General features: G+C 65.2%; 94 protein-coding genes, 4 tRNA genes, 13 pseudogenes and 2 riboswitches. Of the genes and pseudogenes, 81 read left to right on the forward strand and 30 right to left on the reverse strand.

Annotated features, from left to right (window positions below; genetic code table 11):
• Positions 1–6: 6 nt before the first annotated feature.
• Complete coding sequence (locus tag KY499_RS00830; RefSeq protein ID WP_123255668.1) at positions 7–492, reverse strand: OsmC family protein; 486 nt, start codon at positions 490–492, stop codon at positions 7–9.
• A 9-nt stretch (positions 493–501) separates the two neighbouring features.
• Positions 502–3,058, reverse strand: a pseudogene (gene pepN, locus KY499_RS00835) (aminopeptidase N).
• Between the two features lie 205 nt (positions 3,059–3,263).
• Here pepN and KY499_RS00840 point away from each other — a divergent pair.
• The 3 genes from KY499_RS00840 (at position 3,264) to KY499_RS00850 (ending at position 5,936) form a co-directional block, all read left to right on the forward strand.
• Complete coding sequence (locus KY499_RS00840; RefSeq protein WP_123255670.1) at positions 3,264–4,292, forward strand: hypothetical protein; 1,029 nt, start codon at positions 3,264–3,266, stop codon at positions 4,290–4,292.
• Positions 4,293–4,521: 229 nt separating this feature from the next.
• Positions 4,522–4,962 (forward strand): ribose-5-phosphate isomerase, encoded by a 441-nt coding sequence (locus KY499_RS00845; RefSeq protein ID WP_375141129.1) that lies wholly within the window; start codon positions 4,522–4,524, stop codon positions 4,960–4,962.
• On the forward strand, positions 4,962–5,936 hold the full coding sequence (locus KY499_RS00850) for an Fpg/Nei family DNA glycosylase (RefSeq protein WP_123255672.1): 975 nt from the start codon (positions 4,962–4,964) through the stop codon (positions 5,934–5,936). Before KY499_RS00845 ends, KY499_RS00850 begins: the two co-directional genes overlap by 1 nt.
• A 71-nt stretch (positions 5,937–6,007) precedes the next feature.
• Here the strand turns inward: KY499_RS00850 and KY499_RS00855 are convergent.
• Positions 6,008–6,081 (reverse strand) — tRNA-Gly (locus KY499_RS00855).
• Between the two features lie 522 nt (positions 6,082–6,603).
• Between KY499_RS00855 and KY499_RS00860 the strand changes: the two genes are divergently transcribed.
• From KY499_RS00860 to KY499_RS00890, 7 genes are all read left to right on the forward strand, one after another.
• A tRNA-Pro gene (locus tag KY499_RS00860) sits at positions 6,604–6,678 on the forward strand.
• A gap of 68 nt (positions 6,679–6,746) precedes the next feature.
• Positions 6,747–8,150: a trigger factor gene (gene tig, locus KY499_RS00865; RefSeq protein ID WP_123255673.1), complete on the forward strand. Its 1,404-nt coding sequence runs from the start codon at positions 6,747–6,749 to the stop codon at positions 8,148–8,150.
• Between the two features lie 266 nt (positions 8,151–8,416).
• Entirely contained in the window at positions 8,417–9,031 is a 615-nt protein-coding gene (locus KY499_RS00870; protein WP_123255674.1) for an ATP-dependent Clp protease proteolytic subunit, read from the forward strand.
• 38 nt (positions 9,032–9,069) lie between these two features.
• Positions 9,070–9,729 (forward strand): ATP-dependent Clp protease proteolytic subunit, encoded by a 660-nt coding sequence (locus KY499_RS00875; protein WP_123255721.1) that lies wholly within the window; start codon positions 9,070–9,072, stop codon positions 9,727–9,729.
• Positions 9,730–9,927: 198 nt separating this feature from the next.
• Positions 9,928–11,211, forward strand: coding sequence for an ATP-dependent Clp protease ATP-binding subunit ClpX (gene clpX / locus KY499_RS00880; RefSeq protein ID WP_219886036.1), 1,284 nt, complete (start codon positions 9,928–9,930; stop codon positions 11,209–11,211).
• 88 nt (positions 11,212–11,299) lie between these two features.
• On the forward strand, positions 11,300–11,917 hold the full coding sequence (locus KY499_RS00885) for a DsbA family protein (protein WP_123255676.1): 618 nt from the start codon (positions 11,300–11,302) through the stop codon (positions 11,915–11,917).
• A 499-nt stretch (positions 11,918–12,416) separates the two neighbouring features.
• Positions 12,417–13,355: an ABC transporter substrate-binding protein gene (locus tag KY499_RS00890; protein WP_123255677.1), complete on the forward strand. Its 939-nt coding sequence runs from the start codon at positions 12,417–12,419 to the stop codon at positions 13,353–13,355.
• Positions 13,356–13,486: 131 nt separating this feature from the next.
• Here the strand turns inward: KY499_RS00890 and KY499_RS00895 are convergent, their stop codons facing one another.
• Positions 13,487–13,771, reverse strand: a complete 285-nt coding sequence (locus KY499_RS00895) for a DUF427 domain-containing protein (RefSeq protein ID WP_123255678.1) — start codon at positions 13,769–13,771, stop codon at positions 13,487–13,489.
• A 172-nt stretch (positions 13,772–13,943) separates the two neighbouring features.
• Here KY499_RS00895 and KY499_RS00900 point away from each other — a divergent pair, with 172 nt between their 5' ends.
• Entirely contained in the window at positions 13,944–14,237 is a 294-nt protein-coding gene (locus KY499_RS00900; protein ID WP_123255679.1) for a putative quinol monooxygenase, read from the forward strand.
• Between the two features lies 1 nt (position 14,238).
• Positions 14,239–14,616 carry a hypothetical protein gene (locus KY499_RS00905; RefSeq protein WP_123255680.1) on the forward strand — a complete coding sequence of 126 codons (378 nt, stop codon included), beginning with the start codon at positions 14,239–14,241 and terminating at the stop codon, positions 14,614–14,616.
• 137 nt (positions 14,617–14,753) lie between these two features.
• Here KY499_RS00905 and valS read toward each other — a convergent pair whose 3' ends face one another.
• On the reverse strand, positions 14,754–17,372 hold the full coding sequence (valS, locus tag KY499_RS00910; RefSeq protein WP_219886037.1) for a valine--tRNA ligase: 2,619 nt from the start codon (positions 17,370–17,372) through the stop codon (positions 14,754–14,756).
• A 190-nt stretch (positions 17,373–17,562) separates the two neighbouring features.
• Between valS and KY499_RS00915 the strand changes: the two genes are divergently transcribed.
• The 8 genes from KY499_RS00915 to ndk all read left to right on the forward strand — a co-directional run bounded on the left by KY499_RS00915 (position 17,563) and on the right by ndk (position 27,461).
• Positions 17,563–19,131 carry a sodium:alanine symporter family protein gene (locus tag KY499_RS00915; RefSeq protein WP_258190877.1) on the forward strand — a complete coding sequence of 523 codons (1,569 nt, stop codon included), beginning with the start codon at positions 17,563–17,565 and terminating at the stop codon, positions 19,129–19,131.
• A gap of 56 nt (positions 19,132–19,187) precedes the next feature.
• Positions 19,188–19,949 carry an SDR family oxidoreductase gene (locus tag KY499_RS00920; RefSeq protein WP_123255683.1) on the forward strand — a complete coding sequence of 254 codons (762 nt, stop codon included), beginning with the start codon at positions 19,188–19,190 and terminating at the stop codon, positions 19,947–19,949.
• A 50-nt stretch (positions 19,950–19,999) separates the two neighbouring features.
• Entirely contained in the window at positions 20,000–20,524 is a 525-nt protein-coding gene (locus KY499_RS00925) for a peroxiredoxin-like family protein (protein ID WP_123255684.1), read from the forward strand.
• 132 nt (positions 20,525–20,656) lie between these two features.
• The gene (locus KY499_RS00930) at positions 20,657–21,481 is read left to right on the forward strand and encodes an alpha/beta fold hydrolase (RefSeq protein ID WP_123255685.1); all 825 of its coding nucleotides are present in this window, start codon (positions 20,657–20,659) and stop codon (positions 21,479–21,481) included.
• Between the two features lie 318 nt (positions 21,482–21,799).
• Positions 21,800–25,177, forward strand: a complete 3,378-nt coding sequence (gene ileS / locus KY499_RS00935) for an isoleucine--tRNA ligase (RefSeq protein ID WP_219886038.1) — start codon at positions 21,800–21,802, stop codon at positions 25,175–25,177.
• A 3-nt stretch (positions 25,178–25,180) separates the two neighbouring features.
• A complete protein-coding gene (locus KY499_RS00940; protein WP_123255686.1) occupies positions 25,181–26,539 on the forward strand; it encodes a folylpolyglutamate synthase/dihydrofolate synthase family protein in 1,359 nt (452 codons plus the stop codon).
• 3 nt (positions 26,540–26,542) lie between these two features.
• Positions 26,543–27,007, forward strand: coding sequence for a DUF4233 domain-containing protein (locus tag KY499_RS00945; protein ID WP_219886039.1), 465 nt, complete (start codon positions 26,543–26,545; stop codon positions 27,005–27,007).
• A gap of 40 nt (positions 27,008–27,047) precedes the next feature.
• Positions 27,048–27,461, forward strand: coding sequence for a nucleoside-diphosphate kinase (gene ndk, locus KY499_RS00950; protein ID WP_123255688.1), 414 nt, complete (start codon positions 27,048–27,050; stop codon positions 27,459–27,461).
• A gap of 92 nt (positions 27,462–27,553) precedes the next feature.
• Here the strand turns inward: ndk and KY499_RS00955 are convergent.
• Positions 27,554–28,147: pseudogene (locus KY499_RS00955) on the reverse strand (vitamin K epoxide reductase family protein); the annotation flags it as partial.
• Positions 28,148–28,700: 553 nt separating this feature from the next.
• Between KY499_RS00955 and KY499_RS00960 the strand changes: the two are divergent.
• From KY499_RS00960 to KY499_RS01060, 21 genes and pseudogenes are all read left to right on the forward strand, one after another.
• Positions 28,701–32,031 (forward strand): annotated as a pseudogene (locus KY499_RS00960) (Rne/Rng family ribonuclease).
• A gap of 110 nt (positions 32,032–32,141) precedes the next feature.
• A riboswitch (TPP riboswitch) is annotated at positions 32,142–32,239 on the forward strand.
• Entirely contained in the window at positions 32,222–33,757 is a 1,536-nt protein-coding gene (locus KY499_RS00965) for a bifunctional hydroxymethylpyrimidine kinase/phosphomethylpyrimidine kinase (RefSeq protein WP_219886041.1), read from the forward strand. Its footprint overlaps the riboswitch before it by 18 nt.
• 355 nt (positions 33,758–34,112) lie before the next feature.
• The gene (gene rplU, locus KY499_RS00970) at positions 34,113–34,421 is read left to right on the forward strand and encodes a 50S ribosomal protein L21 (RefSeq protein WP_018773353.1); all 309 of its coding nucleotides are present in this window, start codon (positions 34,113–34,115) and stop codon (positions 34,419–34,421) included.
• Positions 34,422–34,481: 60 nt separating this feature from the next.
• Positions 34,482–34,745 carry a 50S ribosomal protein L27 gene (gene rpmA / locus KY499_RS00975; RefSeq protein WP_009372867.1) on the forward strand — a complete coding sequence of 88 codons (264 nt, stop codon included), beginning with the start codon at positions 34,482–34,484 and terminating at the stop codon, positions 34,743–34,745.
• Positions 34,746–34,862: 117 nt separating this feature from the next.
• The gene (gene obgE / locus KY499_RS00980) at positions 34,863–36,452 is read left to right on the forward strand and encodes a GTPase ObgE (protein WP_123255724.1); all 1,590 of its coding nucleotides are present in this window, start codon (positions 34,863–34,865) and stop codon (positions 36,450–36,452) included.
• 64 nt (positions 36,453–36,516) lie between these two features.
• Positions 36,517–37,614: a glutamate 5-kinase gene (gene proB / locus KY499_RS00985; RefSeq protein ID WP_123255725.1), complete on the forward strand. Its 1,098-nt coding sequence runs from the start codon at positions 36,517–36,519 to the stop codon at positions 37,612–37,614.
• A 26-nt stretch (positions 37,615–37,640) separates the two neighbouring features.
• A pseudogene (locus tag KY499_RS00990) lies at positions 37,641–38,991 on the forward strand (glutamate-5-semialdehyde dehydrogenase).
• Positions 38,992–39,136: 145 nt separating this feature from the next.
• Positions 39,137–39,376 (forward strand): hypothetical protein, encoded by a 240-nt coding sequence (locus KY499_RS00995; protein WP_123255692.1) that lies wholly within the window; start codon positions 39,137–39,139, stop codon positions 39,374–39,376.
• 55 nt (positions 39,377–39,431) lie between these two features.
• Positions 39,432–40,118, forward strand: coding sequence for a nicotinate-nucleotide adenylyltransferase (nadD, locus tag KY499_RS01000; RefSeq protein ID WP_258191043.1), 687 nt, complete (start codon positions 39,432–39,434; stop codon positions 40,116–40,118).
• Between the two features lie 7 nt (positions 40,119–40,125).
• Positions 40,126–41,385, forward strand: coding sequence for a hypothetical protein (locus KY499_RS01005; RefSeq protein ID WP_219886042.1), 1,260 nt, complete (start codon positions 40,126–40,128; stop codon positions 41,383–41,385).
• Between the two features lie 67 nt (positions 41,386–41,452).
• Entirely contained in the window at positions 41,453–41,854 is a 402-nt protein-coding gene (rsfS, locus tag KY499_RS01010; RefSeq protein WP_123255694.1) for a ribosome silencing factor, read from the forward strand.
• Between the two features lie 176 nt (positions 41,855–42,030).
• Positions 42,031–42,103, forward strand: a tRNA-Ala gene (locus tag KY499_RS01015).
• A 208-nt stretch (positions 42,104–42,311) separates the two neighbouring features.
• Positions 42,312–42,387: transfer RNA gene (locus KY499_RS01020), tRNA-Ala, on the forward strand.
• A gap of 146 nt (positions 42,388–42,533) precedes the next feature.
• Complete coding sequence (locus tag KY499_RS01025) at positions 42,534–42,887, forward strand: zinc ribbon domain-containing protein YjdM (RefSeq protein ID WP_123255695.1); 354 nt, start codon at positions 42,534–42,536, stop codon at positions 42,885–42,887.
• Positions 42,888–44,078, forward strand: coding sequence for a class I SAM-dependent methyltransferase (locus tag KY499_RS01030; protein WP_258190878.1), 1,191 nt, complete (start codon positions 42,888–42,890; stop codon positions 44,076–44,078). It begins immediately after the preceding gene.
• Positions 44,079–44,177: 99 nt separating this feature from the next.
• Positions 44,178–45,383, forward strand: coding sequence for an ROK family transcriptional regulator (locus KY499_RS01035; protein ID WP_123255697.1), 1,206 nt, complete (start codon positions 44,178–44,180; stop codon positions 45,381–45,383).
• Between the two features lie 110 nt (positions 45,384–45,493).
• Positions 45,494–46,849, forward strand: coding sequence for an extracellular solute-binding protein (locus tag KY499_RS01040; RefSeq protein WP_219886044.1), 1,356 nt, complete (start codon positions 45,494–45,496; stop codon positions 46,847–46,849).
• Positions 46,850–46,852: 3 nt separating this feature from the next.
• Positions 46,853–47,743, forward strand: coding sequence for a carbohydrate ABC transporter permease (locus KY499_RS01045; protein ID WP_123255699.1), 891 nt, complete (start codon positions 46,853–46,855; stop codon positions 47,741–47,743).
• A pseudogene (locus tag KY499_RS01050) lies at positions 47,740–48,601 on the forward strand (carbohydrate ABC transporter permease). Before KY499_RS01045 ends, KY499_RS01050 begins: the two are co-directional and overlap by 4 nt.
• Before the next feature lie 120 nt (positions 48,602–48,721).
• Positions 48,722–50,143, forward strand: coding sequence for a carboxylesterase family protein (locus tag KY499_RS01055; protein WP_123255701.1), 1,422 nt, complete (start codon positions 48,722–48,724; stop codon positions 50,141–50,143).
• A gap of 149 nt (positions 50,144–50,292) precedes the next feature.
• On the forward strand, positions 50,293–50,679 hold the full coding sequence (locus tag KY499_RS01060) for a VOC family protein (protein ID WP_123255702.1): 387 nt from the start codon (positions 50,293–50,295) through the stop codon (positions 50,677–50,679).
• Between the two features lie 34 nt (positions 50,680–50,713).
• On the opposite strand, the gene KY499_RS01065 is transcribed toward KY499_RS01060, so the two are convergent.
• Complete coding sequence (locus tag KY499_RS01065; protein WP_123255703.1) at positions 50,714–50,911, reverse strand: hypothetical protein; 198 nt, start codon at positions 50,909–50,911, stop codon at positions 50,714–50,716.
• Positions 50,912–50,971: 60 nt separating this feature from the next.
• On the opposite strand from KY499_RS01065, the gene KY499_RS01070 reads away from it, so the two are divergent.
• The 3 genes from KY499_RS01070 to metE all read left to right on the forward strand — a co-directional run bounded on the left by KY499_RS01070 (position 50,972) and on the right by metE (position 55,411).
• A complete protein-coding gene (locus tag KY499_RS01070; protein ID WP_148045211.1) occupies positions 50,972–51,658 on the forward strand; it encodes a hypothetical protein in 687 nt (228 codons plus the stop codon).
• 380 nt (positions 51,659–52,038) lie between these two features.
• The gene (locus KY499_RS01075) at positions 52,039–53,016 is read left to right on the forward strand and encodes a methylenetetrahydrofolate reductase (RefSeq protein ID WP_219886045.1); all 978 of its coding nucleotides are present in this window, start codon (positions 52,039–52,041) and stop codon (positions 53,014–53,016) included.
• A 49-nt stretch (positions 53,017–53,065) separates the two neighbouring features.
• A complete protein-coding gene (gene metE, locus KY499_RS01080; RefSeq protein WP_219886046.1) occupies positions 53,066–55,411 on the forward strand; it encodes a 5-methyltetrahydropteroyltriglutamate--homocysteine S-methyltransferase in 2,346 nt (781 codons plus the stop codon).
• A 91-nt stretch (positions 55,412–55,502) separates the two neighbouring features.
• On the opposite strand, the gene KY499_RS01085 is transcribed toward metE, so the two are convergent.
• The 4 genes and pseudogenes from KY499_RS01085 to KY499_RS01100 all read right to left on the reverse strand — a co-directional run bounded on the left by KY499_RS01085 (position 55,503) and on the right by KY499_RS01100 (position 59,446).
• On the reverse strand, positions 55,503–56,009 hold the full coding sequence (locus tag KY499_RS01085; protein ID WP_123255727.1) for a DUF2004 domain-containing protein: 507 nt from the start codon (positions 56,007–56,009) through the stop codon (positions 55,503–55,505).
• 321 nt (positions 56,010–56,330) lie between these two features.
• Positions 56,331–57,969, reverse strand: a pseudogene (locus tag KY499_RS01090) (BCCT family transporter); the annotation flags it as partial.
• 298 nt (positions 57,970–58,267) lie between these two features.
• On the reverse strand, positions 58,268–58,492 hold the full coding sequence (locus KY499_RS01095; protein ID WP_123255708.1) for a hypothetical protein: 225 nt from the start codon (positions 58,490–58,492) through the stop codon (positions 58,268–58,270).
• Positions 58,493–58,537: 45 nt separating this feature from the next.
• Positions 58,538–59,446, reverse strand: a complete 909-nt coding sequence (locus tag KY499_RS01100) for a LysR family transcriptional regulator (RefSeq protein WP_219886047.1) — start codon at positions 59,444–59,446, stop codon at positions 58,538–58,540.
• Positions 59,447–59,637: 191 nt separating this feature from the next.
• Here KY499_RS01100 and KY499_RS01105 point away from each other — a divergent pair.
• From KY499_RS01105 to KY499_RS01155, 11 genes and pseudogenes are all read left to right on the forward strand, one after another.
• Positions 59,638–61,018 (forward strand): annotated as a pseudogene (locus KY499_RS01105) (NAD(P)/FAD-dependent oxidoreductase).
• Entirely contained in the window at positions 61,015–61,746 is a 732-nt protein-coding gene (locus tag KY499_RS01110; RefSeq protein ID WP_219886048.1) for a DUF1365 domain-containing protein, read from the forward strand. The pseudogene KY499_RS01105 and the gene KY499_RS01110 overlap by 4 nt, the downstream one beginning before the upstream one ends.
• On the forward strand, positions 61,743–63,179 hold the full coding sequence (locus KY499_RS01115) for a cyclopropane-fatty-acyl-phospholipid synthase family protein (protein WP_219886049.1): 1,437 nt from the start codon (positions 61,743–61,745) through the stop codon (positions 63,177–63,179). The genes KY499_RS01110 and KY499_RS01115 overlap by 4 nt, the downstream gene beginning before the upstream one ends.
• A gap of 547 nt (positions 63,180–63,726) precedes the next feature.
• A pseudogene (nrdH, locus tag KY499_RS01120) lies at positions 63,727–63,945 on the forward strand (glutaredoxin-like protein NrdH); the annotation flags it as partial.
• Between the two features lie 98 nt (positions 63,946–64,043).
• Entirely contained in the window at positions 64,044–64,547 is a 504-nt protein-coding gene (nrdI, locus tag KY499_RS01125; protein ID WP_375141106.1) for a class Ib ribonucleoside-diphosphate reductase assembly flavoprotein NrdI, read from the forward strand.
• A gap of 62 nt (positions 64,548–64,609) precedes the next feature.
• Complete coding sequence (gene nrdE, locus KY499_RS01130; protein ID WP_123255713.1) at positions 64,610–66,730, forward strand: class 1b ribonucleoside-diphosphate reductase subunit alpha; 2,121 nt, start codon at positions 64,610–64,612, stop codon at positions 66,728–66,730.
• Positions 66,731–67,391: 661 nt separating this feature from the next.
• Positions 67,392–68,366, forward strand: a complete 975-nt coding sequence (gene nrdF, locus KY499_RS01135) for a class 1b ribonucleoside-diphosphate reductase subunit beta (RefSeq protein ID WP_123255714.1) — start codon at positions 67,392–67,394, stop codon at positions 68,364–68,366.
• 589 nt (positions 68,367–68,955) lie between these two features.
• A complete protein-coding gene (locus KY499_RS01140; RefSeq protein WP_219886050.1) occupies positions 68,956–69,228 on the forward strand; it encodes a hypothetical protein in 273 nt (90 codons plus the stop codon).
• 358 nt (positions 69,229–69,586) lie between these two features.
• The gene (locus KY499_RS01145; RefSeq protein WP_219886051.1) at positions 69,587–69,835 is read left to right on the forward strand and encodes a type II toxin-antitoxin system Phd/YefM family antitoxin; all 249 of its coding nucleotides are present in this window, start codon (positions 69,587–69,589) and stop codon (positions 69,833–69,835) included.
• Entirely contained in the window at positions 69,832–70,092 is a 261-nt protein-coding gene (locus KY499_RS01150; RefSeq protein WP_219886052.1) for a type II toxin-antitoxin system RelE/ParE family toxin, read from the forward strand. The genes KY499_RS01145 and KY499_RS01150 overlap by 4 nt, the downstream gene beginning before the upstream one ends.
• Before the next feature lie 149 nt (positions 70,093–70,241).
• Positions 70,242–70,664 carry a hypothetical protein gene (locus KY499_RS01155; protein WP_219886053.1) on the forward strand — a complete coding sequence of 141 codons (423 nt, stop codon included), beginning with the start codon at positions 70,242–70,244 and terminating at the stop codon, positions 70,662–70,664.
• Positions 70,665–70,745: 81 nt separating this feature from the next.
• Here KY499_RS01155 and KY499_RS01160 read toward each other — a convergent pair whose 3' ends face one another.
• The 6 genes and pseudogenes from KY499_RS01160 to KY499_RS01185 form a co-directional block, all read right to left on the reverse strand.
• Positions 70,746–71,759, reverse strand: a complete 1,014-nt coding sequence (locus KY499_RS01160; protein ID WP_219886054.1) for a DUF808 domain-containing protein — start codon at positions 71,757–71,759, stop codon at positions 70,746–70,748.
• A gap of 183 nt (positions 71,760–71,942) precedes the next feature.
• Positions 71,943–72,110, reverse strand: a complete 168-nt coding sequence (locus tag KY499_RS01165) for a helix-turn-helix transcriptional regulator (RefSeq protein WP_219886880.1) — start codon at positions 72,108–72,110, stop codon at positions 71,943–71,945.
• A 418-nt stretch (positions 72,111–72,528) separates the two neighbouring features.
• A pseudogene (locus KY499_RS01170) lies at positions 72,529–73,001 on the reverse strand (DUF427 domain-containing protein).
• A 99-nt stretch (positions 73,002–73,100) separates the two neighbouring features.
• Positions 73,101–73,841, reverse strand: coding sequence for an SDR family NAD(P)-dependent oxidoreductase (locus KY499_RS01175; RefSeq protein ID WP_219886055.1), 741 nt, complete (start codon positions 73,839–73,841; stop codon positions 73,101–73,103).
• Between the two features lie 238 nt (positions 73,842–74,079).
• Positions 74,080–74,676: a bifunctional 2-polyprenyl-6-hydroxyphenol methylase/3-demethylubiquinol 3-O-methyltransferase UbiG gene (locus KY499_RS01180; protein ID WP_219886056.1), complete on the reverse strand. Its 597-nt coding sequence runs from the start codon at positions 74,674–74,676 to the stop codon at positions 74,080–74,082.
• Between the two features lie 20 nt (positions 74,677–74,696).
• The gene (locus KY499_RS01185) at positions 74,697–75,761 is read right to left on the reverse strand and encodes a spore photoproduct lyase family protein (protein ID WP_219886057.1); all 1,065 of its coding nucleotides are present in this window, start codon (positions 75,759–75,761) and stop codon (positions 74,697–74,699) included.
• A 1-nt stretch (position 75,762) separates the two neighbouring features.
• On the opposite strand from KY499_RS01185, the gene KY499_RS01190 reads away from it, so the two are divergent.
• The 7 genes from KY499_RS01190 to KY499_RS01220 all read left to right on the forward strand — a co-directional run bounded on the left by KY499_RS01190 (position 75,763) and on the right by KY499_RS01220 (position 83,868).
• Entirely contained in the window at positions 75,763–76,701 is a 939-nt protein-coding gene (locus KY499_RS01190; RefSeq protein WP_219886058.1) for a FadR/GntR family transcriptional regulator, read from the forward strand.
• Positions 76,698–77,423, forward strand: a complete 726-nt coding sequence (locus KY499_RS01195) for a cache domain-containing protein (protein WP_219886059.1) — start codon at positions 76,698–76,700, stop codon at positions 77,421–77,423. Before KY499_RS01190 ends, KY499_RS01195 begins: the two co-directional genes overlap by 4 nt.
• 289 nt (positions 77,424–77,712) lie before the next feature.
• Complete coding sequence (locus tag KY499_RS01200; protein ID WP_219886060.1) at positions 77,713–79,212, forward strand: aldehyde dehydrogenase family protein; 1,500 nt, start codon at positions 77,713–77,715, stop codon at positions 79,210–79,212.
• 66 nt (positions 79,213–79,278) lie between these two features.
• The gene (locus KY499_RS01205) at positions 79,279–80,592 is read left to right on the forward strand and encodes a D-arabinono-1,4-lactone oxidase (RefSeq protein ID WP_219886061.1); all 1,314 of its coding nucleotides are present in this window, start codon (positions 79,279–79,281) and stop codon (positions 80,590–80,592) included.
• Positions 80,593–80,673: 81 nt separating this feature from the next.
• Positions 80,674–82,038: an ethanolamine utilization protein EutH gene (locus KY499_RS01210; RefSeq protein ID WP_219886062.1), complete on the forward strand. Its 1,365-nt coding sequence runs from the start codon at positions 80,674–80,676 to the stop codon at positions 82,036–82,038.
• A gap of 352 nt (positions 82,039–82,390) precedes the next feature.
• The gene (locus KY499_RS01215; protein ID WP_258190879.1) at positions 82,391–83,212 is read left to right on the forward strand and encodes a hypothetical protein; all 822 of its coding nucleotides are present in this window, start codon (positions 82,391–82,393) and stop codon (positions 83,210–83,212) included.
• Positions 83,213–83,358: 146 nt separating this feature from the next.
• Entirely contained in the window at positions 83,359–83,868 is a 510-nt protein-coding gene (locus KY499_RS01220) for a DUF664 domain-containing protein (RefSeq protein ID WP_219886063.1), read from the forward strand.
• A gap of 6 nt (positions 83,869–83,874) precedes the next feature.
• Here the strand turns inward: KY499_RS01220 and KY499_RS01225 are convergent.
• Positions 83,875–84,904, reverse strand: a pseudogene (locus KY499_RS01225) (Gfo/Idh/MocA family protein).
• A 569-nt stretch (positions 84,905–85,473) separates the two neighbouring features.
• Here KY499_RS01225 and KY499_RS17965 point away from each other — a divergent pair.
• A pseudogene (locus tag KY499_RS17965) lies at positions 85,474–85,812 on the forward strand (DNA alkylation repair protein); the annotation flags it as partial.
• Between the two features lie 121 nt (positions 85,813–85,933).
• Positions 85,934–86,152: a hypothetical protein gene (locus tag KY499_RS17970; protein ID WP_258190880.1), complete on the forward strand. Its 219-nt coding sequence runs from the start codon at positions 85,934–85,936 to the stop codon at positions 86,150–86,152.
• On the opposite strand, the gene KY499_RS01235 is transcribed toward KY499_RS17970, so the two are convergent.
• From KY499_RS01235 to KY499_RS01250, 4 genes are all read right to left on the reverse strand, one after another.
• Positions 86,149–87,681 (reverse strand): AAA family ATPase, encoded by a 1,533-nt coding sequence (locus tag KY499_RS01235; protein WP_219886064.1) that lies wholly within the window; start codon positions 87,679–87,681, stop codon positions 86,149–86,151. The two genes, KY499_RS17970 and KY499_RS01235, sit on opposite strands and share 4 nt — an antisense overlap.
• Positions 87,682–87,775: 94 nt before the next feature.
• Positions 87,776–88,144: a cupin domain-containing protein gene (locus tag KY499_RS01240; protein ID WP_123256060.1), complete on the reverse strand. Its 369-nt coding sequence runs from the start codon at positions 88,142–88,144 to the stop codon at positions 87,776–87,778.
• Positions 88,145–88,337: 193 nt separating this feature from the next.
• Entirely contained in the window at positions 88,338–89,291 is a 954-nt protein-coding gene (locus tag KY499_RS01245; RefSeq protein ID WP_219886065.1) for a hypothetical protein, read from the reverse strand.
• Positions 89,292–89,403: 112 nt separating this feature from the next.
• Positions 89,404–90,720 (reverse strand): hypothetical protein, encoded by a 1,317-nt coding sequence (locus KY499_RS01250; RefSeq protein ID WP_258190881.1) that lies wholly within the window; start codon positions 90,718–90,720, stop codon positions 89,404–89,406.
• A gap of 245 nt (positions 90,721–90,965) precedes the next feature.
• On the opposite strand from KY499_RS01250, the gene KY499_RS01255 reads away from it, so the two are divergent.
• The 3 genes and pseudogenes from KY499_RS01255 to KY499_RS01265 all read left to right on the forward strand — a co-directional run bounded on the left by KY499_RS01255 (position 90,966) and on the right by KY499_RS01265 (position 94,600).
• Positions 90,966–91,943, forward strand: coding sequence for a dienelactone hydrolase family protein (locus KY499_RS01255; RefSeq protein ID WP_219886066.1), 978 nt, complete (start codon positions 90,966–90,968; stop codon positions 91,941–91,943).
• Between the two features lie 92 nt (positions 91,944–92,035).
• Positions 92,036–92,807, forward strand: a pseudogene (locus KY499_RS01260) (type II CAAX prenyl endopeptidase Rce1 family protein).
• A gap of 644 nt (positions 92,808–93,451) precedes the next feature.
• A complete protein-coding gene (locus KY499_RS01265; protein WP_219886067.1) occupies positions 93,452–94,600 on the forward strand; it encodes a hypothetical protein in 1,149 nt (382 codons plus the stop codon).
• Positions 94,601–95,041: 441 nt separating this feature from the next.
• On the opposite strand, the gene KY499_RS01270 is transcribed toward KY499_RS01265, so the two are convergent.
• Positions 95,042–95,344 (reverse strand): putative quinol monooxygenase, encoded by a 303-nt coding sequence (locus KY499_RS01270; RefSeq protein WP_183164566.1) that lies wholly within the window; start codon positions 95,342–95,344, stop codon positions 95,042–95,044.
• A gap of 308 nt (positions 95,345–95,652) precedes the next feature.
• On the opposite strand from KY499_RS01270, the gene KY499_RS01275 reads away from it, so the two are divergent.
• Genes KY499_RS01275 through KY499_RS01285 form a run of 3 tightly spaced genes read left to right on the forward strand, consistent with a single transcriptional unit; the run spans position 95,653 to position 97,815 of the window.
• Positions 95,653–96,807 carry an FAD-dependent monooxygenase gene (locus KY499_RS01275; protein ID WP_219886068.1) on the forward strand — a complete coding sequence of 385 codons (1,155 nt, stop codon included), beginning with the start codon at positions 95,653–95,655 and terminating at the stop codon, positions 96,805–96,807.
• A gap of 55 nt (positions 96,808–96,862) precedes the next feature.
• Positions 96,863–97,321: a universal stress protein gene (locus KY499_RS01280; RefSeq protein ID WP_219886069.1), complete on the forward strand. Its 459-nt coding sequence runs from the start codon at positions 96,863–96,865 to the stop codon at positions 97,319–97,321.
• Positions 97,318–97,815, forward strand: a complete 498-nt coding sequence (locus tag KY499_RS01285; protein WP_219887068.1) for a hypothetical protein — start codon at positions 97,318–97,320, stop codon at positions 97,813–97,815. The genes KY499_RS01280 and KY499_RS01285 overlap by 4 nt, the downstream gene beginning before the upstream one ends.
• A gap of 140 nt (positions 97,816–97,955) precedes the next feature.
• Here KY499_RS01285 and KY499_RS01290 read toward each other — a convergent pair whose 3' ends face one another.
• Complete coding sequence (locus KY499_RS01290; RefSeq protein ID WP_258190882.1) at positions 97,956–98,444, reverse strand: glycoside hydrolase family 16 protein; 489 nt, start codon at positions 98,442–98,444, stop codon at positions 97,956–97,958.
• A gap of 62 nt (positions 98,445–98,506) precedes the next feature.
• Between KY499_RS01290 and KY499_RS17975 the strand changes: the two genes are divergently transcribed.
• The gene (locus tag KY499_RS17975; protein ID WP_258190883.1) at positions 98,507–98,920 is read left to right on the forward strand and encodes a hypothetical protein; all 414 of its coding nucleotides are present in this window, start codon (positions 98,507–98,509) and stop codon (positions 98,918–98,920) included.
• A 582-nt stretch (positions 98,921–99,502) separates the two neighbouring features.
• Here KY499_RS17975 and KY499_RS01295 read toward each other — a convergent pair.
• Positions 99,503–100,366: an alpha/beta fold hydrolase gene (locus KY499_RS01295; protein ID WP_219886070.1), complete on the reverse strand. Its 864-nt coding sequence runs from the start codon at positions 100,364–100,366 to the stop codon at positions 99,503–99,505.
• Between the two features lie 386 nt (positions 100,367–100,752).
• On the opposite strand from KY499_RS01295, the gene KY499_RS01300 reads away from it, so the two are divergent.
• Positions 100,753–101,964, forward strand: coding sequence for a low temperature requirement protein A (locus KY499_RS01300; RefSeq protein WP_219886071.1), 1,212 nt, complete (start codon positions 100,753–100,755; stop codon positions 101,962–101,964).
• A 53-nt stretch (positions 101,965–102,017) separates the two neighbouring features.
• On the opposite strand, the gene KY499_RS01305 is transcribed toward KY499_RS01300, so the two are convergent.
• Positions 102,018–103,238 carry a trans-acting enoyl reductase family protein gene (locus KY499_RS01305; RefSeq protein WP_219886072.1) on the reverse strand — a complete coding sequence of 407 codons (1,221 nt, stop codon included), beginning with the start codon at positions 103,236–103,238 and terminating at the stop codon, positions 102,018–102,020.
• A 63-nt stretch (positions 103,239–103,301) separates the two neighbouring features.
• Complete coding sequence (locus KY499_RS01310) at positions 103,302–103,586, reverse strand: hypothetical protein (protein ID WP_219886073.1); 285 nt, start codon at positions 103,584–103,586, stop codon at positions 103,302–103,304.
• Positions 103,587–103,809: 223 nt separating this feature from the next.
• Positions 103,810–103,976: riboswitch (cyclic di-AMP (ydaO/yuaA leader) on the forward strand.
• Between the two features lie 4 nt (positions 103,977–103,980).
• On the opposite strand from KY499_RS01310, the gene KY499_RS01315 reads away from it, so the two are divergent.
• The 3 genes from KY499_RS01315 to KY499_RS01325 all read left to right on the forward strand — a co-directional run bounded on the left by KY499_RS01315 (position 103,981) and on the right by KY499_RS01325 (position 106,473).
• Positions 103,981–104,646 (forward strand): NlpC/P60 family protein, encoded by a 666-nt coding sequence (locus tag KY499_RS01315; RefSeq protein ID WP_219886074.1) that lies wholly within the window; start codon positions 103,981–103,983, stop codon positions 104,644–104,646.
• A 346-nt stretch (positions 104,647–104,992) separates the two neighbouring features.
• Complete coding sequence (locus tag KY499_RS01320) at positions 104,993–106,192, forward strand: serine hydrolase (RefSeq protein WP_258190884.1); 1,200 nt, start codon at positions 104,993–104,995, stop codon at positions 106,190–106,192.
• Positions 106,193–106,278: 86 nt separating this feature from the next.
• Positions 106,279–106,473 (forward strand): DUF1918 domain-containing protein, encoded by a 195-nt coding sequence (locus tag KY499_RS01325; protein WP_123256087.1) that lies wholly within the window; start codon positions 106,279–106,281, stop codon positions 106,471–106,473.
• Positions 106,474–106,496: 23 nt separating this feature from the next.
• On the opposite strand, the gene KY499_RS01330 is transcribed toward KY499_RS01325, so the two are convergent.
• On the reverse strand, positions 106,497–107,951 hold the full coding sequence (locus KY499_RS01330) for a DUF5129 domain-containing protein (protein WP_219886075.1): 1,455 nt from the start codon (positions 107,949–107,951) through the stop codon (positions 106,497–106,499).
• A 103-nt stretch (positions 107,952–108,054) separates the two neighbouring features.
• Here KY499_RS01330 and KY499_RS01335 point away from each other — a divergent pair, with 103 nt between their 5' ends.
• Positions 108,055–108,543, forward strand: a complete 489-nt coding sequence (locus tag KY499_RS01335; protein ID WP_219886076.1) for a hypothetical protein — start codon at positions 108,055–108,057, stop codon at positions 108,541–108,543.
• Positions 108,480–110,228 carry a DUF5671 domain-containing protein gene (locus tag KY499_RS01340; protein WP_258190885.1) on the forward strand — a complete coding sequence of 583 codons (1,749 nt, stop codon included), beginning with the start codon at positions 108,480–108,482 and terminating at the stop codon, positions 110,226–110,228. The genes KY499_RS01335 and KY499_RS01340 overlap by 64 nt, the downstream gene beginning before the upstream one ends.
• A gap of 4 nt (positions 110,229–110,232) precedes the next feature.
• Here the strand turns inward: KY499_RS01340 and KY499_RS01345 are convergent, their stop codons facing one another.
• Positions 110,233–111,927 carry a SulP family inorganic anion transporter gene (locus tag KY499_RS01345; protein ID WP_258190886.1) on the reverse strand — a complete coding sequence of 565 codons (1,695 nt, stop codon included), beginning with the start codon at positions 111,925–111,927 and terminating at the stop codon, positions 110,233–110,235.
• 70 nt (positions 111,928–111,997) lie between these two features.
• On the opposite strand from KY499_RS01345, the gene KY499_RS01350 reads away from it, so the two are divergent.
• The 4 genes from KY499_RS01350 (at position 111,998) to KY499_RS01365 (ending at position 114,212) form a co-directional block, all read left to right on the forward strand.
• Positions 111,998–112,318, forward strand: coding sequence for a helix-turn-helix transcriptional regulator (locus tag KY499_RS01350; RefSeq protein WP_123256045.1), 321 nt, complete (start codon positions 111,998–112,000; stop codon positions 112,316–112,318).
• Positions 112,318–113,295 (forward strand): TIGR03086 family metal-binding protein, encoded by a 978-nt coding sequence (locus KY499_RS01355; RefSeq protein WP_219886078.1) that lies wholly within the window; start codon positions 112,318–112,320, stop codon positions 113,293–113,295. Before KY499_RS01350 ends, KY499_RS01355 begins: the two co-directional genes overlap by 1 nt.
• Before the next feature lie 37 nt (positions 113,296–113,332).
• Complete coding sequence (locus KY499_RS01360; RefSeq protein ID WP_123256044.1) at positions 113,333–113,659, forward strand: YciI family protein; 327 nt, start codon at positions 113,333–113,335, stop codon at positions 113,657–113,659.
• Between the two features lie 85 nt (positions 113,660–113,744).
• Entirely contained in the window at positions 113,745–114,212 is a 468-nt protein-coding gene (locus KY499_RS01365; protein ID WP_123256043.1) for an SRPBCC family protein, read from the forward strand.
• Between the two features lie 22 nt (positions 114,213–114,234).
• Here the strand turns inward: KY499_RS01365 and KY499_RS01370 are convergent.
• Positions 114,235–115,276, reverse strand: a pseudogene (locus tag KY499_RS01370) (isopenicillin N synthase family dioxygenase).
• Between the last annotated feature and the right edge of the window lie 67 nt (positions 115,277–115,343).

The raw sequence follows: 115,343 nt of genomic DNA on the forward strand, positions 1-115,343 counted from the left end.
GGCGGCTCACGTCGCGAAGGGTGCCACCACCGTTTCCGGGTGATGGAGCACCGGGAAGTTAACGCTTCGGGCGATGAAGCAGACCTTGTTGGCCTCAACGTGGAGAGTCTCCATCAGATCCGCGGCGACCGGGACGGCGACGCTGACCCGGGGGCTGAGCGTCACCGACTCGAACTGGCCGCTGCCATCCCGGTTGGTCCGCATCAGTCCTGCTGCCCGGTCCTCGTAGGCCGTCACCACCACGCCGTGCTTCGCGGCCACATGCAGGAACGACAACATATGGCACTGGGAGAGCGCGGCAAGCAGCAGCTGTTCGGGGTTGTAGCGGGCCCGGTCACCGTGAAACGTCGGGTCTGCGGAGCCTTTGAGCACCGGCAGGCCGGGAATCTCGACGTCGTGGTCCCGGGAGTAGCCGCGGTAGGAAGCCGTCCCGTCGCCCAGGTTGCCGGTCCAGCGGACCGTCAGCGCATACCGGTGCTCATCAAGGCGCATGTGGCATCCCTAGCCGACGTCTGCCTGCCGGGCCCGCAGCGCCCTGGCCACGCCGTCTCGGTTTTCCAGCATCATCCGGCGCAGCGCCGCGCTGTCTGCCGGCAACGCCGCGAGGAACCCGTCCGTGCGGTCCACGGTCGCCCGCGTGGTGAGCTGTGCCGGGTAGAGGCCGACGACGATCTGCTGCGCGAGCGCGTGGGTGCGGTTGGCGACGATGCCCTGAACTGCGTCGAAGTACTTTTTTGCATACGGCTCCAGCAGGCTGGTGTCCAGGACCCGGGCAAACCCGGTCACGGCCGAGCCCTGCAGTGCGTTGGAGAGATCGCCCTTGACCACGATCGATTCCCACGCCGCCGCTTTGGCTTCGGGAGTGGGGATGGCCGCTGTGGCGAGGGCCGCGGCATTCTGGCCGTTGGAGGTGTTGTCGCGAGCCAGTTCGGCGTCGATCCTGTCCTTGCCCGCCCGGCCGCCGGTGACGAGGGATGCGAGCAGCTCCCACCGCAGGTCCTGGTCGACCGTGAGGCCCGGCAGCGTCACAGTGCCCTCCAGCAGCCCGGCCACGGTGTCCAGTTGCGCCGTGCTGCGTGCGAGCAGGGCATAGGACTTCACGAACTGCAGTTGCGCGTCGGAGCCGGCGGGGACGGCGGAGGCGAGTTCCCACAGCGTGTCGGCGGCCGCCGTGGTGGTGGCTTCCCGGTGTTCCTCGGCCACGTAGTACGTCAACGTGGTAGCCAGCTGGCGGAGCTGGACCAGGATCACGGAGGAATCAGACTCCTCCGCGATGTTGGCCAGGATCAGGTCCACGTAGCGGCGGGCCGGGGTTTCGCCGTCGCGTGCCGCGTCCCAGGCAGAGCCCCAGACCAGGGTCCGGGGAAGGCTCTGGCTGAAGTCTTTCAGGTGTGCCGTGGCGGTGGCGAGGGACGTTGGATCGAGGCGGACCTTCGCGTAGGCGAGGTCGTCGTCGTTGAGCAGGATGAGGTCGGGCCGGACGCGGCCGGTCAGGGTCGGAACCTCGGTGCGTTCGCCGTCGACGTCGAGCTCCTCGCGGTGCACACGCTCCAGTTTTCCGGTGTCGGTGAGGTTGTAGAACCCGACGGCGAGCCGGTGCGGGCGCAGCGTGGGCTGGCTTTCAATTGCTGACTGCAGGATCGCAAACGACGAGATCACGCCGTCCTCGCCGACCGTGAGCTCCGGCGCGAGCGTGTTAACGCCGGAGGTTTCCAGCCACAGCCGGCCCCACTCGTCCAGGTCGCGGCCGCTGGCCTTCTCCAGCTCGGCCATCAGGTCGCTGAGTTCGGTGTTGTCCCATGAATACTTGCTGAAGTATTCGCGGACGCCGGACATGAACTCCTCCGGTCCCACCCAGGCCACCAATTGCCGCAGCACCGAGGCGCCCTTGGCGTAGGTGATGCCGTCGAAGTTCACCTCGACGTCCTGGAGGTCATTGATGTCGGCGAAGATCGGATGCGTGGTGGGCAGCTGGTCCTGCCGGTAGGCCCAGGATTTCTCTACGGATGCAAATGTGGTCCAGGCGTGGGTGAACCGGGTGTTCTCCACTGCGGCCAGATGGGACATGTATTCGGCGAAGGACTCGTTGAGCCACAGGTCGTTCCACCAGCGCATCGTCACGAGATCGCCGAACCACATGTGGGCAAGCTCGTGCAGCACGGTGATGGCGCGGCGCTCCACCTGGGCATCCGTGACCTTGCCGCGGAAAACGTAGCCCTCCAGGATGGTGACCGCCCCGGCGTTCTCCATGGCGCCGGCGTTGAATTCGGGGACGAAGAGCTGGTCGTACTTTTCGAACGGGTACGGGCAGCCGAACTGGGCCTCGAAGAATTCGAATCCCTGCCGGGTGAGCTCGAAGATGTTATCGGCGTCGAGGTACTGCATCAGGGACTTGCGGGCAAAGAGGCCCCAGCGGAGTCACCCATCCCTCCGGGGACGTGTACTCGCTGCGGACCGACTGGTACGGCCCGGCGATGAGGGCGGTGACATAGGAGGAGAGCCGAGGCGTGGGCGAAAATTCCCAGATCGAACGGGCGCCGCCGTCGGCCCCCGGAGCTGCCGCTGCCGGCAAAGGGGTGGGGGAGTTGGACACCACGTCCCAGTGCGCGGGTGCCGTCACGGTGAAGCTGAAGCTGGCCTTGAGGTCGGGCTGTTCGAAGACGGCGAACATCCGCCGGGAATCGGGGACTTCGAATTGCGTGTATAGGTAGACCTCGTTGTCCACCGGGTCAACGAATCGGTGCAGTCCCTCGCCGGTGTTCATGTAGGGGGCATCGGCAACCACCAGGAGCTCATTTTCTGCCGTCAGGTCCGGAAGTTGGATCCGGACGCCGTCGGAGACCTGTGCGGGGTCCAGCGCGCGGCCGTTCAGGGTCACGCTGTGGACCGTGTGCGTCACGGCGTCGATGAAGCTCGAGGACCCGGGCACGGCCGTGAATTTCACGGCAGTGGTGGCACCGAAGACCTCCTCACCCCGGGTGAGATCCAGGCTGACGTGGTAGGAGTCGACGGCGATCAGAGCGGCGCGCTCGCGGGCTTCCGCGCGCGTCAGGTTCATACCGGGCAAAGGGGGACCTCCAGAAGGTGGTTGCTTCCGGCAGCAACGCCGGTGGGTACTGTGAAATTATTCTTTCACATCAGCGGCCCGTGGCAAGGTGCGCCGCGTGGCTGAACCTCCCGCTCAGGCCGCAGGCGAAGTAACGCCAGGGCACTGCTCCCTGCGCGCGAACCCGGATCCCGGCGCCCGGAGGTAGCGTTGGATCATGCGAAAGATCCGGGATTCCATGGACCTTCGGGCGCTGCGGTTTGCCCTGGGGTTCCCGTTGGTATTGGCCGCAGCCTTCACCGTCTGCGCATTGCTGGTCCGCGCGGACCTGCCCGAGCCGCTGGCCGTCCGGTGGACCGGTGCCGGGGCCGTGGACTTCGCACCCTTCCCCGCTGTGGTGGGGGTGGGCTCCGGGCTGATTGTCCTTTTCGGCTGGGCGCTGCTGCTGCAGGCCGTGCCGTTGTCCCGGCCCGTGCTCATGCGCCGGATCATGATGGGCTTGGGTTTCTCGGTGAGTCTTTTTGTCGCCACGGTCCTCGCCGCTGTACTGGTCGGCCAGGTGGGTCTGACTGACGCCGGTGCTGCGCGGCTGGACGTCTCTGTTTTGGCCCTGGGCAGCGGCGCGGCCGTCTCGCTCGGGGTGATCATGGGGTTTGTCTTCAAGGCCGATGAGCGCTGGTCGGCCGACGACGACGCGGCCCTGCGCGCGGCGCTCGACCGGGAACAGGACCGGGAGCTGGCCACGGACTCCGTTCGACTGTGGGTGCATGCCCGAAGCTCGGTGTTCGTGATGATCGGACTGGCTACGCTCCTGCCGGCTGCGCTGCTCTCCGTTGCCGCCCCGTGGCTGGCAGCCCTGCTGGTCGCCGTGGCAGTCCTGGCAGCAGCCTTTCTGGTTGCCCGCGTCCTGGTGGACCGGAGCGGCCTCCGGGTCTATGCCGGTGGGGTCCTGCGGGTGATCGATGTGCCTGCAGCCGCGATTGACGCAGCCGCCCTGAGGGAGATCAAGGCTGCCGACTACGGCGGCTGGGGATACCGTCGCCGCGGCGCCAACCAGGCCATGCTGGTCAGCAGCGGCCCCGGCGTGCTGATCGACCGGTCCGACGGGCGACGGCTGGCTGTGAGCGGTGGCAGCGCAGCCTCGGCAGAGAACCTGGCACGCGTGCTGTCCCGGGTGGCGGCGCGGGCACGCCGTGCCGGGGGGAGTCCGGGCGGAGGCACTCAGGGCGGCGGCACGCCGGCCTGACGCGTCGGGCGGCGGGGATCCAGATCGCGGCACGCCCGCCTGACGCGCCGGGCCATAGAAGGAGCCGGCTACTTCGTATTCCGATCCGCTGGCGCCCTGTCGCTGACGCCCTAGTAGGCTTGGATCAGCCCCCACCGCCGCCCGGCAGTAAGCCGGTGCCCGACCGAACGGATCCGCCGTGACCACCTCCGATTTCCCGCGCGTGCACATCGCTACCGACCACGCCGGCATGGAACTCAGCGCCCACCTCGTCAGCCACCTCAGCGCCCGGGGCTATGACGTCGTGGACCACGGGCCCAAGGTCTACGACGCGCTCGATGACTACCCGTCGTTCTGCATCAACGCCGCCCTTGCCGTGGTCGCGGACCAGGAAACCGGCGTGCACGCGCTCGGTATTGTCCTGGGCGGTTCCGGTAACGGCGAACAGATCGCCGCCAACAAGGTCGCCGGCGTGCGCGCCGCCCTGGCCTGGAATCTCTCCACCGCCCGGCTGGCCCGCGAGCACAACGACGCCAACGTCGTCGCTGTGGGGGGCCGCCAGCACACCGTCGAGGAGGCCACAACCATCATCGAGGCCTTCCTGACCGAGCCGTTCAGCCAGGACGAGCGCCACATCCGTCGGATCGGCAAGATCGCCACCTACGAGCGCACCGGCGAGGTTGTCGAGTAGTGCCCGAAGGGCATTCAGTCCACCGTTTGGCGCGCCAGTTCAGTGACGTCTTCGCGGGGGAGCGCCTCGCGGTTTCGAGCCCGCAGGGGCGGTTCGCTCCCGGCGCCGCCCTCCTGGACGGACACGTACTCACCCGCGCGGTTGCGCATGGGAAGCACCTGTTTCTTGGGTTCGGCCACGGCCTGGTCCTGCATGTCCACCTGGGCCTGTATGGCGCCTGGGACTTCGGCGGCGATGAGACCTTCCGCGGCGCCTCCAGCATCGGCGCGCCCCGGAAAGTGGGGGAGCGGGAGGTATACGACGACGCGACGGACGCTGCGGACCCCAGCCACGCAGCCGCCGGTGGTCCCGCCGGGAGTGTGCAGACCTACGCCGGCCCGCCCGAACCCGTGGGCGCCGTCCGGGTGCGGCTCGTCGGCGCCCACGGCTGGGCCGATCTTCGCGGCGCGACCACGTGTGAGGCGCTCACCGAGGCTGAGACGGAGGCCGTCAGTGCCCGCCTGGGGCCGGACCCGCTCCGGAACGGGCCCGGCGACCGGGCCCGTTTCGCCCGGGGCCTGGCGTCCCGCCGGACGCCGGTAGCGGCCCTGTTGATGGACCAGAAACTCATTGCCGGGGTCGGCAACGTCTACCGGGCAGAGCTGCTCTTCCGGCAACACCTCAACCCCTGGCTGCCTGGCGCTGCCCTCCCGGCCGCTGCCGCAGAGCGGCTCTGGGATGACACTGTGGCGATGATGTCCGACGGCGTCCGGGACGGCCGGATCATCACAACGCCGTCGCGCTACTGGAGCGGAGAGGGCGCCGGGCTGCCGTCGCCCGACGAGGCGCACTTCGTTTACCGGCGGAACGGCCGGGACTGCCGGGACTGCGGAAACGCGGTGGCGCTGACCGAATTGGGCGCCCGCAAGCTCTATTGGTGCCCGGTCTGCCAGCCGGACAATGCCGGCCTGGACCCCCGGGCGGCCACGACCTGAAGGCACAAAAAAGCCCCTCTGCGGAGGGGCTTCATTTGTACTCTCAACCTGCTGTTCTGCAGGGCAGGTGTTGGAGGGGACGACGGGAATCGAACCCGCGTAATCAGTTTGGAAGACTGAGGCTTTACCATTAAGCTACGTCCCCGTGCTTCCACGGGTCCAGCTGGACAACTCGAAAATCATAGCAACGGCCTGTGAGCCTTTGCAAATCCTGCCCCGGCGTCCTCCATGCCGTTGAGTTCCGGCGCCGGACTCAAAATCCGCTTCAAGTTATGGCCAAGGCAGCCCAGCGGATCATTCGGGCGTCCCCACTGAATAGCGGCTGGCGCTGACTGTAGACCGCCGGGTCCATTGGCGGCGCCGAGTGAAGGACGGGCCGCCGGGCCCAGGTAGTCGCATACGCTTTTCCGATGGCCATTCTTGCCACTGGCCGGCTCCCGAAACCGGTATCCGTTCCCGGGAACGTAAATCTTTACTCCCTGTCACCACGCACATGCGGAATGTCCTATGCGTCCGGACCCGAAAGGTACGGCGAGGAGCGGAACGGCTTCTCAATCAGTGGGGTGCGCCGTCCGTGCGTGACGGCGAATAACTCGAAAGATTGCGGGACGCCGCTGTCAAATGTGCAATTCGCCGCAAAATAACCGTAGACTGTTCTGTGCACTTACGGGGTGTAGCTCAGCTTGGCTAGAGCACCTGCTTTGGGAGCAGGAAGTCGCAGGTTCAAATCCTGTCACCCCGACTCTGCGAGGACTGCCAGAACGTGGCAACGCAGAACCCCACCCCCTAAATCCCAGGAGTACTTAGACTGTGAAGAGCGCTGTCGAGAACCTCACCCCCACGCGGGTCAAGCTCAATGTTGAGGTCCCCTTTGAGGAACTGAAGCCCAGCATCGCAGAGGCATACAAGACTGTTGCTTCGCAGATCCAGGTCCCCGGTTTCCGCAAGGGCAAGGTCCCCTCCAAGCTCATTGACCAGCGCGTCGGCCGCGGCTACGTCCTGGAGACGGCCATCAACGAAGGCCTCAATGGCTGGTACCAGGCTGCCGTGCAGGAAACCGGCATCCGTCCGCTGAGCCGCCCCGAGGTCGAGATCACCGAGGTCCCGGACCCGTCCGCCACCGATGGTGAGCTCAAGTTCCACGCCGAGGTTGACGTTCGCCCGGAAATCGAACTGCCCGACTACGCCGGTCTCAAGGTTGAGGTAGCTGCCGCAGAGTCTTCCGACGTCGACGTTGACAAGGCCCTCGATGAGCTCCGCGGCCGCTTCGGCACGCTGAAGTCCATCGACCGTCCGGCCGCCGACGGCGACTTCCTGACGATCGACATCGCCGCCTCCATCGACGGCGCCGAAGTTGACTCCGCCGCTGCCCTGTCCTACCAGGTGGGCGCAGGCACCATGCTCGAAGGCCTCGACGAGGCCGTGACCGGCCTCAGCGCAGACGAGGACGCCATCTTCGAGACCACCCTCGTCGGCGGCGAGCACGCCGGCGAGTCCGCGCAGGTCAAGGTCACCGTCAAATCGGTCAAGGAGCGCGAGCTGCCGGAAGCCAACGATGACTTCGCTCAGCTGGCCAGCGAGTTCGACACCCTGGCCGAGCTCCGCGAGGATCTCGCCAAGCAGGCTGCCGAATCCAAGGTTGTCGAGCAGGGCGTAGAAGCCCGCGACAAGGTCCTGGACAAGCTCGTCGAGCTCGTTGAGGTTCCGGTACCGGCGTCCGTCGTCGAAGAGCAGCTCGAAGCCCACTTCAAGGCCGAGAACTCCCACGGCGAGGGCGAGCACGACACCGACGAGCACCGCGCCGAGGTCAAGGCCAACACCGAGCGTGCTTTCCAGAACGAGATCATCCTCGACGCGATCGCTGAAAAGGAAGAAGTCAACGTCAGCCAGAACGAGCTGATCGACTACATCGTCACCACCGCCGGCCAGTACGGCATGGACCCGAACCAGTTCGCTCAGATCATCGATCAGAGCGGCCAGGTACCCATGATGGTTTCCGAGGTCCGCCGCCGGAAGGCCCTGGCTGTCGTCCTCGGCCAGGCAGAGGTGACCGACTCCGAGGGCAACAATGTTGACCTCAGTGACTTCGTCCGTCCCGGCGACGAAGAGGCTTCCGTCGAGACGGCCGCCGTTGAGGAAACCGACGTCGACGCTTCCGAGGAAGCAGCCGCAGAGGCTACGCCGAGCGACGACCCGGCAGCAGTGAAGTTCTAACATCTGCCCCTGGCAAACATCGCCGGCAGCCCCTGGATTACTGATCCGGGGGCTGCCGCTTTTAAGCCGGATGGCACGTCCGCCCGGCCCCGGCGCCGGATGCGGGCCCAATCGTGCGCCGTCAGCGAACAGCCCGGCGCCCGCGCACAAACGGGCCGCGAAAACGGTTAGTGTCCATGTAGGAAAGTTCAGTGACGTCGTTCAGTGACGTCACCGTCGCCAGCGAGAGGTAAGTACATATGTCACAGCACGCAGGGGCTCCCCGGATGGCTACGGTCGATCCGGCCGCCCAGGATAATTACATTTACAACCGCCTGCTGAAAGAGCGCATCATCTGGCTCGGCTCCGAGGTCCGCGACGAGAACGCCAACGCGATTTGCTCGCAACTGCTGTTGCTTTCGGCAGAGAACCCTGAAAAGGACATCTACCTCTACATCAACTCACCGGGTGGCTCAGTCACGGCCGGCATGGCGATCTACGACACCATGCAGTTCATCCCGAACGACGTCGTTACCGTGGCCACCGGCCTCGCGGCGTCCATGGGACAGTTCCTGCTGTCTTCCGGCACCAAGGGCAAGCGCTACGCGACCCCCAACGCCCGCATCCTGATGCACCAGCCGTCGGGCGGAATCGGCGGCACAGCCTCGGACATAAAGATCCAGGCCGAACTGATCCTGCACATGAAGAAGGTCATGGCCGAACTCACCGCCGACCAGACCGGACAGAGCGTGGAGACCATCCTCAAGGACAACGACCGCGACAAATGGTTCACCGCGTCGGAGGCCCTCGAGTACGGCTTCTTCGACAAGATTGCCGCGCACGCGGGTTCTGTGGCCGGCGGCGGCGGGACCAACGCCAGCGGCACCGGCACCGAGAACTGACCGGCACGTAGACAGCAATGAATTCAGGAGCAATGAACATGAACTACAACTTCGGTTCGACGGCCGGTAACCTGCCGAGCAGCCGCTACGTGCTGCCGCAGTTCGAGGAGCGCACCCCCTACGGCTTTAAGCGCCAGGACCCGTACACCAAGCTTTTCGAGGACCGCATTATTTTCCTCGGTGTCCAGGTTGACGACGCTTCCGCCGACGACGTGATGGCCCAGCTGCTGGTGCTCGAGTCCACTGACCCGGACCGTGACATCACCCTCTACATCAACTCTCCGGGCGGTTCCTTCACCGCCATGACCGCGATCTACGACACCATGACGTATATCCGGCCGGAGATCCAGACCGTCTGCCTCGGCCAGGCGGCCAGCGCTGCGGCCGTCCTGCTGGCGGCCGGAACGCCCGGCAAGCGCCTGGCGCTGCCCAACGCCCGGGTGCTGATCCACCAGCCGTCGCTGTCCGGCGGTCAGGGCGGCCAGGCTTCCGACCTGGAAATCCAGGCCGCGGAAGTGATGCGTATGCGGGCCTGGCTGGAAGACACCCTGGCCAAGCACTCCGGCCGCACCCCGGAGCAGGTCAACAACGACATCGAGCGGGACAAGATCCTGACCGCTGCCGAAGCCATGAACTACGGCCTGATCGACCAGGTCCTCGATTCACGGAAGATCAAGCCCCAGGCGATTACCCGCTAGCACGCAGTCGCTGACGCCGGTGCGGTTACACCGAATGACCGCACCGGCGTCCGCTTCCCACTCAACGGGTCCAAAGTGACCTAGAGTGGAATATGTCACGGCTCGCGTCTGGGTGGATTGTCCATGATTCCAGCAACAGATGCAGTGCCGCACAGCAGCAAGTTGCCGCCGGTGGCAAGATACAAAAGGGGTTCACATATGGCTCGGATTGGCGAGAGCACGGATCTGCTGAAGTGCTCTTTCTGCGGAAAGAGCCAGAAGCAGGTGCGCAAGCTCATTGCCGGGCCCGGCGTCTATATCTGCGACGAGTGCATCGAACTCTGCAACGAGATCATCGAAGAAGAACTCGCCGAAGTCGCTGACCTGGGCAGCTTGGAGCTGCCCAAACCCCGTGAAATTTTCGACTTCCTGCAGGAGTACGTGATCGGGCAGGAGCCCGCCAAACGTTCCCTCGCCGTCGCGGTCTACAACCACTACAAGCGGATCCAGGCCGGGCACGCCCCGAAGAGCGGTAGCCTCGCCGAGGGTGTGCACCACGACGACGTCGAGATCGCCAAGTCCAACATCCTGCTGATCGGCCCCACCGGGTGTGGTAAGACCTACCTGGCCCAGACGCTGGCCCGCCGCCTCAACGTACCGTTCGCGGTCGCCGATGCCACTGCCCTGACCGAAGCCGGCTATGTGGGCGAGGATGTCGAGAACATTCTGCTCAAGCTCATCCAGGCCGCGGATTACGACGTCAAAAAAGCCGAGCAGGGCATCATCTACATCGATGAGATCGACAAAATTTCCCGTAAGAGCGAAAACCCGTCGATTACCCGCGATGTCTCCGGCGAGGGCGTGCAGCAGGCCCTCCTGAAAATACTCGAAGGCACCGTCGCGTCTGTCCCGCCGCAGGGAGGACGCAAGCACCCGCATCAGGAATTCATCCAGATCGACACCACGAACGTTCTGTTCATCGTGGCCGGGGCCTTCGCCGGTCTCGAAGAAATCATCGGTTCGCGCTCCGGACGCAAGGGGATCGGCTTTGGGGCCCCACTTAATGAGGCCAAGAACACCACCGATTCCTACGGCGAAGTGATGCCGGAGGACCTGCTCAAATTCGGCCTCATCCCGGAATTCATTGGCCGGCTTCCCGTTATCACGACGGTCTCACATCTTGACCGTGCCGCTCTGATCCAGATCCTCTCGACCCCCAAGAATGCCCTGGTGAAGCAATACCAGAAGATGTTCCTGCTCGACGGCGTCGAACTCGTCTTCGCCGAGGAGGCGCTCAACACGATCGCGGACCAGGCCCTGGAACGCGGCACCGGCGCCCGTGGTCTCCGCGCCATCATGGAGGAAGTCCTGCTGCCGGTGATGTTTGATCTCCCGAGCCGGGATGACATCGCCAGCGTCATCATCACCGAGGAAGTCGTCAGCAAGAAGGCCGCGCCGACGCTCATCGCCCATGATGACGTCAAGCGACGGAAATCTGCCTGAACCGGAATAAATCCGGGCCGCGGCACGCTGGAAGTATCAGTGCACCGTGCGCATTTTTCCCCGCTGACTCTTCCTGAGGAGATCACCTGTGTCTGAAACAGCCGCCAACAAGGCCGAGTTCTGGTTTGATCCGATGTGCCCCTTCGCCTGGGTCACCTCCCGCTGGATCGGCGAAGTTGAAGAGGTCCGTGACATCCAGACCGAGTGGCACGTTATGAGCCTCGCCGTGCTCAACGACGGCCGCGACGAACTGCCGCAGCAGTACAAGGATTTCCTGGCCAAAGCCTGGGCGCCGGTACGGGTGATTACCGCTGCCGCCCAGCAGCACGGCACCGAAGTCATTAAGCCGCTCTACGACTCCATGGGCACCCAGATCCATAACGAGGGCAACACCGACGTCGAGGCGGTCATTGCGAAGTCGCTGGCCGACGTCGGGCTCCCGGCCGAACTGGCCGCAGCCGGCCAGAGCGAGGACTACGACGCACACCTGCGCACAAGCCACGAGGCCGGCATTTCGCTGGTCGGCCAGGATGTCGGCACGCCCGTCGTCGCCTTCAATGGGACCGCGTTCTTCGGACCGGTGCTGACCCGTATCCCGCGGGGCGAAGACGCCGGTCGTATCTGGGACGCCACGGTGACCCTCGCGTCGTTCCCCTACTTCTTTGAAATCAAGCGGAGCCGCACCGAAAGCCCCGACTTCAACTGAGTGTCCCGCACCGGACATCGGGCACAGGGTTGTTCAGCACTGAGGGGCCCGCAAGAATTACTCACCTGTAATTCTCCCGGGGCCCTTGCCTATCGGCGGGACCGGGAGAATACTTGACTGTACCCACTTCGAAAGAAGAGGGACGCAGGAACCAAAGATTCAGTGACACTCATCCGACGCAGCCTTCGGCAAAGTCAGATGATGGCTACCAGTGACGAGGTAGGAAAACCTGGACATCTGAGGATCTTGCCAGATTGCCTAAGACGTCACGTGGCAACCGAAAGTCGAAGCCCCACCAACGGCCAACGCTGATGGGGCTTCCCCTTTGCCCAAAAACCCCGGCCCACCCCCTCCCGCCAGAGGAGCGGGGCCCCGCACCGGATCAGGTTGCCCATGTCCCTGAATTTGATGAGGCATGATAGTTCCGGAAGGCGGTCCGCCAGCGATGCCATCGTTGCCGGCCCGCAGTCCCGAACTCACAACCTGAAGGATCACGAACATGAGACGCTCTCTGACACGCAGCATGGTCTTCGCTGCGGGAACACTACTGACTCTCTCGCTGGCTGCCTGCGGCTCCGGCGCCAACCCGCTCGACAGTGGCACTTCAGCCGCCCCGGCAACACCCGGAGCCCCGCTGGTCATTGGCTCCGCGAACTTCCCTGAAAGCCAAACGCTGGCTGAAGTTTACGCCGGGGCATTGAACGCCGCGGGCATCACCGCCTCCACGAAGCCTGGCATCGGGTCGCGCGAAGTGTACGTCCGCGCGGTGCAGGACGGTTCGATCGACCTCGTCCCGGACTACAGCGGCAACCTGCTGCGCTATGTGGACACGACCGCCACGGCTTCCAGCGCGGCCGACGTGATGGCCGCGCTGCCGGGCAAGCTCCCCGCCGACCTGCAGGTGCTCGAACCGGCGCAGGCCGAGGATAAGGACTCCATCGTCGTAACCCAGGCGACGGCGGACAAGTACGGGCTGAAAACCCTGGCAGACCTTGGAAAGATCTGTGACCAGATCGCCCTCGGCATGCCCCCGGAAGCCAAAGAACGGCCGCAGGGCCTGCCCGGGCTGGAAGCCAATTACGGTTGCGTCCCCAAGGAGTTTGTCCCCTTCAGTGACGGCGGTGGCCCTGTGACTGTTAAGGCCCTCCTCGATGACCAGATCCAGGCAGCCGATGTGTTCACCACCTCGCCGCTGATCGCCAAAAACAACCTTGTGGTCCTGGAGGACCCGAAGAGCAACTTCGCCGCGCAGCAGGTGCTGCCGCTGGTCCGTGCGGGTCGCCTGGACGCCAAGGCCATTGAGGTCCTCAACAAGGTTTCCGGGGTCCTCACGACGGAGGACCTGCTGCGCCTCAACGACGACGTCTCCGGCGACCAGAAGCTCAGCTCGAAGGACGCTGCGGCGGCCTGGCTGAAGGAAAAAGGTTTCATTAAATAACGGGTCTCCGGACCGGACACGCCGAAGGCCACGACGGATAGGATCCGTCGTGGCCTTCGGTATTTAACCCGGCGGTCAACCCGGCAGCACTGCCATCCGCCAGCGGCGGTGACGGCCTTCCGGGCCGGCCGTCAGGCCTCGATCCTCACGCCGCGCCAAAACGCGAGGTGACCCTTGATCGACGCAGCCCGGCTCTTTGGGTCGGCGTAGTACCACGCGGCATCCGCGTTTACCGCCCCGTCGACCTCGAGAGTGTGATAGCTGGCCGTGCCCTTCCACGGGCAGGCAGATGACATCCCGCTGTCCTTGAGGTACCGCTCGTCCACGGACTCGCGCGGGAAGTAGTGGTTTCCCTCGACCATTACCGTGTCGTCGGATTCGGCGATGACGGCGCCGTTCCAAACAGCCTTGACCATGGTGCTCCTTAGGTATGGCATAGCCCGTCCGGGACCCATGCGCTTACTGAGGGAACAACTCCGCGGCGGTCATTGTTCCCTAAACAAGCCGGCCGGCCGCCAGCTTGGCGACATCCACGCGTCGCCGCGGCCGTGGCCTGCCAGCCTTGCCAACTACCCTCATTGGAGCGTTATGTCCCTGACTGTCCACCTTGACCTGAACCTCAAATCGGAATCCCTCGACACCGCATCGGACATGATCCGCGACATCCTCGCCGGTACCCAGGCCTTCGACGGCTGCCTCGGTGTGGAGGTGCTGGTTGACCACCATGACCCGGCGCACATGCTCGTCGTCGAACGCTGGGCGTCGCTGGAACAGGACGCCGCGTACCGCGAGTGGCGTGCCGGTGACGGCGCAACCGAGCTGGGAAGCCTGCTCGCCGCGGCGCCCACGCTGACCTACTTCGTGACCTCCGCGGAGAGCTGAGGTGTCCGGGACGCGGACCGGCGCGTCCGTTTCCGCGGCCCTGGCCGTGCTGTGGCTGGTGCTGGCGCTGCTGAACCCGGAGACCACGTACCACCTGGCGCCGGTCCTGGTGGCTGCCGGCTGGCCGGTCGTGTACCGGCTGCGTGCAGGTGGCCGCCGCCCGGTCATGCTGAGGACCCTGGCTGTTGCCGGCGGCGCGGGGACCGCACTGCTGGTCACCGGGGTCCTCGGCGCCCTCGGTGCCCTACGCGGGCCGACGCTGACCGGCACCGGTAACGCGCTGGCGGAGACCATCATTGCCATTGCCGCCGGAGTGGTGGCCGGGATGATCGCCGTCGGTGTCGTTCCGCAGCGGCGCGCCAGGAAGTTTCCGCGCTGACAAAGCCATCACCGACCGGACCGGGCGCCTACCCGGCGGCAGGAGACGGCGGACACGAAAAAGGGGGGTTTCTGCCCGGCCGCGGCCGGGCAGAAACCCCCCTTTTTCGTTAGTTCCGGATTCCCGGTGCGGCCGGGTCAGGCCTGCGCTGGCTGCTCGGCGGGTGCCAGCACGACGTCGCCGACGGTCAGTTCGCCGTCGCCGGCGAGCAATGTCAGCTCCCGGGCGTTAGCCGCGGCCTTGAGATCGGCCAGGCCGGCCTCCAGCTGCGCGGTGACTGATGCGGCGGCCGTGATGGTCGCTGACAGCACCTCGGTCCGCTGTTTGACCTTGGCCTCTGACTTGGCCTTGCGGATTCCGCTCAGCGCAGCGCCGACGGTCGCCAGCAGGGTGGTGTCGCCGTCGACTGCCACGGCGGAGGGCCACGCGGCGCGGTGCACGGAACCGGCCCGCCACCAGCCCCAGACTTCCTCCGTGGCGAAGGGGAGGAACGGGGCGAAAAGCCGCAGCAGTGTATCCAGGCTCGTCGCCAAAGCGGCCAGGACAGATGCCTGCTGCTCCTCACCGGCGGCACCGTAGGCGCGGTCCTTGATGAGCTCCACATAGTCATCCGTGAAATGCCAGAAGAAGCTCTCGGAAATCTGCAGGGCCCGGGCGTAGTCGTAGTTATCGAACGCCTTGGTGGCCTGCTGGACCACGTCGGATAGCTGGGCCAGGACGGCCCGGTCCAGCGGGTTGGTCACTACCGAGAGATCCGTAGCGACCACGGAGTTCTCGGTGGCGCCCAGGTTCAGGACGAACTTGGAGGCGTTGAGCAGCTTGATGGCCAGGCGGCGGCCGATTTTCATCTGCGCGATCTCGTAGGCGGTGTCCGCGCCGAGCTTGGCCGAAGCCGCCCAGTAGCGGACGGCGTCGGAGCCGTATTCCTCAAGCACATCAGTGGGTACCACCACGTTGCCCTTGGACTTGGACATCTTCTTCCGGTCCGGGTCCAGGATCCAGCCGGAGACGGCGGCGTGCTTCCACGGCGCGGTGTCCTGCAGGGCGTCGGCCCGCACCGCGGAGGAGAACATCCAGGTCCGGATGATGTCGTGGCCCTGCGGGCGCACATCAAAGGGGTAGACCTTGGCAAAGAGCGCCTCGTCCGTGCTCCAGCCGCCGACGATCTGCGGGGTCAGCGAAGAAGTGGCCCAGGTGTCCAGCACATCCGGGTCGCCCGTGAAGCCGCCCGGCACATCGCGCCGGGATTCCTCGTAGCCGGGAGCGGCGTCGGCGGCGGGATCGACCGGGAGCTGCTCGTCGGCAGGCACGATCGGGGCAGTGAAATCCGGGTTGCCGTCGGCGTCCAGCGGGTACCAGACCGGCACCGGCACGCCGAAGAAGCGCTGGCGCGACACGAGCCAGTCGCCGTTGAGGCCCGAAATCCAGTTCTCGTAACGGGAGCGCATAAAGGCCGGGTGGAACTCGATCTCCCTGCCGCGGCCAATGAGACGTTCGCGGCGGTCCTCGTCGCGGCCGCCGTTGCGGATGTACCACTGGCGTGAGGTCACCACTTCGAGAGGTTTATCGCCCTTTTCGAAGAAGTTGACCGGGTGCATGATCTTTTTCGGCTCGCCATCGATCAGGTCCGCGGCGGTGAGGAGCTCAACGACGCCTTCCTTGGCGCCGAACACCGTCTTGCCGGCGATCGCGGCGAAGTTGGAGCGGCCCTCCTCGGTGGTGATCCACTCCGGCGTGTCACCGATGATACGGCCGTCGCGGCCCACGATCGCGCGGGTGGGCAGCTGCAGTTCACGCCACCAGGTCACGTCGGTCAGGTCACCGAAGGTGCAGACCATCGCGACGCCGGAGCCCTTGTCCGCCTTGGCGAGGGGGTGGGCTCTGACCTCGACCTCGACACCGAACAGGGGAGAGGTGACCTTCTGGCCGAACAGCGGCTGGTACCGTTCGTCGTCGGGATTCGCGACGAGTGCGGCGCAGGCGGCGAGCAGTTCGGGCCGGGTGGTCTCGATATAGATCTTCTCGCCGTCGGCGGTGAAGAACGGGTACCGGTAGTAGGCGCCGGCGACTTCGCGGTCCTCGAGTTCGGCCTGGGCCACTGCGGTGCGGAAGGTGACGTCCCACAGGGTGGGCGCCTCGGCCATGTACGCGTCACCGGCGGCGAGGTTGGCCAGGAAGGCCCGCTGGGAAATGGCCCGGGACTTGTCATCGATGGTGCGGTAGGTCAGATCCCAGTCGACGGACAGGCCGAGGGTCTGGAAGAGGTTCTCGAAGACCTTTTCGTCTTCGACGGCGAGTTCTTCGCAGAGTTCGATGAAGTTCCGGCGGGAGACGACGTCGAAGTCGCGCTGGTTCTTGGCGGGCTCGGCCGGCGGACGGTAGGCAGCATCGTAGTGGGTGGCGGGATCGCACCGGACACCGTAGTAGTTCTGGACCCGGCGCTCGGTGGGCAGGCCGTTGTCATCCCAGCCCATCGGGTAGAAGACGTTTTTGCCCGTCATCCGCTGGTAGCGGGCCAGGACGTCGGTCTGGGTATAGGAGAACATGTGCCCGACGTGCAGGGACCCCGACGCCGTGGGCGGGGGAGTGTCGATCGAATACACCTGCTCGCGCGTGGTGTCCGAGTTGAACTTGTAGGTCCCTTCGTCAAGCCAGCGCCGGGTGAGGGCGGCTTCAAGCCCCTCAAGGGCGGGCTTGTCCGGAACGTTGATGGGGGCGGTGGTGGGCGTGTCTGTACCCTGCGTGTCTTCAGCCATGGGCCAATTCTTTCACGGACACCGGCCTGATGGATGCCGTCGGCCGGGACCGCTGCCGCGCCGGACGCGGCAGCACGCCACAACCCCCGCGCGCGGTTCTCCGGAGCAACACTTCAGTGAAACTAAACAGTACTCGTTAGCTCTCTTGCGTGTGATTGCCATCACGAAAATTTTGCGGTCTAGTAGTGGAATGGCAACCTACCTGGCAGTACCTATGGCGACCCACGATGAGAGTTGGATAACCTCCGTCGAAGCGGCAATTGACTCCGTCTTCCAGCCCGTCACCGAAGTCTTCTCCAATATCGTGTTCTTCCCCGTGACAATCGGGTCCGTCAGCTTCCCCGTCGTGGTGGCCTGGCTAATCGCGGCCGGCGTCATCTTCACTTTCTACTTCGGCTTCATCCAGTTCCGCGGCCTCAAAACCTCACTGGAGGTCATCCGGGGGCGTTACTCGTCCAAATCCGACCCCGGCGAAGTGCCGCATTTCCATGCCCTGACCTCTGCGCTCTCCGGAACCGTCGGGCTCGGAAATATCGCCGGCGTGGGCGCCGCGATGGCCCTCGGCGGCCCCGGCGCGACCTTCTGGATGATCCTGGCCGGCCTGCTCGGCATGGCCACCAAATTCGCCGAATGCACCCTTGGCGTCAAATACCGTGAAGTCCACGCCGACGGAACCGTCACCGGCGGTCCCTTCAAGTACCTGCCGATCGCCTTCAAGAAGTTCGGCGTCATCCCGGCCAAAACCTTGACCGGTATCTTCGCCGCCGCCATCCTGATCTTCGGCATCGCCGGCGGCAACATGTTCCAGGCCAACCAGACGTTCGCGCAGTTGCGGAATGTCACCGGCGGTGAAGAGGGCTTCCTCGGTAACGCCGGTGCAGCCCTGATCTTCGGCGTGATCCTCGCCGCCCTCGTTGCCGCAGTCATCCTCGGCGGCATCAAATCCATCGGCTCCACCACCAGCAAACTGGTTCCGGCTATGGGCATCATCTACGTTCTGGCCTGCCTCTTCGTGATCCTGGTGAACCTGGAACATGTGCCGGCCGCGTTCAGCTCGATTATCACGGGCGCCTTCAACCCCTCCGGGATGGCCGGCGGCTTTGTCGGTGTGATGATCGTGGGGTTCCAGCGTGCGGCGTTCTCCAACGAGGCCGGCCTGGGTTCGGCACCGATTGCGCACTCGGCCGTCAAGACCCACCGGCCGGTGAGCGAAGGCTTCGTGTCCATGTTCGAGCCGATGGTCGACACGGTCATCATCTGCACCATGACGGCACTGGCCATCATCATCGCCGGGGCGCCGAGCCTCCAGGCCGGTATTGACCAGGTCCAGGCCGGGGACGGTGCTCCCGACGGCGTGATCCTCACCTCGGACGCCTTCGCCACCGTGCTGCCATGGTTCCCCGTGGTGCTGGCCGTAGCCGTGACCTTGTTTGCCTTCTCCACCCTGATCACGTGGTCCTACTACGGCCTGAAAGCCTGGGAGTACCTCTTCGGCCGCAGCAAGGTTTCCGAGATCACCTACAAGAGCGTGTTCCTGCTCTTCACCGTCATCGGCACCGTTCTGACCTTCACCCAGGTGCTGAACTTCGCCGATGCCGCCCTGTTCATCTGCGCGTTCATCAACCTCCTCGGCGTGTACATGCTGCTGCCGGTGATCAAGCGCCTGATGAAGGAGTACCTCGAGGACCGCAAGAGCGGCAAGCTGGATATCCTGGGCATCGAGCCTGAGGACCTCAAGGAAGAGAGCCAGAAGCCGTAGTTTCAGCCGTCCGGACCGCCGCGGCCGCCCGTATCCTGATCCGCTAGGGTGGTGCCATGACTGACGTACAAGGGCACAAAGCAGCAGTAGTCACCGGCGCCAGCACCGGAATCGGAGCCGCCACTGTGCGGGCGCTCTGCGCGGCGGGCTGGACGGTATTTGCCGTCGCCCGCCGCGCGGACCGGCTGGCGGCGCTCGCTGCGGAAACGGGCGCCGTCGCGCTCCCCGCGGATGTGAGCATCGACGCCGACGTCGCCCGCCTCCTGGACGAGGTCACCCGCGCCGGCGGCGCCGACACCCTCATCAACATCGCCGGCGGCGCCCGCGGCACCGACCACATCGGCTCCGCGAAAACGGAGGACTGGGAATGGATGTTCCAGGTCAACGTTCTGGGCAGCATGAAACTGATCCGGGCCTTCCTTCCCATGCTGCGCGCCTGCGGTGAGGGGACCGTCCTCAACCTGACCTCGACGGCGGCGCTGTCCGCCTACGAAGGCGGCGGCGGCTACAACGCGGCGAAATCGGCCCAGCGCGCGCTCACGGGGGCGCTCCGGCTCGAAGAAGCCGAGCACAACGTCCGCGTGATCGAGGTGGTTCCTGGCCTGGTCCAGACAGAGGAATTTGCGCTCAACCGCCTCGGCGGTGATCCGGACGCGGCCGCCAAGGTCTATCAGGGCGTGGAAAAGCCCCTCACAGGCGCGGACGTCGCGGACGTCATCCGCTACGCCGTCACGGCACCGCATCATGTGAATCTGGACCAGATCACGGTGCGGCCGGTGGCGCAGCCCGCCAACCACAAGCTCATCCGCAACGGTTAGTGACACGCCGCCCCGGGAATATCCCGCGCCCAGGGCCCGTTGACCACACCATGACACTTATCCCTACACAGCAAACGCCCGCGCTCGCCCTGGACCTCGTCAGCGGCGGCACCACCACGGATTTGAACCTGGGAACCGGCGCCGATGGCCGCTTCAGCCTGGTGGTGTTCTACCGCGGCCTGCACTGCCCCATCTGCCGCAAACAGCTCACCGAGCTGGACAAGCGCCTCGATGAACTCAAGGACGCCGGCATCGGCCGCGTTGTCGCCGTCAGCATGGAAACCGCGGAACGCAGCGCCGAAGTGGTGGAGAAGTGGCGCCTGAACAATGTGCCCGTCGCCCATGGACTGAGCGAAGCTTCGGCCCGCGCATGGGGTCTGAACCTGTCCAAGGCCATCAAGGACGGCGAGCCGGACCTGTTCAGCGAACCCGGTATCTTCGTCCTCGATGACGACGGCAGTCTCTTCTGGTCCAGCACCGCCACGATGCCGTTCGGCCGTCCGGCCCTGGATGACATCATGGCCGGCCTGCGCTACGCCCAGGAACACGACTACCCGGCGCGCGGCGCCGCCTGAAAACGCAGACGGGGCGGACCGGAAACGGTCCGCCCCGTCGCTGTTTCGCGGCACCTCCGCCGGACACCGTCACAGGAGCCCTATCGGCGCCGCTCCGCTCAACCAACAGTCCCGACCGAAAGGTTTGCCTCCGTGAATTCACGCAGTGACCTCCGACGCGGCTCCGTCGACGTCAACGGAACCACGCTTTCCTACCTGGAGAGCGGTCCAGCCGATGCTGAACCCCTGCTTCTCCTGCACGGAACATTCTGGAGCCGGGTCTGGCAACCGGTACTGCCGGCCCTTGGCGCCCAACGCCACTGCATCGCCCTGGACCTGCCCGGCTTCGGCCGCAGCGACGGCGAAATTACCCTGGAGCAGGCCACCATACCGGCGCTTGCCGGGTCCGTGCTCGCGGCAGCCGACGCCCTGGGACTGGAAAGCTTCGACCTCGCTGGCCACGACATCGGCGGCGGCATCGCCCAGCACCTGGCGGCGGCCAGCGGGCGGGTCCGGAAGCTGATCCTCATGAACGCCGTGATGTTCGACTCCTGGCCCGTCCCCGCCGTCGAGCGGTTCCGGGATCCGGCGGTGCGTGCCGCCACCACGGCCGAGGACCTTCTCAAGGGCCGTGCAGTCTCCACCCAGAAGGCCGTGGGGCGGGAACTCAGCGCCGCGGAACTCACCGACTACCTCTCGCCGTGGAGCGAACCGGCCCGGCACCGTTCCTGGATGGCCATGGCCGGCGCCGCCGATTCCCGGTACACCCTGGACCTGGTTCCAGCGCTCCAGGCAGCCGGCATACCCACCCGGCTCGTGTGGGGACGCGACGACGGGTTCCAAAAGGTGGAGTTCGCGCACCGCTACGTCGCCGAGATCCCCGGCGCGGACCTGGTGGAGGTGGCCGGCAAACACATCCCCACCGAAGATTCGCCGAAGGCCATGGCGGCCGCCATGCTGGAACACCTGGCCGGCTGACCGGGTTGCGGGGCGGCCCGCGGGAGCCGCTAGACTTGAAGGACCAGCGTTGACCCGGCCATCACCGGTGAGCTTCCGGAAGAAAACCGCCCGCCGTCCCGGCGTGTGGTCAGTAGAACCGGACGGGTAAGCCCGTCACAGCAGTAATGAGCGGCCGATGCCGGAGCAGTTCCTGGTCACAGGGGCAGACCGGTGCCGGTAAGTGAGGTGGTACCGCGGTGCCGGCGTAGGTCTCCAACGAGGTTGGAGACGCGCGCACGGGCCGTCCTCGCATCCTGAATGAATCCCGTGTTCACCAGCTCAACCCAGGATGTCGAGATGACCCATTACCCCAAGGCCTCCGCCGCACCATCCGGTGCAGGCGCCACCACCTCTGTTTCCAACACCTCTGGTGTGTCGGCTTCCGTGAAGTTCCCGGAAGTCGAAGAGCGGATCCTTAAGTACTGGGACGAAGACGGCACGTTCCAGGCCAGCATCGACCAGCGCGACGCCGACCTGCCCGGCGGCAAGCCCGGCAGCAACGAATTCGTTTTCTACGACGGCCCGCCGTTCGCCAACGGACTGCCGCACTACGGTCACCTCCTCACCGGCTACGCCAAGGACCTGGTCGGCCGGTACCAGACCCAGCGCGGCCGCCGCGTCGAGCGCCGCTTCGGCTGGGACACCCACGGACTGCCCGCCGAGCTGGAAGCCATGAAGCAGCTGGGCATGACGGACAAGACCCAGATCGAGGCCATGGGCATCGACAAGTTCAATGACGCCTGCCGCGCCTCCGTGATGAAGTATGCCGACGAGTGGAAGAGCTACGTCACCCGCCAGGCGCGCTGGGTGGACTTCGAGAACGACTACAAGACCCTCAACGTCGAGTACATGGAATCCGTGCTCTGGGCGTTCAAGCAACTGCACGAAAAAGGCCTGACGTACAACGGCTACCGAGTCCTGCCGTACTGCTGGAAGGACGAGACGCCGCTGTCCAACCATGAACTGCGCATGGACGACGACGTCTACAAGAACCGCCAGGATCAGACCGTTACCGTCACCTTCCCGATCACTGCGGGGGAGTCTGAGCTGTCCCGCACGCTGGCCGGTGTGCAGGCGCTGGCCTGGACCACGACGCCCTGGACCCTGCCCACCAACCTCGCGCTCGCCGTCGGACCCGCCATCACCTACGTCGTCCTGCCGGCAGGACCGCACGGCGTCAAGGCGGCTGCCGCGGAGGCACCCGTGACCGGCAGCTTCCTGCTCGCGGCGGACCTGCTGGGCGCCTACGCCAAGGATCTGGGCTACGGTGACGGCGCCGAGGGTGCCGCGGCCGCCGAAGCAGCCATCACGTCCCGGCACGCCGGCGCCGAGCTCGAAGGACTCTCCTACGATCCGCTCTGGAACGACTTCGCTGATACCGAGAAGTTCGGCACCGAGAACGCCTGGCGCTTCCTCGTGGCCGACTATGTCACCACGACCGACGGTACCGGCATCGTCCACCAGGCTCCCGCCTACGGTGAAGACGACCAGCAGGTCTGTGAAGAGGCCGGCATCCCCGTGGTCCTCTCCGTCGACGAGGGCGCGAAGTTCCTGCCACTGTTCGGGCACGGGGACCTCGCCGGGATCGTCGGACTGCAGGTGTTCGAGGCCAACAAGCCCATCACCCAGGTCCTGCGCGCCCAGGGCCGCCTGGTCCGCCAGGCCAGCTACGAGCACAGCTACCCGCACTGCTGGCGCTGCCGCAATCCCCTGATCTACCGCGCCGTGTCCTCCTGGTACGTCGAGGTCACCAAGTTCAAGGACCGGATGTCCGAGCTGAACCAGGAGATCAACTGGATCCCGGGCAACGTCAAGGACGGCCAGTTCGGCAAGTGGCTCGCCAACGCCCGCGACTGGTCCATCAGCCGCAACCGCTACTGGGGAAGCCCCATCCCGGTCTGGCAGTCCACGGACCCTGAGTACCCGCGCACCGACGTTTACGGCTCCCTCGCCGAGATCGAAGCCGAGTTCGGCCGGCTGCCGCTGAACAACGAGGGCCAGGTGGATCTGCACCGGCCCTTCATCGACGACCTCACCCGCCCCAACCCGGACGACCCCCGCACCCCGGAAGAAGGCCAGTCCGTGATGCGCCGTGTCGAGGACGTCCTGGACGTCTGGTTCGACTCCGGCTCGATGCCCTACGGCCAGGTTCACTACCCGTTCCAGAACGAGGAATGGTTCGACACCCACAACCCGGCGGACTTCATCGTCGAGTACATCGGCCAGACCCGCGGCTGGTTCTACATGCTGCACATCCTTTCCACCGCACTCTTCGACCGGCCGGCCTTCCGGAACGTCATCAGCCACGGCATCGTCCTCGGCTCCGACGGCCAGAAGATGTCCAAGAGCCTGCGGAACTACCCGGACGTCTCCGAGGTCCTGGACCGCGACGGCTCCGACGCGATGCGTTGGTTCCTGATGTCCAGCCCCATCCTGCGCGGCGGCAACCTCGTGGTCACTGAGCAGGGCATCCGCGACGGCGTCCGCCAGGTCATCCTGCCGCTGTGGAACGTCTACAGCTTCTTTACGCTGTACACGAACGCCGCCGGCGCATCCGGCGGACAAGCGGCCGGGTACGACGCGAAGCTGCGCTACGACGGCTACGCCGACACCCTGGACCAGTACCTCATGGCGAACACCGGCGACCTGGTCCGCAACATGACGGCCCAGCTGGACAGCTACGACATCTCCGGCGCTTGCGATGAACTGCGCGGCTACCTGGACATGCTCACCAACTGGTACGTCCGCCGCAGCCGCCAGCGCTTCTTCGACGAAAACACGGACGCTTTCGATGCGCTCTACACCGCACTGGAGACCGTATGCCGGGTGGCGGCGTCGCTGCTGCCGCTCGTCTCCGAAGAAATCTGGCGCGGCCTCACCGGCGGACGCTCCGTGCACCTGGCCGACTGGCCGGAGGCGGCGCTGTTCCCGGCCAACCCGGACCTGGTCGAAGCCATGGACCGGATCCAGCAGATCTGCTCCACCGGATCCTCACTCCGCAAGGCCGCCAACCTCCGGGTCCGGTTGCCGCTGCAGGAACTCACCGTCGTGGCGCCCGGCGCTGACGCACTTGCGGGCTTCGCCGCCGTCGTCGAGGACGAACTGAACCTGCGCTCCGTGCGCCTGCTCGACGCCGATAGCGCGTCCCCGGAGGAGTTCGGAATTGAGCAGAAGCTCGTGGTCAACGCCCGCGCCGCCGGCCCGCGGCTGGGCAAAAACGTCCAGCAGGCCATTAAGGGCGCCAAATCAGGCGACTGGTCGGTCAGCGACGCAGGTGTGGTGACCGCCGGCGGACTCGACCTCGAGCCGCAGGAGTACACCCTGGAAACGGTCGTCGCCGAAGCCGCGGACGGGGAAGGCTCACGGGCCGCTGCCGTCCTGCCCGGCGGCGGCTTCGTGGTGCTCAACACCGAAGTCACTCCGGAGCTTGAAGCCGAAGGCGCGGCCCGTGACATGGTCCGTGCCATCCAGCAGGCCCGCAAGGACGCCGGGCTGAACGTCAGCGACCGGATCCACACCACGGTCACCGCATCCCGGAACATCATCGATGCGCTGCTCGCCAACGCCGGGCTGGTCCAGGCCGAGACCCTGACCGTCCGGCTGGATACCGTTCCGGCCGAGGTCAAGGAACCGCAGATCACCGTCGACAAAGTAACCGCCGAAGTAGGGGCCTAAGCCATGACCGACGAATTTTCCGTAGAAAGCGTCTACGCCGAACTGCTGGGCCGCGCGCCGGAAAACAAGATGGAGCCGCGGCTGGCTCCGCTGCGCCGGGCGATGGACATTCTGGGGGAGCCGGAGAAGGCCTTCCCGATCATCCATATCACCGGCACCAACGGCAAGACGTCCACGGCCCGGATGATTGAGGCCGGGCTCCGCGCCCACGGCCTGAGCACCGGGCGGTACACGAGCCCGCACCTGTCCAAGGTCACCGAACGGATCAGCATCGACGGCGCGCCCGTCGCGGATGAGACGTTCGTCCGGATCTGGGACGAGATCCGCCCCTACCTGCAGATCGTCGACGGCGAGCTTGAAGCCGAGGGCCAGCCCCGGCTGACCTACTTCGAGTGCCTGACCATCCTGGCGTTCGCGGTCTTCGCGGACCAGCCGGTGAACGTCGGCGTTATGGAGGTGGGCCTGGGCGGCATCACCGATGCCACAAACGTCGGCGACGGCCAGGTCTCTGTCGTCACCCCCATCTCCCTGGACCACACGGAGCTGCTGGGCGACACCACGGAAGACATCGCGCACGAAAAGGCCGGCATCATCAAGCCCGGTGGCTTCCTCATCAGTGCCGCCCAGCCCATGGACGCGGCCCAGGTCCTGTTGGAGAAAGCGAACGAGGTCCAGGTCCCGTTCCGGTTCGAGGGCGTGGAGTTCGGCGTCGAGGCCCGGACCGTGGCCGTCGGCGGACAGATGGTCACCATCCAGGGCATCGCCGGCCGGTACGAGGACCTGTTGGTGCCGCTGCACGGCGCCCACCAGGCGGAAAACGCCGCCGTTGCGATTGCCGCGCTTGAGGCGTTCTTCGGCGGGGAAAAGGCGCTCGACGCCGAGGTGCTGCAGGAGGCCTTCGCCACCGTCACCTCGCCCGGCCGCCTCGAGGTGGTCCGGACGGCACCGACCATTATCGTTGATGCCGCCCACAACCCGGCCGGTATCCAGGTCTCCGCCGAGGCCATCCACGAGGCCTTCAACTTCACCAAGCTTGTGGCCGTTGTCGGCGTCCTCAAGGAAAAGGATGCCGAGGAAATCCTCCGCCAGCTCAAGGAATCCCTCGGCGACCTCGCCACGGAGTACTGCTTCACGCAGTCCAACTCGCCCCGGGCGGTTCCGGCCGAGGACCTCGCGGAACTCGCGGTCGACCTGGGCTTCGGCGAAGACAACATCCACATCGCCGAGAAACTCGACGACGCGCTGGAATGGGCTGTGGAGCGTGCCGAGGACAACGAGGACCTGGCCGGCGGAGTGCTCGTCACCGGATCCATCACCCTGGTCGCGGAAGCCCGGATCCTGCTTGGAAAGGCGGACGTCTGAGCCATGGCAAAACTGACGAAGGCCCAGCGCGAATGGCGCCCGGGTATGCCCAAGAAACGCCGATCCACCAAGGTTATGTTCGCCTCGACGGTCCTGCTGCTTGAAGCGTTCGTCGCGGTCTTCGGCACGCTCGCTGTCTTCGGGCTCCGGCGCGACGAGTTCTCCCCGGCACTGATCTTCTCGGTCGGGATTGGCTTGGCATTGGTGCTGGCTTTCACCTGCGCCGTGGTGACCAAGCCCTGGGGCATCGGCCTGGGCTGGATCCTGCAGCTTGTGCTGATCGCATCCGGCATCTTCGAACCCGCGATGTATCTGGTCGGTGCGCTCTTCGCGGTGGCCTGGTGGTACGGCATCAGGACCGGCATCCGGATTGACCGGGAGGCGGCCCAGCGCGACCGCGAACAGGCCGCGTGGGAGGCGGCGCATCCGGCCGGCAGCGAACCTGAACCCGGCGCCCGGAACCCGTAGACTTGTCCCCAATCCACCACCCCCACACATTGGAGCAGTTGTGAGCATTGAGCGCACCCTAGTCCTGATCAAGCCCGACGGCGTCACCCGCAACCTGACCGGCAGCATCCTGAGCCGGGTCGAAGCCAAGGGCTACACCCTGGCCGACCTCAAGAAGGTCAACGCTAGCCGCGAACTGCTGGAGCAGCACTACGAGGAGCACGTGGGCAAGCCGTTCTACGAGCCCCTGGTTGAATTTATGCTCAGCGGACCGGTCGTCGCAGCGATTTTTGAAGGTCACCGGGTCATCGAAGGCTTCCGTTCGCTCGCCGGCACAACCGACCCGACGACGGCGGCACCCGGCACCATCCGCGGCGACTTCGGCCGCGACTGGGGCCTGGCCGTGCAGCAGAACCTGGTCCACGGTTCTGACTCGGTGGATTCGGCCGAGCGCGAGATCAAGATCTGGTTCTAGTTTTCCCGATCCCGGCCCCGCCGAGGTGACAGTTAAGGCCAAAGTTCGTGGTGAACATTGGCCTTGGCTGTCACCTCGCGGTGTTTGACCGGTCAGTAGCCGGACGTCCCGACGAAGACGGGGAGGAAAGCGAAGAAGATGGTGGCGACCACTGCGATGTACAGCAGCGCCGTGATGATCCAACCCGACTCGCCGAGAATGCGGGTCGGCCGGGCGGGGAGCCTGATGACGCCGTGGGAGATGTTGCGGACGGTTATCCAGACAAAAAGCGGGATCATGGCCGCCCAGACAACCATGCAAAACGGGCACAGAATATGGATCGAGTACAGGGCCTGGGACCAGAGCCATACGACGAAGATGAAGCCCAGCGTCACGCCGGTCTGAAGCCCGAGCCAGTACCAGCGGGCAAAGCGGGCGCCGGCGAGAATACCCATAGCCGTCGTGATGATAACCGCGAAGGCCACAATTCCGATGAACATATTGGGAAAGCCGAAAACCGAACTCTGCGGCGTCTGCATCACGTCGCCGCAGGATATCCAAGGGTTCACGTCGCAGACGGTGACGTGGTTTGGGTCTTTCAGGACTTCCAGTTTCTCCAGCACCAGGCCCCCGGAGGCAAGCCAGCCGACGACGCCGGTGACCAGCAGGAGCCACGCGAACGGCCGGTCGCGGGTCATGGTGGGCAGGACACTGTCCGCAGGCGCCGGGGCCGGGGTGGATCCCGCGGTCCGTCGCTTCGCCTGCGGTCTTGGAGATGCTGTGCATTAAATATCGGTCCTTTAGATCGGGTACTTCTGGCCCTGATTGTAACGCCGGAGGCTGAAAGCCGACCGGGACGGGTCTATCCCATGCGCGGGCGCGGGGGTCCGCGCCGCTTCCAGCGCCCGCCTACGCCTGCAACGGCGGGTCCTGTGAGAGAATGGTCATGGCTGGAACCCGATCCACATCCGGATTCCGGTCCGGCGATTTTGTTGCCAAGACCGCCAATGATGAGCAGGGAGCTGCGGATCCTCTGATTCCAGCTGTCCCGCAATGCCATTGGACGGCACCTGGTAGTGACATTTAGGTCAACGGGTTCCACAACAATCTCGCCGGCCCTCCAGGGCTGCCGCACCCGTCTGACGGTGCGAACCTGAGGGTATCCAATTGACTTCTGTCGATGCCTGCGGGTGTTGGCAAATAATGGCCCCAACGGGCGCCGGATGTGGCGGCGCGCCAGGGGCAGGAGTGTCGCCACATATGGATAATGACCAGGTAGTAGCCGTTAACGACGATTCCATCGTTGTCGGAGAACATGCTGCAGAGACAGCGGAACCGGCAGCGACTGCCGCACCGAAACGGGCGGTCAGGACCCGCCGCAAGTCGGTCGTGACAAAGAGGACGGCAGACGCCCCCGTGGACGAGTCACCGGACGACACGGTGGCAGGTTCTGACGTGCAGGCCGACGCCCCGGCAGCCGGAACTGACGAACCGGCCCCCGCACTCAAAGCCAAGGCTCCCGCCCGCCGCTCCCGCGCCCGCAAGCCGGCAGCCGAGCCGTCGCCGGCCCCTGCAGACGACGCCGCGGAAACCCCGGAAGCCGCAGCAGCCTCCCAAAATTCCGAAAACCAGGACACGGAACCACGGACGCCGGTTGAGCCCGCTGTAGTTGAGCCCGCTGTAGTTGAGCCCGTTGTTGTTGAGCCCGACGCCGCCGTCGTTGCCGAAAAACCGGTCCGCCGCCGTGCCAGCCGGGCCCGGACCACCGTCCCCGCAGCGGCGGAAGCACCCGCCCCGGAAGCCCCCACCGCACCGGAAGCCCAGGAAGCGCCGGAAGCCCAGGAAGCGCCGGCAGCACAGAAGTCCGTCAACAGCGACACCCCGGACGCTGCCGGCCATCAGCCGGGAAGCACCGCCACCGCCGCAGCCGCGGCAGAACCAGCAGAACCGGCAGAACCCGCCGCGCCGTCGCTGTTCCTCGAACCGGCCGCCGTGACGTCGATGCTCTTCCAGGCCCCCGGACCTCAGCACGGCAGTCCGCCCGGCTCCGGCCGGCGCGGCGGAGTCCGCGGACGAGGAGTCCGGAGACGGTGAGGAAGGCACAGGCGACGACGACGCCGACAACCGCCGCCGCCGGCGCAGCCGCGGGCGCCGCGGGCGCACCCGCACCGACGGGGACAGCGGTAGTGAAACTGATGCCGAAGGTCCCGACGACGACACGGACGATGGACAGGAGGGAACGCTGGAGGACGGCGTGACCTCGCGCCGCCGCCGCCGCCGCCGCCGCGGCGACCAGGATCTCGAGTTGACCGGCGGGGGCGACGACGACCCGCCCAACACCGTGACCCGGGTCCGCGCCCCGCGGGCTGCCTCGGAGGCGCCGGTCAACAACCGTGTTACCGGGCTCAAGGGCTCCACCAGGCTTGAGGCCAAGAAGCAGCGCCGCCGCGAATCCCGCGACACCGGCCGCCGCCGTACCGTGATCACCGAGGCGGAATTCCTTGCCCGCCGCGAATCCGTTGACCGGCAGATGATTGTCCGCCAGCGCGACGACAGAATTCAGATCGGGGTGATGGAAGACGGCGTCCTGGCCGAACACTTCGTCTCCAAGACCCAGCAGGATTCGCTGATCGGCAACGTCTACCTCGGCAAAGTCCAAAACGTGCTGCCCTCGATGGAAGCTGCCTTCGTGGACATCGGACGCGGCCGCAACGCCGTCCTGTACGCCGGCGAGGTGAACTGGGAATCCGTTAACCTCGAAGGCAAGCAGCGCCGGATCGAGAACGCGCTGAAGTCCGGCGACTCCGTCCTGGTCCAGGTGACCAAGGACCCTGTCGGTCACAAGGGCGCCCGTCTGACGAGCCAGATCTCGCTGCCCGGCCGGTACCTCGTTTACGTGCCCGGCAGTTCCATGACCGGCATCTCCCGCAAGCTGCCCGACGTCGAGCGCAACCGGCTCAAGCGCATCCTCAAGGACCGCCTGCCGGAAGACGCCGGCGTCATCGTCCGCACCGCGGCCGAAGGTGCGTCCGAGGAAGAACTGACCCACGACATCAACCGCCTCCGCGCGCAGTGGGAGGGTATCGAAGGCCAGTCGGCATCGACGAAGATCCTCGCCCCTGAACTGCTCTACGGAGAACCGGACCTGACCATTAAGGTGGTCCGCGACGTCTTCAACGAGGACTTTACCAAGCTGATCGTCTCCGGCGAGGAAGCCTGGGACACCATTGAGGCTTATGTCACCTACGTCGCTCCGGACCTCGTCGGCCGGCTCGAAAAGTGGACCAAGGACACGGACATTTTCTCGGCGTGGCGCATCGACGAGCAGATCCATAAGGCTCTGGACCGGAAGGTCTTCCTGCCGTCCGGCGGATCCCTCGTGATCGACCGGACCGAGGCCATGACCGTGGTGGACGTCAACACCGGCAAGTTCACCGGCAGCGGCGGCAACCTCGAGGAAACCGTCACGAAGAACAACCTCGAAGCCGCCGAGGAGGTCGTCCGGCAGCTCCGTCTCCGCGACATCGGCGGCATCATCGTGATCGACTTCATCGACATGGTGCTGGAATCGAACCGGGACCTCGTGCTGCGGCGCATGGTGGAGTGCCTGGGCCGGGACCGCACCAAGCACCAGGTCGCCGAGGTGACCTCGCTCGGACTCGTGCAGATGACCCGCAAGCGCATGGGCACCGGACTGCTGGAAGTCTTCGGCGAGCAGTGTGAAGCGTGCGCCGGCCGCGGCATCGTCACCCACGACGAGCCGGTCGAGCACCGCCGCGCCAACACCGTCGCCGCCGAGCACTATGTGCCGCGGACCGAAAACCAGAACCAGCCGGCTGTCCGGACCGAACGCAAGAGCCGCCGTCGTGGACGCGGTGGCCAGGGGACCGCTGAGTCGGACCCGGCAGCGCCCGCCGCGCCGGCTGCAGCAGCGCACCCCGAACCGACGGAGGCGGAACGCCACGCCAAGGCGGAAGCCACCCGGGCGGCTCTGGCGAACATCGCCGCCGCGGCGCATGCCGCGCACCTGCACGACGACGAGATTGCGGCGGCGCACCACAACGACACCGGGTCAGATACCGGTGCGGAAGCAACGGGGCGGCTGGACGAAGACCAGGAGGCAGCGGGACGTACCGGGGCCGTCCTGACGTTCGGCGGCGAACAGGTGGTCCTGCCGTTCGTTGAGCATGATCAGGAATCCCAGGCTCCGGCCCTGACCCTGGACCTGCTCACTGAAGCGTTCGCGCACCTGGGCGAAGGCGAACAGGATGGCGCCGGGTCTGCATCGGCACCGGCAGCACTCCGGTCACCCGAGGTTTCGGCTCCGCGCGTTGGGACGGATTCCCCGGCCGGCGTCGCGGACGCAGGCGCGGACGACGCAGCGCCCCGCAGCCGGCGTGGCCGCCGCAACCGGAGCGCCAGCCGCGCCCAGGGGGCAGCCAACGAGACCACGGTTGAACACCGCGAAGTCTCCGCCCCGGTCTCCGCCGTCGCCGTCCACGAAGCCAAGGCCCCGGCTGCGGCTGCGGTGAAGGCTGCCGGTAACGAGCCGATCATCCTCGGCGTCGGAGTCCCGGCGTCCGAGTTGTAGGTCCTCAGCCAACCGGCCGCAGGTTCCGCCCGGTCCAGACGTAACAATACGTCGGGGCCGGACGGAACCCGCGGCCGGTTAAGGACAGGACCGCCGGGAGAGCTAGGCTGACACCTGACACGGGGTGCCGCGCATCGGGCCGGCTGAGATCCAAACCCGTTGAACCTGTCCGGTTAGCACCGGCGAAGGGATGTCCCTTTTGTCCTCATCATTTCTCGCGTACCAGCCACAGGCATCGTCGCCGGTCCGGATTCCCCGTGTGCTGACGATCGCCGGCTCGGACCCCTCCGGCGGAGCCGGGGTTCAAGCCGACCTGAAGAGCATCGCCGCGCACAGCGGCTACGGCATGGCTGCCATCACCGCCCTCACCGCGCAGAATACCCGGGGCGTGCGGGCCGTCCACATCCCGCCGGCGGACTTCCTCACCGCCCAGCTGGATGCGATCAGCGACGACATCCGCATCGACGCCGTCAAAATCGGCATGCTGGCAGACGCTGCGGTGATCGGGGCGGTCCACGCCTGGCTCGAACGGACCAACCCCGCCATCGTCGTGCTGGACCCGGTCATGGTGGCCACGAGTGGCGACCGGCTGCTGCAGGACACCGCAGAGGCCGCACTGCAGGCCCTGCTGCCCCTCGCCGACCTGATCACCCCAAACCTCGCTGAGCTGGCCATCCTCCTGAATGAACCGGTCGCCGCGGACTGGGCCGAGGCCCTGGCCCAGGGGAAGCGGCTGGCCGCACGGACTGAAACCACCGTCCTGGTCAAAGGCGGCCATCTGGCAGGCAGCGACGCCGGCAGTTGCCCGGACGCGCTCATCAACACCGGGGGAGTGCTCGGCCAGGAAACCATCGAGGTGCAGGGGGACCGCGTGGCTACACGCAACAGCCACGGTACCGGCTGCTCCCTCTCCTCGGCATTGGCCACCGTGCAGGTCCGGGTGGGTGACTGGGAGGCGGCGCTGCGCGAGGTGAAGCCATGGCTGCAGGGAGCTCTGCGGACAGCGGGCTCGCTCGACGTCGGCTCCGGCAACGGACCGGTCCACCATTTCCACCACCTGCAGCAGACACCGGTTGCCGGCGAATTCGCCGCGCACCTCCGGGCCGGAGCCACCGACGACCTCGAGGCCATCTACGGCCTCGACTTCATCCGGGGACTGAGCGACGGAACCCTGCCCGAGAAAGAGTTCGCCTATTACCTCGCCCAGGACGCCATCTACCTGAACGGCTACTCCCGTGTCCTGGCCAGGGTCTCCGCCCTGGCGCCCACGGAAGCCGAACAGCTGTTCTGGGCACGTTCCTCGCAGCAGTGCCTGGAAGTCGAATCCGAGCTGCACCGGACCTGGCTCAGTACCCGGCCGACGGCGTCGGCGCCGGGACCGGTGACCAAGTCCTACGTGGACCATCTGCTGGCTGCCTCGGTTACGGGCAGTTACGGGGTGCTGGTCGCCGCAGTCCTGCCGTGCTTCTGGCTCTACGCCGAAGTCGGCGCCACCTTGCATGCCCGGTTCCTCGACGCCGGGGCGCCGGCGGGCCACCCCTACGCGGACTGGCTGCGTACCTACGCCGATGAGGAATTTGCCGCCTCGACCCGGCAGGCCATCGCCTACGCCGACACGGCCGCGCAGTACGCCTCCCGCACGGAGCGGGACGCGATGACGCGGGCCTTCGCTGAGTCCTCCCGCTATGAGCTGGAATTCTTCGACGCGCCGAGAACCCACGGCTGAACCACAAGTGCCCGTGCAGCCGGTAGGATGGACGGGCACGGTTCGGGAAGTCGCCGCGGCACCACCCTGCGGAAGCAGTGTGGCGCTTACCACGTACTTCCATCCCGAACCAGCCTCATTTGCGGCCGAAGGCAAAATTAGCGTATTCTGGATCTTCGGTGCTTACGCCAACACTTGGGTTATGACCCTGAGAATGATTCATTCGCCACGCGAGTGTGATTATTCCGGGGATAGCTCATGGGTTCCCCCGGGGAATCCACCGGCGTTGAGGCACAGCGTGAGCCAGGCCAATTTCCTTGGACCGGGGTTCCGCACGCAAATCTAGTAATAAACGTCGAGAGAAGTGAGTTCCCCAGTGGTGTACGCGATTGTCCGCGCAGGCGGCCGCCAAGAGAAGGTTTCCGTTGGAGACTTCGTTACCCTGAACCGCGTCCCCGGTGGAGCCGGCAGCACATTTGAGCTGCCCGCACTGCTTTTGGTTGACGGCGACAAGGTCACGTCCGCTGCCGCGGACCTGGCCAAGGTAACGGTTACGGCTGAGATCCTTGAGGACCTCCGTGGTCCGAAGATTGTGATCCAGAAGTTCAAGAACAAGACCGGCTACAAGAAGCGCCAGGGTCACCGTCAGGAATTGACCAAGGTCAAGATCACCGGTATCAAGTAACCAACCGTTACTGTTCAGGTTTTCAGCAGATTCCCCAGAATTTAAAGGCAGGCATTTCAAATGGCACATAAAAAAGGCGCGAGTTCCACTCGCAACGGTCGTGACTCCAACGCCCAGTACCTCGGCGTCAAGCGCTTCGGCGGTCAGGTAGTCTCCGCAGGCGAGATCATCGTCCGCCAGCGCGGCACCCACTTCCACCCCGGTGCAGGCGTTGGCCGCGGCGGGGATGACACCCTGTTCGCACTGACCCCCGGCGCTGTCGAGTTCGGCACCCGCCGCGGCCGCCGCGTTGTCAACATCGTGGCTGCAGCAGCGGCAGAGTAGTACATAGTTTTCAAATCGGTGGGGCGGGCCATTAGGTCCGCTCCACCGGTGTTTTAACCGCATTAGAATCATCTTGGGCCTCGTGTGGGTCCGGGGAACAGCACTGAGGAGATCCACGTGGCGAGCTTTGTAGACCGGGTAGTACTGCACGTATCCGGCGGTACCGGCGGCCACGGCTGTGTTTCCGTCCACCGCGAGAAGTTCAAGCCGCTCGGCGGACCCGATGGCGGCAACGGCGGTAACGGCGGCGACGTCATCCTCCGTGTCGACCCGCAAACCACCACCCTGCTCGACTACCACCACGCCCCGCACCGGCACGCCACCAACGGCGGCCCCGGAATGGGCGACTGGCGCGGCGGTAAGAACGGCGAAACCCTGATCCTGCCCGTGCCCGTCGGAACCGTGGTCAAGACCAAGGCCGGGGAGGTCCTCGCCGACCTCGTCACTGAAGGCGCTGAATACATCGCCTCAGCCGGAGGCATCGGCGGACTCGGCAACGCCTCGCTGTCGTCGCAAAAGCGCCGTGCCCCCGGCTTCGCACTGCTCGGCATCGAAGGCGAATCCAGTGACATTGTCCTGGAACTGAAATCCATCGCGGACATCGCACTGGTGGGTTTCCCCTCTGCCGGCAAGTCGAGCCTGATCGCCGCCATGTCGGCCGCGCGGCCCAAAATCGCCGATTACCCTTTCACGACGCTGATCCCGAACCTGGGCGTCGTCCAGGCCGGTGACGTCCGCTTCACCATTGCCGATGTTCCGGGCCTGATCGAGGGCGCCAGCGAAGGCAAGGGCCTCGGCCACCACTTCCTGCGCCACGTCGAGCGCTGTGCTGCGCTCGTCCACGTGCTGGACTGTGGAACGCTGGAATCCGACCGCGACCCGCTCTCCGACCTGGCCATCATTGAATCGGAACTGGAAAAGTACGCGGTCGACATGAGCTTCAGCGGCGTCGACGGTGATGTGGTCCCCCTGAACCACCGCCCCCGGCTTGTGGCGCTGAACAAAGTGGACCTGCCGGACGGCAAGGACATGGCCGAATTTGTCCGGCCGGACCTGGAGTCCCGCGGCTACAAAGTCTTTGAAATCTCCGCCACGAGCCACGAAGGCCTTCGCCAGCTCGGCTTCGCCATGGGTGAAATCGTGCAGGCGGCCCGCGACGCCGTCGCTGCCGCGCCGCCCAAGGTGCAGGCCCCGATCCTGAAGCCGCGCGCCGTCAACGAGTCCGGTTTCAAAATCCGCCGTGAAGAGAAAAACCTGGAACCGCTGTTCCGTGTCCTCGGTGACAAGCCCGTGCGCTGGGTCAAGCAGACGGACTTCACCAACGAGGAAGCCATCGGCTACCTCGCCGACCGGCTCGCGAAGCTGGGCGTTGAAAACGAGCTCTTCAAACAGGGCGCCAAGCCGGGTGACACTGTGGTGATCGGCGAGGACGATGGCGTGGTCTTCGACTGGGAGCCGACCATGATGGCCGGCGCTGAACTACTGGCCGCCCCGCGCGGTACCGACGTGCGCTTCGCCGACATCGGAGACCGTCCCACCCGTGGCCAGAAGCGCGACGAACAGCAGGAACGCCGCGACGCAAAGGCCGCAGCCCGTGCGGAACTCGAGGCCGAACGCAAAGCCGGCATCTGGACCGAATCCGTCAGCAGCCGCCGCGTTGCAAAGCCGCTCAAGGAGAGCGCGCTGGACACCGAGCTTGAGGAGTGACCCTTAACACGTGACCGATAATTCCGCAGTTGTCATTGAGGAACCCAAAACCAACGACCGCCGGATGCTCGCCCGGGCACGCCGGATTGTGGTCAAGGTCGGATCGTCATCCCTCACCAGTATCAAGGGCGGCATTTCCGAAGAAGCGCTGATCGAACTGTCGAACGCGCTCTCGGCCAAAAGCAACAGCGGCACCGAAATTATCCTGGTCTCCTCAGGCGCCATCTCCGCGGGACTGGCGCCGCTGGGTCTGACGAAACGTCCCCGCGACCTCGCCACCCAGCAGGCCGCCGCCAGCGTGGGCCAGGGATTGCTGATGGCACGCTACACGCACGCCTTCGGCGCCCACGGAGTGACCGTGAGCCAGGTGCTCCTGACCGCCGACGACCTCATGCGGCGCAGCCACCACATGAATGCATTCCGGGCGCTGAACCGCCTGCTGAATCTTGGCGTTGTGCCGGTCGTCAACGAGAATGACACGGTCGCCACGCACAAGATCCGCTTCGGCGACAATGACCGACTGTCCGCCCTCGTTGCCCATCTCGTGCGGGCAGACGCGCTCCTGCTGCTGTCCGACGTCGATGCACTCTACGACGGGCCGCCGGCCCTCGGCGCCAAGCGGATTCCGCAGGTCGATGGCCCCGACGACCTCGAGGGCGTGACCATTGGGGCTCCCGGCAAGGCGGGGGTCGGAACCGGCGGAATGCAGACCAAGGTCGAAGCCGCGACGATGGCCGCAGACTCCGGCATCCCGGCGCTGGTCACCTCAACCGCAAATGCCGCTGCCGCACTGGCCGGCGAGGACGTCGGTACCTGGTTCACTGTCAATGGCGGACGCAAATCCGTGCGGATGATGTGGCTGGCCCACCTCGCCCATGTGCAGGGCCGGCTGATTCTCGATGACGGAGCCGTAACTGCTGTGCGGGACCACCACACCTCCCTGCTTCCGGCAGGCGTCACGGCTTTGGAGGGCACCTTCGAATCGGGCGACGCCGTAGAGATGGTGGCGTTGGACGGAACAGTGATTGCGCGCGGCCTGGTCAATTATTCTTCCGACGAACTCCCGCAAATGCTTGGTCGCTCGACCGTGGAACTCGGGGAGTCCCTCGGGCGTGGATTCGACCGTGAAGTCATTCACGTTGATGACCTGGTTCTGATCTAGCCGGTACCCTCGCCTAGACTTGAATGATGACTGAGGCACTGATTCACCAAACCGCAGAGAACTCCAACGACTCCACGACGGTAACTCCCGTGCCGGCAACTGCCCAGCTTTCACCGGCTGATGTGGAAGCCGCCGTCTTTGCGATCGCGGACCGTTCCCGTAGCGCCGCCCGGAAGATGGCACATGCCAACCGGGCCTGGAAAGACCGGGGCCTGCGCGCTATCGGCACCGCGCTGCTGGAACGTAAGGACCACATCCTGGCGGCCAACGCCAAGGACGTGGCAGCAGGCCGGGCCAACGGCACCACCGCCGCGATGCTGGACCGCTTGACCCTCACCGAAGCCCGCATCGATGCCCTGGTGAAGGCTTTGGAGAACCTCGCCACCCTGCCGGATCCGGTGGGTAATGTGGTCCGCGGCCAGACGCTTCCCAACGGTCTCCGGCTGCGTCAGATCAACGTGCCGATGGGTGTCGTGGCGGCGATCTACGAGGCCCGGCCCAACGTGACGGTCGACATTGCCGGACTGGCACTGAAGAGCGGCAACGCCGTAATCCTGCGCGGCGGATCGGCCGCCGCCGCGACCAACGCGGCCCTCGTCATCATCCTCCGCGATGCGCTGGAGACGGTGGGGCTGCCCGCCGACGCCGTCCAGACCGTGGACGAATTCGGACGTGACGGGGCGAACGCACTGATGCGCGCCCGCGGACGGGTGGACGTACTGATACCGCGCGGCGGCCGTGATCTGATCCAAAGCGTCGTCACCAACTCCTCGGTACCGGTCATCGAGACCGGCGAAGGCAACGTCCACATCTTCCTCGACTCTTCAGCCGACGAAGAGATGGCCGTGGACATCTTGTTGAACGCCAAGACCCAGCGTCCGAGCGTCTGCAACACCGTCGAAACGCTGCTGGTGCACTCCGGATCCACTGTGCTGCCCGCAGTCGCCAAGGCCCTCCGCGCCGCCGGCGTCACCCTGCACGTGGACGACCGGATCCGTGCGGCCCTCCCCGCCGGCGTCGAAACTGTGGCAGCCACCGAGGAGGACTGGGCAACCGAATACATGGACCTGGACCTCGCCGTGGCCATGGTGGACAGCCTGGACGACGCCGTGGACCACATCCGGACGTGGTCCACCGGGCATACCGAGGCCATCCTAACCAACGACCTGGCCAACGCGGAGCGGTTCATCGCCGACGTCGATTCGGCTGCGGTCATTGTCAACGCCTCGACCCGCTTCACCGACGGCGGGGAACTCGGACTCGGGGCTGAGGTCGGAATTTCCACCCAGAAGCTGCACGCCCGGGGGCCCGATGGGCCTGACTGAGCTGACCACTACCAAGTGGATCGTGCAGGGCGAAGGCCAAACGAGGGGCTAGCAACGCTGTAACATGGAACGGTAGACCGGAACGGCGGGCTCGTTCGCCGTCGGTATTTCTTGCATTCGGTCGCTCTTCAATGGGCACCTTTGAACTTCAGTACTTAATTAGAACCAGTCACTTCTTGAACTCACTAGGGGAGAACATGCTGTCGCAGCAGATCGCCACATTCGTCGCCGCCGCCGGCGAAGCGGCCCACGAGGAACTCGCACCACTCTGGGCGGAGCCGTGGGTTTTTGGCGTGGTGATGTTCGTGATCCTGCTGGTCCTGATGTTTATCACGCTGTCCTACTCGAACCTGGGCCTGCGCCACGAAATCGTTGAGGAGCACGCGGATCCGCACCGCCAGCACCCGAACAAGCATGACCACGGCCAGGGCCACTAATATTCCCGCCACCATGAAGCAGCGTGGCGATGGTCGCCGTGTTCGCTTGGGTGTGATGGGCGGAACGTTTGATCCGATCCATCATGGCCACCTTGTCGCTGCCAGCGAGGTCGCGGCCAAGTTCGACCTGGACGAAGTTGTGTTCGTGCCGACGGGCCAGCCCTGGCAGAAGATGTCCAAGAAGGTTAGCGAGGCCGAACACCGGTACCTCATGACCGTCATCGCCACGGCATCAAATCCGCGCTTTACCGTGAGTCGGGTGGACGTTGACCGGCCGGGACCCACGTACACGATCGACACCCTGCGTGACTTGCGCAGCCTGCGCCCCGACGCCGATCTGTTCTTCATTACCGGAGCGGACGCCCTGGCGCAGATCCTGTCCTGGAAAGACATTGACGAACTGTGGTCCCTCGCGCATTTTGTTGGCGTGACCCGGCCCGGCCACGTGCTCGACGGCATGGGCCGGACGGATGTCAGCCTGCTGGAGGTCCCGGCCATGGCGATTTCCTCCACCGACTGCCGCAGCAGGGTCGCGAAGGGCAACCCGGTCTGGTACCTCGTGCCGGACGGCGTTGTGCAGTACATAGCGAAGTACGGATTGTACGAAGGCCAGCCCGATCCCGCCGGGATCAACAGCGGCGGGCGGGACACCCTTCACGGTTCCGGGCCGGACAGTGCCGGCTTCGACCCGGGACAGTCAGCAACTGCCTTAGAGATACATCAACCAGCCAGCACCGAATGAGTTTTCAATGAGTCAGGAACAGCCACCCATCCGCAGCCGCCGCGCCTTGCGCGAGGCCAGAGATGAACGCCTGCAAGCGGCGACGGATACCGGCACTGCACGTCCGGACGACGCCCGGGCTGTCGGCGCGCCTGCCTCAAGCCCGGCGCCAGCCTCAAACCCGGCGCCTGCGTCGAGTCCGGCGCAGCCAGCCGGCCAGGGAAAACCGGCGCCTGCTGGGACTGCCGGGCGGAACCGCCGCGCCTCCGATGGCCCTGTCGATTCGTCGCCGACGGGTCCCGAACGCTCTTCCCAGGCCCGGGCCCGGGATCGTGCCGCCCTCCGCACGATCAAGGAACTGGCCGAGAAAGAGGGACAACTCGCGGGCGGGGGCCAGCCTACCCGCCGTCAGCTCAGGCTCCTGCAGCTGGCAGCCGAAACGTCCCCGGCGACTGCCGCGAACACGATCGTACCTGCCCGGCCGCGGACCCGCGCCACCCCGGTGGCCGGCCAGCCCGAAGCCACGGGCACAGCCGCGCCGGCAGCTTCGCCCGTGCGCGGCGGCCAGGTCTCTGCAGGGATGAGCGTCGAGCAGGCACTCGCGGCCCGGGAACTCCTCGTCGAGCAGGCCCGCAATCAGGTTGCCAAGCTCGAACACATCGCTGCCGCGGATCCCGCGGCTGTTGATCCGGCCATGCTTGCCGAACAGATCGCGCTGGCCGAGCGTGCCGCCGTACTAAACCGCCGGGCCGCTGCCAAGCAGAAACTGGCTGACCAGACCACGCAGCCGGCCCCGGTCCGCAACGACCCCACAACGGCCGACAACCTCGCCATGGTCACGCCGCTGGAATTCATCCGGGTCCCCGGGGTGGATCGACCCGTGATGAAGCCGCCCGCCACCACCCACGTTCCCGTCGCCACCAACCCGGGGCCTCTGGTCGACGCAGCCCGCAAGCCGGGCCTGCGGCGGGGCGGGACGGCCAAGCAGCGGGGTACCGGTTCTGCTGCGGGCCGAGGCGGGGTTCTGGCCCGCGCGGAGGCTGCCGCGAAGGCGGCATCGGCAGGCGCTTCAGCCGGCGACGGAACCGCCTCGCCGGAGACCCTAACAGGCGCAGGCCCTGCGCCCGTTGCGGCCAGGTCCGCCCACGGACTTGACCCATTGGACGTTGCCACCGCCGGACTCGGCCGGGCACGCCGCCTGCGCATCCTGCAGGCGGGCGTGCTCGCATTGGGGCTGCTGGCCCTTATCGCCGGCATCATTTTGATCGTGACCGGCCTGGGCCGTTAGGCCCCGGCGCGGAGCCGGTAGTTTCCGGCCCGCAGCACTATATTTTTTAACCACAACAAGGAGTCCCATGACTGCAGCAGATTCGTCCATCATCACAGCCCGCCACGCCGGCCGGGCCGCCGCGGACAAACTGGCCGAAGACATCGTCGCGCTCGACGTCAGCGAACGCCTCGCCCTCGCCGATGTTTTCCTGATCGCCTCCGCCCCCAGCGAACGCCAGGTCAACGCGATCGTCGACGGCATTGAAGAAGAGCTTTCCACGCTGGATCTCAAGCCCACCCGCCGTGAAGGCCGCTCCGGCGGCCGCTGGGTGCTGCTGGATTACGGCAATGTCGTCATCCATGTTCAGCACGAAGAAGACCGCGTCTTCTACGCCCTGGAAAGGCTTTGGAAGGACTGCCCGGTGGTTGACCTGCAGCTCGGCGACGACGCTTCGGCGAAGGCGCCTGCAGGCACCGAGACGGAATAGCAGTCCAGCCGGCACGGCGGCGGAGGCAGGGGAGACCGTCTGCCGGGCAGCAAGAATATGCCCGATTTGGAATTTTCGGAATGGCTGTTCTAAGATATTTGAGTTGCTTCGGAGAGATCCGGACCAAGGGCCGGGGTTGGGCGCGTGAGCGGACGGGACCGGGGCAACGAAAATTCGGGGCTGTGGCGCAGCTGGTAGCGCACCTGCATGGCATGCAGGGGGTCAGGGGTTCGAGTCCCCTCAGCTCCACCGGATAATCCGCCGGAATCAAAAGATTCCGGCGGATTTTTTGTGTCCAAACCGGCGCCGAACCCCGGCCGGGGCGCTGGCTCCGGGGCGGGGGGCTGCCGTTTCGGCCGCGCCGGCTCCGATTGGCGTCTTAGGAAAATGTGGTTTAAGATGATCAGGTTGCTCACGGGAAACTGTTTCTCCCGAAGTGATACTTCCGAAGAAGTTCGGGGCTGTGGCGCAGCTGGTAGCGCACCTGCATGGCATGCAGGGGGTCAGGGGTTCGAGTCCCCTCAGCTCCACCACAAGAGAGCAACACCCCGTCAGGCCCTACTCGCAGAGTGGGGCCTGACGTATGTCAGGGCCTGATCCAATTCCCGGTCGCCCGTCACGGACGTACCGGTGCGGTCACGGCCCCGGCTGGCGCCGGCGGCCCGACTACCATGGGAGGGTGAACGACACCCTTCCCCCGTGCCCCCTATGCTCCAGCGAGTACACCTACGAGATGGGGGCCCTGCTGGTCTGCCCGGAGTGCGCGCACGAATGGTCTCCGGCCGCCGCCTCAGACGATGGAGAGCCCGTCGAAACCGTTATCAAGGACGCCGTTGGCAACATCCTCGCCGACGGGGATACCGTCACCATCATCAAGGACCTCAAGGTCAAAGGCAGCCCCACATCCATCAAGGTGGGGACGAAGGTCCGCGCCATCCGGCTCGTCAACGGCGTGGGAGACCACGACATCGACTGCAAAGTGGACGGCTTTGGGCCCATGCAGCTCAAATCCAGCGTAGTCAAGAAGGCCTAGGTGACTCTGGGGTCCGACGGTGCCGCGGAGACGAACCTTGACGCCTTGTTCCCTCAGTTGCGCAGGTTTCCGGACGTTGAGGCGGCCAATCTCCAGGCCTGGGACGCAACGGACCGGCTCCTGCTCGACAGCGCCGCGGAATTCCTGGGCCCCGACAGCCGCCCCGCCGTCGTCGGCGACCGCTATGGTGCCCTGACCCTGGGAGCGATCACCGCCGGGGCGCCCGCACCGGTCCGGGTCCACCAGGACCTCATCACCGGTGAACTCGCGCTGCGCAATAACGCCCGCACCGTGGGGACCGGCGGAGGCTTCGAGCAGCTCCCGCTGGGATCCGCCCTCCTGGCGGGCGCGACCGTGGTGCTGATCCAGTTGCCCAGGTCTTTGGCGGAATTGGAGGAAATCGCCGACGCCGTGGCCCGCCACGCAGCGCCAACCGTCACCGTCCTGGCCGGCGGCAGGGTCAAACACATGAGCCTGGGGATGAACGCGGTCCTGGCACGCTACTTCGGCGATGTCCAGCCGCAGCTTGCCCGGCAGAAATCACGGATCGTGATCGCGCGGAAGCCCTTGCCGGTTGCGCCCGCCACGCCGTTCCCCATCACTTCCGCGAATGCCGCGCTGGGACTGCGGATCTGCGCCCACGGCGCGGTCTTTGCCGGTACGGACCTGGATATCGGCACCCGGTTCCTCCTGGAGTTTCTTCCGCAGATGCCCGACGCCGCCCACGCCGTCGACCTCGGTTGCGGTACTGGAATCCTCGCGGCCATGTATGCCCGCAGCCGCCCCGGCTCCCGCGTGACCGCGACGGACCGGTCCGCGGCGGCCGTTGACTCTGCCCGGGCGACTGCAGCGGCCAACGGGCTCGGGGACCGGATCGACGTCGTCCAGGATGATGCCATGGGCTCGCTGCCGGACAGCAGCGCGGACCTGATCCTGCTCAACCCGCCCTTCCACCTGGAATCAGCCGTCCACTCCGGCGCGGGACTCAAACTGTTCGAAGCCGCCGGCAGGGTCCTGGCCCCCGGCGGCGAGCTCTGGACCGTCTTTAACAGTCACCTGCAGTACCGTCCCGCGCTGGAACGGCTGGTCGGACCTACCCGGGAAATCGGCAGGAACCCCAAATTCACGGTGACGGCCAGCACTCGCAGATCCGGCGCCCAGGCCGGTGTCGGCTGGACCCCGGGCCCGTGACGTAGGATTCTGGAACCAGCAGTACAAAGACCACCTTGAGAGGTAACAGTGACCGAAATCCGACAGCCCTCGCCCCGGCGCGGAACCAACCTGCCAAGGATGGGTGATTTCAACCTCACTGTGATCCTGGATGCCATCCGGCGGGCGCCGGACAGCGGACTAAGCCGGGTGGAACTGGCCCAGATCGTAGGGCTCTCCCCGCAGACGATTTCAAACATCTCCCGCCGGTTGCTGGACCAGAACCTCATTGTCGAGGCAGGCAAGGAGGGCACCGGCCCCGGCAAACCGCGGACCATGCTGCGCCTCAACGCCTCCGGCAAGTACGCGGTGGGGGTCCATCTGGACCCCGCCGTCATTACCTGCGTGGTCCTTGACCTCGTGGGTGACGTGGTGCAGCACTGCCGGATCAAGACCCCCGGCAGCCAGATACCGGAGGAGGTCATCGAGACGATTGCCGCGGCGATCAAATCGGTCATCGCTGATTCCGGCGTCGACTCTGCCCTCATCGCCGGCCTCGGGGTCGCCGCCCCGGGCCCCATCGACCTCACCGAAGGCACCGTGGTGGATCCGCCGCTCATGCTCGGCTGGGACCATGTTCCGTTGCGGGACGCGCTGGCGAAAGCCACCGGACTGCCCACCCTGGTCGATAAGGACGTGACAAGCGCTGCCGTCGCCGAGACCTGGGCGGGCGGACCCAGCGGCGCCGGAAGCTTCGTATTTATGTACATGGGAACCGGCATCGGCTGCGGCATTGTCCTGCGGGACGAAGTGGTGCGGGGAACGTCCGGCAACGCCGGTGAAATGGGCCACATCGTGGTGGATCCCGGCGGTGCGCTCTGCGATTGCGGCCAGCGCGGGTGCGTGAAGGCCACCGCTATACCCAGAGTCCTGGTGGCCCAGGCGGAGCAGGCAGGCATCCTGGCGCCGCTGGGCCCCAACCCCAGCGGGCCGGCAATCCAGGAGAGCTTTGCGCAACTCTGCGCCAAAGCTGACGACGGCGACCCCAGGGCATCGGAGATCATCGACCGGTCCGCCGTGCTGGTGGCCCGTGCAGCCTCCGCCGTCAGCAATGTCCTGGACGTGGACCGCATCGTTTTCGGCGGACCATTCTGGACGTGCCTCTCGGAACGATACCTGGCGCTGATCCCGGACCTCATCCGTGCGGGCAGCGACACCCGGGATATCCATAGCACCGACGTCGTCGCGAGCGGTGTCGGCGAGGACGTGGGCGCCATCGGCGCGGCCTGCCTCGTCCTGGAGCACGCGCTGGCTCCCCGGGCGCAGCGGCTGCTGCTGGACGCCTGAGTTCAGCAACCCGCCAACAGGCAAAACAGCAGGTCAGAGACTATTTCACCGGTAGGATGCAGAGGTTGTCCCGACAACGTCGGGCCGCATCAGATCAAGATTGGGAATTCATGCGTGGGAGTTGGAAATCATTCGTAGCAGGGATCGCTGCCGCAGCGGTTCTCGCCGTGCCCGCGTGTTCCGCCGGCTCAACCGAGGCCAGCGACCGCGTCCTGAAGGTCGCCTACCAGAAAACTGACTCCCTCGCCGCCGTGGACGATATGTTCACCAAGACGAAAAAGGACTTTGAAGCCGCGAACCCCGGTGTCCGGGTGGAGCTGCAGCCGATTATGGCCAACGACGAGGACTACGGCACCAAGCTGGCGCTGGCTCTGAGGTCCCCGGAGACCGCACCGGATGTCTTCTACGAGGACAGCTTCAAGGTCCGGGCCGACGCCGAGGCCGGCTACTTGCTGAAACTGGACGAACGGCTGGCGGCGTGGGAGGACTGGGCCGTCTTTAGCGACGCCGCCAAAACCGCCGGCGCCGGAGACGACGGCGGCACGTATGCCGTGCCGCTGGGGACCGACACCCGCGCGATCTGGTACAACAAAAAGGTCCTCCAGGGCGCCGGTATCGACGTGCCCTGGCAGCCGCGGACCTGGGACGACATCCTCGCCGCGGCCCGGACCATTAAGGCCTCGGATGCCGGACTCATCCCGTTCAGCATGTATGCCGGCAAAGGGTCCGGCGAGGGGACCGTGATGCAGAGCTTCTACGAACTGCTCTACGGCACGGGGGACACCCTCTACGATGAGGCCACCAGGAAATGGGTGGTGGGGTCGAAAGGATTTATAGCGTCGCTGGAATTCCTGCAGACCCTCTACTCTGAGGGCCTCGCTGTGACGCCCGCCCAGGCGCTCGACGGCAACGTCTGGAAAAAGGTCGTTGGCGAGTGGCTTCCCGAAGGCAGGATGGGCGGGACGGTGGAAGGCTCCTACGCGCCGTCGTTCTGGCAGCCGGGCGGCAGCTACGAATGGCCCGGCTACGCACAGGACATGGGTGTGGCGAAGTTCCCCACCCGCAACGGCCAGGCGCCCGGCGCCGTCAGCATGTCCGGTGGCTGGACCCTCGCCGTCAGCGCAGACTCCAGCAACCCGGACCTCGCCTTTGGCTTCCTCACCTCGGCACTTAACAAGCAGAACTCGCTCGCGTTCGCCCTCGACAGCCTGCAGATCGCTGTCCGGGGCGACGTCGCGGCCGAACCTGCGTACCAGTCCGCGAACCCGTTCATCAGGGATGTATCCGAGCTCGTGGACGTGACACACTTCCGGCCCAGCACCGCTGACTACCCCAGGATTTCCGCCGCAATCCAGGAAGCCACGGAATCCGTCATCACAGGGACACTGACTCCTGAGCAGGCCGCGGCACGCTACGACGAGGCCGTCAGGGCCCAGGTCGGCGACGAGAAAGTTGTGCAGAAGTAGCCGATGAGGCCCGCTCACCGGCTGGCATCGCTGCAGCGCACCACCCGCGTGCTTCCCCTGGCGCCCGCCGCGATGCTGCTGCTGGTTTTCCTGGCAGGTCCGCTCTACTGGTCCTTCCAGGCGTCCCTGACCAACGTCGCCCTCACCGGCAGGAATGCCCGCTCGCCGGAGTGGGTTGGTCTGGCCAATTACGAGCGGCTGGCGGCTGACCCGCTGTTCCCGCTGTCGGTCGGACTCACCGTGGTGTTTGTGCTGGCCTCCGCAGTTATTGGCCAGAACCTGCTGGGCCTGGCGATCGCGGCGCTGATGCTGAAGGCGCGAAAACCGGTGGCTGCCCTCGTCGGAACGGCCGTGGTCGCGGCCTGGATGCTCCCGGAAATCGTCGCGGCATTTGCCGCCTACGCCTACTTCAGCCCTGAGGGCACGCTCAACCAGCTACTGGCAGGCGTCGGGATCCGCGGGGCGGACTGGTTGTTCTCGTATCCGCTGGCCGCAATCATCCTGGCCAACGTCTGGCGTGGTACGGCGTTCTCCATGCTGGTGTACCGCGCTGCACTGGCGGATGTCCCGGCCGAACTGATCGAGGCTGCCGCGCTCGACGGTGCCGGGGACTGGCAACGCGGCCTCTACATCACGCTGCCGCTGATCCGCAGGAGCGTCGCCACCAACCTGATGCTTACCACGCTCCAGACCCTCGCTGTCTTCACCCTGATCTGGGTGATGACAGGGGGCGGCCCGTCCAATGCGACCGCCACACTGCCGGTGCTGGCCTACCAGCAGGCCTTCCGGTTCGGTGACATCGGGTACGGCACCGCCATAGCCTCCGTCCTGATCCTCATAGGGCTTGTTTTCGGGATGGGGTACGCCCGCATGCTCCAGGAGAAGGTCCGGTGACCGGCCGGACCAGGCACAGCCCGCGGGCCGCTGTTCGGGCTGTCCCGTCCGCCGGGCTCTCGGCCAATCTTGCCCTGCTGCTGATCGGGGCCCTCGTTTGTCCTGCCGTTGCTGTGGCTTGTCTTCGCCTCGCTGGACACGGCCGCCGGCTTCCAGACGCAGGTGCCCGCCGCCCTGTCTCTGGCGAATTTTGCTGCCGTGCTGACGCCGGAGCTGCTGTTCGTGCCGCTGTGGAACAGCCTGCTGCTCGCCTTTGGTGCCGGGGCCGTGAGCCTGCTCGCCGCCGTCCTCGCTGCCTACCCGCTCTCGCGCTTTGACTCGAGGTTCAACAGGCCCTTCCTGTACACGATTCTCTGCGGCACGTGCCTGCCGGTCACCGCCTTGATGGTGCCGGTTTACGGACTGTTCGTGCAGTTCAAGCTGCTCGATTCACTGCTGGCGACCACGGTTTTTATGGCGGCCACCAGCCTGCCGATGGCGATCTGGATGACGAAGAACTTCATGGACGCGGTGCCTCTGGCCTTGGAAGAGGCTGCCTGGATGGACGGCGCCACCGGGCTGACTGCCCTGCGGACCATTGTCCTGCCACTCATGCGGCCGGGCCTGGGTGTGGTCTTCATTTTTGTGTTCATCCAAAGCTGGGGAAATTTCTTTGTGCCCTTCATTTTGCTGCTCTCACCTGACAAACAGCCGGCGGCCGTCTCCGTCTTCAGCTTCTTCGGCCAGCACGGCGCGATCGCCTACGGCGAACTGGCTGCTTTCTCGGTGCTGTATTCACTTCCGGTCCTGGTCCTGTACGCCATCGTGGCCCGGCTCTCCGGCGGGGCCTCCGCCCTGTCCGGAGCGATGCGCGGCTGACCTGCGCAGATGACCTGCGCAGATGACCTGCGCAGATGACCGGCCGCGGCTGACCGGCCGCGATCGCAGCGGCCGGTCTGATGGAATCGGCAGGCCTGGAAACTGTGGAAAGGTTGGCGTATGACTGCGAGCCTTGCCTTTGATCCGCCCTGTGGTCCTGTCGCCGGCTGGCGCGATGGCGACGTCGTGCGGGCGACGGGAATTCCCTATGCTTCCGCGAACCGATTTCAACCGCCCGTACCGATGGCCGACTGGTCTGAGGTGTTGATGGCAACCACCCGGGCCCCGGCCTGTCCGCAGGGTCCAGTGCCCTTCCTCGATGAGGTGCTTGGTACCCGCTTCGGCGAACTGCCGGGCAACGAGCACTGCCAGCACCTCTCGATTACACTTCCGGCCGGTCTCGACGACGGCGAGCGGGTGCCAGTCATGGTGTGGCTGCACGGCGGATCGTATACGTCCGGATCCGGCGACCTGGCGATCTTCGATCCGACGTCGCTCGTTGCTGAATCCCGGGTCATTGTGGTCGCTGTGACCTACCGCCTGGGCTTGTTCGGTTATCTGGCCACGAGCAAGGGCAGGCCCGCCAACTTAGGTCTGCTCGATCAGCTCGAGGCGTTCCGCTGGGTGCAGCGCAACATCGCATCCTTTGGCGGGGACCCAGGCCGTGTCACAGCGTTCGGCCAATCCGCAGGCGGGGACGCCGTGGCGCATCTGATGGCGACGCCGGACGCGGCCGCGCTGTTCCAACGGGCCATTATTCAAAGCGCGCCCTTGGGCATCACCCGGGGACGGAAGAAGATGAACAACGCCATGGGCGCGGTTGCGGAAACGATCGCTGCCGATACTCCTGCCATGGATGTTGTCGCCATGGAGGAAAGTGTTGCGCGGTCCGCCCGCAAGTTCGGGCTGATGGCTGCCATGCCGTTTGGCACCCAGTACGGGCACGCACCTCTCCCCGCCGAATCCGGGATTGAAGCCGCCTGGAACATCGCCGCACCGGGGATCCAGATCCTCATCGGACATACCTCGGAAGAGGCCCGGCTGTTCGTGCCGAGCAACCCTTACGCCAGCCGCCTGGCCGGCATTCCCGTCGTCGGCGGCGCCATCCTCAAGGTTGTCACCTGGGCGGTCACGGAAGCCGTATACGGCAGGGCAACCAGGAAGTTCGCCAAGCGGCATGCGCGTGCGGGCGGAAAAGCGCACCGCTACGTCCTGTCGTGGCGGGCGCCGGGAAACCGCTACGGCGCCGCCCACACGGTCGACCTGCCGCTGCTGTTCGGCGACCGGCGAACATGGGAGGCCGCGGGACTAATTGCCGGTGCCACCTGGGATGACGTCGACCGGCATGGTCGTCAGTTGCGTGCCGTCTGGGCAGCATTTGCGCGCGGCGAGAGCCTTGGCCGCCGGGGACACATTCCCGGGTCGTTCAGGTACCGTGCGGTTGGACGGACCGCCGGAGCGTTGCCAGGTGGAAGTGCCGATGACAGCCGTCGAGGCCATGGCAGCCAAAGCCGACATCAGTCCGCTTCTGCCGACCGTTAGCGGGGCAATGGGTCGGTAAATGATCATCAGGGGCCTCCTTGGTGGTTTTCTTCCTGCAACCAGTCTCGGGGCCTCGCCTTTCGGCGAACTTTGGCTGACCTTTGTGTGAGCTGTGGAGCATTGCAGGGCCTGGGGGCAGGATGGAGGACATGGAAGTCATAGGCAGCCGCATCCTGCTCCATCCGTCCGACCCTGACCGGAGCCACCGGTTCTACCGGGACACACTGGGCCTGGCCGTCTACCGGGAGTTCGGAAATCCCGACGCACCGGGCCGGGTGTACTTCCTGGGCAACGGCTTCCTCGAGATCAGCGGACAGTCCGCTGACCCGCAGGGGAGTGCCCTGGCGATCTGGCTTCAGGTCCGTGACGTGCAGCGCGAATACCGGGGGTTACTGGCGGCCGGAGTGCCGGTGGTCCGCGCGCCGCAGCGGGAACCGTGGGGGCTGGTGGAGATGTGGATCGCGGACCCCGACGGAGTCCGCATCGTGGTCGTGGAGGTTCCGGAAGACCACCCGCTGCGGCGCGACCCGAGGTAACTGCGCTGGTGCAACGCGAGATAACTGCGCCGCCCTAGTCGATGTCCTCGATTACCGTCCCGAACGGCAGGCTCTGATCGACGTGCGCCTGATGGTCATGCGGGTGCACCACCACACGGACCCCGTGGGACTTGTCCGCCGCTGATTGCATCAGCACCGGACGGACCGCGTTGATGAAACTCTCGCTCTTGCCGGCGAGGTACTCCTGGTAACTTGCTGGAAGCTGGATCATGGCATCAGGATAGTCCGACGCCCGGTGATATGGGAGAGGGTGCTCGGCTACGCTAAAGCGGTGACGACGACGAGCGGGAAAAACACCATGGGACACCGGACACGAACAGTCATGGCCGGCGTCGGCGTGCTGCTTGTGGCCGCAGGCTGCTCCGGCCCGGCGGCAGGGCCTACGGGCATGCAGCCTGACACGCCGTCCGAGCCGACCTCTGCCGGGAGCCCGTCAGCCGAAACCCCGCCGGCGGAACCCGCGGCCACACGAACAGCAGCGCGGCTGGCGCAGATCGAGGCAGCCGTTATCGCGTGGCAAAACGCGCCGGACCTGGAATCCGCCCGCAGTGCCGCCGAAGCGGCGCGCAATCTCATCGTGGGAGCGGCAGGCCCCTATTACGGCGACGCCGACGGAAACGGCAGCATCGACGGGGCCGGCCCCGTAGGGCTGCTGCCGGGACGGAAAGGCGAACCGGCCCTCGCGGACGACGCCGACGGGGCCTGCGTCGTGCGGGACGTTCTGGGCGGCAGCTGGGCTGATCCCGCCGCGCGATGGGCCGGGCTCGACGCCAAAATTGAGGCCTGGACACCGGCCAACAACCAGTTCCCCACGCTGCCCAGCCATCCCCAGCGGATCGTCGGCTGGGCGACGCTGGCACTGCGGGCCGGGACCCTCAGCGAGGCCGTTGAATACGCCGGCCACGCCCGGCTCCACAGCGACATCTCCCTCCAGGCCGTCACGGACTGTAGAAGCTAAACACGGGTTTATTGCGAACATTATTCTGTAAGGACCGGCAATTCAGTCGTAAAGGCACGTCTTAATTCGGGGACGGACTTGAAGACCTCCGGTCCGGGGCTTAGAGTTCTATACAAGTTACCTCAGTAACGTGTCAGCGATCCTCCGCAAACGGACGGCCACCGAGCCGCCCGGGAGGGTGTGGGTGCCCCCATGTGGGCCTGACATTTGCTCACGGACAACTTCGTTTCAGGCGTACCAGTCGCGGCTGCGTCCTGTTGAAGATTCCCTCCGTGTTCCCCAAACTCAATTCATTGTCGGCCGCTGCCGGCGTCCCCGGACACCATCACTCCGGAGACCCTGGCGAGGCCGCCGCCAATGACTCACAGCCAAGGACGCAAATGTCACCTCCAAGTTTGATCGAATCCCATTCCACTCTGTCCGACGCAGCACCCGTTGCCCTGTCCTACGAGCTGTTCCCGCCCCGGTCCCCGGCGGCCGCGGAATCGCTCTGGACCACCATTGGTGAACTCGAATCCACGGACCCGGACTACGTCTCCGTAACCTATGGTGCATCCGGATCCAACCGCAGCACCGCCGTCGAACTCATCTACCGGCTCGTGCAGGAGACCACGCTGCGGCCGCTGGCCCACCTGACCTGCGTCGGCAATTCGCCGCAGGAACTTGCGGAGATCATTGCTGAACTGCTCGACGTCGGCGTCCGCGGCATCCTGGCCCTGCGTGGAGACATGCCCAAAGACGGCGGAACGCCGCCCGAAGGCTCACTGCGTTACGCCCAGGACCTGATCGACCTCATCCGCCGGGTGGAGCAGCGCCGATCGGCCCTGCTGTGCGCCGGCAAGGTGGCGGTCGGCGTCGCCGCCTACCCGACACGTCACCCGGAATCCCCGAGCGAGGCGCACGACATCGAAGTGCTCCTGGCCAAACAGCGCTCCGGCGCGGATTTCGCGATCACCCAGGTCTTCTTCCACACCGGGCAGTACGCGGACCTCCTGACCCGGGCCCGCCGGGCCGGAGTCACGATTCCGATCATCCCGGGCGTTATGCCGTTGACCAGCATCCGCCGGGTCACCCGACTCGGAGAGCTGACCGGGGTGGAGCCGGACACGGGGCTCATGGACCGGCTCGCCGCAGCCGACTCCGACGCCGAACGCGCCAGGATCGGGGTCGGCGCCACCGTCGACCTCGCCAACGCGGCCCTGGACGCCGGCGCCCCCGGCATCCACCTCTACACGTTCAACGAACACGCAAGCGCCCTCGAGGTCCTGGACAAACTGGCGCTGCCCCGGCCCCGCCGCGCGGATCGCCGCCCCGCGGGCCGGCGCCTGTCCGCCTCCGGCCATCAGCTCGCCAGCTGAAACCCCCTCCGCTTCCTTCGCTCCCACCAACGATTTTAAGGACTTTGCCATGACTGAAAAAACCACTCCCCAGACCCCGTTCCCGGCAGCTTCGATCCTGGGCTACCCGCGCATCGGCCGCCGCCGTGAGCTGAAGAAGGCCGTGGAGTCCTACTGGGCCGGCACCATCGACGCTGCGGCCCTCGACGCCGCCGCCAAGGAAATCCAGCTCGGCACGGCCAAGCGCCTGCAGGGCCTGGGCCTGACCGAGGCTGCCGCCGTACCGGGCACCTTTTCCTACTACGACCAGGTGCTCGACGCCGCCGCCCACCTCGGCGCCGTGCCGGCCCGCTTCGGAAACCTCCTCAACGCCGGCGGCGAACTGGACATCGACGGGTACTTCACCCTCGCCCGTGGCACCAAGGACCAGCAGCCGCTGGAAATGACGAAATGGTTCGACACCAACTACCACTACCTCGTACCGGAAATCGGCCCCGAAACATCCTTCGCGCTCACCTCCAGCCGGATCGTCGAGGAGTTCGCGTACGCCCTCGCCAACGGTGTGGAAACCCGCCCGTACATCGTCGGACCGGTCACCTTCCTGCTGCTGAGCAAGGCCTCCGACGACGCCCCGGCCGGCTTCAACCCGCTGTCCCGCCTGGAGGATGTCCTCCCGGTCTACACCGCCCTGCTCGGGAAGCTGGCCGCCGCCGGCGCCGCGTGGGTCCAGCTGGACGAGCCCGCCCTCGTGGTGGACCAGGATACGTCCGCCGGAGAGATCCAGGCCGCCGTCGCACGCTCCTACGAGGTCCTTTCCGCTGCCCCGGCCCGCCCGCAGCTCTTTGTCTCCACCCCGTACGGCGCCCTGGACGGCCAGCTTGGCACCCTCGCGGCCACCGGCATCGATGCCCTCCACCTCGACGTCTTCAAGGGCGGGGTTCCCTCCGCCGCGGCCCTGGCCGCACTGGGCACCAAAACCCTGGTCGCCGGCGTCGTCGACGGCCACAACATCTGGCGCAATGACCTCCAGGCCTCGGCCGATAAGATCGCGGAGCTGAAAAAGAGCGTTGCCACGCTGGCCATCAGCACCTCCACGTCCACCCAGCACGTCCCGCACGACGTCGAGGAGGAAACCCAGCTCTCCGAGCAGCTGCGCAGCTGGCTGGCGTTCGCCGACCAGAAGGCCGTTGAGGTCGTGACCCTGGCCGGCCTGCTGACCGACGCCGGCGCTGCCGCCGTGCAGCCGGCCATCGACGAGGCGACGCGCATCATCGCCTCCCGCGCAACCGCCGACGGTGTCCGGCGTGCCGGCGTCCGGGAGCGCACCGCTGCCCTGACCACCGCCGACTTCAGCCGGTCCGAATACGGTGTCCGCGAAGCTGCCCAGGACAAGGCCCTGAACCTGCCGCCGCTGCCCACCACCACCATCGGTTCCTTCCCGCAGACCTCCGAGATCCGCACCGCCCGAGCCCGCGCCAACCGCGGTGACCTCAGCACCGACCAGTACGAGCAGCTCATGAAGGATGAGATCAAGCGCGTCGTGGAACTGCAGGAAGAGCTTGGCTTCGACGTCCTGGTGCACGGTGAGCCCGAGCGCAACGACATGGTCCAGTACTTCGCCGAGAACCTCGAAGGCTTCGACGTCACCGTCCACGGCTGGGTCCAGTCCTACGGCTCACGCTGCACCCGCCCGTCCATCCTGTGGGGCGACGTCACCCGCAGCGCCCCCATCACGGTGGCGTGGGCCGAATACGCTCAGTCCCTGACGGCCAAGCCGATGAAGGGCATGCTCACCGGTCCGGTGACCATCCTGGCGTGGTCCTTTGTCCGGGACGACCAGCCGCTCGGCGAGACCGCCAACCAGGTCGCCCTGGCACTGCGCGATGAGATCGCGGACCTGGAAGCCGCCGGGATCAAGGTCATCCAGGTGGACGAGCCCGCCCTGCGCGAACTCCTGCCGCTGCGCAAGGCGGACCAGCCCGCGTACCTGGACTGGTCCGTGAACTCGTTCCGGCTCGCCACTGCCGGCGCCGCTGACGCCACCCAGGTCCACACACACCTGTGCTACTCGGAGTTTGGCGCCATTATCGACGCGATCGACGGCCTCGACGCCGACGTGACCTCGATTGAGGCCGCACGCTCCAAGATGGAGGTTGTGCACGACCTCGAGCACCACGGCTTCGGCCGCGGCGTCGGCCCCGGCGTGTACGACATCCACTCGCCGCGTGTCCCGGGCAGCGACGAGGTCACGGAGCTGCTCAGCACCGCGGTCAAGCACGTCCCGTCCCGCCAGCTCTGGGTCAACCCGGACTGCGGACTGAAGACCCGTGGCTACGCCGAAACCGAGGAGTCGCTGCGCAACCTGGTCGCGGCCACCAGGACAGTCCGCGCGGAACTGCTGGCCACGGCCAAGTAGGCAACAAGACACAAACAAACGGCGGCCGGTCCCCCCAAGGGGACCGGCCGCCGTCGTTCGTTGCCGGGCACGTTGGTGCAGGCCGGGGGAGTCAGCTCTCCCAGAGGATCTCGTCATCCACGACGCCGTCCTCGTCCGCCGAAGCGACCAGAACCTCGTCGGTAAAGTGTGAGCCGAGGGTGAAGTCCAGGACAAAGTAGCGTTCCGGCTGGCCGGGGAAGATCCCCACGTGGCCCAGCTTCAGGGCCTTGAGGAATACCTCGTTGGTCAGCTGGCTCGTATCCGTGACGCCGAAGACCTTTTGCAGCTGCTCCGGCTTGATCGCATTGCAGTGGAAGTGGCGGTATTCCTGCGGGCTGGTGCCCTCCTCGTCGAGTTCGTCCGCGATCATCTCGCGGACCTGGTCGACGAGTTCGGGCAGGAAACGGAGCCGGTAGTCAACCTTGTGCAGGGCCGCCTCATCGAAGTGGTCATGGGCGTCCACGTTCAGGTCAAGCTCCAGGAGTTGCCCCGCCAATTCGTGTTTGGCGGAGAAATTATGGTCTCTCCCGTGGTTGAGCTCAATCTGTCCGAAGTGCTGGCTGGCTACCTTGCTCATACTTTCAACATAGCCCTGAATACGGCTCCGTTCCAGCATTCGCACAGCCTTTTTAGCGCAGGATTACCAGCGCGAGGGTTCCTTGTCGCCCCGGTCCGGGATGTCCTTGACATCGTGGGACGCGGACGGATCATGATCCACCACGTTGTCAACGTCCGAGATCAGGACACCGTCAGGCTCGGCGTTCTCGACCTGCAGTGCATGCTCCGAGGCGTGCCGCAGTTCCGGTTCCGCCGCCATGAGGGTATCCACCGCGGCGGTCGACGGTTCGGGGCTCGGCAGGATCTCCTCAGGCACGGCGGCTCCGGTGGGTGCATTGCGGCGGCGCAGCATCTGCATCCAGCGCGGGCTGCTGCCCAGGATGCCGTGCTCGGCGAGCTCCTCAACCTCCAGGCCGTAGAAGTCACCGATGTGGTCCACAAGTTGCGCACGGCGTGCACGATCGTAGGCCCGGCGTTCCCGGCTGAAAGCGATGTAGGTGGACCAGCAGATCAGCAGCATCACCACACTGAACGGCAGGGCAATGATGATCGCCGCCGTCTGCAGAGCGGTCAGCCCGCCGGAGATCAGCAGCGCGATGGCCAGAACCGCGGTGATGAGGACAAAGAAGGTACGGATGCGCTTCTTCGGATTGACCTGCCCGCCGGTGGCGATCATGCCCATCACGAGCGCGCCGGAGTCCGAGGACGTGATGAAGAAAATGGCGATCAGCAGGATAACGCCGACCGTCAGGACCGGGGTGCCCGGAACATAAGCGAGCATGCTGAACAGGGCGCTGGACGCACTCACGCTGCCGTCGGCACCGATCAGGGTTCCGCTGCCGGACAACTCCACGGCAAGGGCCGTGCCGCCGAGGACACTGAACCAGAGCATGCCGATGACGGTCGGCACCAGGATGACGCCGGCCACGAACTGCCGGACGGTCCGGCCCCGCGAGATACGCGCGATGAAGATACCAACGAAGGGGGCCCACGAGATCCACCAGCCCCAGTAGAAGGAGGTCCAGGAGGCCTGCCAGGAGGCGCCGGCTTCGCCGGAGAAGGCGTTGACGTTGAAAGACAGTGCCGCGAAGTTCTGGACGTAGGCGCCGATCGACTGCACGAATTCGCGCAGAAGGAACGTCGACGGACCGAAGAGCAGCAGGTAGACGACCAGCAGGCCAGCCAGCACGAGGTTAATGCTGGAGAGCCACTTCATGCCCTTGGTGAGTCCGGAGAGGACGGAGAGCAGGACAAAGAAGGAAATGATGATGATAATAACGATTTCCGACCCGCGGGTCGCCGGCATCAGGTTGATGCTCTCAAGCCCGGCGCTGATCTGCAGCACCCCGAGGCCCAGCGAGGTCGCCACACCGAAGAGGGTGCCGACCAGTGCGACGACGTCAATGACGTTGCCCCATGCGCCCTGGACTCGTTTGCCCAGGAGCGGCTCGAGGGCCCCAGCGGATCGAGACCGGCCGCTTGCGTCGATGGATGGCGTAGGCCAGGGCGAGGCCAATCACCACATAGATGGACCAGGCATGCACGCCCCAGTGCAGGAAGGTCTGGCTGAGGGCCTGCTGCGCAAGCTCGGATGGCGTCCCGGTCACGCCGGGGCGCGGATTCGCGAAGTGGCTCAGCGGCTCGGTGACACCGTAGAACACCAGACCGATTCCCATGCCGGCGGCGAACAACAGTGCGAACCACGCCATCAGCGAGAATTCGGGTTCGTCGTCGTCGTGCCCGAGCTTGATGTCACCGAAGCGGCTGAAGCCCAGGAACAGGCTGAAGGCTACGAAGAAGCTCGTGATGAGGACGTAGTACCAGTTGAACGTGTTGACGATGTTCGCCTGAATGGCACCGAACATCGCCTCTGCGGCTGTGGGGGCGAGCAGTGCAAATGACGCGAAAACCGTCACCAGCACTGCGGCAGGCCAAAAGACCCAGCGCTCGACTATTCGTGGTTTTGTTATTTCAGACATCCTTCTAGGCTACCGCTCGGTGCTTTAAAGGCTTGTATACAGATTTCACTGCTAATGTGCTCGCCCTGCGATTCGCAGGGCACCGGCAACACACGGCCTCCTACGTATGCTGGCGGGGCCGCAGCACGGGTTTGGCCGCGGTGCCGGCCGCGGATCCGGGGTGAAGCGGCGTCGAATCTGAACGGACGGGCGTGTGATTTGTCACGGCGGGTGCCGCCGGCCCGAACACTGACAGCCGTCAGCGTTGGCCCAGCCCAGCGGACACTTTTTCCCAGGGACAGGGCCGGGGCTGGGGCTGCTAGCCTGCTTCCTCGCCGTCCCATTCGACCTCGACCCACCGTTGGCCTTCGTCGTCGAAGGACTCCGAGTGGCCCAGCAGCGCGATGTCGTCGAAGCTGGCCTCGATGCCATTGCGCTGCAAGGTCTCCACCAGTTCCTCGGTGGCCTCGCGGACTGCGGCGTTCAGTTCTTCGGGTTTATTCGAGGGGACGGGACGCGATGCTGAATACGGTGCGCTGCTCATGGACCCCATCTTCATCGATTCGGGCCCGGAGCGGAACCCCTTGCCTCAGCCCGCCGGGTGTTTCATGGTGTCGGCCAGCAGGTCCACGAAGAGCCGGACGCGGGCGGTCTGCTTTTCATTGATCAGCAGGGCAAAGACGTTGCGGGCCAGCCGGATCTCCGGGACATCCAACACCACCACCCCTGCGGGACGGTGCCGCAGGGCGAGCTCGGGAACCAGGGCTGCACCCAGTCCGGCCGCCGCCATTTCGAGGCTGGCATGGAAGTCGTCGCTGTAGGCCACCACCCGGGGATGCAGGTTGCAGCTGGCGAACAGGCGCTCAATCACGGTGGCGTCGGACGTGCCCGGGTGGTGGACGATCCAGGGCATATCGGAGAGGTGGTCCGCGGCCACCCTGGAATCGGTGCCGATGCCCCAGGCCGCCGGCAACACGACCCGGAAGTCGTCATCGGCGATCCACTGGCGGTCCAGCGTGTGCGGCCAGGCGAGACCCGATTGGCCCACCTGGTAGACCAGGGCGACGTCAATTTCGCCGCCGGTCCGCAGGCCCTGGATGGTCTGGGCGGGCTCCGCCACGGACACCCGCAGGTCGATCCCGAGTTTCTTCCAGGCCGGGTTCTGCAGGAGCTGCGGCAGAACGTACGTCGCCAGGCTGGGGAAGATGCCCAGCCGGAGTTCCTGGCTGGTGCCCTCCTGCGTGCGGGAGGCCGCGGCCAGGAGCGCTTCGATGTCGGTCAGCACCTTGGTGGCGTGCCGGGTCATCACGACGGCGGCTTCCGTCGGATGGATGCTGCGGGCCGAACGCTCGAACAGGACGACGCCGGCGTCACGCTCCAGGGCGGACATCTGCTGGGAGACGGCCGACGCCGTATAGCCCAGCCGGGTGGCGGCGGCCGTGAACGAACCGACCCGGAGCACCTCAACGAGGGTTCGCAGGTGGACGGGATTGATCAAGGCGTTCCCTTCGAAGAGTGGCATTGGAGCCGCACCGCCGGATGGCGGCCGAAAACCCGCTTCATTCTGGCATAGTGTGCCGCCAGAGCAGTCCCATGGTGGCGGGTCGGAAATAAAACTCATCCGAAGACGCCGCGGTTTCGAATAGCACAGTAGAGAATGAACCAGGACGAGGCAGCAGGAGCAGAACAGTGTCGCAAGCAGCAGGGATTCCGGCGGGACGGCGGATAGCCGTCATCGGCAGTGGCGTCGCGGGGCTGACCGCAGCCTACGTGCTGAACGGTCAGGACCGCGTGACCCTCTTCGAGGCGGACTCCCGGCTGGGCGGCCACGCCCACACCCATGACGTGCCCCAGGCGGACGGCTCGACCCTCGCCGTGGACACCGGCTTCATTGTCCACAACGAGCGGACCTATCCCACTCTGCTGCGGCTCTTCGCAGAACTGGGCGTCGAAACCCAGGACTCGGAAATGAGCATGTCCGTCCGCTGCGACGGCTGCGGCCTTGAATACGCCGGAGCCCGGGGAGGTGCCCGCGGTATCATTCCCCGGCCATCGGCCCTGCTGCGCGGCCGCTACCTGCTGATGCTGCTGGAAGTCACCCGTTTCCACCGCCGGGCGCGTTCGTTGATCGACGCAGCGGAAAAGCCGGCGCCGACCGGAGAGGCCGACCTGACCCTCGGGGAGTTCCTGGCCCGGGAGAAGTTCAGCAGCTACTTCATCTCCCACTTCATGACGCCGGTGGTGAGCGCCGTGTGGTCCTGCGACCCCACGACTGCCCTGGCCTACCCGGGCCCGGTACCTCTTCACGTTCCTCGGCCACCACGGCCTGCTCGGGGTCAAGGGATCTCCCCAGTGGCGGACCGTGACTGGTGGTTCACGCAGTTACGTTGACAAACTCGCCGCGACCCTGCCGGATGTCCGGCTCTCCAGCCCCGTCACCGGCGTAGTCCGCGGCGCTGACAGTGTGAACGTCACCACCGTGCACGGCACCGAAACCTTCGACGCCGTGGTGATCGCCACCCACCCGGAACAGGCCCTGCACATGCTCTCCGACGCCTCGGCCGCAGAGCAGGAGGCCTTGGCAGGCATGCCGTATTCCGTCAATCAGACCCTTTTCCACCGGGACGAAGCAGTCCTGCCCGCGGCCGCCAACGCCCAGGCTTCCTGGAATTACCGTTTGCCGTCCTGCGATGCACGTCCTGACCGGGTCCTGGTCAGCTACGACATGACCCGCCTGCAACGGCTCGAACCCGCCGGCGGCGGACGCTACATCGTCAGCCTCGGCGAGTCCGAGCTCATCGGCGAGGACTCCGTACTGGACCGGATGGTCTACGAGCACCCGCAGTACACGCCGGAGTCCCTCCGGGCCCAGGAACAGATTTTGGCCCTCGGCGACGGCCGCCTGGCGTTCGCCGGCGCGTATCACGGCTGGGGCTTCCATGAGGACGGCGCCTTGTCCGGCGTCAAGGCAGCGGCCAGGCTGGGCCGCACCTGGGATCGGCTTCCCGCCAATACCGGCGCCGTCCAGGTTGATCCTGACTTGGTTCCCGTCCCCGCGGAGGGCCTGTGACCACGCCGGCAGCGATCTACCGGACCTCCATCGCCCACGTCCGGCACACCCCGCTGAAAAACGCGTTCACCTACAGCAACTACAGCTGGTACGTGGACATAGACCACCTCCCGAAGCTGCCGCGCCTGCTGGCTCCGCTGGCCGGGATCCACGCCGCCGACCACCTGGGTGACCCGCACGGCACGCTCCGCGGCAACGTGGAGACGTTCCTCGCCACCCGGGGGATTGAACTCGACGGCGGCCGGATCACCATGCTGGCCAGCGCCCGGGTGTTCGGCTATGTCTTCAACCCGCTGTCCCTGTTCTGGTGCCACAACGCGGCGGGCGACCTGCGCTGTGTGGTCGCCGAGGTGCACAACACCTACGGCGAGCGTCACTGCTACGTTCTCGACACCGACGACGCCGGCCGGGCCAGCGTCCCGAAGGCGTTCTACGTTTCACCGTTCAACGACCTCCAGGGCGATTACCGGATGAAACTGCCCGAACCCGGCGAACGGCTCGCCGTCTCGATCGTCCTCGAACGCAACGGCCAGCAGCCCTTTATCGCCACCATGGACGGCAAACGCCACGCAGCCACCGCCCGGAACATCCTCGCTGCGGCGCTCGCGGTCCCGCTGGCACCGCTTCGCGTCACCTTGCAGATCCACTGGCAGGGCATCAAACTGTGGGCACGCCGCCTGCCGATCATCAAACGACCACACCACCCCTCACAGGAGGCAGTTCAGTGACATTGACAGAAGCGACCGGATCCGCCGCAGGGCGGGGACACGAGGCCGCCGCGGCCGCAGGCCTTGGCGCAGTTCCCGGCACTGTCCCCACTGACGCCCTCCCCGCGGGCCGCGTTCCCTACGCGGTGCCGCCGGCGCCGGACACCATTGACCCGGAGATCTGGCCCGGCATCGCCACTGTGCCCGCCAACCTCAAGGCCAACCTGGCCGGCCGCACCGCCGCCGCCATCTTCAAAGCCGCCGTCCGCCGGCTTCCCATCCAAGTCCGCTACCCGGACGGGACCGTACTGGGTAAAGCCATGCCGGCCGGCCACAGCGTTCCGGTCATGATCATCAACCGGCCCGGGGCCTTCGCTACCCGGCTGGGCGACGGCGGACTGATCGGCCTGGGCGAGTCTTACATGGCCGGTGACTGGGACGCCGAGGACCTCACGGCAGTCATGGAAGTGTTCGCCGCCCGGGTCGGAAGCCTGGTACCGGAACCCCTGCAGAAATTCCGCGCCCTGTACCTGCCGCGCCAGCCGCGGAAGGAACGCAACACCGAGAAGAACACCCGTTCCAACATCTCCCGGCACTACGACCTCTCCAATAAACTTTTCGCCTCGTTCCTGGACAGCACCATGACCTACTCCAGCGCGCTGTTCCCGGCAACCGGCGCGGCCCTGAAAAACGTTGACTGGGATTCCCTGGTTGACGCCCAGCAGGCCAAGATTGACCGCCTGCTGGACAAAGCCGGCGTCACGAAGGGAACCCGCGTGCTGGAAATCGGCACCGGCTGGGGTGAGCTCGCCCTGCGCGCCGCCGAACGCGGCGCCACCGTCTATTCCGTGACGCTCTCCAGCGAACAGCAGGAACTGGCCCGCCAGCGCGTGGCCGAAGCCGGTTACGCCGACGCCGTCAGTATTGACCTGAAGGACTACCGCGCCGTCGAGGGCGAGTTTGACGCCGTCGTCTCAGTGGAGATGATCGAGGCCGTCGGCTACGAATACTGGGCCACGTACTTCCAGACGATCGAACGTGTCCTCGCGCCGGGCGGCAAAGTGGCCATCCAGGCGATTACGATCGCTCACGACCGCTTGCTCGCCACCCGCTCCAGCTACACCTGGGTGCACAAGTACATCTTCCCCGGCGGCGTTATCCCGTCCGTCCGGGCCATCGAGGAGATCACGGAAAAGCAGACCGGACTCCGGGTCCGCGAACGCCTCGCTATGGGCGACCACTACGCGCAGACGCTGCGGCTGTGGGAGGAGCGCTTTATGGGACGCGCCGACGAGGTCCGGGCCATGGGCTTCGACGCGATCTTCCAGCGGATGTGGCTGTTCTACCTGTGCTACTCCCGCGCCGGGTTTGAGACCGGATACCTTGACGTCCAGCAGATCGTCCTGGACAAGGCGCCCGCCGCCGGGTACCGCGGCAAGGGTACCAAGGCATAGCGCGTTGCCCCGACGGCGCCCGGGCCACTGCCCGGGCGCCGGCCGGCAGCTGCATTATGAGGACCCAAGGCGGGCACCCCGGTGCCCGCCTTTTTCGTGTTCCGGACCACCGCCGGTGGTGTTGTGAACCACGACGGCGGCGCGCCGCGACACGCCGCCGCGGACACGACACGCGGGGCCATTAATTGTGGCTAAGTAGTCCACAGGGTGTGGATTACTCCGGCAGAAACTGCGCCAATCCGGGTGTTTTCCAGACCCTGTCCTGTGGATTAAAGGTGTGTTAAATGACATACTTGTAATACATCATCTAGGGGTCCAAGCGGGACTCTTGCACTACATGTAGTATCGAATTACAGTTCAAGCGGAACATCAGCGCGAGGCGGCCGGAGCGATCCGGCCACGGACGCCGCCCCCGCAGGCAAGGCCGTCACGGACAGAAAATCCCGTCCGGACCCGCCCGGCGAACACGCTGATACGACTGCTGGCAAGACCGATGATTCACCGCAAAAACGCTGTATCGAAGACTTCAACAAAGGGGACAGGGACCATGACCGTAACGGTTTACACGAAGCCGGCCTGTGTTCAGTGCAACGCAACCTACCGCGCGCTGGACAAGAAGGGCATCACCTATCAGAGTGTCGACATTTCCCAGGATGCCGAGGCGCTGGAACGCCTGAAGTCCCTGGGCTACCTGCAGGCGCCGGTCGTCGTCACGGACCGGGACCACTGGTCCGGCTTCCGTCCGGACAAGATTGAAGAACTGGCGCAGGGCCGCCGCCGTCGCTGTAGCCTGAAACGCCCCCGAAGCCGCTGGCAGGGGAAGGCCTGGCGGCCCAGGAAATCACATCAGTTGAGGTGACTCGAATGCCTGAACCGGCAATTATGGAGGAACCGTTGGCTGGGGAAACTGCCGGGACGGCAGCATCCATCACCAGAGCATCCAGCACCACGCACAGCAGTTTGATCTATTTTTCCTCCACCTCGGAGAACACCAAGCGCTTCGTCGACAAGCTCGGAGTCGACGCGGCGCGGATGCCGCTCCACCCGCGGGACGCACCGTTGGTGGCGCGGGAACCCTATGTGCTCGTGGTGCCCACCTATGGGGGCACTGGGGGAGAAGGATCCGTTCCCAAACAGGTCATCCGGTTTCTGAACGACCCGGGAAACCGGGAGCTGATCCGCGGAGTGATCGGCGCGGGAAACACAAATTTCGGGGACAACTACTGCATGGCGGGGGACATCATCGCCGCGAAGTGCCAGGTACCGCACCTGTACCGCTTCGAACTCATGGGGACGCCGGAAGACGTTGCCCGCGTACAACAAGGATTGGAAGAGTTTTGGACACGACTGTCTCAGACACAGCAGTAACTGAGGGCTCAGGCTCACACGCGCGCACCGCCGTCGCCGTCGGGAAGCAGGACAAGCCCGAGATGCCGGCCGCCTACAAGGGCCTTGGCTATCACGAACTCAACGCCATGCTCAACCTCTATGGCCCGAACGGTGAGATCCAGTTCGAAGCGGACCGCGAGGCTGCGCACCAGTACTTCCTGCAGCACGTGAACAACAACACCGTGTTCTTCCACGACCTCGAGGAAAAGCTCGACTACCTCGTCAAGAACGAGTACTACGAGCGCGAAACCCTCGACCAGTACACGATGAACTTCATCCGCGAGCTCTACAAGCGCGCCTACAAGAAGAAGTTCCGCTTCGAGACCTTCCTTGGCGCCTTCAAGTTCTACACCTCCTACACGCTGAAGACCTTCGACGGCAAGCGTTTCCTGGAGCGCTACGAGGACCGCGTCTGCATGGTGGCCCTGCACCTGGCGCGCGGCGATGAGCAGCTCGCCACCCAGATGATGGACGAGATCATCGAAGGCCGCTTCCAGCCGGCCACCCCCACGTTCCTGAACGCCGGCAAGCGCCAGCGCGGTGAGCTGGTCTCCTGCTTCCTGCTCCGCATCGAAGACAACATGGAGTCGATCGGCCGCTCCATCAACTCCGCGCTGCAGCTCTCCAAGCGCGGCGGCGGCGTCGCCTTCGCCCTGACCAACATCCGCGAGGTCGGCGCGCCGATCAAGCAGATCGAGAACCAGTCCTCCGGTGTGATCCCCGTGATGAAGCTCCTCGAGGACAGCTTCTCCTACGCCAACCAGCTCGGTGCCCGCCAGGGCGCCGGCGCGGTGTACCTGCACGCCCACCACCCGGACATCTACCGCTTCCTGGACACCAAGCGGGAGAACGCGGACGAGAAGATCCGGATCAAGACCCTCTCGCTCGGCGTTGTGATCCCGGACATCACCTTCGAGCTGGCCAAGAAGGATGAGGACATGTACCTGTTCTCGCCGTACGACGTCGAAAAGGTTTACGGCATGCCGTTCTCCGACGTCTCGGTCACCGAGAAGTACTACGAGATGGTCGACGACGCCCGGATCAAGAAGACCAAGATCAAGGCGCGTGAGTTCTTCCAGACCCTCGCCGAGATCCAGTTCGAATCCGGCTACCCGTACATCATGTTCGAGGACACCGTGAACCGGGCCAACCCGATCGACGGCAAGATCATCATGTCCAACCTGTGCTCGGAGATCCTCCAGGTCTCCCAGCCCACGACGTACCACGATGACCTGTCCTACGACCAGACCGGCAAGGACATCTCCTGCAACCTGGGTTCGCTGAACATTGCGAAGGCCATGGATTCGCCGGACTTCGGCCTGACCATCGAGACGGCCATCAGGACGCTCTCGGCCGTCTCGGACATGTCCAACATCACCTCGGTGCCCTCGATCGCCCGCGGCAACGACCAGTCCCACGCGATCGGCCTGGGACAGATGAACCTGCACGGGTACCTGGCCCGCGAGCGGGTCCACTACGGTTCCGAAGAGGGCCTGGACTTCACCAACATCTACTTCTACTCGGTGGTCTTCCACGCGATCCGGGCCTCGAACCTGCTCTCGATCCAGACCGGCCAGACGTTCGGCGGCTTCGAGAAGTCCAAGTACGCGTCCGGCGAGTTCTTCGACAAGTACACCGAGCAGGAATGGGTCCCGCAGACTGAGAAGGTTGCGGAGCTTTTCAAGAACATCCACATCCCCACCCAGGCTGACTGGCGCGAGCTGAAGGCTTCCGTCATGGAGCACGGCATCTACAACCAGAACCTGCAGGCTGTCCCGCCGACCGGCTCAATCTCCTACATCAACAACTCCACCTCCTCGATCCACCCGGTGGCGTCCAAGATTGAGATCCGCAAGGAAGGCAAGCTGGGCCGCGTGTACTACCCGGCGCCGTACCTGACGAACGACAACCTGGAGTACTACCAGGACGCTTACGAGATCGGCTTCGAGAAGGTCATCGACACATACGCCGCCGCGACGCAGCACGTGGACCAGGGCCTGTCCCTCACGCTGTTCTTCAAGGACACCGCCACCACGCGGGAAATCAACAAGGCCCAGATTTACGCCTGGAAGAAGGGCATCAAGACCATCTACTACATCCGTCTCCGCCAGCTCGCGCTGGAGGGCACGGAGGTGGAGGGTTGCGTTTCATGTGCCCTGTAACCGATATCGGTTGATTACGGCATAGGTACGACGGCGGGCGCCCGCCCGCCGTCGTACACAAGACTTAAAAGCTTGAGGAGCCATGCGACAACATGACTCCTCAATATGTCCCGGTAACGAGACAGTTCCAAGTTCAACCCTGGACTGTTGAGTTTACAGGAGTTCTCGGTCGTCCGTCGACGACCCTCCACCCGGGCATTGCACCCGGAAGGAGTTGATAGCCATGGCGACTGTACGACGTACGATTCGCCGCACTATCCGCGTCACGATCCGCCCCATGTAGGGCCGAACGTGTCCCACTCGTAGACTCGGCAGAGAGGAGGAAGCCGCTATGGCCAAGGGTTCATACCGCAGCGCCAAGACCGGCCGTTATGTCACGCCGAAGTACGGAAAGTCGCACCCGTCGACAACCGTAAAAGAGTCCAAGTAAGGCAGATGCAGTCTGCTCTTTGACGGATTGACATCTCCTCGCCAATGAGTGGGTCCATAGTTGTGGACCCACTCATTGGCGTAGTTTCTCTGGTGTGTTGCCTGAAAGTCGGGCGTGGACACCCCCCACTGCACAGGGATGTCGGTCAGATTCTGGCGACTTAGCGACTAGAATTGATAGCTGAACGCTGGACATTTTCCGGCGCGCTAACCATCAGGCGGAGGGAACCCTATGACCGAGAAGGTCAAGCTGCTGAGCCACGTTGAGGCCATCAACTGGAACCGTATCCAGGACGACAAGGACGTAGACGTCTGGAACCGCCTGGTCAACAACTTCTGGCTGCCCGAGAAGGTGCCGCTGTCCAACGACATCCAGTCGTGGGCGACGCTGACCCCGGACGAGCAGCAGCTCACCATGCGCGTCTTCGCTGGCCTGACCTTGCTGGACACCATCCAGGGCACCGTCGGCGCCGTGTCGCTGATTCCGGATGCGATCACCCCGCATGAAGAGGCCGTTTACACGAACATCGCGTTCATGGAGTCCGTGCACGCCAAGAGCTACTCCTCCATCTTCTCCACGCTGGCCTCCACCAAGGAGATCGACGAGGCCTTCCGTTGGTCCACCGAGAACGAGAACCTTCAGAAGAAGGCCCAGATCGTCATGGATTACTACCGCGGCGACGATCCGCTGAAGCGTAAGGTGGCCTCGACGCTGCTGGAGAGCTTCCTGTTCTACTCCGGCTTCTACCTGCCGATGTACTGGTCTTCGCGGGCCAAGCTGACGAACACGGCCGACCTGATCCGCCTCATCATCCGCGACGAGGCCGTGCACGGCTACTACATCGGCTACAAGTTCCAGAAGGGCCTGGAAGGCGCCTCCGAGGAGCGCAAGCAGGAAATCAAGGACTACACGTTCGAGCTGCTCTTCGAGCTGTACGAAAACGAAGTCCAGTACACGCATGACCTCTACGACTCCGTCGGCTTGGCTGAGGACGTCAAGAAGTTCCTGCACTACAACGCCAACAAGGCCCTCATGAACCTCGGCTACGAGGCCATGTTCCCGGCCTCCGTCACCGACGTGAATCCGGCGATCCTGTCGGCCCTGTCACCGAACGCGGACGAGAACCACGACTTCTTCTCGGGTTCCGGTTCTTCGTATGTGATTGGCAAGGCTGTTAACACTGAGGATGACGACTGGGACTTCTAGTCTCCTGTGAGATGTCGACCTAATTGGAATAACAGCTCCCTATTTTGAAGATACGCCTCGTCCAGTTGGAAGTCTTCCAGGTAGACCTGTTCCCAGGCCAGAGGCCATTTGCCGGTTCGAGCTGATTCCATCCAGGTTCGCTGGCTCGGGAGCACCTGGATCAAATCTATTGCCATACCCGTGCCGTCGCTGCCTTTTCGGAGCGTATCGAGGCGGTGTTTGAGTCCGTGTGTACGCGGGAGGCGGTGAGACGAATCCGGGAGTCTCGGTTCTGATGGGACTTTTTTGACTGTCCGGTTAGGGCATATCCCTGCCTGACGTCAGGTGAGTACCGATACTCGCGGCAAATTGGGATGTGTTGCGGCATTCCTGACACCTTGCCGTGAGGCTCTACGGGGTCACGCTGACACTCGCCGCGAGAAGGCCACCGGCAGAACGTACGAAGGCCGCCGGGAGCGATTCTGGCCGCTTTTTCTCGCTGCCTATCGAAGATAAGGCGGCCGTGGTAACTTCTGCTTGGATTAGGAGTTCCTCATGCGATTGCCTTCCAATCCGGCTCCTGATACCGCTTTCGAAAGCAGAGGCAACGATGGCAACTCTATTGATCTTCCATGAGGTCGACGACGTTGACCACTGGCTCAGCTCGCCGCGACGCCAGGAACTCTTCGGACCTATGGGAATGACTGTTCGAACCTTTGTCGACCCGGCGAAAACCAACCGCGTCGGCCTGATCATCGAAGTCCCGGACATGGATACGTTCCAGCGAATGATGGAATCCGAGGCAGCGGCCGACGCCATGAAATTCGACGGCGTACGCCCGGACACGATCCTGATGCTGGTCGAACCCGAGCCCAGCACCTGACCCGGGGACGTAGTGCTGGCGGGTCTTTTGAGGCGTGCAGCCGCTCATACCTGCAATCTTCCGCCGGAGGGCGGTTCGTTTGGCTGGCCCCGCGGGTCGTTCAGGTGGCTGGCCTGGCACGCCCAGAAACACCGCGGTTCCGGCCGGGGCCACCGAGGCAGAGTCGCGTGGAAACGCGACGAGTGCACATGGGACCATCCGGATTGTCCATGCCTGGCGCGAACGAACGACTGCTGCCGCAGAAATACGCGGTGAAGCGATGGTCCTCGGGACCAAGTGGCCTGTCCATCACATCTTCTCCTCCGTGTGAGAGATGCATCAGATGTACATCTAATGCTTGCGGATGTACATTTGATGCATGTCGACCATCAACATCACGGACGCGCGATCACACTTGCCGGAACTCATCGAAAAGGCCGAGTCCGAGCCGGTATTCATTGAACGCCGCGGACATCGGGCGGCGGTTCTACTATCGCCAGAGCGATATGAGCAGATGCTTGATGCTTTGGAAGAAGTCGAGGACATTGCGGCGTTCGATGCAGCAATGGCGGAAGAAGGCGGGAACATTCCCTGGGTACAAGTGAAGGCGGATCTGGGCTGGGCATGAGTCCCTACCGAATTGACCTAAGACCTGCGGCCATCCGCGCACTTAAGAAGATCCATCCCGAGGACAAAGAACGCATTCAAGGTGCGATCGCGCTCCTCGGCCAAGACCCGCGGCCGCCCAAAGCGATTGCCTTGAGCGGCCGTCCGGGTTATCGGGTCCGTGTAGGTGACTATCGGATCATCTACACGATCCAGGACGACGTTTTGCTCGTGGTTGTTGTCACCGTAGGGCATGGACGCGAAGTCTACGATAAGTAGCCGTCCACTTTCCCCCGGTCAGGACATCGATGGGCTCTGCCGGTTTGCCCTTTCCACGCCCCGGAGGATGAGTTCCCAAGACGCCATTCTGCCAAGTCGCCGAAGATGCCGGGGAGTCGGCAGGATGCTGGGCTAGGCTCATTTCTGTGATGAGTTCGCAGAACGGCAACGAACGCTATGTCGTTCGCCCGTGGTGGAAGGGCAGATCGCTGCCGTGGGCGGCATTAGCCGTTGTCTCCATCATCCTGACAGTCATCGCACTGGAACGGACAGCATTCCTAAACTACGCGCCGGAGCCTGCGTACATCGACCGGCTCCGCACGGGCCGGCTCTTCATGCTCGCCGGGTCTGCGACGTCGCTTGCGGCAGCCGTATGGTCGCAGGTCCGGGGTAACCCGCTTTGGGTGACGATCTGCGTGGCTGCGCCGGCGGCGCTGGTGGGCTTGGCAACGATGATCATGACGCCGCCGTCCCTGACTCCGCAGATCGCCGGTCTCTTCGCCATCCCGGCAGCCCTGGTCGGACTTGTCGGAGGTCTGCGGCCCCGGTCCGTCTATCGCCGTCGTTCCTAACGCCGATCCGACCGTACTCCGCCAACCTGGGCTCAAATCAGATTGACATTCCCACGGGGGTGGGTCTTCTCAGGGCTTGTGCTAGGAGGCGGAATCGGAGCTATGTTTCGCCGGCGGAGGACCAGCGACGTCGCCCTCCTCGTGCTCGCCCTTCTTGTTGCCGAACGGCAGCGCTTTCAGCAGCGGCTGCACGATAGCCATGACCAGGAGGCCCCAGATGAGTCCCAGGACAGCCGAGCTCAGGGTGTTCACGAGCCAGACCAGGAAGCCGCCCGCCACCGGGATCCCCGCCAAAGGAGCCTCGAGGACATGGACCACGTCATACGGCATGTGCCAACCGAGGTCGTAGGCTCCCTGCAGCATGATGTGCCCGCCCACCCACAGCATGGCGATCGTTCCGATAAGTGTGATGGCGGCCAGCACGGCGGGCATCCCCTTGACGAGCAGCTCGCCGACGCGCTGGGAGCCTGCGGAGTCCTTGGCGGCCAGGTGCAAGCCGATGTCGTCCATCTTGACGATGAGTGCGACGGCCCCGTAAACGAGCACCGTGATCAGGACCGCGACGACTACCAGGATGAGCGCCCGGACCAGCAAGGACTCATTGGCCACCTCATTCATCGAGATGACCATGATTTCGCAGGACAGGATGAAGTCGGTGGTGATGGCGCCCTTAGTGACCTTGGCCTCCGCCTCCGGGCCCCGGTCGACCGCCGGCGCCGCCTCCTCGGCCTCGTGGTGGCCGCGGAACTTGTGCCAGACTTTTTCGGCACCCTCGTAGCAGAGGTAGGTGCCGCCCGCCATGAGGATGAACGGGATGACCGCCGGGATGAAGGCGCTGATGAGCAGCAGCGCCGGCAGGATGATCAAAAGCTTGTTCCGGAGTGATCCCCAGAAGATCCGCTTGATCATTGGCAGTTCGCGGGACGGGTCCGCTCCGGAAACGTACTGCGGGGTGACGGCGGCGTCGTCGATGACCACGCCGGCGGCCTTGGCCCCAGCCTTCGCGGCTCCGGCAGCGACGTCGTCCACCGAGGCGGCCGCTATGCGGGCCAAGGCTGCGACGTCGTCCAGCAGGGCAACGAGACCGCCGCTCATAGCTCGCCCCCTTGCTGCTCGAGGGCGGACGGCTGGGCGTGGATGCCTCGGTCGAGGCGCGTGATGGGCATATTCGGATTATATGGTGTCGGAAGCCCGCCGATGGGAGTGGAGTGCTTTCACGGGGACGGCGGCAGCTGCACCGGCGGGCTGGGGCGCCTTGACCGCTTTGCTGCTGTCCTCTTACTTCCCGGCTGGCTCGTGGCTGAACAGGTCGCCGACCTGGCATTCGAGGACCTCGCACAGCGCCGTCAGGGTGGAGAAGCGGATCGCCTTGGCGCGGTCGTTCTTCAATACGCAAAGGTTCACCAGGCTCACGCCGACGCGGCGGCTCAGTTCGGTCAGGCTCATGCCGGCCGTTTCGCCCGCGGTCCGCTGGTTCGCACCGATCAGCTCGGCGATCCGGTTCCGCGCGATCGCATCCAGGGCCTGCCCGAGACTTCCGGCAGCGGCCAGGACCACCCCGCTGGCACCCACGATCCATACTGAGGCCGGGGTGAACAGGTTCTCGCCGAGGAGCCGGAGCGCGAGCAGGAACAGCAGCGCCATGACGGCCAGGAGGCTGACCTGGTTCAGGGCGGCGCCCCAGGCCAGCAGTGCGGCCTCGTTCCCGGGGAGGGCAGGGATCGTCGCCTCCATCGCGGTAAACAGTCCCGTCGCCCCGGCCTCCAGCCCTGTCGGGCCTTGCTGGACCGCCTGCAGCGGCAGGGTCAGGGTCACCGGCCCGGTAAACGTTTCGATGGTCCCGCCGCGCGCATGAGCGAAGTGCTCACCACCCGGCCGTGCCCGGGCCGCCCTTGAACGGACCAACGATCTGCCTGGTGATCCAGCCGCCGTAGAAGTCTCCCTCCTGGAAGGTCACCTGCTCGCCGTCGACCTCGCAGGAGTCCATGCGACCCGGGTAGAGGGCCACGCGGGTACGGAGCGCCTCGAAGCCCCGGGTGGGTTCCGGGTAGGTCCACCCGGCGCGGGGAGCGATGACTCCGCCGGCAACGACGTCGAAGTAGTGCGCTTGAACTCGCGGAAGCTGCTGCCCTCGACCGGTACGAGCACACCGGCAGCGAAGGCGTCCAACGGCAGTTAGTAGACAGGCGGATGACTCGTCTCGAGGACGCGCACCGCATCGGTGGTCTCGGCAATCACCTGCCCGCCAAGCCGCACGATGACCCGCTCCGAGCGCGGCTCCACCAGTGGCGGCCGCGGGTAGTCCCACACCGATTCTTGACCGGTTTTGGGCTTGATGGGCCGGGGACGCCGGAAGGTGAATTCGGCATGCTGGCCATCTCAATTCCGACGGAGTGTGGTCGAGTGGCTGAGCCCCGCGCGTGATAGGAAAAGGGATCAACCAAGAGAATCGTTTTCCTTCTTCATGTAATAGTCCACCCCGGTGTACCCGCCGTCGACGACGATGGACGCACCTGTAATGAAGGCTGCTTCTGGGCTTAGAAGAAATGCGACGACCTTGGCGATGTCTTCAGGAAGTCCGTTGCGTCCCAGCGGAGTGAGGCTTGCCGCTTCGTATGATTCTGCAGTGATGCCATTGTCGACCCAGCCTGGAGTCACGGCGTTGACCCGAACGCCGCGGGGCCCAAGGATGTTGGCGAGACTTCGCGTGACGGAAAGCAGAGCCGCCTTGCTGGCCGAGTAAGCGATGCTTTGGTAGGACCCGATGTAGGCGTCCGTGCTGGCTATGTTCACGATGCTGCCACCGGCGCCCATATGAGAGCCGAGCGCTTGAGCCAGGATCAGGGGTGCCGTGACGTTCACCTCGAGGGCTCTATCCCACGCGCCCAACGTGAATTCTTCGAAGCCTTCCTTTTCGAGGATCCCGGCGTTGTTGACCAGCGCGTCGAAGGAAAATTCTGTACGGATTTGGCGGGCGAACTCCCACGATGTGGACCTGTCTGTCATGTCGAACTGCCGTACCTCGACGCCGTGCGTGCGCCTCAGCTCCAGGGCTTCATCAAGACCTGTGTTGTACGTCGCAATCACCTTCCAGCCGCACTCTGCCAGATGTTCCGCGATCGCTCGCCCTATTCCACGTGCGCCGCCGGTAACCAAAACGGCAGGTTCGTTTGTCATCGCGAGGCCTCCATCAATTCGTGATCCGCTGTAGGGCGACGAATGATGCGCAGGGGCTCTTGCCGCCGGACGCCAAAATATAGCCGACTATTGGCGAGCATGTAAGTGCTTTCCGATTAGCCATTTCCAAGGAATCAAAGGGCGAGCGAGATGAAGATCCCGGCCACTGACTGCGGGGCCGCTCCTCCGGCGACGCCCCCTGAAAATCCTTTGCCAACGAACGAACGTGGGTATGGGACTACGGCATCGGCGACAGGATCGAAACGATAAAGTCCGACGACGGCGAGAACGGCCTGAGGTCCCACGTCGAGAAGGTCCCGGCCGGAACCAGACCGGCGGCGCCGACGTCGTCGAAATACGTCTCGAAGTCGTAGCCGCGGCCGGAACCGAAGCCAATCACCGCCCGGCCGTCCGGAGTCAGATACTCCCTGAACTGCTGCAGAACCTCGCGGGCCGTTCCCGGTGCCAGGAACGCCATGACGTTGCCGGCGCAGACAATCAGGTCAAACTTCTGGCCCGGCAGGTTGAGTTCGCTCAGATCGCCTACGTGCCAATCCACGGACGGGTGGTCTTTGTTGGCGGCGGCCACCAGCTCGGGGTCGAGGTCGACTCCCGTGACGTGGTGACCGAGCCGGGCAAGTTCCCCGCCCACCCGGCCGGGACCGCACCCGGCGTCGAGAATCCGCGCGGATCGCGGAACCAGCGCGTCAATGAGCCTGGACTCGCCGTGGAGATCCCTACCCTCCGCGCGCATCGCCTCGAACCGGGAGATGTACCAGGCGGAGTGGCCCGGATTTTCTTTCCTTTGGGCTTCCCACAGGCTTTCGCGTTTCATGGTTCCAAGTTACCTGAACCTCAGAATGCGTAGCGGATGCGGCAGTACGGCGTGATCTCTTCAATGAGCGAGGCCAGTTGCCGCACGTAGCCGGCCTTGGATCCGGCACGGTAGCGGACGTTGGTGAAGCCGTTGGACGAGACCTTGGATTCTTGGAGGTCCGGACGCCACAGCACGCTCTCGGCCTGCGGATGCCACCCCAGGTTGACCTCGTGGAGTCGCTCGTTGTGGGTCAGGAAGATGACTTCTGCCGCGAGCTGGGCCTTTGCGGTGGTTGTCAGGGTGGCATCGAGTTGGCGCAGCAGCTCCTCCCAGTCGCTGAGCCAGGTGTCCGTAATGATGACGGGGGAGAAGTTCACGTGCACCTCGTACCCGGCATCGACGAAGTCGTTGATTGCAGCCATGCGTTCAGCCACCGGCGAGGTCCGGACGTCGACCGACTTCGCCAACTCCCCGGGCATGAGGGAAAAACGGATCCGGGTGTGACCGCCGTGGTCCCAGCCGAGCATCGCCCGGTTAACGTACTTGGTGGCGAAGGACAGCTTGGCGGTTGGCAGGTCGCGGAAGAGCATCACGAGGTCTTCCACGTTGTCGCTAATCAGCGCGTCGACGGAGCAGTCGCTGTTTTCACCGACGTCGTAGACCCAGAGTTCCGGGTCGCACTGGTTGGGTTCGAGCTTCATGCCCTGGCGTCTGACGTGCCGCTCCAGCGCCCCGACGATCTGGTCGATGTTCGCGAACACGGTTACCGGGTTGCTGTATCCCTTGTGCCGGGGCACATAGCAATAGGCGCATGCCATGGCGCAGCCGTTCGCGGTGGAGGGCGCAATGAAGTCCGCGGACCGGCCGTTCGGCTTGACCGTCAGCGCTTTCTTGACGCCGAGGACCAGCGCCTCCGTCTTGATCCGGGACCAGCGCGGCACGTTCGTTTCATCACCGTGCACCTCAGGGATGTTCCAGTGGCTGTCGACAAGCACGACGTCGGCGTCCGGCCAGCGTTCGAGGATCTCCCTGCCTCTGGGAAGCTCCAGAGCAGCCGGCTGCGCATAGATGCGCCGGATCTGCAGCAGCCGGTTGAATTCCATGATGCCATTCTCCCAAAACGCCGAGGATGCCGTGGACAGCACCGGTCCGCACTACGGCGTTATTTTTTTGCCTCAGGAAGTAGGCGCCGAGAACCCCGTGGGCTTATTCCCGCCATCGGAAAGGATGGTCGGCTGTTACGCTGACACCGTGGATTACGGGGTTCCGAACGAGGCTGAGGCGGTGCCCCTCCGTTCGCTTGAGATGGTCGCCCAGATGCGGGTCGGGACGCTGGATCCGTTTGGCCGCGCCGAACAGGTTGCTGAGCAGCTCACTGCGGCAATCGGCATTGGCATTCTCAATAAGGGAGAGCGGCTCCCTCCGGAGCTGACTCTTGCCGAGCACCTGGGGGTCTCGCCACTGACGTTGCGCCAGTCGTTGGCGCTGCTGCGAAGTAAAGGCCTGCTGGAAACCCGCCGCGGGCGGGGTGGCGGCAGTTTCATTAGCGGAAACGTCAGCGTCAGCGACGCGAGTATCCGCACCCGCCTGACCCAATGCGGCACAGATGACCTGCGGGATCTCGGAGACGTCGCGGCATCCGTTGCGGCTTCGGCGGCCAGGCTGGCCGCGCTGCGCTCAGACAGCCAGGATATCCGCCGCGTCAGAGACCTTGCCGCGCGATTCGACGGGGCGCAGGGGGCGGATGAGCTACGGCGTGCCGATGCCAGGCTGCATATCGGGCTGGGCGTCGCTTCCCAGTCGCGCCGCTTGACGACGCTCATGATCCAGATCCAGAGCGAAATGGCGCCCCTGTCATGGGGGCAATCGTGGACGGACTACCGGACTCAGGCCTCCGCCGCTCACGGCCTTTTGATAGACGCCATCGAACGGCGTGACGCGGCAGCCGCTGAGCAGTTGGCCAGGGGCCATTTTGAACTCGAGGCCGCCCTGCTGATCGATCAGCATCTGGATCTCCTCACCGCCGGAACGGAGTCACAATGACAGAGTCGCTGAGCACCGCTATTGAGTCCACTGCCCGGATCATCGGGGAGCACATTGACCGCATGTTTGACAGCCTCACAGCGATGCAGCCGCTGGTGCTGGACCTCACGGGCTCTGCCGGACCTGTTTACCGCAAGACGCTGACAGCGCTGCGGGAACCTCTGGGCGAACTCATTCATGCCCATGCCGGCCTGGTGGACGGCGCGGGACTGGCCGTGGCGCCCGGGCTCCTGGCTGACGCCGACCTGTGGCTTCAGTGGTGGCGCCGCGGCAGCGACGGCGGGCTCCACTTCAAGGAGCATACGTTCAATCCGGACTCGGTAAATTTCTACGACTACACAGCACTGGACTGGTTCAACATTCCCGCCGCCACGGGAGAACCGGTCCTCGTCGGCCCGTATGTCGACAGCGGGGGCACGGACCTGAGGGTCATTACGGCAGCGCTGGCCGTTGCCCATAATCAGAACCTCTGCAGCGTCCTGGCAGCCGACCTGTCTCTGGATTTTCTGGAAGTGCTGTTTCTACGTTCGCTGAGACGGCGGGAACAGCACGTTGCCCTGGTGACCGGCACCGGCAAAGTAGTTGTCTCCAACACCGCCCGGCATGCCACCGGCACGTTGCTGACCCCCAACGCCTTGGCCCAGGCAGCGCCGTCTCTGTCCTGCATCGTGCCGGTTTCGCGGATTCCGGCCGGTCCCTGGCGACTGGTCGTCCTGCCGTAGCGGCAGCCGCAGGGCATCGGGCCCCAGGGGACGACGTCGGGCCCCCGGTTTTCCTGGCTGGCACGGCTCACAAGCGCTTAACGGTGTCCCAGCCCTCGCGGAGTACCGTCGGGAGAACATCCAAAAATGATTTAAACCTTTAAGTCTAAAGTTTATTGCCTATAGCCTGTTTGTGTGATGTAGTTCATAGTGAGAAACATCCTCTGACTGCCCGGTTGATCGACCCGGCAGGTGTGTGATTCCAGCTATGGCGTGCAACGGCGCACGCAGAAAGTATTGGCGATTCATCATGACTCTGACTGATATTGCACGTTTTTCCGTCCGACGGGCCTCGGGCCACACTCCGGAGCTGGAACTCCCGCCTGCCGGGCACTTCATCGGAGGATCCTTCGTCCCCGGGTCCTCCGGCGCCCAAACGGAAATCGTGGATCCGACCACCGGGCAGAGCTTCGCCTCAGTGGCGGAAGGCACGGCGGACGACGTCGATGCCGCAGTTGCAGCAGCAGTCAGGGCCCAACCGGGCTGGGGTGCGACGACCCCCAAGGAGCGCTCCGAGGCACTCTCGAAAATCGCCGATATTATTGAGGCCAGCCACGCCGTCCTCGAAGCCCTGGAATCCGCAAATACCGGCAAACCGCAGAGCGTTTCCGAGGATGACGTCTCCAGCGCCGTTGACACTTTCCGCTTTATGGCCGGCGCCGGCAGGGCGCTCAGCTCACTTGCCGCCGGTGACTACGTTGCAGGCCACACCTCCGTCATCCTCCGTGAACCCATCGGCGTGGTCGGGGTGATAACGCCGTGGAACTATCCGCTGCTGATGGCCGCATGGAAGCTCGCACCTATTCTGGCGGCCGGAAATTCGGTGGTGTTGAAGCCCTCCGAACAGACCCCGCTGACCACCTTGAAGCTCATGGAACTGATCGCCGGTGTGCTCCCGGACGGTGTCCTGAACGTCGTCACAGGCCTGGGGCCGGTCGTTGGGGCCAGGCTCGCTGACCACCCGGATATCAATCTGGTGGCCGTGACTGGCAGCGTCGGCAGCGGTAAGGCAGTCGCTTCGTTGGCGGGCAGCACCGTCAAGCGCGTTCACCTGGAGCTGGGAGGCAAAGCCCCCGTGCTCATCTACGCAGATGCAGATCTGGCGGCTGCCGCCACAGCCCTGCGCACCGCTGGATTTTGGAACTCGGGCCAGGAATGTGGCTCGGCCTGCCGGGTGCTCGTCCACGAATCCGTAGCCGAAGAGTTTACCGAACTTCTGGTTCGTGAAGTCAGCACGCTGGTAGTCGGCGATCCGGCAGCAGGAGCCGATGTGGAGATTGGCCCGATGGTGTCCGAAGCCCACTTCGCCCGCGTCGCCGGCTTCCTGCAGCGCGCACTCGACGCCGGGATTACCGCGGCCATCGGCGGCCGGCCGCTGGAGGGTCCGGGCTATTTCATTGCTCCTACCGTCCTGGTCAACGTTCCGGCCGGGGCCGAGGCTGCGCGGGAGGAAATCTTTGGTCCGGTGATAACCGTCGAGACATTCTCCGATGAGCAAGAGGTCATCAGGCGGGCCAACGACACACCCTACGGCTTGGCGGCCTCTGTGTGGACCAGCGATGCGCGGCTGTCCATGAGTGTTCCCCGGAAGCTGGATTTCGGTACCGTCTGGGTCAACTCCCATCTGGTCCTGGCCAACGAAGTGCCGTGGGGCGGGTTCAAGGGATCCGGCTACGGCCGGGATCTTTCCCTCTACGCACTTGAGGACTTCTCCCGCACCAAGCACGTGATGATCAACCACAGCGCCTGAACCATCCACAGCGCCTGAATCATCCACAGCCCCTAATCCGCGTCATCATCACGTTCGGAGATCCGCATGACCACCACCGATATATCCGGAACCGTTCCCGCTACCGCCGGCCATAACCTGAACGCTCTGGCCGTTCCGCCGGTCCCTTTCGACACCCACCACCTCTGGACCAACTGGGCCGGCAACCAGTCCGCTACCCCGGCTTTTACCGTCCGGCCCCGAACCGAGCAGGAAGTCGTTGACACTGTTCGCTTCGCCATCAAGGAGGGTCTTCCGGTCCGCGCAGTTGGCGCCGGACACTCCTTCACCCCGCTGGTGCAAACCGGCGGAATCCTGATGGACCTTTCGGGGCTGTCCGGTATCACCGGTACCGATCCCGCCCGCCGTCGTGTCCGCGCCAAAGGCGGCACCCCGATCAGCGCCTTTGGCGACCCGCTCTGGGAGCAGGGTCTGGCGCTGAGCAACCAGGGTGATATCGACAAGCAGTCTATTTCCGGCGCCATCTCCACCGGCACCCACGGCTCCGGTATCGAGCTCGGCTCTTTCTCTTCGAGTCTCCGCTGGGTCCGCCTGGTCAACGGCCATGGCGAGATCGTCGAAATTGGTGAGGACCGGCTCCATGAGCTGCGCGCCGCCCAGGTTGCCCTCGGCACGTTGGGAATCTTCCTCGAGGTCGAGTTGCAGGTAGTGGACAGCTATCACCTTCAGGAACGGATTACCTACCCCACGTGGGAGGAAACGTCCGCCACGTGGGATGCGGACATAGCCGATAACCGCCACTATTCATTCCTGTGGTGCCCGGGGGAGGACTCGGCCGAACTGTACGAGTTGCCCACTCCGGCGGGCGAGCGGATGACAGACCGCAGCTACACCAAGCGCTACAACTCGGTGAAGCTCAACGAAGCCACGGATATCTCATTGGAGGAAGGATCCCGACGGGACCGTTCCTACCGGATCTACCCCGGCGGATTTATGATCCCATTCCACGAAATGGAGTACTACGTTCCCGTCGAACACGGCAAGGAGGCCGTGGAACGGGTGCAGGACCTGATCCGCACTACCCACCCGGACCAGAAATACCCGATGGAAGTCCGCTGGGTAAAGCAGGACGAAGGGTATCTGTCCCCGTTCGCCAAGCGCGACACCACCGTCATCTCCGTGTCCGGCGCCCCCGGCACCAACTACTGGCCCTACCTGCGCGACGTCGACGCCGTGCTGCAGGACTTCGACGCCCGCGCGCACTGGGGCAAGATCCACTTCATGACCCGTGCACGGCTTGAAAAGCTCTACCCCGAGCTTGACTCGTTCCTCCAGGTCCGCCGGGAGTTCGACCCCAACGGGGTCTTCCTCAACGACCACACCCGCGCCCTCCTCGGTTAAGCAAACCCTCCTCGCACTCCGCAGCGCTGGCGGTACCCCTGAGGTGCCGCCAGCCACTCCCGAAAGCACTTGGTGACCAATATGGAAGTAATCGGTCAAATTATCATCTACATCATGATGGGGTTCCTCCTCATAGGTGCGGTGAGCGCCATTTTCGACGACGAAAAAGGCTTCGGTAAAGAATTCAAAGAAGGCATCTACGCGATTGGCCCCATTTTCCTGCCCGTTGCGGGGATCATGGTTTTCATTCCGATCCTGAGCCAACTGGTGACCACCTATCTGGCGCCGATCTATTCCTGGGTCCATGCCGACCCGTCGCTGGCTGCAACGACGCTCATCGCCGGCGACATGGGTGGCTATCACCTCGCCTTCGAAACGGCCGGCAGCCACGGCGCGTGGATCATGGCCTTCGCCGTCAGCTTCACCGCCGGCTCCACCATTATTTTCTCCATCCCGGTCGGGCTGGCGATGCTGGATAAGCGGGACCATAAATACATGGCACTGGGGGTCATGGCCGGTCTGCTGTCCATTCCCTTCGCTGTCTTCATCATCACCCTGATCATGCAGGGCGGCGCCACGCCGCTGCGGAGCGATATATCCAACACCTCGGCGTCGGACACTCCGTTTAATCTGCCGGTCGGCGACATCCTGCTGAACCTGGCGCCTTTGACGTTTATCGTTTTGGTGCTTGCTTTGGGCCTGCGATTCTTCTCGAAGTTCATGGTGAAGGCATTCATCATTTTCGGCAGAGGCCTGGAAATCATCATCAAACTGGCTCTGGCCGTCTCCGTGGTGCAGTACTTCACCGGCGTCTTTGATGTCTTTGGAACGTGGCCGCTGGCCCCGTTCATTGCCGACGGCGAGGACCAGTTCCGGGCCCTCGAAGTTGCCGGCTACATCGGAGTTATGCTGGCCGGTGCGTTCCCCATGGTCCATGCCATCCGCACGTGGCTTGCCGCGCCGCTTTCGACCGTCGGCAAACGCTTCGGATTCAGTGAAGAGGGTGCAGCCGGACTCCTTGCGGCGGCCGCCAACATCCTGGCCCTGTTCCGGGTTGTCCGGTTCATGCCGCCCAGGGACAAGGTGCTCACCATTGCCTTTGCGGTCTGCGCCGCGTTTACCTTCGGTGACCACCTCGCCTTCAGCGCCAATTTCCAGCCGAACATGGTGTTTCCGCTGATTGTCGGCAAGCTGGCAGGTGGCGTGATCGGGATCCTCCTTGCCGTGTGGCTTGCCGTTCCCTATGCACGCGTCCTCGAAGCCGCGGATCGTGCGGACGGCACCATTGACGCCCACGAATACGACGCCCACGTGCACGGACACAAGCAGGACCATGAATCGTCGGAGGCCACTACGGGCGCGCTGGTCGGCAAGGCCGACGCCAGCTCACAAAGCGAACAGGACTCGGAAGTGAACGACGGCGGTCAGCCCGCCACCCGCCTCTGAACGGGCAGCACCGACGTGATCGTAGTAGACCCGGGTCCGGAGGCCCGGGTCTACCGCGATGTAGGACGTCAGGTCCGGGGGGTTACCGGTGCCCAACACCGTGCGGCTGCCGGGGCAGGGCGCCTATGCCACCAGCCGCAGCGGCCGGCGGTGGCCGTGAGTTGGTACCGGGAGGTCTGGTGCGAGGCGCGCCTGATGAAAACTTCGTTGGCTCAGGTGGCCCGCCCACCAATGAGCTAACGCTCGGCATTTGAGGGTTCCCTCTGCCGGGTGAAACTCTTACGCTAGGAGCGCTAAGTATGGTTCCTATTCGAGGGGGTTTTACCTGATGCGAAAAGTTCCTGCGCTTGGATTGACGACGGCAGCAATGATTGCCCTGGCTGGCTGCACCGGCGGGGGGACTGCCAGCCCGTCTGCCACGACGGCAACAGCTACGGCCACCGAAACGGCAGAATCCAAGGTCTACAGCGAGGATGAGCTCCGGGAGCTGATCTCCGGCACGACCGATGACAACGGCAATGAATTAGTGCTCTATTCCAAGGAGCAGGTGGACCAAGGCGGGAACATCGCCAACCTGCTGATGAGCACCGCCACGGTTGACCCTGCGGACTGCAAGGGAATTGCCACGGCGGGGTTGCTGGATACCGCAGAGAACGGTGACTTGGCCGTCGCAATTTCCGAAGCTGACCAGCCGCGAACGCTCTCCGCCCAGTCGGGCAGTGACGGCCCGGATGCCGCGGAAGTGCTGCAGCAGATCAGCAGCAAGATGGACCAATGCTCCAACTTCTCCGTGGTGATCCTCGGCCAAACGTACCAAGTCTCCAGCAAGGAGCTGAACGCGACCACGGATGCCCAAAAAACCTTCGCCACGGTGAGCACCCGCGGTGAGGGAAACCAGGAGATGCTGATGCAGGTCTCCGCTGCCCAGGGCAGGCTGCTGGTCGTCGCCACCAAGGGCGGCGCCGACCTGGGAGACCCGGACCAGAAGGAGCTCGAACATCTGATCAATGAGGTGCTCCAGAAGGCCGATGGTGGCAGCGGAACCTCCAGCCCCACGTCAACCAGCACTACTGGCTCCACCAGCACCGCCTCACCGGACGGTTCAGCCTCACCTACGGCCACCGAATCGGAGAACACCGCGACGTCCTCGCCGTCACCCACAACCTCGAAGTGAGGCCATGCGCTGAGGGAGTCCAGGACCTGGATGCTCACGGGTGATTTCCTGCCGCTGGGGCGAAGCCCGCGCGGCAGGGCCCTATCCGGTGGTGCGGCTTCCGTGCAAGCATGGGGCACACCGACAACGCGCCGTGAGGGGAATCATTGAAATCCAACGGAATGTTGCTGGACGCCTTCGGCCGGATTCATGAGACCGTGGCCGCCGTATTGGACGGGGCCGCCGTCGAGTCACTGGTCCGCAGGCCGGCCGGCACCGGTAATTCGATGGCGTGGCTAATCTGGCACCTCAGCCGCGTGGAGGACGCCCAGGTAACCTCCGCCGCAGGCCTGGACCAGGTCTGGCACTCACAGGGGTTTGCCGGCCGTTTCGACCTGCCGCTGCCCGAAGGCGACACCGGCTACGGTCATTCGACCAGTCAGGTCGACGCCGTGCAGGCGCCGCCGGAGTTGTTGCTCGAGTACTACAATGCCGTCCATCGGCAAACGGTGGAGCTCCTGAAGACCCTCGGTGACGCGGACTTGGATCGCGTCGTCGACACCCGCTGGGACCCGCCCGTCACCCTTGGGGTGCGGCTGGTCAGTACCATTGCCGACTGCTTCCAGCACGCCGGGCAGGCCGCTTACGTCAAGGGTCTGAACCCCAACAGCGGGTGACGTGGGCTAGCGCTTTTCGTCGCTGGCGTATTCGAGTCCGATCTGGCGCCTGACCTCATCCATGGCCGCCATCACCTCCACGGTTTGCCGTGGCGGGAGGACGTCATTGGCGATGGCGCGGGCGCCAATGAGGCGTTCCATTTCCTGCGCCTGATACTGCATGCCGCGCCCGGTGACTGGCTCGTCGAAGACTTCGACGACGTTCCCGTCGGCGTCGAATCGGGTGAACGGCGTCGGCGTGTACCAGACTGACTGAATCTCGATGCGGCCTTCGGTTCCGATGACGGAGGCCCCGGTTCGGTCCCGCCGTGTCCAGCGCGCAGTGGAGCAGTGCCTGCTGCCCGTCGGCGTATTCGAAGATCATCGCCGTCTGCCGGTCGACGCCGGTGGCCGTCAAGCTTCCCGCCGCCCGGATGCCGGTGGGTGCCCCGAGCACGTCGAAGGCAAAGGAAACCGGGTAGATGCCCAGATCCAGCAGCGCCCCGCCGCCCAGTGCGGGGTCGTTGAGCCGGTGCGAGGGCTCCTTGGGCAGGTTCTGGTTGTGGTCTGCGATTACGGTGCGGACGTCGCCCAGTGCGCCGGAGCGGATCAGCTCGCGGATGCGGACCATGTGAGGGAGGTAGCGTGTCCACATGGCCTCGAGTACAACAAGGCCCTGTGACTCGGCGAGGTCCACGATTTCCTGTGCCTGCCAGGCGTTCATGGCGAAAGACTTTTCAACCAAAACATGTTTGCCGGCGTTGAGGGCCAGCACTGCGTTTTCGTAGTGGAACGGGTGCGGCGTCGAAATGTAGATGACGTCCACGTCCGGGTCCGAGACCACGTCTTCGTAGCTTCCGTGGGCCGACGGGATCTTGAAACTGGTGGCGAATTCCGTGGCCGTGGCCAGGTTTCGGGAGCCCACTGCCTGCACGGTGAACCCGTGCCCGATCAGGTCCGTCGTTTGCAGGCCGGCTATGAAACCGGTGCCCAGAATTCCCCACCGGACGGCGGGGACGGATGCTTGAACGGACGGATTCAGGGCGTTCTCTGGCATGGGGTCGGTTCCCTTCGGGCAAACGGCAATGAATGCGTTGTATTTGGTTCGGAGCAGCCCACTGATTCTAAGGTGCCTGAACTTCGGGCGTCGATTAGCCGCGTCGCCCGCGAATTCCGTTCGAATCCGGCACCGTATGCAAGGATCGGCGCCATGAAGCCTTCCAGGTCACACGAGGTTCGTCAGGCTGCATCAGGAATTCTCGCCGTCGGGATGTTGATGCTCGGTATGGCGGCGCCGTCCCACGCCACGCGTCGGTGGGAGCAGAGTTCAACTCGACGCGGCGCGGTTTCGGGTACGGAACCTACAGCACCACGGTGGAGAAAAACCTCAGCACCCTGCAGAAGGAAGTCGTCTGGGGCTGTTTGTTCACTTACGCCCCCGCGGCCGCGCCGGGCCACGCTTGTGACCGTGGCTCCCGGGGGAGCGACGTCTGTGTTCAGCACATCCAGGGCAGCGTCTCTGCCGTCCATAAGAAGATTCTTCCAGCGACCTCTGACATTTACGGACCTTCGGGACCAGCACGAGCCGGCCTCCCGGGACCACAAGGAACACGAAAGAATGAGTACATGACCGACGCCGCCGACTTCATTGACCTTGCACTCCAGCGCGAGTCCTCCTGGCTGAGGGCCGAGGAAACGGAGGCCCGGCTGGGCGCCCAGGCAAACGGTGAAGCCCACAGGGATGGCAGCGGCCTGAAGTTCTACGGCGCCTCGGTTGGGGCCGTGCGCGGTACTGTCCGTGATGCGCTCCGCCGCTACCCGGACCTGACCCACGATTCCATCACCGCGCTCAGCAGCGAACTGTGGAACGAGCCCGTCTTCGAGCGGCGGCTCGCTGCCATCGTCCTGCTGCAGTCCAACGCCGCACTGCTGACCAACACCGATCTCACCCGGATAGAAGGCTTCCTCCGCACGGCGGGACTGCGCGAGCTGGTCGATCCGCTCGCCGTCGACGTCGTCGGCCCCCCTGGTGGCCCGGCTCGACGTCGTCGGCAGGGTCCGCGCGGAAAGCGTGCTGGACCGCTGGGTGCGGGATCCCGACCACTGGCTGCGCCGCGCCGCCCTGTTGTCCCCGTTGCGGGCGTTGCGCGCAGGGGCGGGGGACTGGGTCACGTTCGTCAGCCATGGACGCGCCGTGCTCGCAGAGGAGGCAGAGGCAATGCACGACGCCGACGCCATCGCCGCCGAGGCGGTCGCGCTGGTGCGCGCCGACGTCGCGAAGCACCGGCCCGAGCTGGAGTTCTAGGGGTCCTGACCAAACCCGTCCTGCCCGGACACCGACGGACCCGGGTAGGCAAAGCCGGACCCGCCGAAGCCCGGCCCACCCGGGAACGGCCCGCCGAAGCCCGGCCCACCCGGGAACGGCCCGGCATGACCATCGCCGTCTCCACCGCTGGCGCCGCTTCCGCTGCCGAGCAGGCTTCGGGTGAGGGCTTCGCCGTCGGCCATCAACTCATCCACTGCCGTGCCCAGGTAGACGTCGGCGACCGGGGCGCCGTCCAATGCGGCGGCGAGGACGGCCCGGCGGACGAGTTCGCGGGCGAAGGAAGCGGTGGTTCCTTCGGTGCGCGCTGCCGCGTCCTGGACTGCAGCGGCGCTGAACGGAATCCCGCGGGCATACAGCTCCACGAGCGCGATGCGCTGCGCCGGGGCCGGGAGGGGAATTTCGACGGCAAGGTCCACACGTCCGGGGCGCTGCGCCAGGGCGCGTTCGAGCATGTCCACCCGGTTCGTGGTCAGAACGAACGTGACGTCGGCGTCGTTGTCCAGGCCGTCCATGGCGTCGAGCACCTCGAACAGCAGCGGCTGGGGTCCGTGCCCGAAGCTGCGGTCCTCGGCTATGAGGTCGCAGTCTTCCAGAACCACAATTGAGGGCTGCAGTGCTCGGGCCATAGCGGCCGCCTCCCCGATCCTCGCCAACGATCCGCCGGACAACAGGATGGCGGTGGTGCCCTGGCTCTGGCTCAATAAATACCGCACCGTGTGGGTCTTGCCCGTCCCCGGCCGGCCGTACAGCAGGATGCCCCGCTTGAGGTGCTGCCCGTAGCGGTTGAGCGAATCCCGGTGCCGCGCAATCCCCAGGACATGGTCCGAGACCTTCTGCAGCAGGCCCTCCGGCATGATGACATCGGACGCGGCGAGGGCGGGCCGGGCATGGAACGTCACGCCGGCTGCGCTGGGGCCGTACTCGCCCATGACCAAGGAGATGACCTGCCCCTTCAGCACGCTGCGTTGCTGCATCCGCCGTCGAAACTCCGCCAGGAAGCTTGCGGCGCTTCCGGTATCGCCCGCCAGGACTTCCAGCGACGCTGACTGCCGCCCGTACTTGGGGTTGGCGTCCCGTTGCAGCACGGCGATCGGTCCGCCGTCGTGACTGAACAGCCACAGCCCCGAAGCCACGGCCTGCCGCTGTTCGTCCGGGCCCACCGCGAGGTTCGTATAGTCCGGCTGGGATAAGGGGAACTGCGGGAAGAACGGGGACAGCTGCAGCATGTCACTCAACGACTGATGGTGGCGCTGGTCCCCGCCACCGATACCCACCAGCCGGAACCCCGCATCCTCGGCCGCGAGCCCGGCCATCAGGATGTCGGCATCCACAAAACGGTGCGGCGGAATTTCTTCCACCACCACGGACAGCGATTCGGCCGGTTCCGCCAGGTGTTCCGTGAGCGTTGTCAGGAGTTGAATCCCCGACGGCGTCCGGTACTGCCCGGATTGTGCCAGCTGCACGAGCCGCGCAAAATCGTCGATGAACTTCCCCAAATTTTCATCCATGGCCAGACCCTACCAGCGTCACCGCAGCGCAGGCGTGCGGTCGGCCGGCACAGCGTGGCAGCCCGGCGCAGGGCGGCGGCTGGCAGGGCGGCGCTTAGGCTGTGCGTTTGGCGTAATCGACGAAGCCCTGCCAGTCAATGAGGATGCATGCTTCATCCCCGACGACCCACGCGTCGTGGCCGGGCGGAATAAGCATGTATTCGCCGGGGGAGACCTCCATCTCCTGGCCGTCATCCATAACGATCTTCATACGGCCGGACAGGACATAGCCGGAGTGCGCGGCCTGACAGCTCTCAGTTTGCGCAATCGGTTTGACGTGCTTCGACCATTGCCAGCCGGGCTCGAAGACGCCCCTGCCGACTCCTCCATTGGCGAGGTCAACGAGGTCCAGTCTTCCCTTGCCATCCTCGAAGGGACGGGTTTCTTCCGGTTTGTCGAGGCTCTTGTGAATCATGCCTGACATTTCAAACTCCTAGCCTGCGAAATTAATTACTGGGTCCAGCGAGGCGCGCGCGACCGCGTGAGTTTCACTGGATACGGCTTGGTCTACGCCGAGAAAATTGCCGCGTCAAGAAGGCCTGGCCACCAATTTTGCGCGCCCCGGAAATCGCCTGTGCGTGGGTGAAGCTCGCCCAACGCCGTAGCCCTGGTGGGCGCTATCCGCCGCTTGCTGCTGCGCGGCCGAGCACCACGACGACGGCGACAGCGGCGAGCCCGGCGAGCACCAGCAGAATCCCGGCAAGGACGAAGTCTGTACCGCCCGCATCCTGGCCGGGGTTCTGTGCCTCCGGTTCCGTGGCGGATGGTGCGTCGGTGCTTGTCACGGACGGGACGGGTCCCGCCGCAGGGGAGGAGGCTGCAGGGGAGGAGGCGACGCCGGTCGGTTCCGCAGCGGGTGGTGCGGCGGTTGGAGCGGCCGCAGGGATCGGGCGGGCGGGCAAAAACACATCACCCACCACACCCATAATGAATCTGTCGCCGGGACTCAGCGTCGTCACGACCCGGGTGGCAATTTCCAGTGTTGTGGACACACAACCGGCCGAGGGCCTGTTCCCCGCACCGAAGAAGATCGCGTAGTCGGCGCCGGGGACGGCGGGCGAGTCCGGCATGCGGTTGTAGTTAATGACGGTTGCCTGGGCGTAGGTGCCCTGATTGGCCCAGTACCAGAGGTTCTCATCCCGCGGGGATCCGCCCTCCAGATAGTAGTTGTAGGAGGGGCTTCCCGGGCCACCCCAGCGTGACCTCGGATTGATCACATGGTAGGCCAGGGTGGTCCCCGGATCGGCCAGCCCGAGTGCTTCCGTCGCAGAGAACGAACCGGTCGGTGAACGGAATTCACCTTCGCCCAGGGTTCCTGCGGGGGCGAATCCTTTGGCGCCGATGAAGCCGGCAACCTGCCACTCCTGAAGGTAGCCGGGGCCGTCCCGGGCGCAGCCCGTGATGAGGACGGAGGCCTGGTTAGCGTCTGTTGCGGTCACAAAAACAACCCTGTTGGCATCACCAGCAGGAAAGCTGACCTCGGCGGCCGCGAGCTTGGCGCACGGTGCCGTTTCCTGGGTGGCGCCGCGGGCCGTTGTAGGTAGGGCCGTGAATCCGGCAACAAGTGCCATGAGAAGCAAAGTCCTACGCAACAAGTGCAGGGACATACCGCAAGTCTAGTCGCGTCGGCCCTCACCCGCCGTCGCCCGGTCACCCGCTGCGGAGGAAAAAATCGTCAACTCGTCAGCAATTGGGCGGGTCAAACTCGTAGGCCCCCGAATCGGCAGCAGCCGTTCCATTACAGTCGCCGTCCTGAGGCGCAGGGCGTCCGTCCAGGTCTAAGACGGAAAGGCTGCTTCCGGCGCGGTCGATTGCCGGGCTGCTGCTGCTCAGATGGAGATCCGTCGGTGCGTTCACGAATTTTGCAGACGCCGTGGTGGACGTGCTGTTCTTCGCGAAGTTGATAGGACCGTTGAGGACATTCTGCTTTTCGGTCCACCCGGCGCCGTTGATCCATAGGGAGTTTTTCACACCTACGAGGATGTTTGCCCTGATGACCGTTGAGGACGGGCAGCCCGCGTGGCATACAACGGCCTGGGACCGTGGTCCATTCAGGTAGACCGTGTTGAACTCGAAAATCGTGCCGTTCGTGGGACCGAATGACGTGCCTGTTCCACGGGCCACCAAGCCCTTGGCCTCCGAGCAGTTGGCACCGCAGGTCGAGCGCACCGAGTTGTAGCGAAAGGTGTTGCCGTCGGCAGTTCCTGAGGACTTCCCCAACTCGGAGAAGTTGTTGTTGTCCTTGGCCACGTTGTGATGGATGATATTCCGGTTGCCGTTGTAGATTTCGAAGGCCGCGCCGTCGCGGTTGAAATCATAGGAAAAAGAGTTCGAGCCGCTGACGGTGTTTCCGGAAAACTCGTTGTCGTTGCCGTTGATCAACACTCCGGAGGAGCCTGAGTCGTCACTGCAGTTCACGGCTTGAGCAGTTCCGCAGTTTGAGCCCACCGTGTTCACGTTCATGATGTTGTTGTTCGTCAGGGCATTGCCGGTGTATTTCCCGAAGTCCGACCCGGAACCCGCCTTGATTCCAACTGCATTGCCGGACGCGCTGGAGTTCTTAACCGTATTACGGTCCCCTGTGACGCTGATGCCGGCATAGCCGCAGGCGACACTGCGCAGTCCATCAACGATGGTGTAGTTCCCGTTGATCCTGATGCAGTTTCCTGACTTGCCCCCGGTAATCGTCGGGGCATTGCCGCTACCGAAACCATTCAAGGTGATGGGAGCAGCGGAAGTTCCGCTCTGATTGGACACAATGCCGCCGGTCCATGTGTGGCCCCTGCGAAAACTGACGATGTCGCCCGCTTTGAGGACGACGGCGTTGATCTTTGCCAGCGATTTCCAGGGTGCCGAGATTGCGGTTCCCGAATTGCTGTCGTTCCCCGAGGCGCTCACATAGTATGTGGTTCCCGCAGCCGAGGCCGGGATCCCTATCGTGGTCGCGCTGACTAAGAGGACCGCCAGGAGAGCCGTGGCGGCGGTGGACATGATCTTCATAGTCGTGCTTGCTCCCTGGCCGAAGACCGGTGTGATGAAAAGCGTAGGACCTGTGCTTTTCTTTGCAGAGGCAAGAGTACCCCGGCGGCTCTACCGGCGCTACAGTCCAGGCGGCTCATCGGCGACGACGGCATCGACTCTGCCGAGCGCTGATTGGCGGACGGCCTGACCCCCGGTGTGCACCTGCCCTTGCCCGGTCACCCGCTGCGGAGGAAGATGTGGGGCGTACCCCCGGGAGGCCCTGAGTGACGCACCTTGGCAAATTTGAAAAATACCTGATCGAGGAGTTCTTCGACGACTACCGCGCCGGTGACATGACGGGGCGGACGTTTACGCGCCGGGTCGCGTTCATCACCGGCAGCATGGCCGCGGCGTCCGCGGCGATGCTGCTGGTCGGCTGCACCCCCGACGAGGTTCCGCGCAGCACCGACCCCATGCCGACCGCCAAGCCGACGGCGGCCTCCCCGGGGGCCGGCACCGCTGCCGCCGGGGCAGTACCCGGTGCAAAAAGCCCGCTATCCGTTCCGGAGGGCGCTACGGGATTGACGACGGCGACTATCCAGATAGCGGCCGGCGGCATCGAAATCAGCGGCTACCTCGCGCGGCCGGAGGCAGGTACCGCCGGACCCGCAGTGCTGGTCTGCCACGAGAACCGCGGGCTCACCCCGCATATCGAGGATGTCGTGCGCCGCTTCGCCAAATCCGGCTATGCCGCTCTCGCGCTGGACCTGCTGAGCAGGGAAGGCGGCACGGCAAGCATGGACCCCGATACCGTCCCGGGCGCGCTGACAAAGGCCGGGGCACAGCGGCACATAGCCGACTTCACGGCAGCCTTCGACTACCTGCAGTCGCAGGACTTCGTTGACCCGGACCGGATCGCCATGACCGGATACTGTTTCGGCGGGGGCATCACCTGGCAGTCGGCGGTGGAGCTGCCCGGGCTCAAGGCGACCGCGGCTTTCTACGGGCCCTCACCTGATTTGGACAAGGTTCCAACCATCCGGCCGGCGGTTTTTGGCGTCTATGCCGAACTCGACCAACGCATCACCGGGCCGATGCCGGCGCTCCAGGACGCCTTGGATGCCACCGAGGTGCGGCACAAACTGACTGTCTATCCCGGCGTCGACCACGCCTTCCACAACGACACCTCAACGCGTTACGACGAGGTGCAGGCCACCGCTGCCTGGAACGACACCCTGGCCTGGTTCGGCCAGTACGTCTGAGGGCCGGGATGACCGAACGCCAGGTGGGAAAAATCGATGGGGATTTCGGGGGCCCGGCACAACCTCAACCGTGGAACGGGCTTTCGGCGGCGCTGTTTCCCGCAGTCCTGGTCGCCTGCTCGGGTTACGTACTGTTCGTTCTTGAACTGCGGGTGATCGGGTTCGGCCTTCTGGCTGTTTCGCTGATCGCGGCGCGGTTCATCAGTGCGGCACTGCTGCGGGACCTTTCCCTGATCGCCGTAGGACTGGCGGCCATGAGCCTTGTCCCTATCACTACTGACATCAGCACCGGACACATGCTGGTCATGGGCGCCGCCATGGCGGTGGCCGTCGGTGTTCCTTACGGAGTCTCGCGTTTCGTCTTTAAGGACCACGCCGTCAGGTTTCCCGTGCTGACCGGACAGCCGTGGACACGGGCTGAAAAGTGGTACCTGCCCGCCGTGGTGATTATGGGCTGGGCGCTGCTGCCGGTCTACATGATCAGCAGCGGCGTCTACCGGAACTGGCCCGCAGTGTCGGATCCGGACGGAATCATCCGGCTCTTCCTGGGGACCAATGTGCTGGGGATCTGGGACGAGCTGTTTTTCATCTGCACCGTCTTCGCCCTCCTGCGTCGGCATCTGCCCACGGTGCAGGCCAATGTGCTGCAGGCCGTCCTGTTCACGTCGTTCCTGTGGGAACTGGGCTTCCGGGGCCTGGGCGCCGCTGTTCATCTTCCCCTTCGCGCTGGTGCAGGCCTTCATCTTCACCCGCACGAAGTCACTGTCCTACATTGTCTGCATCCACCTGCTGTTCGACTTCGTGCTGTTCCTGGTCCTGATCCACGCCCACAACCGCGACTGGATCAACGTCTTCATCTACTAGGGCCGTGCCTGCGGGCTGGGCACCACTTCCGGGCCCGCTTCAAGGGTAATGCAATCATGAATTCTAAATGCGGATAAAGCCAGTGGAAAACAGTGCGAACTGCGTGAGCGGCAAGAAATTATCCTGACTGTCATATTAATAATATGTTGCCCGGAGTCTGTATCGCCAGCGGTCCGCCGGAATACTTGGAAGGCTACTTGTTTTGCGCCAAAAAATTACCTGACTTTTCCTGCTTCGAATCGACCTGATATTGCGCGAAGAGCAATATCCGAATGCAGCCGCGAGGGCGTATGCCGGACGCGTACGGAAACCCGACCTGCCGTAACCCCCGCGAATCCGGGACTTCGCACGGCAGGTTGACGCGGCGGGTGGGAGTGGACGGCGAAGCCGCTGCGCATTTTTCCTTCCGGCGGCCAAGCAAGTAGTCAGATGACAACTAATTCATTACGAGAAATGACCGCCGGGGTGGGTCTTGACGGGAGCCTTGGTCGTGAATCTATGGTGGACAAAACAGTAGTCCCAGACGCGGTCCCAATGAATTGGTAATTTACAGAATTTCGAAATGCCGGGGGCATGGTGAAAAGAATCTGGCCGCCACAGGCGAATCGGGCACCGGCACCGAGGAAGAAACTCAAGGAGCACCAGTGGCTGCGTCAAAGGTCAAGAATGACACCATAGGACGGGACGATTGCCTCGACGATCCCGAAGCGGTCAAGACACTCTTCGACACCGATCCCGGAGCGCTCCTGGCCGCCGGCCGGTCGATGACACCGCCCGCCCGGGAACAGGCGGCCTGCCATGTCATCAACCATCTTCGGTATGCGAGGATCAGCCTTCGTGCCGAGCACGCACCGGTCCTGGCGGACCTCATCACTGAATTGCCGCTCCGTGAGCAGGTGGAGGCGTGGGCGCTGATCCTGGGTGGCGGGGACCGTCTCCCTGCTGAGGTAGGCCACGCGATTGATCGATGTGTTTCCGCCTACTTCGCACGCATGGTCGAAGACCATAAAGTCCCGTTCTGCGATGAAGCCATTCAACTCGTCAGGGACGTTCCCGCCTGCAAACGCTGGGCGGCCCTTCTCCGGGTTGCACCGACAGGCCAGCAGGGCAGCATTGAGAATGCCCTGAAGGCCTTCTCCGCCGAGGACTACAGCGTGGCCAGCCTGGTCGCGTTTGACGTTCTCGCATTTAAGGGACCCCGTAGTCCGGAAGGGTTGTCTGTTCTTTGCCGTTTGAGCGCGGTGGGCGGGGTAACGCCGCCTGTCCGGGCCCTGCGCTATATCCGGGCAGGCTTCCGCTACGCCCTCCACCGTCAACGCCACTCCGTTCTCATCTGGGCCTTTGATCAAGTGCTCCAGAGCGGGGATTTCCAGTCTCCGCTGCCGGACCGGCTGGCAGACGGGCTGTGGACTCTGCTGACCAATGAACGGAAGGGCACCTGCGCGGACGCACTGCAGACAGAGGCCGGAACTGCGCTGGACTGGCTGGCCGGCGCCGCGCCGGAACAGTTCAGGGTCCTCATGGAAACTGCGCCAGGTATTTACGGCAAGGCATCGGTGCGCTGGCTGGCCAAAATTACCCGGGCGGTCAACACGCAACAGACCCCAGGTGCTGCGGGCAGCCTGACTATCCCGGAGAACCACGCGGATCAGTACCCCAACGGGGGCAACCACATATACCGTGGAAATCACGAAGGCTACAGCTACGGCAACGGGGCCGATCGACCCGGGGCCGATGTCCACGGCAGTGTTCGACGGGTCCGAGGCAAGGCCCGGGAACCGTTCTGGAGCTAGTGGACGGGCGCGGCGGCGTCGACGGCGCTTCGTAATGAGATGAGAACCGGCGCACGGGATCCGTAATACCACCCCGTCCTCCTCCTTGGGCCGAACAACAAAATGTCCCCGAACTGCGCCGCGGTCGATTTCGTCGACGGGACCTCGAATACGGCGGCGATGGACTTCTACCTGCACTTCGCTGCAGCGGAGCGGCATTCCAGACCCGTGCCGTTCGGACCATCGACACGACCCAGTGGCATAACCACGCTGTCCAGTGGTCTCCGGCGGGGATCACCGGCTACATCGATGACGCCGCCTGGTTCACGGATACGACCCCCGCGCACCAACCCACGGTCGGGATGCACCAGACCATCCAGCTGGACTGGTTCCCGAATGGTGGTCCCACAACGCCAAGCCGGCTGCACGTTGATTGGATCCGCGTATACCGGTGAAATCTTCCTACGTTGCTTCCTCTGACGACTCGACCCGGTAGAGGGTGGCTTCCGGATCCGTGGTCAGACACTCCGGAAACAGTGCCATGACGGCGTGGACCTCAGGCAGCGACTCCTGGCGTTCACGGGCCGCGTCATCCTCGAACACCTCGGTGGCGATGAAGGCATGGGGATCGGCGAGGTCGTGGGCGATGTCGAAGTCGATTACCCCAGCCACCTGGCGACTCGGCGCGATGACCTGTTCAAGCGCCGCCCTGAGTTGTGGGGTTTTCTCGGGCCGGCACCGCATCTTGAAGCGTATGACGATCATGGCTGGTCCTCCGTGCTCCCGGAATGTGCTCCGCCGAACGTGTTCCGCCGAATCGGCACCGGCTGGACGTTTGCCAGACGTGGGGTGCATCCAGCGTTTGGGGCCGCAGGGCGGTTTCGACTTCAGTTTGCTCGCCGCGGATGCGGCCGTCAATGAGCATTTCAGCGTCGTGATGCCCGCACCGACGGGCCACGCCCGAAGCCGCATGAGCTCCGCGAACTCCGGAACGGCTGGAGGCAGGCAGCCGCACGAGCGTAGATTGCAACGATGGGGGTGATCGCGCCTGGCAGCAGGAAGGAGGAGTTGCAGTGAAGGTGATTATTTGTGGCGCCGGAATCAGCGGACTCTCCGCCGGGGCGTTCCTGGCCCGGAACGGCTGGCAGGTGGTGATTGTGGATCACGCCATGGGTCCGAGGCCCCAGGGCTATATGATCGACTTCTTCGGCCGGGGCTGGGAGGCTGCAGAAAAGCTGGGCATCATTCCGCGGATCCGCGAACTGGGCTACCAGATCCCGCGGGTGGATTACGTGGATTCGCGCGGGCGGAGCCGCGCCAGCCTTCCGTTCGCCCGGTTCTCCAAGGTTGTCAGCGGCGATTTCACCAGCATCCTGCGCCCGGATTTGGAATGTGCCATCCGCGAAGCGCTTCCGCCGGACGTGGTGGTCCGCTATGGCCGGACAATTACCGCCGTCGGGCAGGGAGACGACGGCGTCACGGCGACCCTCGACGACGGGAGCCTGCTGGAGGGGGAACTGCTGGTTGGTGCCGACGGGATTCACTCGACCGTCCGGTCGCTGCTCTTCGGGCCGGAGAAGGACTTCTTTTGCTTCCTGGGTTTCCATGTGGCGGCCTACTATGTCGATGACGCACACCTGGGTGCATTGGTAGGGGACCGGGTAGCTGTTACCGACACCCGGAACGAGTCGATGTTTTTCTACCGGCTGCGTGACGGCCGGACCGCTGTCCTGGCCGTTCACCGGACCGACGACCCCGCCAGGCCTCCGGACCCGCAGTCGCTGCTGCAGTCCAGATACTGTGCTCTGGGCTGGATCTGCCCGGAGGCGCTCGCCGAGTGCCCGGAAGACTTCTACTACGATCAGGTCGCCCAGATCAGGATGCCCTGTTGGCACACCGGGCGGGTGGTCCTGCTCGGCGACGCCGCCGCAGCCGTTTCATTGCTCGCTGGCCAGGGGGCTTCCCTCGGGATGGCCGGGGCCTATCTCCTGGCCGACCACCTCCGACTGGAGCCGGACATCGGCCGGGCGCTATCCGCCTTCGAAACGGGATGGCGGTCCGAGGTGGAGGACCACCAGCGGGCCGGTGCGGACGCCGCGGGCTGGTTCGTCCCGGCGACCCGGCGTGCCAGCATCATGCGACGGATGGCGATACGGCTCATGCGGGTTCCGGGCGTGGGCGGCCTGATCGGGTCCAACCTGATCGGCAAATCCGGGGCGGCACTGTGAGCAGCCCGGCCCGAGTTCTACGATTATTCTGCAGGCTAGTGAATAGGACACGGACATGACCAGCCATAGTTTATTCGGGATCGTCGTGGGTTTCGACGGGTCCGAGCATTCCCAAGCGGCATTGAACCTGGCCATGGAGGAGGCCCGCCTGCGCGGGGGCCGGTTGCACCTCGTGACGGTCTGGAGCCGGCCCGCGCTGACCTGGTATCCAACGATGCTGGGATCCGCCGAGGGACAGATTTTTGCCGCCGATTCCCCCGAACGCGTTGCCGAAACGGTGCAGGCCGAAGCCCTGATGATCGCAAGGCGTGAAGGCGCGGACGCCACCGGGGAGGTCGTCCACAGTGATTCACCGGCGTCGGCCATCCTTGATGCCGCCCGCGACGCCGATCTGGTCGTCGTCGGCTCCCGCGGTCACGGGGGCTTTCCCGGGCTGCATCTGGGGTCGGTGTCCCATCAGGTGATTAGCCACGCCCCCTGCCCCGTCCTCGTCGCCCGGCCGAGGGGCAGGTGAGCGGCTTTCAGGAGGTCGGGTCCGTCCCCGCGGAATGGTGGCAGGTTGCGGGCGCGCTTGGCCCGTTGGCGGTGCTCGTGGCGGCGGCCATCGGGGCTTATATGGCGTGGCGGACGGTGCAGCAGAAGGCCGTTGCCGACAACCGCGCCGAATGGTGGAAGCGGACCCAGTGGGCCCTGGACCAGGCACTCGGCCCCAACGCGAATGGAAGGGCGCTCGGGCTGGCGACGCTCGCGGTCCTGGCCCGCAGCCCACTGGCCGCTCCTGATGAACTCGAACTGCTCGACATCGCGTGGAAGTCCGTCACGCCGGAAGCCGGGGGGACCACAGCCGGCACCCAGGCGCCCCGGCAGGTTTTAGGGGCCGGTGGGCACCAGGCAGCGGAAGAGCGCCGGGTCCAGGCGGCCGCGGCCAGGTTGCGGGTCGCCCTCGACGGGCGCCTGGGCCGCGCGACGCCCCCGGCGATACAAGCGCTCGCCGGGAAGCGCGACTAACCCGGCAGCGCACCGGAGCACAGTGCAGCAAAACAATGGTGCGGGAATACGAACGGCTGCCCGCCCCGTGAATATCCCACGGGGCGGGCAGCCTGATGCCGTACACACCGCGCTGGAGCCGGAGATGCGTAAAACCGGTGTTACTTGTAGACGCGGACCCAGTCGACGTGCATCTGGGACGGCTTGGTGGCCGAACCATCGGGGAACCAGTCGAGCTGCAGCGTCTGGTGCATACCGACCGTCGGCTGGTGTGCCGGGTTGGTATCGCTGAACGTCTTCACACCGTCGATGAATCCCGTGATGCCGGCGGGTGTCCACTCAACGGCGTAGTTGTGCCACTGGGTGCTGTCGATCACGGTCTTTGAGTAGGTCTGGAAGTCCGATCCGCTGCACTTGTAGTGCAGGAAGAACTTCATGGTGGTCGTGTCGGTGCTGCCCTCGGCGAAGTCGATCTCGGGGCAGTTCGTCGCACCGGTGCCACGGTTGGGCCAGAGAATCGCGACCGGGTGGTACTTCGGGTCCCGGGCGCTGGTCTTCATCCGTACTTCCCAGCGGCCGTACTTCTGCTGCGCGAACTTCGCGGACATGCCGCCGGTGGTGCCGGAAGCGTCGCCGCTGACCGTCGCCACGCCATTGGCAACGGACCAGGGCCGCGGCGGATCGAATACCCTTGCCGGCGTGGCCGGTGCCCTTGAAGACGCTCCACTTGGTGGAGTCCGGGGCCCCGGTGTTGGAGAATTCGTCACCGGCAACAACCGGTCCCCAGCCAAAGTTGCTGGCGGCCTGGGCGCCATTGCTGGTGGCCGCCACGGCGGCCTGGGGCATGATCGGGGCGACAGCAGGCGGGGCCGCGGCTGCCGGCGTCGTGCCTGCGGGGGGAGTGTTAAGTTCGACGCGGGATGCCCCGGCGCCGGGCGCCGCACCAGCGGCCGGTGCGGCCGAACCGTCGGCGGCGACGGTCCCGTCCGCGGTGTCGTCGGATCCTTCGACGGCGACGTCGGAGGTCTCACCGGCCGGAACTTCGGACTCGTCAATTGCGGGTCCGTCAGTGGCGGTGCCGGCGTCCGAAGATCCCGCTGCCGCGGCGCCGGTCAAGGGAGCCTGATCGGACGGGGATGACGGTGCTGTGGCCGCCTGCATGCCGGGAGCGGCGCTGCAGCCTGTTAAGGACAGCGCCCCCATGGTCATTACGATTGCGATTTTCTTGAACAAGGAACCCCTCCGGGCGTAGGACTGGCGTACCCGTCCTGCTACCGGGGCGAGGGCGGGTACGGAAAGTGTGATCCGGCTCCGGCCACAGAGGCCGGAGCGAACGGGTAGTGACGGCGGGGCGGGCCCCGATGACCGGGGACCCGGGACCCCGTATTTAGGGACATACCGTCACGGCCAGCCGCCAACGTTACTGGATCGTTACCTTCCCGGGCAAGGAGCCGTCCCCCGGTTTTCCCTCCTGCGCTGGGCCTGCAGGAGCTCCAGCCCGTCACTCAGGGCTACGCGCACCGCGGGGCTCGGGCGCGGAACCAGCCCTTGACCAGCGCCGACGTCAGGGTTCGTGCCGGGACGCCGGCGTGGCACCGTCGAGCTAGGCCGGTCGCCGTTGGGTCGAAGATTTTTTGGCGGCCTGCATAACGGCGGGTCACAGGTGGCGTCACCCGCCGTTATGGGAACCGGCCCGGGGGAGGCGGCGCTAGATACAGCTCGGCTGGTACGCGGCGTCTGCCGGAGTTCCTGCGGGCCGGCCGAGGGCGTTGGCCACCAGTTGCTGCACTACGCGGTCGTTGGGCGCCTGGTCGTGTTCGAAAACGTCCGCCGGGCATTTGTCTTGGATGGTGATATTGGTGATCTTCTTCGTGGAGCCGGCAAGGAACTGGCTCTGATAGGGGGTAACAACTTCGTCGTATTTCGTGGACAGCACCGTGTAGGCCGGCCCTGGCACCGTGTCGCCGATCGAGTTCAGCTCCGTGAGGAACGCGGACCCGGCCTGCTGGTCCGCGCAGGCCTGGCAACCGTCGCCGCCTGCCGAGGTTACCGGCGGCACGAAGTCCGGCGGCGGCAGGATAACGCCCTGGGTGCCGTGGTTGGACGGGGCGATGCCGACCAGCTGGTTGACCTTCTTGGCGCCGTTCAGGAAGCCCATGTAGTAGCGCGGCATCATGCCGCCCTGGCTGTGGCCGACAAGATTCACCTTCTTCGCCCCGGTCGCACCCAGTACTGCGTCGACGAACGGGGCGAGCTGCCGGGCGGACTCGGCCACCGGTCCGGAGGCATCGATGCCGTTGGTCTTGCCGTAATTCAGGGCGTACACGCAATAGCCCGCGTTCTTCAGATAGGGCGACATGGTGGCCCAGTTCTTGGCCATGCTCTCAAAGGTTCCGGGCACGAGCACCACCGGGTATGGGTGCTCTGCCGAAGGCTGGCAGCTCCAGTCGTTCGCCCCGGGAGGGGAGATGTCTGTGGTGTCGGCCTGGGCCGCCGGCGCTGCGAGGATCGAGGCGCAAAGAAGGCCAATAACGGCGAGCGCGGCGGGTTTGACTTTCGAAATGTGGGACATGGACTACCTTTACCGGTCGGACCCCTCGACGGTGAGGGGTTGGCGTGGCGGAGGGTCTTCTACCGGATCTGCCCCCGCTGTGATCCGGCTCACCTCCATTTCCCAATGCTAGGAAAGGGCATCCGCTGACGGGTCATGTCTGCACACTTGTGCAACGCCTTTGCGGCGATAAATCTACTGACCGGTAACTTATGTTGGAGTTTTTGCACGCATTCGCCAATTCCGGCTCCGCTTGAGGCGGCATCCCTGAGGCGGCGCGTGGCAAACTGTACGCAACGCACTGTACTCAGCGCACAGTACCCAGCACGGCCGGGCGGATCCGAGGGGGACGCGCAGGCGGAGATGTCTGCTCAGGCCTCCTCGGCCGGCCTACCCAGGAGGGCACCATGCAGGAACCTGACCACGAGGCGCACGACGGCACCGCGGGAAACAAGAGCGCTGCCGGCCTGACCAGGCACCCGGAGAACACTGAGGTCCGGCCCTTGGAACTCCTCTTCGATCTGGTCTATGTCTTCGCGCTGAACCAGCTCTCGCATCATTTGCTTGAGCACCGGGACTGGGTGGGAGCGGCGCAGACGGCCATCCTGTTCCTTGCGGTCTTCAGTGTCTGGTCCTTCACGACCTGGATCGCCTCCCTGACGGACACCGAGAGGAACCCGGTTCGCTGGCTCCTGCTGGCCGTGATGACCCTCGCGCTGTTTATGAACGGGGCGCTGGGGGATGCCTTCGGCGAAGGCGGCTGGCTCTTCGTTGGCGTGTATCTCACCATTCAGGTCGGGAGGAACCTCTGGGCGCTCCGGCTCGGGCTGGAGCGGATCATGCACGATCACCACGGGCGGACGCTGATCTGGACGCTTGGCACGGCCGTGCTGTGGATCGGCGGCGCTATCGCGGAGGGCGAACTCAGGCTCGCGCTGTGGGGTGTTGCGACCTTGATCGACCTGCTCGGATTCGTCGCCGCGCATCCGCTTCCGGGGCGGAAGACGGACACCCGGGACTTTCCCTTTGTCGGGGAGCATCTCATCGAGCGATGCAGGCTCTTCCTCCTCATCGCGCTGGGCGACACGATCCTCGTTTCCGGCTCCAGCCTGGTCGGGGCCAAGCTGGACGTGCCCGCAGTCGTCGCCACCGGCGTGGCGATCATCGGCACCATTGCGCTGTGGTGGAGCTACTTCCGCCGCTCCGAGGGGGTCACGATGGAGACGCTGAAGAAGAGCTCAGACCCGGCCCGGCTTAGCCGTATGGCCATCTACGCGCTGATGGGCATGGTGGCGGGCCTGATCCTGGCGGCCGTTGGCGACGAGATCGCGATTGCCCACCCGCTGGAGCAGACCGATGTATTTACCAACCTGATGATCTTCGGCGGCCCCGCCACATTTGTCCTCGCCCAGGGCTGGTACCTGTGGCGGGTTGACGGGGATCTGCCGGCGTCCCGGCCCGTGGCGTTCCTCACGCTGGCCATCCTCACCGTGGCGACCCTGCCGCTGCCGAAACTCGGCGCGGCGGCCCTCAGCGTGCTGGTACTCGTCGCCATGGCGATCGCCGACAGCATCAAGGCCCACCGCGAAGGCGACCGGGACGAAGTTGCCAACCACTAAGGTTCAACAAGAAATCTGACAGCGACGATACCTTCACACTGTCCGTCCCATCATCAAGCGACAATCGTGAATTCGAGCCCGGCGCTGGCCTGCAGGCGCCGCAGCAGCGCCGTCCCCATCGCTGCTCCCGGGGTCCAGACCCCGCCCGCAGTTTCCTTGCGGTCCACGTCCTGCAGCAGGCACAGTGCGCTCTCGCTGATCATCTTCGACGTTGATCCGTAGCCGGGGTCTGCATCACCCCTGACCCGGGCCCGCAGCTCGGTGCCGTCGGTCGTCTCGCCAATGAACAGCAGTTCGTAGCTCCCGCTTTCGCGCTCCCGCGCATCCGGCCCCATGCCCGGCCTGGGCAGCACGAAGCGCTGCAGCAGTTTGCGTGACGGGGCAAAGCCGAGCAGCCGCTCCTGCAGCCGGTTCGTCAGCGCCATCCGGCGGGCGCGTGCCTTGCCGCTTTCGCCGCCGCCGGTCAGCATGCGTTCGTCGTAGACGAAGTCCCGGCCCCAGGGGTGGCCGCGAAGCGCATTGGTGCGGTGCACGTTTTTGGTGTTAATCGGCGCCATCAGAAAGGGCGCCGTCCAGCCGCCGGCCGCGTCGTCATACTCGGCCCCAGCGCTGTCAGGCTGCGCCGGGCCGCGAAAACCCGGCGTCAGCGCGAACGGGTCTGCCATGGTGCGCGCCGCGGCGGGATCGCGCCGCAGCTGCTCGACAGTGGCCAGCGCGCTGGCGATCGTGCCGCCTGAGAGCCCACCCTGAATCGCGCACACGCGGCCACGCACGCGCACCAGCGGCTCGCCGAAACGGTGCATCGCCTGGTTTTGCAGAAACATAACGCCGAGGTCAAAGGGAATCGAATCGAAGCCGCAGGAGAATACGATCCGCGCGCCGCTCGCCGACGCCGGAGCCTGCAATCGCGGGATCATGGCCGCCATCCACACCGGCTCGCCGCAGAGATCGACGTAGTCGGTGCCGGCAGCAGCGCAGGCGGCCACCAGTGCCTCGCCGTGGCGCTGATAGGGGCCGACAGTGCTGAGCACGGCGCGCGTGCGTGCCGCCAGCCCGGTCATGGTGTCCGGGTCCGCCGCATTGGCGCTCAGCAGCGGCAGCCCCGGATCTGCGCCGATCGCGTCACGTACCGCCGCCAACCGCACCGGATCGCGGCCGGCCAGGGCCCAACGAAGCGTGTTGCCGGTGCCATAGGTGCGCTGAAGGTATTCGGCCACGAGACGGCCGGTAAAGCCCGTGGCACCGAAAACGATGAGGTCGAGGGGCTGGTTCATAGGCCGGGGCTCTGTTCCGGTGGGAGTCGTGGGAGTCGTGGGAGTCGTGCCGTTGGGCCGGGACTAACCAGGCCCGTCCGATGCTCCTGTGGGCACCTTGCCCCGGCGTCGTTCCACCACCGCGTAGGCCCTGCCGTCCAGATACTCCCAGTCGGTGACCACCATAAATCCCATCGCGTCCGCCCGGTCGTTGAGGACATGGGCATCAAAGCCGCCGTCGCGGGGCTCGGCATCCCAGGTTCCCACATGAACTTCCCGGTCCTCCAGGATCAGCATCTCGGTATTGACGTTGAAGTCCTCCCGAGGCTGGGCACTCAACTGGCAGATGGCGACGCAGGGACTGGGCATTTGGGGCCTCCGGTACCGGGACGGGCTGATGGCACCATCCTATGCCAGGGACCCGGCAGTCCCAGGGCGTTTGCCTACGATACAAATCGAGTTGATAACGACCGCCACGCCGTTCGTTACCCTAATGTGACAATAGGCCTCCGGGTCGGTATTGTAGTTATCAGCCCGTTATCTTCTTTTCGGGCGCTCCCCAGCCGATTGCCTAACTCTGCCGCGGCCGCGGGGACATCCAGAACCAACGTCCGGCAGAGACGGGGAAACCACTTCCGACCCGCCACCTGGCCGGTCTTGGGGTGAAGCCGCACAGTGCCCGCATGACGGGCCCAGACGCGGCCGGGTGCCTCCCATCCGAATCCGACAGCTCACCTCGCAGGCATTGGGAGAGGTTACAGCTATGTCTTCAATCAATACTTTCGCGCGCCAAGCCGCCGTTCTCGCCGCTGCATCGGGCATGATCCTGGCCAGCGGAATTGCAGCCAACGCCGCCGGCGCCCCCGCCGAGCAGGCCGCCGCCCCGGCCTCGACCCTTAATCTTGCGACCCAGGTCGCAGCACCCGTTAGTGCTGATTCAACGGTCCAGATCAGCTTCGAACGCCCCGCCGTCGCCTCCACGGCGGCACCCGTCGTTGAACAGCCCAAGCCTGTGGCAGCAGCTCCGGCCGCCCCCGTTCGGGCGGCCGCTCCGAAGGCGGCAGTAGCAATTCAGGCAGCCCCGGCCGCTGCTCCGGCTGCAGCCCCGGCAGGCGGCCGCAACGCGACGATGCTCGCCGCTGCTTATGGCCAGCTGGGAATGACCCAGGACTGCACTGTCCTGGTGGAAAGGGCTCTTGGTGCAGCCGGAAAGCCGGTCGGCGATCTCGGTCCCCGCCAGTTCCTGAACCACGGCACCGTCGTCGGCGATCCCCAGCCCGGTGACATGGTCGTCCAGTCCGGCCACGTGGGGATTTACGCCGGGAACGGCCAGGTCATCAGCAGTGGCATGAACGGTGCCAACCAGACTGTTGTGCACCCGCTGTCCTGGCTCACCGCCACCGGCGGCGTGACGTTCGTCCGCGCCTAAGCAGCGCAGCAGCACGGAGCCGTTGCCAAAAGTCCGGACCTCGAGTGGCCGGAGGCTGGTCCGGACCGACGCGTCCCTGAGCAGGGGACTTCCCGCTCCCGGCAGCACCGGATGGATGTAAAGCCAGCACTCACCGATCAGGCCCATCCGCCGGAACGCGCCCCAAGATGCCCCTCCAGAACACGGCGCCGGGGGAAATTCTGCCCGAGAATCCTTGGGCCCGGGCCAATAGGCGGGGCGGACTACAGGATTTCCAAGGGTTGGGCTCTTGCAGGCGTTTCTCTTCGGATGCAGAATGCAGGGACCCTAGTGGCCCCCCGCGGCCAGATACTTGGGGGGAGAGATCATGCCTGCAAAGCACTCCATCCGGCAACCTGCGGTTCAGCCCAACGATCTGCCCGGGCGCCATGCCCGCGGCAGTCACATGGAGGGCGCCCGGCACCTGTCCGCCGGCGTTCAACCCGCTGCCCAGCGCACATCAATTCGTCCGGCCGCACTGCGGCCGCGGATGCTGCTCGCCGTCCTCACCGCGCTGACCCTGCTCACCGCCAGCACCGTGTACGCAACGGTCCAGGCCGGACCGGCGCCGGCGGGCAGGTCCAGTGCGGCGCCAGAGTCCGGCTCCGGCGCAATGTCCGCCGCCGGCACCGACGCGCGCCCGCCAGCCTTCGTTCTGCCGCGCACGGCAACTGCCCCCGCCCCGGCCGTTTTTCCGCAGGTCACACCCGGCGTGGTGGTCCCTTCCGGTCCTGCGGGTCCGGGACCTATGAACACGGCCACGACGGCGCCCGCTGAGGATCCCAGCCCCCGGGACGGCGACGTTATACCCGCACGCGCGGTGACGCCGATAGGCCCCCAGCTGGAGGAACGGATCAATGCCATCATCGCGGCCAACACTTCCTATGACCTGGGAATTGCCCTGATCGATGTCTCGGACGACGCCATCGACGATGCTGTTCATGAGTACGGGGTTCCGTCCGGGTTCGTGGCTGCCAGCACGGGCAAGATCCTCGCCGCGGCCGCCTTGTACCACCGGGTTGAATCCGGTCAGGGGGCGCTGACGGACCGGCTGGGTTCTTCCACCGCAGGCGTACAGATCCGCCAAATGGTCCAGCAGAGCAACAACGACTCGTGGGCCTTGATCCTCGGCGTCCTCGGAAAGCAGGGCCTGCGTGACTACGCCGCCGGCCTCGGCATCGACTATGACCGCAGCGTGAACGCCCTGACGCCGGCGGACATGGCCCGGATCCTCGCCCTGCTGCATCGGGGGGATCTCCTGAACCCGCAGAACACCGCGCAACTGCTGTCCTACATGCAGAACACCAACTACGAAACGTTGATCCCCGCCGCGGTCCCGCCCGGCGTCGCGGTCTTCCACAAATACGGTCTGCTCTCCGCGAACCTGCATGACGCGGCCATCCTGGCCCAGGAGGGCAGGGCCTTCGTCCTGGTGGTTTACACCCGTGGCCGGGGCCTGTCCGATATGGACGCCCGGGCCGCTGTCATCAGGGAAGTAGCCGCGGTGGTATCCGATGCACTGTTCTGAGGCCGGAGCGAAAACCGTATGCGATGCAGTCGGGCGATTCCGCTTCCTGGCGGACCTACGTACGCTGGGGAGGGGAGGTGAATACCATGAAAGCAGCTCCAGGAGACCGCATCATCATCCGCGGCACCACAGTCGAGTCAGCGGACAGGCACGGACAGATCCTTGAAGTCCGGGGTGAGGACGGCACACCGCCGTACTACGTCCGGTTCGACGACGGCCACGAGACCATCCTGTTTCCCGGCGGCGACTTCGTCGTCGAAGGCAGCGGGACGGTGACCTGAACGGCCGGGCCCGCAACTGACATCTAGAAGTTCGACGAACTACCGGATCCGGAGAAGCTTCCGCCGCTGGAGCCGTAGCCGGTCGTGGAGCCGCCACCGCGGGCGCTGCTGACGCTGCTGACGCCCGAGGACAGTCCGTTGCTGAACGTCGGGACGGAGAAGAAGTAGTAGGACGGATAAACCGTCCCGAGGATGCTCGGTTCGTATGCGCGCCCGTAGCCGTCCGGGGTTCCCGCCTGTGCTTTCTCCATGTTCTTTCGCATCAGCTTCGATTCCTTCTTGTTGCGGGCGTAACCGGCAATAACGGTGTCGGCATGATCCTTCAGTAATTCGGAAAGCTGGGTCCGGGCGTCCCGCAGCCGATCAAGGGCCGTCTCGGGACTGATCGTCCCGTCTGCCAGCTCTGACGTCCAGAGTTCGAGGTCGCTCCCGCTTTGCGAGCGGAAGGATCGCAGCACTGCCGCTGTCGCCGAATCGCCCTCGGCATGGGATTTGCCGAGCATCGGCTCCAACTCTTCCAAGTCGTCGCGGAATGGCGCCAGTTGCCGGTCCCAGGCTGCTGCCCACGTGGACCCGCGGTTGAGCAGGGCGTTTGTATCGGCAATGACGTCATCGAGTGCGTCCAGCTCCGCCGTGGCGTCGGCATAGCTGCGGATCAGTTTCAGGTTGGACCGCCGGCTGAGTTCCTTGCCGCCGAGGTCATGCACCCGGTTGGAGAGCCCCGTGGCGGTGTTGTACCGGCTGAGGAAGGTGCGGTGTTTTTCCAGGACCGTCCCCCCGTAGCGCGAGGACGCCGGGATGGTGCCCGCGTTGAGCTCGGTGACCTGCAGGTCCATGGTGACGTTTGCGTAGCCGGCGTCGCCGCGGGCCAGCTCCCGCCGGCTGTCCACCCTCGTCCGCCAGCGCACAATCAGCCACACCGTGGCACCCGTGACGGTCACGACGGCGGACGTCCACGCAGTGACGAGGAACGCCGTCGAGCGGTACCACGGCTGGTTGATCAATTCCGCGCCGCGGCGGATTCCGGCAATCGTGCCCTCTGTCCACTGGGCGTCCCGCAACAGCTCCTTGGACGCATCCTGGATGTCCTCGCGCTGTTGCAGTGAGACTTTCCGGTCCTCACCCATGTAGGTCCCGACATGCCGTCCCACCGGGTCCAGGGCGAAGATGAACAGGCCATCAGCCCACTTTTGTCCGTCCTGGCTGATCCACTCCGGGTGTTCCGCGCGGGCAAAGCGCAGGACCTCCTCGTTCAGGTTGTCTGACGCCGCGCCGTTATACGTGTAGACGGCAACCGTGGTCGGTTCGTAGAACTCGATCGACCGAACGGCGGGCAGGAGCGTGTTGCCGTCCAGGACCCCCGCGCGGTCCTCCACCAGGACCTCCGCCGGCGGGAAGGCGAGTGCCGCGCCGGCTCCGCCAAGCAGTCCGATCACCAGCAATGCCATAACCGCCATGATCTTGCGCATGATTCCCATTTTCCGAGCCTAGTGGCTGGTATCCGCCCCGTCGACGGACGGCCGGGCTTATTGGGTCGTAAGACATCGTGACGCCCCGCCTGTCTTCGTCCATACTGGCGGCATGAATGAAGCGCCGGAGGAACCGGTACCGCAGCCCTCCGGACGACCGGACCGGACCCTTTTGATTGTTGTTTCCGTGATCGCGGTGCTCGTCATTGTCGCTCTGGTGGTGGTCTTCACCCGCGGGGCACCGCCACAGCTCGGCGAAACCACACCCGCCGGCGTTGTGCAGCGCTATTCCGCGGCCGTGATCGATGGCGATGAGGCCGCCGCGGCGGCCTATTTGAGTGACGCCGCGGGGAAGAACTGCGACGCCTTCGGCCGGCCGTTCGCCCGGAACCTCCGGGTCACGCTAGTTTCGACGACGGAGCGGACGGACACCGCAGATGTCAGGGTGCTGATGACCGAGTCCGGCGCTGACGGCCCGTTTGGCAGCGGTGAGTATCAGACAGAGGACGGCTTTGACCTAATCAGGAGCGGCAACACGTGGCTGATCGCCAGGGCGCCCTGGCAATTGACTGTCTGCCCGGACCCGGACGTGAAGCAGTGAGCGGGGCCGTGCCGGCGTCTGTTGTCGCGGCCACCCGCCGCACCGGCCGTTCCGCCCAGCGCACTGTCCGGCGTCTGATCGTTTACGCCCTGCTATTTGTCCTGGTGGTCATCGCGGCCACCGGACTCGGCGGGCTGCTGGGCCGGCTTGCCGTGACCGGCAGTGAACTCATCGCGGATGACGTCTCCGGCCTGGCCTTGTCGCTGGCCTTCACCCTGATCGGGGCACCCCTTGCCCTGCTGCTGTGGTGGGCCGTCTGGCGGCGGCTGGGCGAAGGAGCGGAGAGGTCTTCCGTCGCCTGGGCACTCTACGTGGCCGGGATCTATGTGCTCTCCCTCCTCATCGCCGCGAGCAGCATTCTGGGGGCCATGGCATCCCTGGTCGGAGGGGAACAGGTGCAGTGGAGGCTGTCGCTGGCCGCCGGCGTGGCCTGGGCGGCGGTGTGGGCCTGGCATGTGTGGATAGTGCGGCACGGGCTCAAGAGCCCGACACGCCTGGCGGGTGTCCCCGCCGTCCTCGGGTCCGTCCTGGGGCTGGTGATCGGCGTCGGCGGTGCCGTGTCTGCGCTGGCCCTGCTGTTTGATGCGGCACTCCTGGGCGCTGGCGCATCTGTGGGCAGGCCGTGGTGGCTGTCCGGGCTGCAAACCCTCATCTGGGCGACCGGTGGTTCCCTGCTGTGGTGGTGGCACTGGAAGTACGCCGGCGTCCGGCGGCTCCGCGGCGGCCTCGCCGACGTTGCGCTGATTACAGCGGGAGTGCTCGGTGCCGGCATCCTCGCCCTCGGCGGCGCCGGCGTGGCCCTTTTTGTGGTGCTCCGGCTGCTGTTCGATCCCGCGGACGCGATCGAAATACTCCTGGAACCGCTGGGGCCTGCCGTCGCCGCTGCGGCTGTCGGCTCGATCGTCTGGGTCTACCACCGGGGCATTGCACGTGAGCGCCCGGGGAGCGCAGGCCACGGCGGAAGGCTGGTGACATCCGGCGTCGCGCTCGTCGCGGCGGCCTCCGGGGTCGGTGTGATCGTGAACGCAACGCTCGCCATAACAACCGCACCGCTCGCGGGGTCCGGGGTGCGGAGTCTGCTGCTGGGCGGAATCAGTTCGCTGGCCGTGGGCGGTCCGGTCTGGTGGCTTGCCTGGCGGCCCCGGGACCAGACCCGGGCGGGAGAACCCTGGCTGAACGCCCGACGAGTCTACCTGCTGGCGGTCTTTGGCCTGAGCGCCGTGGCCGTGGTTATCACGCTGCTCGTGATTGGTTTCCGGTTGTTCGAATTCGCCTTGGACGACGTCTTCGGCGGAAGCCTGATCGACCGCATCCGTGCTCCGCTGGGGCTGCTGGCGGCCACCGGACTGGCGGCGGGCTACCATTTCGCGGCCTGGCGAAGAGACCGGGAAATTCTGGCCGCGGCAGGGCAGCCGCGGCAACGGAACATCGGGCACGTCATCCTGGTTACCGGTTCCGATTCCGGACCGCTGCAACGGGCGATCGGTGAGGCTACCGGAGCGGGGGTCACCGTCTGGGCCCGCGCCGATGCCGGCGATACTGCAGGCAACGGGGCCGAGGCCGCCGGACCCGGCGGGATGCTCGAAACAAGGCTGATCGCGGCGTTGGCAGGCGTGAGTGGGAATCGGGTGCTGGTCATTGTGGCTCCCGACGGCAGCATCGAGACAATCCCGCTGCTGGGCTGAGACGCTAGGGGATGTCGTAGTCGCGTTTGTAGCTCCGGACGGCGTTGCTGACCGTGGGGAAGAAGTGACCCGGGCCGAACCGGCTGCTGACGCCGAAGCGGATCAGCCGGTCCTTAACCGGTCCCTTCATTTCGGCGAACACCAGGCTGATCCCGAGCCGGTCCAGTTCGTCGTCGAGTTCCACCAGGTCATCCAGTGCGGTGGTGTCAAGGTCCGTGATCGCCTCGGAGGCGACGATCACGCAGCGGACCGGGCCGGGCGCATGGGCGACCAGTGTGCGGATGTGCTCGGTAAAGACGGCGCCGTTGGCGAAGAAGAGCGGTGCGTCGAAGCGCGCAATCACGAGCCCGGTGATCCGCTGGCCCTCGGGGTGCCGGTTCACGTCGTGGAATCCGGGGCCGTCTTCCACGCTGGCCAGCTCGGTGCGGTAGGGGTCCCAGGCCCGGCGGATAAAGGCCACCAGCGACAGCCCGATCGCCACCATCACGCCCTCCAGGACGCCGGCGAAGGCCACTCCGAGGAACGTGGCCACGAGCAGTGCGGCCTCCACCCGGCTCATCCTGAACAGCCGGACCAGGGTCCGCCAATCGATGACCGACGACGCCGCCACCATCACCACCACGGCCAGCGTGCTGGAAGGCAGGTACGCCGTCACCCCGGGCAGGACGAGCATAAAGAGCACCACGAGCGCCGCGGCGATCACCCCGCTCAGCGGGCTCTTAGCGCCCGCTGCAAGTGCAACCGGAGTGCGGGAGGTACTGCCGGAGACCGGGAAGCCGCCAAACAGGCCGCTGGCCACATTCACCACCCCCAACGCCCCCATCTCCCCATTCCCGTCCACCGTGACGCTGTCCCGGGCGGCGAGGCTCCGGGACAGCACCGAGGTGTCGGCGAAGGCAATCAGCGCGATGCCGGCAGCGGGTCCGAGAAGCCAGTACACCTCATCCAGGGTGACGCCGCCGAGGGCCGGGCCCGGCAGGCCGCCCGGCAGCGCACCCACCATGGGGAGGGCCGCCGTCAGATCCAGTACGGCGGCACCCGCGGTGGCTGCCACAACGGCCACGAGCACCCCGGGCAGCTTCCACGGCAGGAAACGTGCCCCGGCAATCAAGGCCGCCGTCCCCGTCCCGAACAGCACGGCCAGCGGATTGACTTCGGCCTGCAGGACGGCACGGAGCGTACCCGCTGCGTTCTCAACCAGCGTGCCGCCCGGGGACGGAATGCCGAGGAACTTGGGCAACTGGCTGAGGATGACGGTGACTGCGATGCCGTTGAGATAGCCGACACGGATCGGTTTGGACAGCAGGCCGGTGACAAAGCCCAGCCGGAAGACGCGGCCTGCCAGGAGGATCACCCCGATCATCAGAGCGAGTACCCCGGCGAGCGCCACAGCGCGGTTGGAATTCCCGGCCGCCAGCGGCACTATCGCGGCGGCAATCATCGGCGCCAGAGCTGAGTCCGGACCCACGATCAGAACCCGGGAGGGACCAAAGACGGCGTAGGCCAGCAACGGAACGACCGAGGCATACAGTCCCGTCACGGCCGGCAGGCCTGACGCCTCCGCATATGCCATTCCGGCCGGGATGAGGACGGCACTCAGTGCCGCGCCGGCGGCTAGATCAGATTTCAGCCACGGGCGCTGGTACCCGGCGAGCAGCCGGGCGCCCGGCGGTCCGGACCGGATCCAGTTCCCTCGCACCGTGCCAGCGTAGTCCCGATCGGCGGATGAAACCTTGCAAAATGCGTTAGTGTTGCCTAACATATTTAGTGTGCCTGATCTTCTCGAAGTTGCCACGGAACCGAACAGGCGCGCGCTGCTTCGCCTTCTGGCGGCAGGGGAGAGGACGGTCACGGAACTGTCCGGCCAATTCCCGGTCAGTCGTTCAGCCATCTCCCAACACCTGCTGCTGTTGTCCGAAGTGGGACTCGTCGCGGCCAGGAAAGAAGGCAGGAACAGGTACTACCGGCTCAACCCGGCAGGGATGGCCCTGCTGCGTGATCAATTCGATGCATTCTGGACTTCCGAACTGGACCTGCTCATAGCTGATGCCGGCCGGCTCCACCCGCCCACATCCCAAGGGGAAATCTGATGTCATTCAACAAAACCGTCTTCCTCCCGGTAGATCCGGACACGGCGTTCGCACTGATCACCGAACCCGAGCGGCTCCGCCGGTGGAAAACCATCGCGGCGCGCGTGGACCTGCGCCTCGGCGGGGAGTACCGGTGGACGATCACCCCCGGCCACGTCGCTATGGGGATCTTTCAGGAAATCGAGCCCGGCAAGCGGGTTGTGTACACGTGGGGCTGGGAAGGCAGCGGCGATCTGCCGCCGGGCGCCTCCACCGTGACCGTAAACCTGGAGGCCGTCGACGGCGGAACCACGGTCCAACTGATCCACGAGGGCCTGACCGGGGAACAGGAAACGGCGCACGCCGCCGGCTGGAACCATTTCCTGGACCGGCTCGTCCTGCTGGCAGGCAGCGGCGACGCCGGACCGGACGAATGGTCGGCCGCTCCGGACCCAATGGACGAACTGGGCAGCGCCGAAGCCGCCCTGGCCGTCGCCCAGCGCGTCCTGCGCGGCGTCAGCGAATCCGATCTTGCCTCGCCGACGCCCTGCGAGGACTTTACGGTAGCCGGGCTGCTGGACCATCTGCACGGCTCGATCGCGTCCATCGGCGTGGCGCTGGGAGTCGCCGTCGCCGACCACCCGGCCGCGACGCCGGAGGTCCGGATCGCCGATGCCGCCCGGGACACGCTGGAGGCCTTCCGTGCCCGCGGCACGGAGGGCAGCCTGGACATGGGCTTCGCCGAGCTGCCGGCCACCCTGGTCGCCGGCATCCTGAATCTGGAGCTGCTCGTCCACGCCTGGGACCTGGCGACCGCCACCGGACAGAAGCTGGTGGTCTCTCCCGTCCTGACCGACTACGTCCTGGGCCTGGCCCGGGTCACCATCGGCCCTCAGGCCCGCGGCACCGCCTTCGCCGCCGAGGTCCTGGTGGACGAGTCGGCTGCCAGCCTGGAACGGCTCATCGGGTTCACCGGGCGTGAAGTCGCCGGCATCTGATGAGGTCCGGAGATAACACCCAACGAAAGGACATGCCATGAGCAAGTTCATCTTCCTCTACAAAGGACCGGCCACTCCGATGGATCAGTTCACCGAGGAGCAGTCGGCGGCGCAGATAGCCGCCTGGGGTGCGTGGATGGAGAAGGTGGGTCCAGCGCTGGTCGACGCCGGAGCACCCTTCGCCCCCGCGCGCACGGCAATCAGCGACGACGGATCGGGGACGGAGGCCTCCGACCTCAACGGCTACACGATCGTTCAGGCTGACAGCCTCGAGGCCGCTACGGCGCTCGCCGACGGGCATCCGTTCCTTGCCGACGCCAACGGAACATACGCGGTGGAAATCTTCGAACTCGCTGAGATGTAACTCCACGGCCGACGCATCACTACCACTGCTGAACCACAGGCCTGTCCGGCGCCCGCCCGGACCGGCCCACACCTAGGATGGCTTCATGTCTACTTTTGAAGTAACCCGCAATGCTCTCATCCCGGCTCCGGCCGAGGACATCTTCCCGCTCGTCAACAACTTCCACGAATGGACAAAATGGTCGCCTTGGGAGGCAGCGGATCCGGCAATGAAGCGCAGCTACGCGGGCAGCGCCGCCGGTGTCGGCGCCAAGTACGCCTGGAGCGGCAACCGCAAGGCCGGCTCCGGCACCATGGAGATCGTCGACACCGACGAGCCCCGCAGCATCAACATCGCCCTTGAATTCACCAAGCCGTTCAAAGCGGTCAATCCGACAACCTTCACGTTTACGCCGTCCGCCAACGGGACAGACGTAACGTGGACCATGACCGGGGAGAACAAGGGCATCGGCAAGGTTTTCGCCCTGTTTATGAACATGGACAAGATGGTCGGCGGGGATTTCGAAAAGGGCCTCGCGTCGCTCGCTGCCGCCGTCGCTCGGCCCAAGCCCTGAGCGCCGGGCGGGCTGCCGCCGTTCAGGACGGGCCGGGTGCCCTCACCAGTTCAGGATGATGGATCCGGGCCACCTCCGGGTGAGCCCGGATCCAGCCCTTGAGCACGTTGGCGCCATAGGACGCCAGCATCGGATTGGCCGGATCATCGGTGAGTCCCCGGGGCCTGGGCCGCCAACGCCGGCGGAAGCTGTACAGGTTCGATCACGGCGTCGAGCCGCGGCGACCAGAAGAACGGGATGGTATATCGGTCGACTCCCGGTGGCGGCGCCTCGACCCGGTGTACCGTGGCGGCGAGGTAGCCCTGCGTGGCGACCTCCAGCATTTCCCCCAGGTTAACCACGAGTGCCCCGAAAACGGGCTCCACCCCAATCCAGGCGTCACTACCCGGCGGCAGGACCTGGAGACCGCCGACCTGGTCCTGGAGCAGCAGGGTGACAAATCCGTAGTCGGCGTGGGCGCCGACGCCCTGGTCCCCTGCCTCCTTGACGACCCCGCCGACATAGTGGGTGAGTTTCGCCATCCAAGCCGGCGATTCCTCGAATGCTGCGCTGAAATGGTCCTCGGGCAGGTCCAGCGACACGGCGATGGCCCCGAGTAGCTCAGCCCCGACCCGGGCCATAAGATCCGCCCACGCCATGCACACGGTGCGGAGCTCCGGCAACGACGCTTCCGGCCACAGGTTGGGTCCCTGTACCAGCCAGTACGACTGATCGGGCGGATAATCAGTGACTGCGGGACGTTCCGGCCCAAAGTCCAGTTGTTCACGGGCATCCGGCCGCCCCTGGGTGATTTCGTGTCCCAGCCGGGTATACCCGCGGAAGTGCGGGGACGTACGGTTGTCCAGTTCCAGCCGGCGCGGCAACGGCAGATCAAAGAACTGACGGGTCACACGGAAAAGCTCCCGCACCTGTTCCGGCGGTGCGCCGTAACCGGTGAGCTGGAAGAAGCCCACCCGGTGCGCCGCGTCGCGCAGCGCGGTGATAAACTCCGGGTCGAAATTCCCCTTCCCGGTTCTCGCAGCACCGAGGTCCAGGACAGGAATTGAATCCGCTGACGCGCCCATGAGTGCAAGGTACCACCACCCGCGTCAGCGCAGAACCACCCGCGGCTGACGGTGCCGGGAATCCACA

The sequence above is a fragment of the Arthrobacter sp. PAMC25284 genome, assembly GCF_019443425.1.
GTDB classification, from domain to species: Bacteria; Actinomycetota; Actinomycetes; order Actinomycetales; family Micrococcaceae; genus Arthrobacter; species Arthrobacter oryzae_A.

Coding starts and splice junctions, on each gene's coding strand:
- KY499_RS00830 (WP_123255668.1), bottom strand. CDS start 492: ATGCGCCTTGATGAGCACCGGTATGCGCTGACGGTCCGCTGGACCGGC.
- KY499_RS00840 (WP_123255670.1), top strand. CDS start 3,264: ATGCGAAAGATCCGGGATTCCATGGACCTTCGGGCGCTGCGGTTTGCC.
- KY499_RS00845 (WP_375141129.1), top strand. CDS start 4,522: ATGGAACTCAGCGCCCACCTCGTCAGCCACCTCAGCGCCCGGGGCTAT.
- KY499_RS00870 (WP_123255674.1), top strand. CDS start 8,417: ATGGCTACGGTCGATCCGGCCGCCCAGGATAATTACATTTACAACCGC.
- KY499_RS00875 (WP_123255721.1), top strand. CDS start 9,070: ATGAACTACAACTTCGGTTCGACGGCCGGTAACCTGCCGAGCAGCCGC.
- clpX (WP_219886036.1), top strand. CDS start 9,928: ATGGCTCGGATTGGCGAGAGCACGGATCTGCTGAAGTGCTCTTTCTGC.
- KY499_RS00890 (WP_123255677.1), top strand. CDS start 12,417: ATGAGACGCTCTCTGACACGCAGCATGGTCTTCGCTGCGGGAACACTA.
- KY499_RS00895 (WP_123255678.1), bottom strand. CDS start 13,771: ATGGTCAAGGCTGTTTGGAACGGCGCCGTCATCGCCGAATCCGACGAC.
- KY499_RS00900 (WP_123255679.1), top strand. CDS start 13,944: ATGTCCCTGACTGTCCACCTTGACCTGAACCTCAAATCGGAATCCCTC.
- valS (WP_219886037.1), bottom strand. CDS start 17,372: ATGGCTGAAGACACGCAGGGTACAGACACGCCCACCACCGCCCCCATC.
- KY499_RS00915 (WP_258190877.1), top strand. CDS start 17,563: ATGGCAACCTACCTGGCAGTACCTATGGCGACCCACGATGAGAGTTGG.
- KY499_RS00920 (WP_123255683.1), top strand. CDS start 19,188: ATGACTGACGTACAAGGGCACAAAGCAGCAGTAGTCACCGGCGCCAGC.
- KY499_RS00925 (WP_123255684.1), top strand. CDS start 20,000: ATGACACTTATCCCTACACAGCAAACGCCCGCGCTCGCCCTGGACCTC.
- ileS (WP_219886038.1), top strand. CDS start 21,800: ATGACCCATTACCCCAAGGCCTCCGCCGCACCATCCGGTGCAGGCGCC.
- KY499_RS00940 (WP_123255686.1), top strand. CDS start 25,181: ATGACCGACGAATTTTCCGTAGAAAGCGTCTACGCCGAACTGCTGGGC.
- KY499_RS00945 (WP_219886039.1), top strand. CDS start 26,543: ATGGCAAAACTGACGAAGGCCCAGCGCGAATGGCGCCCGGGTATGCCC.
- KY499_RS00965 (WP_219886041.1), top strand. CDS start 32,222: ATGTCCCTTTTGTCCTCATCATTTCTCGCGTACCAGCCACAGGCATCG.
- rpmA (WP_009372867.1), top strand. CDS start 34,482: ATGGCACATAAAAAAGGCGCGAGTTCCACTCGCAACGGTCGTGACTCC.
- proB (WP_123255725.1), top strand. CDS start 36,517: ATGCTCGCCCGGGCACGCCGGATTGTGGTCAAGGTCGGATCGTCATCC.
- KY499_RS00995 (WP_123255692.1), top strand. CDS start 39,137: ATGCTGTCGCAGCAGATCGCCACATTCGTCGCCGCCGCCGGCGAAGCG.
- nadD (WP_258191043.1), top strand. CDS start 39,432: ATGGGCGGAACGTTTGATCCGATCCATCATGGCCACCTTGTCGCTGCC.
- KY499_RS01005 (WP_219886042.1), top strand. CDS start 40,126: ATGAGTCAGGAACAGCCACCCATCCGCAGCCGCCGCGCCTTGCGCGAG.
- rsfS (WP_123255694.1), top strand. CDS start 41,453: ATGACTGCAGCAGATTCGTCCATCATCACAGCCCGCCACGCCGGCCGG.
- KY499_RS01035 (WP_123255697.1), top strand. CDS start 44,178: ATGGGTGATTTCAACCTCACTGTGATCCTGGATGCCATCCGGCGGGCG.
- KY499_RS01040 (WP_219886044.1), top strand. CDS start 45,494: ATGCGTGGGAGTTGGAAATCATTCGTAGCAGGGATCGCTGCCGCAGCG.
- KY499_RS01045 (WP_123255699.1), top strand. CDS start 46,853: ATGAGGCCCGCTCACCGGCTGGCATCGCTGCAGCGCACCACCCGCGTG.
- KY499_RS01055 (WP_123255701.1), top strand. CDS start 48,722: ATGACTGCGAGCCTTGCCTTTGATCCGCCCTGTGGTCCTGTCGCCGGC.
- KY499_RS01060 (WP_123255702.1), top strand. CDS start 50,293: ATGGAAGTCATAGGCAGCCGCATCCTGCTCCATCCGTCCGACCCTGAC.
- KY499_RS01065 (WP_123255703.1), bottom strand. CDS start 50,911: ATGATCCAGCTTCCAGCAAGTTACCAGGAGTACCTCGCCGGCAAGAGC.
- KY499_RS01075 (WP_219886045.1), top strand. CDS start 52,039: ATGTCACCTCCAAGTTTGATCGAATCCCATTCCACTCTGTCCGACGCA.
- metE (WP_219886046.1), top strand. CDS start 53,066: ATGACTGAAAAAACCACTCCCCAGACCCCGTTCCCGGCAGCTTCGATC.
- KY499_RS01085 (WP_123255727.1), bottom strand. CDS start 56,009: ATGAGCAAGGTAGCCAGCCAGCACTTCGGACAGATTGAGCTCAACCAC.
- KY499_RS01095 (WP_123255708.1), bottom strand. CDS start 58,492: ATGAGCAGCGCACCGTATTCAGCATCGCGTCCCGTCCCCTCGAATAAA.
- nrdI (WP_375141106.1), top strand. CDS start 64,044: ATGCCTGAACCGGCAATTATGGAGGAACCGTTGGCTGGGGAAACTGCC.
- nrdE (WP_123255713.1), top strand. CDS start 64,610: ATGCCGGCCGCCTACAAGGGCCTTGGCTATCACGAACTCAACGCCATG.
- nrdF (WP_123255714.1), top strand. CDS start 67,392: ATGACCGAGAAGGTCAAGCTGCTGAGCCACGTTGAGGCCATCAACTGG.
- KY499_RS01140 (WP_219886050.1), top strand. CDS start 68,956: ATGGCAACTCTATTGATCTTCCATGAGGTCGACGACGTTGACCACTGG.
- KY499_RS01145 (WP_219886051.1), top strand. CDS start 69,587: ATGTCGACCATCAACATCACGGACGCGCGATCACACTTGCCGGAACTC.
- KY499_RS01150 (WP_219886052.1), top strand. CDS start 69,832: ATGAGTCCCTACCGAATTGACCTAAGACCTGCGGCCATCCGCGCACTT.
- KY499_RS01155 (WP_219886053.1), top strand. CDS start 70,242: ATGAGTTCGCAGAACGGCAACGAACGCTATGTCGTTCGCCCGTGGTGG.
- KY499_RS01160 (WP_219886054.1), bottom strand. CDS start 71,759: ATGAGCGGCGGTCTCGTTGCCCTGCTGGACGACGTCGCAGCCTTGGCC.
- KY499_RS01165 (WP_219886880.1), bottom strand. CDS start 72,110: ATGAGCCTGACCGAACTGAGCCGCCGCGTCGGCGTGAGCCTGGTGAAC.
- KY499_RS01175 (WP_219886055.1), bottom strand. CDS start 73,841: ATGACAAACGAACCTGCCGTTTTGGTTACCGGCGGCGCACGTGGAATA.
- KY499_RS01180 (WP_219886056.1), bottom strand. CDS start 74,676: ATGAAACGCGAAAGCCTGTGGGAAGCCCAAAGGAAAGAAAATCCGGGC.
- KY499_RS01185 (WP_219886057.1), bottom strand. CDS start 75,761: ATGGAATTCAACCGGCTGCTGCAGATCCGGCGCATCTATGCGCAGCCG.
- KY499_RS01190 (WP_219886058.1), top strand. CDS start 75,763: ATGCCATTCTCCCAAAACGCCGAGGATGCCGTGGACAGCACCGGTCCG.
- KY499_RS01195 (WP_219886059.1), top strand. CDS start 76,698: ATGACAGAGTCGCTGAGCACCGCTATTGAGTCCACTGCCCGGATCATC.
- KY499_RS01200 (WP_219886060.1), top strand. CDS start 77,713: ATGACTCTGACTGATATTGCACGTTTTTCCGTCCGACGGGCCTCGGGC.
- KY499_RS01205 (WP_219886061.1), top strand. CDS start 79,279: ATGACCACCACCGATATATCCGGAACCGTTCCCGCTACCGCCGGCCAT.
- KY499_RS01210 (WP_219886062.1), top strand. CDS start 80,674: ATGGAAGTAATCGGTCAAATTATCATCTACATCATGATGGGGTTCCTC.
- KY499_RS01235 (WP_219886064.1), bottom strand. CDS start 87,681: ATGGATGAAAATTTGGGGAAGTTCATCGACGATTTTGCGCGGCTCGTG.
- KY499_RS01240 (WP_123256060.1), bottom strand. CDS start 88,144: ATGTCAGGCATGATTCACAAGAGCCTCGACAAACCGGAAGAAACCCGT.
- KY499_RS01245 (WP_219886065.1), bottom strand. CDS start 89,291: ATGGCACTTGTTGCCGGATTCACGGCCCTACCTACAACGGCCCGCGGC.
- KY499_RS01250 (WP_258190881.1), bottom strand. CDS start 90,720: ATGAAGATCATGTCCACCGCCGCCACGGCTCTCCTGGCGGTCCTCTTA.
- KY499_RS01270 (WP_183164566.1), bottom strand. CDS start 95,344: ATGATCGTCATACGCTTCAAGATGCGGTGCCGGCCCGAGAAAACCCCA.
- KY499_RS01280 (WP_219886069.1), top strand. CDS start 96,863: ATGACCAGCCATAGTTTATTCGGGATCGTCGTGGGTTTCGACGGGTCC.
- KY499_RS01295 (WP_219886070.1), bottom strand. CDS start 100,366: ATGTCCCACATTTCGAAAGTCAAACCCGCCGCGCTCGCCGTTATTGGC.
- KY499_RS01300 (WP_219886071.1), top strand. CDS start 100,753: ATGCAGGAACCTGACCACGAGGCGCACGACGGCACCGCGGGAAACAAG.
- KY499_RS01305 (WP_219886072.1), bottom strand. CDS start 103,238: ATGAACCAGCCCCTCGACCTCATCGTTTTCGGTGCCACGGGCTTTACC.
- KY499_RS01310 (WP_219886073.1), bottom strand. CDS start 103,586: ATGCCCAGTCCCTGCGTCGCCATCTGCCAGTTGAGTGCCCAGCCTCGG.
- KY499_RS01315 (WP_219886074.1), top strand. CDS start 103,981: ATGTCTTCAATCAATACTTTCGCGCGCCAAGCCGCCGTTCTCGCCGCT.
- KY499_RS01320 (WP_258190884.1), top strand. CDS start 104,993: ATGCCTGCAAAGCACTCCATCCGGCAACCTGCGGTTCAGCCCAACGAT.
- KY499_RS01325 (WP_123256087.1), top strand. CDS start 106,279: ATGAAAGCAGCTCCAGGAGACCGCATCATCATCCGCGGCACCACAGTC.
- KY499_RS01330 (WP_219886075.1), bottom strand. CDS start 107,951: ATGGGAATCATGCGCAAGATCATGGCGGTTATGGCATTGCTGGTGATC.
- KY499_RS01335 (WP_219886076.1), top strand. CDS start 108,055: ATGAATGAAGCGCCGGAGGAACCGGTACCGCAGCCCTCCGGACGACCG.
- KY499_RS01355 (WP_219886078.1), top strand. CDS start 112,318: ATGTCATTCAACAAAACCGTCTTCCTCCCGGTAGATCCGGACACGGCG.
- KY499_RS01360 (WP_123256044.1), top strand. CDS start 113,333: ATGAGCAAGTTCATCTTCCTCTACAAAGGACCGGCCACTCCGATGGAT.
- KY499_RS01365 (WP_123256043.1), top strand. CDS start 113,745: ATGTCTACTTTTGAAGTAACCCGCAATGCTCTCATCCCGGCTCCGGCC.